Here is a 110,526-nt window from a genome sequence, read left to right on the forward strand (position 1 = left end):
ATGGTCGCCTGCAACTTCGCGCATAGGCCCAAGCCCCCCGGCGGCCTCATCCCTTACGAATACATCTGCAAGATGTGGATTTCAGGGCCAGACAGATCCATCCTGAATCCGATACACCGGATGCCGGGACTGAACAGCTAAAGCATTTCTGTTTTAACCTGCGACATATCCTGCGGCCTTGAAGTAGTTCCAACATTCGCCGATGGCCTTGAAGACGTCGGTAAATGTTCTTGCCCCGATCCTGCGCAGGTGCGCCTTGAGTTTTGCGAATGCCATTTCGATGGGGTTCAGGTCCGGCGAATATGGCGGCAGATAGAGAAACCAGCAGCGATGGGCACGCAGAGCCTCGGCAGCCTGCTTGTTGTGGTGGGTGGCAAGGTTGTCGAGGATCACCACGGTTCCCGGCTCGATCTCCGGGATCAGGACCTCGCGAACCCAGGCTGCGAAGGCGGGGCCGTCCATTGCGCCCCGGATGCACCAGGGCGCAATCAGGGCATCCGGTGTGAGCCCGGCGATCAGGGTCTGTGTTCCCCAGCTGCCGAAGGGCGCATCCATGGTCAGGCGTGTGCCGCGCAGGGCACGTCCCCGCAGGCGGGTGAGGTTGGTCTTCACCGAGGTCTCGTCTATGAAAACCACGCGTTCCGGCCGATCCGCGATGGCTGGCAAGCGATGCTCGAACCAGTCGGTTCGCCGCTGTCTTACCCTGGCACCACGGCGTTCGGCGGCCACCAGCGACTTTTTTTATAGGTGAACCCAAGCCGCGACAGCAGACTGGCAATGGACGAGTGATGGACACGAACGCCTTCCGCTGCGACCAGCGCGTCCCTGAGTTCGAACAGCGTGATGTCGGGATCCTGTGCGAGCAGTTCCTCGAAAAAGGCCCGGTGCGGGGCAAGCTTTCCATGCCCTTTGGGACGTCCCTGGGGCAATGGTTCGGCATGCCCCCTGGTCCTGATCGCCCGGCCCCAACGTGCTCCGGTCGCCGGCGAGAGTTTCAGCCGCAGCGCCGCCGCCCGACCGCTTAAACCCTCCTCGATATATAGCTGAAACCGCGTCCGGAGGGCCGACGGCAATGGTGCTGACATGATCTATCCTCCCAGACAGAAGGGAATCACGATCCGCGCTGCGACGGAACCCCAAACGATTCAGGGTTCAGTAGAAATGCTTTAGCTATAACTGCGCACCAGCGCCCCGGCGATCATCGTCCATCCATCCACGACGACGAAGAACGCCAGCTTGAAGGGTAATGAGACCACGACCGGTGGCACCATCATCATCCCCATTGACATCAGGACCGCCGCCACCACCAGATCAATGATCAGAAAGGGCAGCGCCAGAAGAAAGCCGATCTCGAACGCACGCTGAATCTCGGACAGCATGAAGGACGGGATCAGCACCGACAGCGACTCGGCGTCGGCCGCGCCTGCGGGGGCGATCTCAGCCATGCTTTGCAAGGTGCCGGGATTGGTGCGGGCCTCCATGAAGGCACGAAAGGGGACGATGCCGCGCCGGAAGGCTTCGTCAAAGCCGATGCTACCCTGACTGAGAGGCAGACCGGCGATCTCCCATGCCTCGCGCAGGACCGGATCCATGATGAACCAGGTCAGAAACATCGCCAGACTGACAATCAGCAGGTTGGGCGGCGATTGCTGCAAACCGAGCGATTGGCGCAGAATCGACAACACGATCACGATGAAGGGAAAGCACGTCACCATGATCGCCAGACCGGGCGCCAGTGACAACGCGTTCAGCATCACCAGCAGCATGACCGAGTTCTGCCCCAGACCCTCGGCCATTTGACCCAGATCCTGGGCATGCGCCAGCGAGGGAAGCAAAAACAACAGCAGTGCCAGACGGATCACATCGCCTCCGTCGGGCCGATGATGCGGACGCACAGCCGGTCCTCGGGCGTGCCATCGCCGACCAGTTCGCCGCGCGCGATGACCTTGTCGCCCACGCAGATTTCGACGCCGTCGCCGATGGCCTGATCTAATACCATGATGTCATCGGGGCGCAATGAGGCCAGTTGTGCCACCGACTGGCGGGTCCGGCCAAGGCGGATCGTCACCTCGACCTGAATGGCATCGGTGTCGATCAGATGTGTCAGTGAGTCCATTTTTCTTCGCCTTCCGTGATTTCAGCGATCAGCGCCCGGATATTCTCAGCCACCCTTTCAGGGACGAATTCGATGCGACCACCCTCCAGTGACAGGCTGACGCAGGTGCCCGGCTGGTCGTCCAGTTCGATGCCGGAAATACCGGCCTCGTCCAGGCAGCGCACGACCATCGCCCTGAGATCGGGCCGGCAGGCGATCCGGCAATGCAGCGGCGTGGCCTGTGCCGACAGCCGGTGCAGTTCCTCGACCAGCGACCGCTCCATCCGTTGCGATTGCGCTGATGGCACCAGCGCGTCGAGCATTTCCGACAGGATCGGTGCCAGCGACGCCACGGCGTCGGCACGCAGTTTCTGCCGCCTTGCCTCATCTGCCGACAGCGCATCGGCCAGATGCTTCATGCCACTGCGCAGGCCCTGCAGATCCTCATCCTGCCGCTGTGCCCGGCCGTGAGCCAGACCATCGGCAAAGGCCAGATCCAGATCGTCGCGGGTATAGCTGGACGATCCCCCCGCCCCCGGCAGGCCTGTAAAAGATTCAAGTTTGATCAAAGACGCGGACATCAAGCGTTCTCCTTGTTGTCGATCCAGCCGGAAATGATCTTGACGCTTTCCTCATGCCGTTCCCGCATCATGCCGCGCAGACGCGCCACAGGATCCGCGGGCGGCAGCGACAATTGCTGCTGGCGCGGGGGCTGCATCACTTCGGGCTCGGCGGGCGGCAGGATCGAGGCATTCTCATCCAGCGCGGATTCGGCGGCGAGTTGCCGGGGCTGACTGCCATCGATCCCACTCGCCAGCCCGCTGCCACGTGCGCGCAGCATGGGCCGCAGGATCAGCATCACCACCGCCAGCGCGAACAGCCCGACCAGCAGCAGCTTCAACAGCCCGTTCAGCTCCAGCCGGTCCAGCAGCCCCGGACTGGCGCTGGTTCCGTATTCACCCAGTGCCGCGAAAGGCAGGGATTTTACCGTCAACTGGTCGCCACGCGCCTCGTCATATCCCACGGCCGAGGCCACAAGCTCTCGCAGCGTCTGCAATTCGACCTCGGATCGCGCCACAAGCGTCGTTTCGCCGCCACTGGTTTGCGGTACGCCGTTGACCAGAACGGCAACCGTCATACGTCGGACGGCTCCCGGCTGGCGCGAGATCTCTCGCGTCAGGGTGCTGACCTCGTAGTTCTGCTGCTGGCGAGCCTCGGTGCGGGACGCCTCGCTGCGATCACCGCCCGTCCCGTCGCCATCGGGCAGGTTCGAGGCGGCTGTCACCGTGCCCGAGCCGACCGAATTGCTTTGATCCGTCGTTTCTTCGTTCACCTGCGAAATCAGTGCGCGCTGGTCGGGATCGAAACGCTGCTCCAGCAATTGCTCGGTCTCGGTGATCAGGTCCAGATTTAACTCGACGATGGCGTTGCCTATACCCACATGCGATTCAAGAATCCGCTCGACATTGCGCTTCATGGCGGTGGCGCGGTCCAGACTGTTCTGATCCTCGCCCGTCGCGACGATGCCGGACACCGAATCGATGACGGTCACATGATCCGGCGACATGCCCGGCACGCCGGATGACACCAGATATTTCAGCGCCGCCGCCTGTTCGCGCGTGATCGCCGTCCCGTTCGTCGTCAGCGTCACCGAGGCACGACCGCCCAGCTCGCGCCGATAGCCACGCCCATTTTCCACCGCCAGATGTACACGGGCGGATTTCACATTCGGCAGCGCAAGCACCGAGCGCGCCAGCTCACCCTCTTTCGCGCGCCAATATGCAGCGTCGAACATCTGCGAGGTGGTGCCAAAACCCGACATCCCATCCAGAAGCTCATACCCCGCGGTGCCGCTGGCGGGCAGGCCCTGGGCTGCCAGATCCATGCGCAACCGGTCGCGCTGGGTCGTATCCACCCAGATCGAATCGCCCTGCACGCGATAGGCAACACCCGACCGCTCGATACCCGCGATCACCTCACCCGCCTGCGCCGGATCCAGCCCGCCATACAGCAATGCCATGTTCGGCCGATTTGCCAGCCAGCCAAAGCCCGCCACGGCAAAGAAAGTCGCAAGAAACGCAGCCGCAAGCAGCGCTTTCTGCTGAGAGCTTCGCTCTTTCCAATAGTCCTGCAGTTTTTGCAAAACCGGCCCTTTCGAATCAGCAATTGGTTTCCGTTGAGCCCTTTTTGCCTTGCCGACATTAAGAATTGGTTAGTCGCAAGGTGATAAATCCGATCCATCAGGACGGAGAATCGCCATGTCAGAAACCGCCGATTCGGCAGCCGGAAAGACCGGTAAGAAATCGCGAATCCTTATTCCGATCATTGCGACGGTCATTCTGGGCGGCGCGGGCTTTGCGTCGACTTTTCTTGGCTATTGGTCCCCGGCGGACCTTTTCCAGGCCACCCCCACGAAGGCCGCGGAACGGCTGGCCTTTCTGGACATTCCACCGGTCGAGATTTCAGTGCCGGGCGGCTCGCGCAGCGTGATTCTGACCGCTTCGCTGGAACTGGCCGAGGCCGACCGGGGTGCCGTTGAAAAGCTGATGCCGCGCATTCTGGATACCATGAACGGCTTTCTGACCGAAATAGACGCCGCCGCCTATGACAAGCGCGGCGTGCTGGAAATCATCCGCGCCGAGCTGTCCACGCGCATCGGGACGGTTCTGGGCGACATCCCCTTCAGGGATCTGCTGATCACGGAGTTTCGTATCAAATGAGCGTTTCCGAGCTTATGCAATTCGCACTTGTCATCGCCTCTCTGGGTCTGGCCGGGTTCTGCGGGCTGCTTGCGCGCCGTCTGCGGCGTCTCAACAATCTGGAAACCGGTCTGGGGGGCGCCATCGCGGTGATGGCCTCTGAAGTGGACCGGCTTGAGAAGGCCATATGCGCGGCGCGCGACGAAGCCAGCGCGGCAGGCGAGGCGCTGGCGGTCGAAGTCCGCCGCGCACGCGGCGAGCGTGCCGCGTGGGAGCTGCGCCAGCGCATCGGCGATGCTGCCGGGCCGAATGCAAGGCCCGCCAGATCGCGCCGCCTGCGCAAACGCATGGAGAGCCTCGATGCGTAAGGGCCTGCTTCCGGGCATGGCCGCCCTGCTTGGCCTGCCCGTCATCATATTCGGGTTGCAGCGATATGATGTTTCTCAGTTTTTCACCGCCATGGCCGACCCTCCGGCGCTGATGCAGGGCTGTATGGATGTGCCCGAGGCCGTCGCCCTGGCCGAGACATTGCGCGACCGTGCCCTGCGGATCGAACGCTATATGGAGGCGCTGGATGTGCGGAAGGCGGATCTTGCGACCGCCGAACAGACCTTGCGCGAACGTCTGGCCGAACTGAAGTCCCACAAGACCGACACCCAGACGCGACGCGACACGCACACCAGCGAAGTACGCACCGATATCGACCGGCTCGTGGCGGTTTACGACCAGATGAAGCCCACCGAGGCCGCTGCGATCTTGACCAACCTTCCGGCGGATTTCGCCGCCGAGATCCTCATGCGTGTCCAGCCCGAAAACGGCGCCCGCATCATTGCCGCGGTCGAGCCGCGGCAGGCCGCCCTGCTGACCGCGCAGATGGGCGCCCGCAGCATCCGCACCCGTTAAGGAGCATCGCCCATGTTTGGTATCGTCGGCATCTTTCTCACCATGGCGATGGTGTTTGGCGGCTATTTGCTGGCGGGGGGCAAAATGGCTGTCATCCTGCATTCATTACCGTTCGAAATGATGATGATCGCCGGCGCTGCTGTCGGCTCTTATCTGCTGTCGAATGACAGCCATGTGCTGAAGGCGACGCTTGGCGGTCTTGTCCGGGCATTCAGGGGGCCGAAATGGACCGCGCAGGACCATCAGGATGTTCTTTGTCTGATGTTCCAGTTGCTGAAGGTTGCCCGCGAAAACCCCGTCGCGCTGGAACAGCATATCGAGCAACCCGCGGAATCAACGATCTTCGCTGCCTATCCCCGGTTGTTGGCGGATGGACATATCGTGTCGCTGATCGCGGATACGCTGCGCTCGGCCAGCCTGAATTACGACGACCCCTATCAGGTCGAAGAGAGGCTGTCGCGCCGTATCGCCACCATGCGCGAGGATGAAATGCATGTACCACACGCGCTGCAATCGACGGCGGACGCGCTGCCCGCGCTGGGGATCGTCGCGGCGGTGCTGGGGGTGATCAAGACCATGGGTTCGATCAACGAACCGCCCGAGGTGCTGGGCCAGATGATCGGGGGGGCATTGGTCGGCACCTTTCTGGGGGTGTTTCTGGCCTATGGGTTCGTCGCGCCACTGGCTGTGCGGCTGGGCGCGGTGATCAAGCAGGATCTGGGTTTTTACGATGTGATCAAATCGGTGCTGATCGCCGGGCTGCACCAGCATGCCACGAACCTTTGTGTCGAGGTCGGACGTCAGGCCGTGCCGGATCACGTCCGCCCCAGCTTTGACGAACTGGAAACCGCGTTGCGCGAACTCAAGAAGGCTGCGTGATGATCCTGCCCTTCCTTCTGGCCGCACTGACCGATGGGGCGATCGTGGCCGCACAGCCCGATCTGCCCCCCGCCGTCGCGGCCATCGCCGCCGAGGCATCCGAGCGCCTGCTGGCCGGAGAAAACCTTCCCCCTGACTATCGCCTGCGCCTGCTGGCACTGCCCCCGGAGGAACGGATGCTGGCCATCGTCTATCTCCGGCGCACAGGTCTGCTGCGCGGTGAGGCCTTCCCGCTGGATGACATCCTGCGCCCCGTCGTACCATCAGATGAGGCCACGCAATGACCGCAAAGGCCACGATGGCATCCCGCGCGGGACGGTTTCTGGACGGCCCGATCATCGTGACCGGGGCAATGGTGATGATCGTGATCTCGATGGTGATCCCGATGTCGCCACGGGTTCTGGATCTGGGCATTGCCCTGTCAATCGCCAGCGCGATGCTGGTGCTGGTCATGGCCTCTCTGGTGGACAAGCCAACGGATTTTCAGGCCTTTCCCGTCCTTTTGCTGATCAGCCTGGTGATCCGGCTGGCACTCAACGTCTCGTCCACACGGCTGATCCTGACGCAGGGTCACACGGGAACCGACGCCGCAGGTCATGTCATCAACGGTTTTGCCTCTTTCGTCGCCGGGGATTCGCTGCTGGTCGGGCTGACGATCTTTGCGGTGATCTCGGTGGTCAATTTCATGGTCATCACCAAGGGCTCGACCCGGATGGCCGAAGTCTCGGCGCGTTTCGCGCTGGATTCGCTGCCCGGCAAACAGCTGGCCATCGACGGTGACCTGAATTCCGGCGCCATCGACCACGCCGAGGCGCGACGCAGGCGCGCGCAGGAACAGGGCGAGATCAGCTTCTATGGCTCGCTTGATGGCGCATCGAAATTCGTTAAGGGCGATGCCATCGCCAGTATCGTGATCACGCTGATCAACCTGATGGTCGGACTGGGCGTCGGCATCACGGTCCACGGCATGTCGGTGGGCGACGCGATTGCGACATATTCGCATCTGACGATCGGCGACGGGCTGGTCACGCAGGTGCCTGCGCTGATCACCTCGATGGCGGCGGCGCTGCTGCTGTCGCGGGGCGGCGCATCCGATCCGACGGCCACGCTTCTGTCGTCGCAATTCCTGCGCAGTTGGAAACCCGCCGCCGTGGTCGGGGGCGCGATGGTCGTCGTGTCCCTGATCCCCGGCATGCCGAAGCTGCTGTTCCTGACGATTGCGGCGATTTGCGCGGCGGCAGCCTGGTATCTGGCGCGACGTGGCGATGACCCGCATCCCGAACCCGTCACGGCCGAGGCCACGACCGCCCCCACTGAAAGCCGCATTGGCGACGTGCTGGATACCGATGAGATCAGCATCGAGATCGGAACCGATCTCATCGCCATCGCGCTGGACCCGGCGCGCGGGCTGGGAACTCGCATCAACAATCTGCGCATCCATATCGTCCGGTATTTCGGGCTGATCCTGCCCGATGTCAGGATCACCGATACCGAGCTGCTGCATCCCGGCGATTATGTGATCCGGATTCAGGGCGTGACCCGTGGGCGCGGCACATTGCGCCCGCATGAAATCCTGGCGCTGGGACCCGATCAGGTCTTGTCACAGCTTCAGGGTGGGCCGGTGCGCGAACCCGTCTATTCCAGTCCTGCCAAATGGATCCCGCGCAACGATCAGGATGAGGCCGCGACGCTTGGCGCGACCGTGGTGACCCCGATGGAGGTGCTCTCCACCCATCTGATGGAGGTCGTGAAGGCGAACCTGCCGCAACTGCTGACGCTGTCGGCCATGCAGCGCCAGATCGAGGAGTTGAAATCTCTTTCCGATCCCGCCCGCGCCGACCGCTATCGCCGTTACTTCGAGGGCATGATCCCCGAGAAGGTCAGCCCCGAGACATTGCTCGGCGTCCTGCGCGCCCTGCTGGAAGAAAAGGTGTCGATCCGCAATCTGCCGCTGATCGTCGATGCCATCGCCGAGTTCCGCGCGATCGAGACACCCGAAGCCCTGTATGAACTGGTGCGCAAACGCCTGCGCGGCCAGATTTCACAGCAATATGCCAACGATGCCGGGCAACTCAGGGCGATACAGTTGCATCCCGCGTGGGAGGCGGAATTCGTCCGCGCGGATGCGGAAACCGGTCGCGGCAATGCGGGCGCCATCACGCCCTCGCTTTCGGCCAAGCTGCTGGAGATGACGCGCAATGCCCTGACGCTGGCCGACGCAGCCGAGACCCCGGTGATCATCGCGCCGGACCACCGCCGTCGCCTGATCCGCGCCATTCTGGGATCGAACAGCATCCCGACGCCCGTGCTTGGCTTCGAAGAGGTTGATCCGTCGATCGACATCCGCTTCGTCGCCACCATCGAGGCCGCGTGATGTGGGAGGATCTGGCGCGCCTTGTTCCGGGACTGGAATGGGCCATGGTGCTGACCTATCTGCGCGTGCAGGCCTTTATTCTGGCCCTGCCCGCCATCGGAGAGCGGACCATCCCCGCCCGCGTCAAGATCTCGCTTGCTCTGGCGGTCACGCCGTTGTTTTCCGGTCTGGCCGCCAGCCCGGAACCGCCTTCGACCATGCCGGGCATCGCCGCTCAGGCCGGCCCGGAAATCCTGATAGGCCTCGTCTGCGGCGGATTGCTGCGGCTGATGACGCTGGCCATCGATATCGCAACCTCGGCCATCGCGGCGACGGCGTCACTGTCGCAGATCGTGGGCGTGCCGAATGAATATTCGCCGCATCCGATCGGCAACCTGCTGCATCTGGGTGGCATCGCCGTGCTGATGGCACTTGGCCTGCCGGTGATGCTGATGCATCTGATCGCCGATAGCCTGACCCTCTGGCCGCCCGGCGAATGGCCCGGCGCAGAACTGCTGACGATGGAGGCGGTGCGCCTTCTGGCCTACAGCTTTTCGCTGGCGATGTTGCTGGCCGCGCCCTTCATTCTGGGGGGCTTTCTGTTTCAGGCGCTGTCTGGCGTCATTAACCGGGTGATGCCCGCGCTGCCCGTCGTCTTCATCGGCTCTCCGGCGGCGATCATGCTGGCGCTGATCGCGCTGGCGATCCTTGCGCCGCTGATCATCTCGCTCTGGGCTGACTCGATCCTCGATTTCATCCTGCCGGTGCCGTGATGGACAAGGACAACAACGACAAGCAATACGAGGCCACCGAACAGAAACTGCGCAAGGCCCGGCAGCAGGGCGACCTGCCGCGCTCGACCGAGGTCAATGTCGCGATGATGTATCTGGGCGTCTGGCTGGCCCTGACCTTCGGCGCGGGTTTCGCGGCAAAATCATGGCTGGCAATGGCGTCCCGAACGATGGGCAGCGAACCCTGGCCGGACAGCCCGGTCACCGGGCTGGCGCAGCCGCTGTGGCAGTCCGCGGCCATTGCCGTCATCGCGATGGCAACGGTCCCGCTGATCGCGATCATTCTGGGCCTTGTGGTGCAGAGGGCACTGGTCTTCTCGCCCCAGAAACTGGCCATCGACTTCAAGCGGATCAACCCGGTCAAGAATGCCGGGCAGAAATTCGGCAAATCGGGTCTCGTGACCTTTGCGATATCCGTCTCGAAGGCGGGGTTCGTCGGAGTCGGCGGCTGGTTTCTGTTCAGCATGCTGTGGAACCGGATGGCCGGCAGCATGCTGGGTGCGGGCGATATCTGGGTGCTGGGTTTGCCGGATCTCATGGGACGGGTACTGATCATGGCCGTCGCGATCTCGGCCGGCTTCGCGGTGCTCGATTTCCTGTGGAAGCGGTTCGAACACCTGCAAAAAAACCGCATGTCGCGCAAAGAGATGGAGGACGAACACAAGGAAGTCGAAGGCGACCCCCATATGAAGGCCGCGCGACGCCAGAAGGCTGTGGATCTGGTGTCGCGACAGATGCTGGCCGATGTCGCCAAGGCGGATGTGGTCATCGTGAACCCCACCCATTACGCCGTCGCGCTGGAATGGAAACGGGGCAGCGGTCGCGCGCCGGTCTGTCTGGCCAAGGGCACCGACGATATCGCGGCCCTGATCCGTCAGCGCGCCCGTGATCACGATGTCCCGATCTGGTCCGATCCCCCCAGCGCCCGCGCCATTCATGCCACGGTCCGCATCGGCGAAGAAATCCAGCGCGAACATTTTGCCGCCGTCGCCGCCGCGATCCGCTTTGCCGAGAAGATGCGTGAAAGGGCCCGCGCCGGATGGTAGGGCAACGCGCAAAACTGGCCCAGCTCGAACGTCTGGCCCGCCTCAAGGCAGAGCGTGAGCTGAAAAAGTTCGCCGCCTTCAGTGAACATATGACCGTGGCGCAGCGGCATGTCGATTCACTGCAAACCGCATTGCGACAATGCTATGATAACAGCGCCCCCCTTTCAGTGCCCGAAGCCAGGATGGCGAACGCCCAATCCGCACGCTCCGCACGAGAACTGTCCCGTGCCAAGGCGGAGCTGGAGCGCATCAAGCCCCGTTTCGAAAAAATGCGCGACCAGGCCGCCCGCGAATTCGGCCGCGCCGAAGTTTTGCTGCAACTGGCAGAGACCGCAAGAAAAACGCTCCATCGGTTCTAGTCATCTGAATCTAAAGTTCGGCACATAGATTTTGCTGTGTTTTCTGGCAGAAGCGTTTGACGGATGCGAGGATTTCGTCGGCGGATTTGACCCATCGATAGGGCTTGGGGTTCTCGTTGTGCGCGCTGATGAAGGCGGCGATGTCCGCTTCCAGGTCGGCGGTGGAGCGGTGGACACCCCGTTGCAGTTGCTCGCGGGTCAGTTCCGCGAACCAGCGCTCCACCTGGTTGATCCAGCTCGCCGAGGTGGGCGTGAAGTGGACATGCCAGTGCGGGCGGCGCGCGAGCCAGGCCTTGATCTTCGGCGTCTTGTGGGTGGCGTAGTTGTCCATCACCAGATGCACGTCCCATCCTTGTGGCATGGCTGTATCGATCCGCTTCAGGAAGTCGAGGAACTCGGTCGCCCGGTGGCGCTTGTCGCATTCGCCGATCACCGCCCCTGTCGCGATGTCGAGCGCCGCAAACAGCGAGGTCGTGCCATGACGGATGTAGCTGTGGGTTCTGCGTTCGGCGACACCCGGCGCCATCGGAAGCACCGGTTGGTTCCGATCCAGCGCCTGGATCTGCGTTCGCGGGCGGCTCGAACCGGTGGCGCTCGCCCGCTCACTCTCGTCCACGCACAGCACGATGGCCCGGTTCGGTGGGGCCATGTAAAGGCCGACGATATCCTGCACCTTGTCGACAAACAGCGGATCGGTCGAGAGCTTGAAGGTCTCGCTCCGATGCGGCTGCAGTCCGAAGGCGGCCCAGATCCGGCGGATCGTGGTATGAGACAGGCCCGTCGCCGCAGCCATCGAACGGATCGACCAATGGGTGGCGTCCTTCGGCGTGGTGTTCAGCGTCCGCTCGATGACCTCGGCCACCTGAACGTCCGATACCGTGCGGGGCCGGCCGGGACGATATTCGTCGGTGAGACCTTCAATCCGGGCCTTCGCGAACCGTCTGCGCCACTTGCCGACAGTATGCTCATGCCCTCCGAGCCGCGCGCCGATCTCCTTGCTTTGCTAGCCCTTCCGCGCAGAGCAGAACCATCCGGCATCGGTCCGACAGCGACCGCGCGGCCTTGTGCCGCCGAACCTGCGCCTCGAGAAAGTCGCGCTCATCGGTACTCAGAACCACCTCGTCCGCCACTCGACCAACCATATCATCCCTCCGAAATCGTCAGGGTCAATGATATGAACTACAGTTCCAGGTGACTAGCTGTTTGATCCCACGGTTTGATGATGCGCTGTTTTCTCAGCCTTGGAAGGAAGCATTATGGGGCAAATTCGTCACGGGAGCGCCACGACCACGCATGCCGTCAGAGCTGCAATACAGCGATCGCAAGCTTCGCTCGCGCAGCTGAGCCAAGAGCTCGGTATCAATCCCAAGACCGTCGCGAAGTGGCGCAAGCGCGCGACGGTAGAGGATCTGAATACCGGGCCGAAGGAGCCGCGGTCGACCGTTCTCACGGAAGCTGAAGAGGCAATGATCGTCGCATTCCGACGGCATATGTTACAACTTCGTACGCAGGCTCAAGACCCTCAACGGTCTCACACCCTACGAATACATCTGCAAAATCTGGACTTCAGAGCCAAATCGATTCATCTTAAATCCGATCCACCAATTGCCGGGACTGAACACCTATCTGGTTGCCATCATGGATTGGCACACCCGAATGGTTCCGGCTTGGCGCATCTCGAACATCGAGCCATGGTCCGCCACCGGTCCGGGGACCATGGCGAGGGAGGCCGATTTCTGCGTCGAGGCGCTGAACGAGGCGGTCTACTGCTTCGGCACGTCCGGGATCACGAACACCGATCAGGGCAGCCAATTCATCTCTTTCGCCTGGACCGACCGCCTGCGCCGCACCGGCACTCGCATCCCGATGGACGGAAAGGGACATTTCCTCGACAGTATCTTCATCGAAAGGCTGTGGTGGACACTGAAATACGAGTGCGTCTACCTGCATGCCGGGGAGACCGGATCAGAAGCGAAGGTGGGCATCCGGAAACGAAACCCAACCCGATCAGCAGGTGCAGAGAGCAGCTTAATTTACGCCAGATCCTGTCCAATGATCGTGGCGGCGCTCAACTTCACCAGACCGCACGGTGCCTTCAACGGAAGAACGACTCACGAGGCGCTCCGTGAGAAGCTGCAATTACAACACCAGATGTCCCAAAGTGCCTGCGGATTACGGGCGTCAAGCCAGCCACCTGAACCCATGCATTCGCATGTGGAACCTGCCTCCAGGAGACTTGCACCATGCCGGGCCGACCGTTGAGTAATGATCGTCAGATGGCGGGCGACACTACATCTCGGTCACGGTTTGCAGTCGGTCCTGCACCAGCCCGCTGATGCGCGCCAGATCCGCGGCCACCGCGTGGCCTGCCAGATGATCCCGTGCCAGCGCTGATGCCGCCGATTCCAGTGGCTGATCATGCGATGACCGGGCCACCCCGGCCAGAAAACGGGCGATATAGTCGATGGCATTCGTGTCGCGCGCATTGGCCAGAATGTCGGCAATATGGATCAGGTCGTCGCGCAGGCCCGAACTGTCGGGCTTGATCACCTCGTCGGGCAGCAGGCGCGGGCCGATGCCCTGCGCCTCGGGCGGCAGGGCCTGAAGGATGGTCTGCTGGAACAGCGCAAGGCTTTCCACCGGCTTGGCCAGAAACCCGTCCGCCCCCGCATCCATCGCCGCCTTGCGCATATCGGGATCGCCCGACATGCCCAGAACGACCGGCACCCTCGGCTCGGCCTGCGTCATGTGACGGATCAGTTCGGCGCCGTCGCCATCGGGCAGGCCCAGATCGACGATCACCACCGCCGGGCGATAGGTCTGAAGGTGCCGCGCCGCCGAGCGCCGGCAGTCGGCCCGGCGGATCCGCGCGCCAGAGCGCAGGCAGAGCAGTCGCACAGCCTCGCTCGCCAGTCGCGAATCCTCGACCACCAGCAGGGTCAGCCCGGTCAGCGGGCGCCCCGGCAGGGACATGCGCCACATCGGCAATGCGTCCGATGGCGCGGTTCCGGTTTCTGTCAGCATATCCTTTCCTTTCCGAATCGGTTGCAGGACCAGTAAACGCCGTCTTCGCTAAGAAGCGGTTAATGGCCGCAGGCCAAACTGCTTTTCCTTGGGCGCAGGACGGCCTACAAACCCCCGAAACGGAGGTTTGAGATGATCGGACGACTGAATCACGTGGCGATCGCGGTCCCGGATCTGAAGGCGGCGGCGGCGCAGTATGAAAACACCCTGGGCGCGACGGTGGGCGCACCGCAGGACGAGCCCGACCACGGCGTCACCGTCGTCTTCATCGAACTGCCGAACACCAAGATCGAATTGCTGTATCCTCTGGGCGAGGACAGCCCGATCAAGGGCTTTCTGGACAAGAACCCCTCGGGGGGCATCCATCACATGTGTTTCGAGGTCGAGGATATCATCGCCGCGCGCGACAAGCTGAAATCCGAAGGCGCGCGGGTGCTGGGTACGGCTGAGCCGAAGATCGGCGCCCATGGCAAGCCGGTGCTGTTCCTGCATCCCAAGGACTTCAACGGCTGCCTGATCGAACTGGAGCAAGTCTGATGAACCTGACCGGCGGCATCGTCCTTTATGCGTCCCTGTGGTTTCTGACCCTGTTCGTGGTCATGCCGATCGGCCAGCGCAGTCAGGCCGATATGGGGCAGATCGTGCCGGGAACCCCGGCTGGCGCGCCCGCGAATCTGAACTGGCGGCGCAAGCTGCTGTGGACGACGCTGGTGACATCCATCCTGTGGGGAATCATCGCATGGGTGATCCTTGGCGGTTTCGTCACCCGCGCGGATATCGCGAATCTGGACCATCTGCTGCGCTGATCAGGTGGAACAGATGGGTAAAGGCCGCCGCCGCCAGCAAGGGCATGGCGATATTCACCAAGGGCAGTGACAGGGCCACGGCGACCATTGCCCCGGCCAGCGTGACGCGCCCGGCATGGGCCTTGCGCAGAGCCGTCGCGGCAGGGGCGTCCATATGCCTGCGCGCGGCCATCTGAAAGAACTCTCGCCCCAGCAGCCAGCCATTGGCGCCGAAGAACAGGATCGGCGTCAGCGGCCCGGCAAAGGGCGCCAGCATCAGCGACAGCAGCGTGACCCCCAGCACCGCCAGCACCACCGCCAGAGATTCCAGCACTCCGTCCAGAAAATCGGGAGAGCGGCCCCGGCGCGCGGGATAGTGGATCTCTTCGACCTTGTCGGCGACCTGATCGGTGAACAGTCCGGCAAAGCCCGCCGCGACCGGGGCCATCAGAAAGATGCCCAGCACCGGCAGCAGCGCCAACGAGCCCCAGGACAGGGTATCGCCCAGATCCAGCCTGCCGATCCAGGGCAGGCTGATCGCGCCGGTGACGAAGTATCGGATCGCCCAGAAGATCGCCGCCTGCAACGCGATCAGCAGCGCCAGCGTCAGCCCCAGCCCCATCAGCGCCAGCGACAGGATGCGCGGGCGCAGCAGGTCGGCCCATGCCAGCGCCACCGCGCGCAGGATGGTCATTCCAGCCAGCTTGTCTTGGCGGCGATATCGGGGCGGGGACGCTCGGGCGGCGGGGTGCCGCGGCTGCCGATATGGACCAGCCCGGCCACACGCTCGGACGGTTTCACGCCCAGATGGGCTTCGGCAAAGGCCTGGTTCAGCGCGGCATGGCCGGTCAGCCAGGCCGCACCCCAGCCCGCGGCCAGCGCCGCGTTCACCAGCCCCAGACAGACCGCCCCGGCGGACAGGATCTGTTCCCATTCGGGCACTTTCGGGCTGTCCACTGGCGACGAGATCACCGCCACCACCACTGGCGAATCGAAGGCCGAGGCCGCCTTGTCCGCCGCCGCCTGATCCTGCCCGCCAGCCAGAACCTCCTGGTGCAGGACCGGTTTCAGCCGGTCCAGCGCCGCGCGGGTCAGCACGACGAAACGCCACGGCTCCAGCTTGCCATGATCGGGCGCCCGCGCGGCCAGAACCAGCAGCTCAGTGATCTGGTCGGGATCGGGGGCGGGACCGGTCAAAAGCTTGGGCGGATGCGACCTGCGAGCGGCCAGAAAGGCCAGCGCGGCCTCGTTGCGATGTTCCATGAGGGTCTCCTCCTGCGGGGTTGCCATGTTCTTTGCAGAGCGACGGGCGGGACGCAAGCAAGCCGCACTTGCGAAGGGCGCCGACAGCCGCGATCATCGGCGCCATGAACGACCCGGACCTGAGCCATCTTGCCCATGAGGGCGCCCAGATCGCCATTCGCGTGACGCCGCGCGCGCGGCGCAACGCGATCACCGTCGAGGACGGCGCGATCCGCATCCATGTCACCGCCGTGCCCGAGGACGGCAAGGCCAATCAGGCGGTGGTCAAGCTGCTGGCCCGTGCGCTTGGCGTGGCGAAATCGCGGCTGACCCTGCTGCGTGGGGCCACCTCACGCGACAAGCTGTTCCGGCTGGACTAATCCAGATTCTCGACCCGGTAATTCCCCTCGGGCAGGTTCAGCGCCAGCCGCAACTCGGTCAGCTGCTGCATGGTGAAGGTGATGCGCATCACCTCGTCATTGGTCGGGTTCACCTGTTCCAGCACGACCCGGTCGTCGAAGGTCAGAATCACCACATCTTCGTTCAGGGGGCGTGAATTTGGCTCGGCCTCGTCGATCAGGGTGATGACGGTGGCGTCGAAATCATGCTCGATGGTGAACATCCGGTCCTCCTTGGCTGGCCCGACAATCGCGTGAATGATGCCTGTGGGCAAGCAGTCGGGTTTGCGCCTGTGCCGAGAGGGCTTTAAGATGGCGGTGAAGGCGCGGATGAACCGCGTCCGCAGGAATGAGGTGCAGGGGTGTCGGGCAGCATTCAAGGGGTGCGGCGTCTTCGCCAGATGGTTGCAATGGCGGCGGTCGCTTTGCTGACGGCCTGCGGCACGGTGCCTGCGCCGCCCCCGCAGACCCAGCCCACGCCGGGCCCGGCGCCGACCTTCACCACCAACAACACGCCCGAGGCCGCCGCGCGCAACTTCGTCGGCGTGATGCAGCGCATGGAACCCGCGATCGAGCGGGAATGCCTGCAGCGCCGGACCCAGCCGATCAGCTGCGATTTCCAGTTCGTCGTCGATGACCGGGCGGGGCAAGAGATCAACGCCTTCCAGACCGTGGATAACGCCGGTCGTCCGGTGGTCGGCTTTACCCTGCCGCTGATCGCGGCCGCCCGCAATGCCGACGAGATCGCCTTTGTCGTCGGGCACGAGGCCAGCCACCACATCCTCAACCATCTGGACCACAAGGCGGGTGCGGCAACGGCAGGGGCGGTGATCCTCAGCAGCATCGCCTCGATGTATGGCGGCAACGAAGCCGCCATCGACACCGCCCGGCGCATCGGCGCCTCGGTCGGGTCGCGCTATTACTCCAAGGACTGGGAGCTTCAGGCGGACTATCTGGGCGCGATCATCGCGCTGAATGCGGGCTATGATCCGGTCAACGGCGCGCGCTTCTTTGAACGGATCCCCGATCCCGGCGACCGCATCCTGGGTACCCACCCCTCGGCTGCGGCGCGAATCACCCATGTCCAGCGTGCCGTCGCCGATGTCCGTTCCGGGCGTGTCCGCTGAGGAAATCAACCTCACGGTATGGTATTCCCGCATTGGTTGATCGTGGGTGACTGTGGCATTTATGCAATGAAGCTGGTCCGATCATCGAAATTTGATCGTTTTCTGGTCCTTTTGGCCGATACCGCAGGAAATGGCTTACAAATGCTGAAAAAACTTCTGGCCAGTAGGCGGTTTTTTGCTTTAGTCAGATAACAATGCACAAAAGCAAAAAGTTGTGTTGACATATCCACGGCGGATGGTCGGCCATGACGACAAGGAGTAGATCGCCCATGATCGGCGTGATTGTTTGGAGCAGCGAGAGCCGGGAAAAGGCCGTCATCTGGTGCGAGGATCAGGCCGCGCTTGCCTATCTTCAGGGCCGTGGAGAGATGGCCGATCCACGGCACTGGCCCCAGCCCGGCGATCTGGTCGAGCTTGAGGCAGAGATGATCGGCAACCTGCGCCACGCCCGCAAGGTCGCGCTCCTGTCCGAACAAAGCCGTCCCGACCTGCCGCGCATGCTGGAACAGCAGGCGGGAACGCAGGCAGAGCCCCGGCTGAAACTGGTGGCATCGCGCGATGCTGGCCGGGTGGCGGATGACGGCGATGATGTCGCGGCGCGCCACGCGCTTCGGATCTGCGCCGCCGGCTGATCGCAGAATTCGATCGGGCCCGCGCCATATGGCCGGGCCCGATCCCCTTCCTGACCGGCCGTGTTCAGACGCCGCGCGCCAGCGCCGCCACGCCGGTCCGGGCCAGATCGCTGAGACCCAGAGGGCGCATCAGTTCGGCAAAGGCGTCCAGCTTGGACGGCGTGCCGACCAGTTCGAAAACGAAGCTCTCCAGCGTCGAATCGACCACATTGGCGCGGAAGATCTCGGCGATCCGCAAGGCTTCAACCCGCTTTTCGCCCTGACCGCGCACCTTGAACAGACCCAGTTCCCGCTCGACCGAATCGCCTTCGACCGTCAGGTCATGCACCTCATGCACCGGCACGATCCGGCCCAGCTGGGTCTTGATCTGCTCGATCACCGCAGGCGTCCCGCTGGTCACCACGGTGATTCGTGACCGGTGCCCGGTATGATCCACCTCGGCCACGGTCAGGCTGTCGATATTATAGCCGCGCCCGGAAAACAGCCCGATCACGCGGGCCAGCACGCCCGGTTCGTTCTCGACCAGAACCGCCAGCGTATGGCTTTCCTCAAGCTGGATGTTCGGATCGCGCAGATCATAGGCCGAATGGCTCGACGAGCCCTTCTTGATATTCAACGCATTCATCGCTTTGCCCTGTCTTTGGTGCAAAAATATCCCGGGGGTGCGGGGGCAGGGCCCCCGCGACCGGCTGTCAGACCAGAACCGCACCTTCGGACTGGATCACACCCTGCGTTTCCGCCTCGCCCAGCAGCATCTCGTTATGCGGCTTGCCCGAGGGGATCATCGGGAAACAGTTCTCATGCTTCTCGACCAGCACATCCAGAATGAACGGCCCGTCATAATCCAGCATTTCCTGAATCGCCGCGTCCAGATCCTTCGGATCGCGCACCTGCGCGCCCTTGCAGCCGAAGGCCTCGGCCAGCTTCACAAAATCGGGCAGGCTGTCCGACCAGCTCTGGCTGTAACGCTCGCCATGCAGCAGTTGCTGCCATTGCCGCACCATGCCCAGACGTTCGTTGTTCAGGATGAATTGCTTGACCGGCAGGCGGAACTGAACCGCGGTGCCCATTTCCTGCATGTTCATCAGCCAGCTTGCATCGCCCGCGACGTTGATCACCAGTGCCTCGGGATGGGCCATCTGCACGCCGATGCTGGCCGGCAGGCCGTAACCCATCGTCCCCAGCCCGCCCGAGGTCATCCAGCGGTTCGGCTCGTCGAAATGCAGATATTGCGCGGCCCACATCTGGTGCTGGCCGACCTCGGTGGTGACATAGCGGTCACGCCCCTTGGTCAGCGCCTCCAGCCGTTCCAGCGCATGTTGCGGTTTGATGATGGTGTCGCTGCCGCGATAGAACAGGCAGTTTTTCGACTTCCAGCCCTCGATCTGTTCCCACCATTTGCCGATCGCCTCGCGGTTCATCTTGCGGCCACGCGATTTCCAGACCTTCAGCATGTCCTCCAGCACATGACCCACATCGCCGACGATGGGGATATCGACATGGATGACCTTGTTGATCGAGGACGGGTCGATATCGATATGCGCCTTGACGCTGCCGGGGCTGAAATCGGCCACGCGACCGGTAATGCGGTCGTCGAAACGCGCGCCGACATTGATCATCAGATCGCAGCCATGCATGGCCAGATTGGCCTCATAAAGGCCGTGCATGCCCAGCATCCCGATCCAGTTCTGACCCGAGGCAGGATAGGCGCCCAGCCCCATCAGGGTCGAGGTCACCGGGATTCCCGTCGCCTCGGCCAGTTCGCGCAGCAACTGGCTGGCACCGGGGCCAGAGTTGATGACGCCGCCGCCGGTATACAGCACCGGACGCTCGGCCCGCTCGATCAGTTCGACCAGCCGGGTGATTGCGCCCAGATCGCCCTTGCGCACGGGTTGATAGCGCGGGGTCTCCATCTGTTTCGGCCCGACATATTCGTCCGAGGCGAATTGCACATCCTTGGGAATATCGACCAGAACCGGCCCCGGACGACCGGTGGTGGCGACATGGAACGCCTTGTGGATCGTCTCGGCCAGCCTGGCGGTATCCTTCACCAGCCAGTTATGCTTGGTGCAGGGGCGGGTGATGCCGACGGTGTCGGCCTCCTGAAACCCGTCGGTGCCGATCATGAAGGTCGGAACCTGCCCCGACAGCACCACCAGCGGGATCGAATCCAACAGCGCATCGGTCAGCCCGGTGACCGCATTGGTCGCGCCCGGCCCCGAGGTGACCAGAACGACGCCGGGCTTGCCGGTCGAACGGGCATAGCCTTCGGCCATATGCACCGCGCCCTGTTCATGGCGGACCAGAACATGGGTGATGTCGTTTTGCTGGAAAATCTCGTCATAAATGGGTAGTACCGCCCCACCCGGATAGCCGAATACGGTATCGACGCCCTGATCCCTCAGTGCTTCGACCACCATTCTCGCACCCGTCATCGTTCGGGACATGTTCTCTACTCCATCAGGTAAACCCATTGCGGGCCGATGCCGGTCACCGCGTCGGGCAAACTATGAGCGGGCGCAAGAGGCGTCAATGGGGCGATTCCAAGAAAATGACGCTGATCGGCCGAATATTGAAATAATCTTGCGCGAAATGGCCTAGCGGTCGAATTGCGGCAATGAAATTCGCGCCACCTGTTCGACGATCGGATCGACCGACAGGGGGTGTGCCTCGTCGCAATGATCCTTTGGGTTGCCGATATCCTGCCAGACCCCGGCCTTATAGATTTCCAGCGCGGCGAAACGCGCCTTGTAATCCATCTTGCGGCTGCCCGGCACCCAATAGCCCAGATAGACATAGGGAAGACGCGCGGCGCGGGCGATCTCGACATGGTCGAGGATGATATAGGTGCCAAGGCTGGCCGAGGTCAGCTCGGGCTCATAGAAGCTGTACACAAGGCTCAGCCCGTCATCCAGCACATCGGTCAGGCAGACGGCGGTCAGCCGATCCGTTCTGTTCCCGGCCCTGTCGTCACCGGCATCGCAGCGATATTCGATCACCCGCGTCTTGACCGGGGTTTCCTCGATCATGGCGGCGAATTCGAAGATATCCATATCGGCCATGCCGCCATCGGAATGGCGCTGGTCCAGATAGCGGCGGAACAGTTCATATTGTTCCTCGGTCGCCCAGGCGCTGGTCGCCATCCTGCGGATCGCTGGGTTGCGCTTCATCAGCCGCCGCTGCGTGCGCGAGGGCTGGAAATCCTTTACCCGGATCCGTGCCGACATGCAGGCCACGCAGCTTTCGCAACTGGGCCGGTACAATACATTCTGCGACCGGCGAAAGCCCTGCCGCGACAGGGCGTTGTTCAGCTCGGCCGCGTGTTCGCCCTGCAACGCCGTGAACAGCTTGCGCTCGGCCCGGCCATGCAGATAGGGGCAGGGCTGTGGCGCAGTCACATAGAACTGCGGAGCATGCGGCACAGTATGACGCATCAGGCGTGGGCCTTGTGCAGGGCGGACGGGATGGGTCTCGTCATGCGGGCGTCGGTGCTCCGGTTCTGCATCGCCGTTGTGGTGAATTGAGCAAAGCCTAGCAACGAATCACAGGCAGGCCAAGCGCGGAAAGACCTGCCGCGCCTCCCATTTCAGTCGTAGTTAACGCAGCCGCCGCCAAAGGCCGACTTGCGGGGAATTGACGGGTGACCGGCATCGGCTACTGTGACCGGCATGAGCTTTGCCGACCGCATCACCCGCTGTCCCTTGCCGCTTGATGCGGTCCGCGCCCGGTCCGTCACGGATCGGTTTCCCGCCTTGCCGCAGCCTCTGCGCGACCTGATCGCGGGGGCGGCCGGAACCAGCCCCTATCTGACCGGCCTGCTGGAGCGAGAGGCCGAATGGCTGCCCGGCGCGCTGGATCACGACGATGTGGTGGCCCGCGAAACCGCCGGGTTTCAGGATCTGGATGCGACCGATCTGGGCGTGGCGCTGCGCCGGGCCAAGCGCCGGGTGGCGCTGCTGGCCGGGCTGGCCGATCTGGGCGGCGTCTGGCCGCTGGAGCAGGTGACCGGCGCGCTGTCCGATCTGGCCGACCGGGCGGTGGATCTGGCCTTGCGGGCGCATCTGGCGCATGAGATCCGGCGCGGCAAGCTGCCCGCGACCGAGGCCGATGCAGGCGGCATCTTCGCGCTGGCGATGGGCAAGGGCGGCGCGCGCGAGCTCAATTACAGCTCGGATATCGACCTGATCGTGCTTTACGACGATGCAGCCTATGCCCCCGACGACCAGCACGTGGCCCGCGCGGCGCTGATCCGGGCCACGCGCAAGATGGCGGCGACCCTGTCGGATGTGACCGCGCATGGCTATGTCTTTCGCACCGATCTGCGGCTGCGCCCCGATCCGTCGGTCACGCCGGTCTGCATCTCGGCCTCTGCCGCGCTGTCCTATTACGAGGCCGAGGGCCGTACATGGGAACGCGCCGCCTATATCAAGGCCCGCCCCTGCGCGGGCGATATCGAGGCCGGGCACCGTTTCCTGCGTGAAATGCGCCCCTTCATCTGGCGCAAGCATCTGGATTTCGCCGCCATTCAGGACGCCCACGACATGCGGCTGCGGATCCGCGAACACAAAGGTCTGGGCGGGCGGCTGGAACTGGCCGGGCACAACATGAAGCTGGGACGCGGCGGCATCCGCGAGATCGAGTTCTTCACCCAGACCCGGCAATTGATCGCGGGCGGGCGCGACCCCGATCTGCGCTGCCGCGATACCGTCGGCGGTCTGGCGGCGCTGGCCGCCAAGGGGTGGATCCCGCCCGAGGCGGCCCGTGAACTGACCGCGCATTACCGCGAACATCGCGACATCGAACACCGCATCCAGATGGTCAACGACGCCCAGACCCATTGCCTGCCCAGGGATCACGAGGGCCTGCGCCAGATCGCCGCGATGATGGCGGAATCCGACACCGACGCATGGTGCGCCCGGCTGACGACGCGGTTGGAACGTGTCCACGAACTGACCGAATCCTTCTTTGCCCCCGGAGAGGTCGCCGAACGTCCCGACCTGTCGGACGAGGCCCGCGCCACCATCGACCGCTGGCCGTCCTATCCGGCGCTGCGCTCGAACCGGGCGCAACAGATCTTTCGCCGGGTCGAGCCTGAACTGTTGGCCCGCATGGCCCGCGCCGGTCATCCCGACGAGGCGCTGGCGCGTTTCGACGCCTTTCTGTCCGGCCTGCCCGCCGGGGTGCAGCTTTTCGCGTTGTTCGAGGCCAATCCGCAGCTGATCGAGCTGATCGTCGATATCTGCGGCACGGCGCCGGCGCTGGCGGGCTATCTCGCGCGGCATTCGGCGGTGCTGGATGCGGTGCTGGGCGGCAGCTTCTTTGCGCCATGGCCCGGCGTGGCGGGGCTGCGCGAACAGGTGACGCAGGCGATGGAGGCTGCGCTGAACGCGCCGGGCGGCGGTTACGAGCGGGCGCTGGATGCCGGGCGGCGATGGGCGCATGAATGGCATTTCCGCATCGGTGTGCATCACCTGCGCGGCCTGATCGACGCCGACGAGGCCGCGCTGCAATATGCGGATCTGGCCGAGGCCAGCATTGCCGCGCTGTTTCCCGTCACGACCGCGGAATTCGCCCGCAAACACGGGGCGCCGCCGGGACGTGGCGCGGTGGTTGTGGGCATGGGCTCGCTGGGTGCGCGGCAGCTGAACGCGCGGTCGGATCTGGATCTGATCGTGATCTATGACGCCGCCGGTGCCGACAGTTCCGACGGGCCGAAGCCGCTGGCCGCGCGGCCCTATTACGCGCGGCTGACGCAGGCGATGATCACGGCGGTCTCGGCCCCCACGGCGGAAGGGCGGCTTTACGAGGTCGATATGCGGCTGCGCCCCTCGGGGCGGCAGGGGCCGGTGGCGACCTCGATCCAGAGCTTTCGCGACTATCAGATGAGCGAAGCATGGACATGGGAGCATCTGGCGCTGACCCGCGCCCGCGTCGTCGCCTGTGCGGGCGATCAGGGGCTGGAACTGGCCAATGAGGTCGAGGCCCTGCGGCTGGAGGTCTTGCAGCAACGCGGCAGCGACGGGCGCGTGATGCCGGATCTGGCGCAGATGCGGGCACGGCTGTTTGCCGCCCGGGCCACGGATAATCCGTTCGAGGCCAAGGCCGGGCCGGGGCGGTTGCAGGATATCGACCTGCTGGCGCAATCCTGCGCGCTGAGGGTGGCTGAACCGTCGCGCCGCAGCCTGACGCAATTGCGGGCCGGGCGGCGGGGCGGGTTGCTCAGCGCCCAGCAGGCCGACACGCTGTCTTCGGTTCAGCGTCTGCTGTGGCGGCTTCATGCCTCGGCGCGGCTGCTGACCGAGGGGCGGCTGGATCTGGACGCCATCGGGCGCGGCGGGCAGGAGTTCCTGCTGCGGGAAACCGGCATGGCGGATCTGGACGCCTTGCGTGTCGGGCTTGAGCAAAGGATCGCGCAATCCGCCGCGCTGATCGAATCGCTCATGCCCGAGCCGCCCGAGGCTGGGGCAGCGTGACCTCGGCCAGCCGCAGCCGGGGCTTTGCGGGATTGTCCGCATCGGCGGGCGATGCGCCGTCGGCGATGTCCTCTGTGCGCTCGGTCAGGCTGATCCCGCCGATCTGACCAAGAACCGGCAGGGATACCATATCGGGCGCGGGGCTGGCGGTTTCCTCGGCCACATCGAACAGGCCATGCGCGGTCTTGTCCCAATAGAAGGGCTTGAACACGACCTCATAGATGGCCTTCCAGCCCGCCACACAGCCAAGCGGAAAGTACAGATGCATCGTCGGCACCCATGCCAGCAGATGCCGGTGCTTGGCACCGCTGACCGCCCACATGCCGACGATGATGCCAAGGATCTCGGCGCTGACGAACAGCGCGAACAGGGTCAGCCCCGCCTGCGCGCCCGGCAGGGCCGCTGCGGTCGCGCTCAGCGGATGGGGCAGGGCGAAGGCCAGCAGCCAGAAGCTCCACAGCAGGGGGGCCAGCAGATATTGCGACAGGCTGCCGAAGAACTGGACCTGAAACGCCAGAAAACGCAGCGGTCCCAGATCGCGCCACAGTGCCACCGGGTTGCGCATATGCACGCCCCAGGTCATCGCATAGCCCTTGAGCCAGCGAGAACGTTGCTTGATCCAGGGCAGGACGCGGCAATTCGCCTCTTCATCGGTGGTGGTGTCCAGAATCTCGGTCCGCCAGCCGCGCCGGGCCAGCCGCACGCCCAGATCGGCATCCTCGGTGACGTTCCAGGCGTCCCAGGCATCGACGGCCTCCAGCGCGGCGCGGCGGAAGAACAGCGTCGTGCCGCCAAGAGGCACCACCAGCCCCATCCGCGCCACACCGGGCAGCAGCACCCGGAACCATGTCGCGTATTCGATGGTAAAGCAGCGCGCCAGCCAGTTGCTGCGCGGATTGTAGTAATCCAGCGCCCCTTGCAGGCAGGCCACGTCGTCGGGCGCGAAATGAAAGCGCCGGGCGACCTTGTGCAACTGGTCGGGATCGGGCCGGTCCTCGGCGTCCCAGATGCCGACGATCTCTCCGCGGCAGAAATTCAGCGCATAGTTCAGCGCCCGCGGCTTGGTCTGGATCGGTCCGTCCGGCACCTCGATCACCCGCAGCCAATGGGGCAGGCGGGCATCGCGCAGCGCCTCGCGCGTCACCTCGTCGCTGACCTCGACCACCAGAAGGATATCAGTCAGTTCGCGCGGATAGGTCAGCCGCGCCAGTCGCGCGACCAGCTTGCCCGCGACATCGCTTTCGCGAAACAGCGGCACCATGACCGAGATCAGCGGCAGGGGCGCGGTCATTTCGGGCGCGTGCAACCGACCCTCGGCGATGGCCTGACGGCTGCGGGCATCCTCGGCACGGGCGCGGCGGGTGGCGATGGCGGCCAGCAGCTTCAGCGCCGACTGACACAGCAGCGCCAGCACTGCCCATGCGGTCAGCGCCGACAGCACCGCGATCGGTGCCAACCACAGCCCCAGCACGGTCAGCGCGATCAGCAGGGCGGCAAGGCGGCCGCTGCGCGCCTCGTTACGGGTGCGGCAGCTCTCGACCGGTGACACGCGGTTCTCGGCGCGGCGGATCAGGGCGGTGCGGCGACTGGCCAGAACCGCCTGCTGCGCCTGCTCCTCGCTGCACAGCAACATGCGGATGGTGCCGAATTCCGCCGGCAGACGCGGCAGCAGCGCCGCAAAGCGTTCCGGCCGGGCGGTCGCGATCCAGGTCACGCCGCCGATCCGCCGCCAGGGCAGGATCGCCTCGGCCAGACAGAAATCGGCCCCCGCCGCATCGATCAGGCGCGGGTCGCCGGGCGTCTCGGCAGGGTCCACCGCCGTGGTGCGCCACTGTCGCGACAGCGCACGGCTGAGGGCGGCGGGCGTGACCCAGCCATGGGTCAGCAGGATCTGCCCCAGCCGCACATTCTGCCGCTGCCGCATGACCGAGGCCTTCAGCAGATTGGCCGGATCGACCGCCCCGTCTTCCAGCAATATCTGGCCCAGAGGTCGCTGGTTGCGTGGCGCCAGCGCAGGCCCGATCAGCCGCGAGGGTGCGGCGCGCGCGTCGATCTGTTCGGCCGCGGGCGCGGAGTCCTGATTGCGATATGCTGTCTGTGCCATGGGGCGATCCCTTCCGAGTCGCCCCTTGCTGGCATGGATGCGGTTAACAAGCGGTTAAGCCGGATGACTTAAACGCGCCGCCCCCGCATGGAATCGACGAAACGGCGGAACAGATACAGGCTGTCCTGCGGGCCGGGCGTTGCTTCGGGGTGATGTTGCACCGAAAAGATCGGCCGGTCCTCGACCCGGATGCCGCAATTGCTGCCGTCGAACAGGCTGACATGGGTTTCGACCACGCCTTCGGGCAGGGACTGCGAATCAACCGCAAAGCCGTGGTTCATCGAGGTGATCTCGACCTTACCGCTTTCGACATCGCGGACCGGGTGGTTGGCGCCGTGATGGCCGTGGCTCATCTTGACGGTCTGCGCCCCCAGCGCCAGCGCCAGCATCTGATGGCCCAGACAGATGCCAAAGATCGGCAGATCGCGCTTCAGCAACTCCTGGATCATCGGCACCGCATATTCGCCGGTCGCCGCCGGATCGCCGGGGCCGTTCGACAGGAACACGCCTTCGGGCTGATGCGCCAGAACCTCTTCGGCGGTGGCGGTGGCGGGCAGCACGGTCACATCGGCGCCATGCGACACCAGAGAACGCAGGATATTGCGCTTGGCGCCGTAATCCAGCGCGACGACCTTGAACGGCTTGCCCTCGGGCGAGGTGCCAAAGCCCTTGCCCCATTCCCAGCCGCCCTGATCCCAATGATAGCTCTGGGCGCAGCTGACCTCTTTGGCCAGATCCAGCCCCACCAGCCCGGACCAGTCGCGGGCGCGGGCGATCATCGCCTCGATATCGAAATTCCCTTCGGGATCATGGGCCAGAACGACATGCGGCGCGCCCTGCTGCCGGATCGCGCGGGTCAGGCGGCGGGTGTCGATGCCGCCGATTCCGATCCGCCCGCGCCGCTCCATCCAGCCCACCAGATCACCGGCCGCGCGCCAGTTCGACGGCTCGGTCGGGTCCCAGCGCACGACGATGCCGCTGGCGACGGGCTCGGCGGCCTCGTCATCCTCGGGCGTGACGCCGGTGTTGCCGATATGGGGGAAGGTGAAGGTGACGACCTGGCTGGCATAGGACGGATCGGTCATGATCTCCTGATAGCCGGTCATCGCGGTGTTGAACACCAGCTCGGCCACGACGTCGCCCGTGGCTCCGAAGCCCTGGCCGTAAAAGACGGTCCCGTCGGCAAGCGCAAGGCAGGCGGTCGGTTTCATGGCCATGTGGCACCTCTGTCTGAAAATCAGCCGGTGAATAGGGGGCGCGCGGTCCAAGGTCAAGACGCCGCCCCGGCTTGAAACCATGCCGTGCCCCGCTTACATCGCGAGACCTGACCCGTTCGGGCCGGAACGACATCCCGAAAGGAGCGCGTCATGGAACTGAAGGCAAGGCTGCAAGCCGCCACCAAAGAGGCGATGAAGGCACGCCAGACGGAACGTCTGTCCACCTTGCGCCTGATCGCCGCCGCCATCAAGGACCGCGAAATCGCCGCCCGCGCCGAGGGGGCCGAGGATGGCAGCCTTGGCGATGCCGACCTGATCGCGATCCTGTCGAAGATGGTCAAGCAGCGCCAGGAATCGGCCAAAGCCTATGAAGAGGGCGGGCGGCTGGAACTGGCGGAAAAGGAACAGGCCGAGATCGCCCTCATCCAGGAATACCTGCCCCGGCAACTGGACGCGGCAGAAACCGCCGCCGCCATCGACAAGGCGATCGCGGATCTGGGCGCCGACAGCATCCGCGACATGGGCCGGGTGATGGCAGAGCTTCGCAACCGCCATGCCGGACAGATGGATTTCGGCGCCGTCGGCCCGATGGTCAAGACCCGCCTGCTGAACTGATCGCGCACCTCCTGCGTTATCCCCGCAGGAGGTGACCCCATGCCCGCACAATCCAAGGCCCAGCAACGCGCCGCAGGTGCCGCCCTTTCCGCCAAGCGCGGCGAGACGAAGGCCGGCGACCTCAAGGGCGCATCAAAGGACATGTATGACAGCATGTCCGAATCAGAGCTCGAGGAACTGGCCGCGACCGACCACGACCAACTTCCCGAACACAAAACCCCGGACTGACCCCGCCAATAGGGCGCCCGGCACCCCTTCGCACTCCTGAAAAATACCTCGGGGGGTTGCCGGATGGTGCGCCACTGGTTCGAGAACCAGCCGGCGACGGGCGAGGCGCCCCCGGCCATCGCGGGACGCAAACGCACGCGCCCCTATCGCAGCGCCACCAGCCGCTGCTGCAACTCACCCAGCAACTGCCGCCGCTCTTCCGGCGTCAGAAACCCGCCCAGTTCGATCTCGCGTTTGCCGTCGCTCAGCGTCAGATAATCTTCGACCGGGCCTGGCCGCAGCATGGCGCGCACCCAATAGGTGTTGGTCTCCCATTCGCGCGGCGGCTGGCCGGGATCGGTCCGGCGCAGATACAGCCGCGAAGCCGACAGCCTCAGTTCCTCGCGCGTCTCTCCGCTGCGATAGCTGTGCTGCAACGCCAGCCAGATGCCGACAACGGCCAGCACCTCGAAGGGCAACAGCCCCCACAGCGCGCTGCTGCCCAGCAGCGCCACCATCGGCAGCCCCAGCAGCACGGCGGTCACGCCGATGAACCAGACGAAACCGCGCCGGGGCAGCGAACGATAGGGCCACAGCAGCAGCCGATGTGAAACGGCCCCGGAAACATCCGGGGCCGTCTCTGTCCATTGATAAGGCATGGCCTGACCTTAATGCGCGTGGCTGCGGTCCCAGTCCTCGCGCTTGGGCAGTTGCTCGAAGGTATGCTCCGGCGGGGGCGAGGTCAGGGTCCATTCCAGCGTATCGGCATGCTCGTTCCAATAGTTGTTCTCGGTCACGCGCTTGCCCGCGAACAGGGTGTAGAACACGATGCCGATGAAGAACAGGAACGAGGCGAAGGACAGATAGGCGCCAAGCGAGCTGATATTGTTCCAGACCGCATATTCGACCGGATAGTCGATGTAACGGCGCGGCATCCCCTGACGGCCCAGGAAGTGCTGCGGGAAGAAAGTCAGGTTCGCACCGATGAACATCATCCAGAAATGCAGCTTGCCCGCCCATTCCGGATATTGCCGGCCCGACATCTTGCCGATCCAGTAATAGACACCGGCGAAGATCCCGAAGACCGCGCCAAGCGACATCACATAGTGGAAATGCGCCACAACGTAATAGGTGTCGTGGTAAACGCGGTCCAGCGGCGCCTGCGACAGCACCACGCCGGTCACGCCGCCGACGGTGAACAGGAACAGAAAGCCGAAGGCCCAGAGCATCGGCGTCTTGAACTCGACCGAACCGCCCCACATCGTCGCGATCCAGCTGAAAACCTTGATGCCGGTGGGCACGGCGATGGTCATCGTGGCCAGCATGAAATAGGCCTGCTGGGTCAGCGACATGCCGACGGTGTACATGTGGTGCGCCCAGACGACGAAGCCCAGCACCCCGATCGCCGCCATGGCCAGCACCATCGGCAGGTAACCGAAGATCGGCTTCTTCGAAAAGGTGGCGATGACATGGCTGATGATGCCGAAGCCGGGCAGGATGATGATATACACTTCCGGGTGGCCGAAGAACCACAGGATATGCTGATACAGGATCGGGTCACCGCCACCGGCGGGGTTGAAGAAGTTGGTGCCGAAATTGCGGTCCATCAGCAGCATGGTGATGGCACCGGCCAGCACCGGCAGCGCCAACAGGATCAGCCATGCGGTGATGAAGACCGACCAGGCGAACAGCGGCACCTTGAACAGCGTCATGCCGGGGGCGCGCATGTTCAGGAAGGTGGTGATGATGTTGATCGCGCCCAGAATGGACGAGGCACCCGAGACGTGGACGGCGAAGATCGCCAGATCCATCGAATAGCCGCCCTCGTTGGTGGACAGCGGCGGATAAAGCACCCAGCCCACGCCGGAACCCAGCTGCTCGGACCCGCCGGGGGCGAACAGCGACGAGATGCCAAGCGCCACACCCGCGACATACATCCAATAGGACAGGTTGTTCAGCCGCGGAAAGCTCATGTCCGGGGCGCCCAGATGCAGCGGCATGAAATAGTTGCCGAAGCCCCCGAACAGCGCCGGAATCACCACGAAGAACATCATCAGCACCCCGTGATAGGTGATCATGACGTTCCACAGATGGCCGTTGGGGGTGCATTCCGCCGATGCGTCGGCGATCAGGCGCGCGCCTTCAAGGCACATGTATTGCACACCCGGATGTTGCAGCTCCATCCGCATATAGACGGTGAAGGCGACCGAAATCAGGCCGACCACACCCGCCGTGAACAGATAGAGGATGCCGATGTCCTTGTGATTGGTGGACATGAACCAGCGGGTGAAGAACCCGCGTTGGTCGTGATGGTCATCGTGGCCATGAGCGGCTGCGTCTGCCATACCCGAACTCCTCAGATATACTTATCCGGTCCGGCAGACCGGCTTTTCCCTGCATTCTTACTAGACCAGCCGGATCGGAGCGGCAATGCCCTATAGGGTTGAGACCGGGCAGCGGTCAGCGCGGCTCGCAAGGCCCTTGTCCCGACCGTTCCGGCGGGGCGATCAGCGCGCGGCGGCCTGTTCTGGCAGGCCAAGTCTGGCAGGAATGGCCAAAGCTGTCACGATCTCGACCACCCTGCCGCCGGCGCCCGGCCTGCGTTATTCTGCCGCAGGTGGCTTCCGGCGTTACCTTGCGCGAGGGCTGTCGATTCGGCTGGTGATCCGGGTGGTCGGGCCCATTTTCGCGCCATCCGCGTCAGGGAAAATGCGCCCCAAAGCTGTCCTTCAGCGCCAGATCCAGATCCGCCATGCCGACCGGCAGGCCCAGATCGACCAGACTGGTGACGCCGTGGCCGCTGATTCCGCAAGGCACGATCCCGGCGTAATGCGTCAGATCCGGTTCGACATTGATCGAGATGCCGTGAAAGCTGACCCATCTGCGCAGCTTGACCCCGATCGCCGCGATCTTGTCCTCTCTGCCCGCGCCGTCGGGCAGGGGGGGCTTGTCGGGGCGCGCCACCCAGACGCCGACCCGGCCCTCGCGAATCTCTCCGGTCAGGTTGAACCGCGACAGGGCGTCGATCACCCATGCCTCCAGGCCGGCGACGAAGGCACGGATGTCGCGGCCGCGCCGGTTCAGATCCAGCATGACATAGACGATGCGTTGCCCCGGCCCGTGATAGGTATATTGCCCGCCGCGCCCCGCCGCATGGACGGGAAAGCGCGCCTCCAGCAGATCGGCGGGCTTCGCGCTGGTCCCGGCGGTATAGAGCGGGGGATGCTCGACCAGCCAGATCAGTTCATCGGCGTCACCGGCGCCAATCGCGGCCACGCGCGCCTCCATGAAGGCCAGCGCCTCGTCATAGCCGGTCAGGCCGTCGCTGATGATCCATTCCACCATGCCCGGGATCTGGCCCCATATCCGGCCCGCGTCAAGATGCAGGTGCAGAGGCGGCAAGAAACCCCTTTTCATTTCCGGGCACCTATTATATCAGGCGCGCACTGCCCGGATGCGGTCGTGGCGGAATTGGTAGACGCGCAGCGTTGAGGTCGCTGTTCCTTAACCGGAGTGGAAGTTCGAGTCTTCTCGACCGCACCATCTTGACCTGAGTAACGACGCGATATCAGCGCATTATGCTTCCGGTTGGGTTTTCAGCCCCCCTTTCAGTCCACCCTTCGGCGCGCGCCTGACTGCGTGTGGGGGTGCAGTAAAGGCGCGACAGCAACCATACGCCCCAAGCCTCCCCCGGCATCCCCTCGATCAGAACAGGGGGTGGCTCATGGGGGGCTATTGAGGCAGAGGGGCGGGGCAAAAATCGGGCGCGCGGGCCGCCCGCTCGTCTTCCCCTTGGGCGGCTCAAAAATTTTTCCCATTTTTTGTGGACGATGCACTTTGGAGGCACATCATGCCGGAGGCGGGAATGAGCGACGAAACACAAGCGTCCGCATTGGGGCTATTCAACTACGCCCATGGTTACTGGGTCTCTGCGGCTGTACTCGAAAAATCTCACAGCGAAGTCTCCCACCATGCCGCCCAGCAGGACAGCCATCGTGAACTGCGCCACCACATCTGCATCGGTGCGCTGAAGCCGCGAAAGCAAGATGCGCTCATAGGCAGAGAACCCGGACCGTTTGAACTGCGGCGCGCAGCTGGCCATCGCCCGCGAACTGACTGGCCGGGCGGCGCCGGATCTGATCCTCGGCAATGTGCGCAGCTGCGTGCCGAATGCGACAGTGCTGCAGAACCTCGCTGCGGCGAAGCTGAAGGATACGCAGGACATCATGTCGGGCGCGTTTCACATTGCCATCGCATGACGAGGCGCGGGTCGCCCCTCCTGCGATTTACTCGATCGGGCGCGAGGAAATGACCGTCTGGTGGGGCGGGAGGCGGCGGGTTGATTGCGGGTCTCAGCCCAATGTGGCGCGGGCGCGGGCGATCAGGTCCTGCATTTCGGACAGACTGATTTCACCGAACAGGGCCTCGTCGCCTGCGATGAAGGTCGGGGTGCCCATCAGGCCCATATGCTCGGCCAGCTCCATCGAGGTGGCGATATGTCGGATGACAGGTTGCGCCTCCATATCCTCGCGCAGCTTCGCCTCGTCCAGCCCGACCCGGCGGGCGACACGCATGACCGATGCTTCGGCGGCGCGGTCCTTCATCCCCATCAGCGCGGCATGGAATTGCCAGTATTTGCCCTGTTGCAGCGATGCCAGAGAGGCGCGGGCAGCGAAATCCGACCCTTCGCCGAACACCGGCACCTCGCGATAGACCACCCGCAGCTGCGGATCGGCCGAGATCAGCCGCTGGATCACCGGCATCATCTTGCGGCAGAAGGGACAGTTGTAGTCGAAGAATTCGGTCAGGGTGATGTCGCCATCGGGGTTGCCCAGAACCGGCGCGGTCGGATCGCGTTCCAGCGCCTGCCGCAATTCCTCGGGCATCGGGTTCGGGCGGTCGGCACCTTGCGACAGGACCGGCAGCGCGGTCAGGCTCAGCGCGGCTCCGCTGGCAAGAAAAAGGCGACGGGTCGGCATGGCGGGTCCTTTCGGCAAGACACCTGTCCCGACCGGGTTAACCCATTCGCCGCGCTTGCGTAAGCCGACCGCCATGGTGGATCGGGTCACGATGGCGTCAGGGGCGGATGGCACGCAGAAGTCCGTTCCCCGACGTTCAGCGCCCCTCGCTTGATCCGCCGGCACTGTGCAGGCGTCACCATTGACCGACGACAGATGTGCGCTGACGCAGCCATATCAAGATCATGAAACGGCCTTCGCGGAAAATCACCTATGCGCCAGAGCCATTTCTCGGCTGCATCCTTTCTGGACGGGGTCAGCCCATGGCAGTAACCCGCAGCGGTTGCGGTCTATTCGGATGTGTATGCACAATGGCGCTACGATCATCAGCGATGGCGCGAAATCCGGCCTTGCCGCATCCTGTGCAACATTGGTCGCAAACCTTGTTGCAATCCCGTCGGCCCGCTGCTTAAGCTGATAGTCGCGCCGAACAACAAGCCGATAACAGGGAGAGCGCTGCTTGCTTGACAATACTCGCGGTGAAGCCTTCGTCGTTTTTGACCATGTGCAGAAAAGTTATGACGGTCAGACCCTTGTGGTCAAAGACCTGAACCTGTCGATCGGCAAGGGCGAATTTCTGACCATGCTCGGGCCGTCCGGTTCGGGCAAGACCACCTGCCTGATGATGCTGGCGGGATTCGAGACCGCCACCCATGGCGAGATCCTGCTGGATGGCCGCCCGATCAATCAGGTGCCGCCGCACAAGCGCGGCATCGGCATGGTATTCCAGAATTACGCGCTGTTTCCGCATATGACGGTGGGAGAGAACCTGTCCTTTCCGCTGGAAGTGCGCGGTCTGGGCAAGGCCGAGCGTGAAAGCCGCGTCAAGAGTGCGCTGGACATGGTGCAGATGGGCAGTTTCATCAGCCGCCGCCCGGCGCAGTTGTCGGGGGGGCAGCAGCAGCGGATCGCGTTGGCGCGGGCGCTGGTCTTTGACCCCAAACTGGTGCTGATGGACGAACCCCTTGGCGCGCTGGACAAGCAGTTGCGCGAACATATGCAGTTTGAAATCAAGGCACTGCATGAACGTCTTGGAATTACCGTGGTCTATGTGACCCATGATCAGGGCGAGGCTCTGACCATGTCGGACCGGGTTGCGGTGTTCAACGATGGCCGCATCCAGCAGCTTGCTCCGCCCGCCGATCTGTATGAACGCCCCGAAAACAGCTTCGTGGCGCAGTTCATCGGCGAGAACAACAAGCTGCCCGGCACCGTCGAAGAGCTGTCGGGCGACAAGGCGCTGGTGCGGCTGGCCAATGGCGAGCTGATCGACGCGACCCCGGTCAATGTGACGCAGAAAGGACAGCAGACGCTGGTTTCGGTGCGTCCCGAGCGGGTCGAGTTCAAGCCCGAGATGATGCCTCCGGGCGCGCATATGATCGAGGCGACGGTGATCGACACGATCTATATGGGCGACATCCTTCGGGCCCGGCTGAGCGTGGCGGGCAACGACGATTTCGTGATGAAGATGCGCAACACGCTGGGTCAGACGCGGCTGGAGCCGGGGCAGAAGATCAGCGTCGGCTGGCACCCCGCGGATGCCCGCGCGCTGGACCCGGTGTAAGACAAGGGGAAGGGCGATGATCTCCCGGATCGTTTCCTGTCCTGTGCCGGTTCCCGCGATCTGCCGCCGCCGTTCCGCCATTCCTTCCGACCGGGCACGAAGCCTGCCCGGCGGATCATCGCCCGCAACCGGGCGGATCAATAAAGACGGCGAAATTGCCGCGATATCATGCAGTTGGAGAAATCTATGAAGAAAACACTTGCCCTCTCGACCGCGCTTGGCCTGATGGCTTCGCCGGGGCTGGCCGATGTGAATCTGCTGTCCTGGGGTGGCGCCTATGGCAACAGCCACCTTGAGGCCTATGTCAAACCCTTCCAGGCCGAGACCGGCAAACGGGTCAGCATGGCCGATGCCGACAACCCGGCCACCCCGATCAAGGCGATGGTCGAGGCCGGGAATGTCAGCGCCGATGTGGCCTCGGTCGAATATGCCGATGCCGTGCGGCTGTGCGACGAGGGGCTGCTGGAGGAAATCGACCCCTCGATTCTGGCCGCCGCGCCGGATGGCACCCCTGCCGAGGATGATTTCATCGAGGGCGCGATCACCGATTGTTTTGTCGCCACGGATGTCTATTCCATGGTGCAGGTCTATGACGACAGCAAGTTCCCCGACGATGCCAAACCGACCTCGCCTGCCGATTTCTTCGACAGTGAGGGCTTTCCGGGCAAACGGACCATGCGCAAGGGCGCCAAGTTCAATCTGGAATTCGCGCTGATGGCCGATGGCGTGCCGGCGGAAGAGGTCTATGACACGCTGGCCACCCCCGAAGGCGTCGATCGCGCCTTTGCCAAGCTGGACACGATCAAGTCCGACGTGATCTGGTGGGAGGCCGGCGCGCAGCCGCCGCAATTGCTGGCCGATGGCGAGGTGTCCATGGCCTATGCCTTCAACGGACGGATTTTCGACGCGGCCCATGGCGAGAACAAGCCCTTCATCATCGTCTGGGACGGCCAGATCTATGAGATGGAAGGCTGGGTGATCCCGAAAGGCGCGCCGAATATCGACGACACGCTGGAGTTCATCACCTGGACCACCTCGGCTGAACCGCAGGCGCGTGCTGCCGAACTCATCAGCTATGGCCCGCCGCGCCGTTCGGCGGCGGCGCTGGTCGGCAATATCGACGGCACCGATTCCCCGATGGGGCCGAACCTGCCGACCTATGAGGAAAACATGACCAATGCGCTGGCCTCGAACCTGGATTTCTGGGTCGATCACGATGCTGAACTGAACGAGCGTTTCAACAGCTGGCTGGCCAACTGATACCTGCGGCGGGCGGCCACGGTCGCCCGCCACGCCCCGTCAGGGGCCACCAATCGCGCCCCGAACGGGGCCATCAGGGCGGCCAATGCGCCGCCAGTCCAACGGGAGGAAACCAAGGTGTCATACACAAGCAGAACGCTGGCCCTGACGACGATCCTTGCCGGGGTCGGCTTTGCCGCCGCCGCGCAAGAGGTCAATGTCGTCTCATGGGGCGGCTCGTACGAGGTCAGCCAGGTCGAGGCCTATAACCGGCCCTTTACCGAAGCGACCGGTATCAAGGTCAACATGATCGCCGCCGACGATCCGGCCTCGCCGCTGAAGACGCAGATCGAGGCACGCAACGTGACCGGCGATGTCTTCGATCTGGCCATGTCTGACGCGATCCGGCTGTGCGATGAAGGCGCGCTGGTCGAGTTCGATCTGGCCGATATGCCCGATGGCGCCGACGGCACCCCCGCGACCGAAGATTTCGTCGAGGGGTCGGTGTCCGACTGCGCGATCGGCAATATCGTCTGGGGCACGGTCATCAGCTTTGACACGACGAAATTTGCCGATGCCGCGCCGCAGACTGCCGCCGATTTCTTCGATACTGAGAACTTCCCCGGCAAACGCGGCCTGCCGAAATCGGCCAAGCGCACGCTCTATCTGGCGCTGATCGCCGATGGCGCCGACGCGGCCGATGTCTATGACCTGCTGGCCACCGAAGAGGGTGTGGACCGCGCCTTTGCCAAGCTGGACCAGATCAAGAACGATGTCGTCTGGTGGGAGGCCGGCGCCCAGCCGGTGCAACTGCTGGCCGACGGAGAGGTGGTGATGACCACCGTCTATAACGGCCGCATCTTCGATGCCATGGTGGGCGAGGGCAAGCCGTTCGAGGTGATCTGGGACGGGCAATATCTGGAAATCAACTCTTTCGTCATCCCCAATGATGCGCCCAACATGGATGCGGCATTGGAATATGTGAAATTCGCGACGGGAACCGAGCCGCTGGCCGGGCAGGCGCGCTATATCAGCTATGGTCCGGTGCGGGTGTCGTCGGCGCCGCTGGTCGGGCTGTATCAGGATGACGAGACCGAGATGGCGCCGCATATGCCCTCGGCGCCCGAGAACATGAAGACGGCGGTGATGGATAATCCCGAATTCTGGGCCGATCACGACGCGGAACTGAGCGAACGCTTCAACAGCTGGCTGGCCGGTTCCTGATCCCAAGACTGACTGCCGCCCCGTCCAACCGGGGCGGCGGATATGAATAAGCCGAGGACCTCCATGTCGAACGCATATGATCCGCATGCCGCCATTGCCACCACCGCATCCGGTGTGGCCGCGCCCCTGACGACAGCTGATGGCAAGCCCTTGGCGCGGGCGCTGGCGCGCAGTCAGGGGCGGGCGCGGCGGCGGGCGTTTCTGCTGGTGCTGCCGCTGCTGGCTTTCATCGTCATCACCTTCGTGGTGCCGATCGGGCAGATGTTGCAGCGGTCGTTCTATAATGACGGGTTCTCGCGCAATATGCCGCAGATCTCGGAATGGTTCGCGGAAAATCCCCGTGGAACCGATCCCGATGACGCCGCATGGGCCGCGCTGGCCGCCGATCTGATGGCGGCGGCCGAGGGGCGCACCATCGGCGTCGTCGGCACCCGGATCAATTACGACGTGCCGGGGACGCGGTCGCTGTTCACCTCGACCGGGCGTCAGGTGCGCAGCGGGATCGAGCCGCCCTATCGTGAGGCGCTGGTCGAGATCAACGAGGCCTGGACCAGCCCCCGGCTGTGGAACGCCATGCGAGAGGCTGCGCGTCCCTTCACCACGAACTTCTACCTTGCCTCGATGGACCGCACGCGGGCCGAGGATGGCAGCATCCAGAAGGTGGCGCCGCAGCAGCAGGTCTATGGCATGCTGTTCATGCGCACCTTCTGGCTGTCGGCGCTGATTACCGCGCTGACCTTTGTGCTGGGCTTTCCGATCGCGCATCTGCTGGCAACGCTGCCGATGCGCAAGTCGAACCTGCTGATGATCCTTGTGCTGCTGCCCTTCTGGACATCGCTTCTGGTGCGAACGACCAGCTGGATGGTGCTGCTGCAACAGCAGGGGGTCATCAACGATATCCTTGTGTGGATGGGGGTGATCGGCGGCGGCCAGAGGTTGCAGATGATCTATAACCAGACCGGCACGATCATCGCCATGACCCATATCCTGCTGCCCTTCATGATCCTGCCGCTGTATTCGGTGATGCGCACGATCAACCCGTCCTATGTGCGGGCGGCGCGGTCGTTGGGGGCGACCAGCTGGACCGCGTTCCGGCGGGTCTATTTCCCGCAGACGCTGCCGGGACTGGGGGCGGGGGCGCTCTTGGTCTTCATCCTTGCCGTGGGTTACTATATCACCCCCGCGCTGGTGGGCGGATCGTCCGGGCAGCTGATTTCCAACATGATCGCCATGCATATGACCGATACGCTGAACTGGTCGATGGCGGCGGCGCTGGCGGCGCTGCTGCTGGCGGCGGTGCTGGTACTGTATTGGGTCTATGACCGCATGGTCGGCATCGACAATCTGAAACTGGGGTGATCAAGATGGCGCTTCCAACCTATGCCAGCCCGCTGGAGAAGATCTGGCACTATGCCTATCTGGTGATCTGCGGGCTGATCTTCTTCTTCCTGATCGCGCCGATCGTGGTGATCATTCCGCTCAGCTTCAATGCCGAGCCCTATTTCACCTTCACCGAGCGGATGCGCAGTTTCGACCCCGACGGTTACAGCCTGCGCTGGTATCGCAGCCTGCTGACCTTCGGCATGCAGAACCCGGGGGCCGAGGGATCGGGCTGGTGGTGGGATGCGTGGAACAATGCCCGCTGGGTGCAGGCGGCGAAGAACTCGGTCATCATCGGGGTGTTCGCGACGATTCTGGCGACGGTTCTGGGCACGCTGGCGGCGCTTGGCCTGTCACGGCCCGAAATGCCGTTCCGCCGCGCGATCATGGCGGTGCTGATCTCGCCCATGATCGTGCCGCTGATCATCACCGCGACGGGGATGTTCTTCTTCTATTCGAACCCCTGCGAGTTGCTGGGGATGGTCGGTCTGCCCAGCAATTGCGGGCGTCTGGCGGGGACCTATCTGGGGGTGATCCTGGCCCATGCGACGCTGGGGATTCCCTTCGTCATCATCACCGTCACCGCGACGCTGGTCGGTTTCGACCAGTCGCTCAACCGTGCGGCGGCGTCGCTGGGGGCGGGGCCGCGACGGACGTTTTTCCGGGTGACCATGCCGCTGATCCTGCCCGGCGTGATCTCGGGGGCGCTGTTCGCCTTCGTGACCTCGTTCGACGAAGTGGTTGCGGTGCTGTTCATTGCCGGTCCCGAGCAACAGACCATCCCGCGGCAGATGTGGAACGGTATCCGCGAGCAGATCAGCCCGGCCATCCTTGCGGTGGCGACGATCCTGGTGCTGTTCTCGATCGCACTGCTGACCACCGTGGAACTGCTGCGGCGCAGGTCCGAGAGGTTGCGGGGGGTGACGCCGCATTGAGCCTGGGTGAAGGCGGCGAGGCCGGGGGCGCTTCGCCCCCCCCGGACCCCCCAGAAGGTATTTGGCAGGAGTGCGAGGGGAGCGTTGGTCTGGGCTTGGTGATGGAGTCAGGGCAGGACGGCGAGCCAGAACCAGATGGTGACGATCGAGAAGGCGGTGCCGACCAGAACCGATGAGGCGGCGACCCGCTTGGCTCGGCCATAGATATTGGCGAAGAGATAGGCGTTCACGCCCGGCGCCATTGCCGCCGTCACCACCGAGGAACGGATGCCCGCGATATCAAGCCCGAAGACCGTTGCCAGTCCCAGCGCGATGGCGGGGTGGATCAGCAGCGAGCAGATGCAGCACATCAGGATCGTCGCCATGTCGCCTTCGGGGCGATAGCGCACCAGCACGCCGCCAAGGCCAAAGAGGGCGGCGGGCAGGGCGGCGCGGGTGATCATGTCGACCGCCGCCCAGAAACCGTTCGGCAGGCTGAGACCGGCGCGCAGCAGCAGATTCATGGCCAGCCCGCTTAGCACGCCGATGACCAGCGGGGTGCGCAACACGCCGGTCAGCGCGCGCAGCGCGATCCTGCCGATGGAAAGGTTGCTGCCGCGGGCGCGGGTGAACTCCATCGCGGTGATGCCGAAGGTATAGAAGAACGGCGAATGCAGCGCGATGATCACCCAGTTTCCGTCCAGCGCGTCGGGACCATAGGCGCGCTCGGTGATCGGGACGCCCAGCAGCAACGTGTTCGAGAACAGGCAGACGAAGCCGATGGCGACGCAATCCTCGGGCGGGCGTTTGAAGAGGAACCGCGCCCCCGCCCAGCCCAGAAGATAGCTGGCAAGTGCCCCGCTGTAGAAGGGCAGAAGCAGCGAAGCGCGGAACTGCGTCCCCAGATCCAGCCGCGACATCGAGGCGAAAAGCAGCGCCGGAACCGCGAAATTCTGGGCGAAATTCATCAGCCCGTCCACGGCGCTTTCGCTGAACCAGCCGCGCCATGTCACGAAATAGCCGAAGCCGAGGATCAGGAAGACCGGCAGGATGATGTCGAAAAGGGCGTTCATGCGGGGCTTGCCGGGGTCATTATCACCATGCCGTCATGGGCGGGGGCGACGTGATCCGGCGTGGCGCCCATCACCCAGTCGTAATCCATGTCGATATGCATATTGGTGATGATCCCACGCCTGGATTGCGCGCGCTCGATCCATTCCAGCGTCAGCGCCAGATGGGCATGGCTGGGATGCGGGTCGGGTCGCAGGGCGTCGCAGATGAAGACCTCGGCCCCTTCGATCAGCGGCCATGCGGCGTCGGGAATGTCCGAGACATCGGGCAGATAGACCAGCCCGCCGATGCGAAAGCCAAGCGCGGTGATGTCGCCATGCTCGACGCGGAAGGGCTGGAATGTGATCTCTCCGCCCGGGCCGTCGATGGTCACCGGCCCCTCGATCAGCGCCAGATCGCAGATCGGCGGATAGCTGGAGCCTTCGGGCGCGGCAAAGACATAGCCGAAACGGGTGGTCAAAGCCTCGGCCGTTTGCCGGTCGGCCCAGAGCGGCATCTTGCGCCGGGCGTTATAGACCAGTTGCCGCAAATCGTCGATGCCGTGGACGTGGTCGGCATGGGGATGGGTATAGATCACCGCATCCAGCGTCGCCACGCCCGCATCCAGCAGTTGCGGCACCAGATCGGGGCCGGTATCGATCAGCACCTGCGTGGTGCCATTTGGCCCCGGCCTTTCGACCAGAAGCGAGCAGCGGCGACGGCGGTTCTTTGGGTTGGCCGGGTCGCAGGCGCCCCAGCGATCACCCAGTCGCGGCACCCCGCCGGACGAGCCGCAGCCGAGAATGGTGCTTCGGATCATGCCGTGGCCCCGGCGGCCTTCCAGAACAGGCGGTCGAAATTGTCCGATGTCAGGCGGGCGAATTCGGCATCGTTCATGCCGAACAGATCCGCGCCGACCCTGGCGGTTTTCGCGACATAGGCGGGCTCGTTGCGTTTGCCGCGATGGGGCGGGGGGGCAAGGAAGGGACTGTCGGTCTCGATCAGGATGCGGTCGCGGGGGGCGGCGGCAAAGATCTCGCGCAGCTCGGTCGAGCGGGGGAAGGCGGCGATGCCGGACATCGACAGATAGAACCCCAGATCCAGCGCCGCGCGGGCCAGATCCGCGCCCGAGGTGAAGCAATGCATCACGCAGGAATAGGCGCCGGCGCGATATTCCTCGGACAGGATGCGGGCCATGTCGTCATCGGCGTTGCGGGCATGAATGATCAGTGGCAGGCGGGTGCGGCGCGCGGCCTCGATATGGATGCGCAGGCTGTCCTGCTGGGCGCGCGCACTGTCGGCGGTATAGTGGTAATCCAGCCCGGTTTCGCCGATGCCGACGAATTTCGGATGCCCGGCCAGCGCGACCAGTTCCTCGACCGTGGCCATGGGTTCGTCGGCGACGCTCATCGGGTGGGTGCCGGCGGCATAGAACACGCCGTCAAAACGATCGGCCAATGCGCGGACCTGCGGTTCCAGCCGCAGTTTCGTGCAGATCGTGACCATGCGGGTGACCCCGGCGGCGCGGGCGCGGGCGATCAGGTCGTCATGTTCGCCGTCGAAATCGGGGAAATCCAGATGACAATGGCTGTCAACGATCGGGGCAGGCGATCCCGTATGGGTCATGGCTCAGCTCTTTGCAGGCGGGGCGGATCGGGCGGGTGGCAGATGCGCCAGTTCGACCAGCATATCCATCACCAGCGCCGAAGGGTCAAGGTTGACCGCCCGGCCCGCGCGCGCCCGCGCCGACAGCCGCGCCTGCGCGTCGGCCCAGTCCCGTGCGGCGCGGTCATCCGGGGACAGCCGCGCCAGCAACGCGCCTTCGCCCCGCGCGGCCTGTGGCAGGGGGGCGCCCATCAGCCCGGCGCGGGCGGTGCGGGTCAGAAAGCGGTCCAGCAGCGTGATCGTCAGATCGAACGGATCGCCACCGCTGCCCGCGCGTCCGGCGGCGGCATCGGCCAGCTTGGCGGCGGCCATCCGGTTCAGCCCCGGCAGGGTGGCGAACAGATCGACGATCTGCTGATAGCGTTCCAGCCCGTTCTGACCCGCCAGTCTCAACGCCTCTCCGACCGAGCCATCCGACAGCGCGGCCAGTGCTTCGGCATCGTCATCGACGCCCAGCCCGGCCAGCGCCTGCGTCATCTGCGCGGGTGGCAACGGCCCCAGCCGCAGCGTCCGGCAACGCGACCGGATCGTCGGCAGCAGCCGTGCGGGTTGGTGCGCGATCAGCAGGATCAGGGCATCTGCGGGCGGTTCCTCCAGCACCTTCAGCAGGGCGTTGGCGGCGGCGGTGTTCATTTCGTCGGCGGCGTCGATGATGGCGATGCGCCAGCCGCCTTCGGCCGATGAGAGGTGGAAGAAAGACAGCAGGCGGCGGATTTCGTCCACCGTGATCTCGGCGCGCAGGCGGCTGGTCTTGTCGTCCCAGGGGCGGCGGATCAGTTGCAGCCGGGGTTCGGACAGGGCGCTGATGCGGCGGGTTTCGGGCGCGTCGGCGGGAACCGACAGGTCGTGGCTGTCCGATCCCGACAGCAACCAGCGGGCGATGGCCCAGGCCAGCGTCGCCTTGCCGGTTCCGCGCGGGCCGGTCAGCAGCCAGGCATGATGCAGCCTGCCGCTGCGCGCGGCCTCGGTGAAGGCGGCGATGGCGGGATCCTGTCCGATGATCCGCGAGGTGTGCCGGGGATGGGGCGCGCCGGGAACGCGGTCGGGTTCGGGGATGTCGTCGGGCACCGTCATAGCGCGTCACGGATCCGGGCGGCGACCTGATCGGCGCTGCCGCTGCCATCGATCAGCCGCACGCGGTCGGGATATTCGCGGGCCAGCGCGTGAAAGCCCTGCGCCAGCCGTTGCTGAAAGCCGAGGCCGAAGCTCTCGAAACGATCCTCGGTCCCGCCACGCGCATTGCCACGGGCCAGCGCGGTGGCCGGGTCGATCTCGATGACGAAGGTCAGGTCGGGTTCGACCCCGATCATCAGCTGATGCAGCCGGTCCACCAGTGGGCGCAGATCGCCGCGCGCGGCACCCTGATAAACGCGGGTGGAATCGGCGAAACGGTCCGAGACGACGACCTTTCCGGCCTGAAGCGCCGGGCGGATGGTCCGTTCCAGATGGTCGCGGCGGGCGGCGGTGAACAGCAGCGATTCGGTCTCGGGCGACCAGCGTTCGCCCGCACCCTCGACCAGCAGGCGGCGGATTTCCTCGGCGCCGGGACTGCCGCCGGGTTCGCGGGTCAGCACCACCTCGCGGCCCGCCGCGCGCAGGTGATCCGCCAGACGCGCCGCCTGAGTGGACTTGCCGCAGCCGTCGATGCCTTCAAAGCTGACGAACATCAGCTGCCCGCAGCCTCCATCGCCTTGTGGCCCAGCCGCAGGACCGCGCCCTTGATCCGACCCAGAAAATTCGCCTCGGGCACATCGGCATTGGCGACCAGCGGTGTCACCGCCTCGCGCGTGCCGGGGATGCTGACAACCAGACGGCCAAGCGGCTGACCTTCGGTGATGGGCGCGGGCAGGGGGCTGTCATAGACTGCCTCGACCGTGACCTGATCTTCGGCCCCGGCAGGCAGCAGGACCCGCACCCCTTGCTGCGTGGTCAGGCCAACATGCGAACGGGTGCCCAGCCAGACCGGCGCCTCGACCACGGTTTCGCCTGCCGGAACAAGGGTTTTCATCGAGAACTGGCGAAAGGCCCAGTTCAGGATACGCTCTGATTCCTCGGCCCGGGCGGTTTCCGAGGACAGGCCGCTGATCGCAAAGATCACCCGCCGGTCATCCTGCACCGCCGAGCCGACAAGGCCATAGCCGGCCTCTTGCGTGTGGCCGGTCTTCAGCCCGTCGGCGCCGATGCCCAGACGCAGGATCGGGTTGCGGTTGAAGCGGTTCGAGGGCACCCGGTCGCCATAGCGGTATTCGGTCAGGGCGAAATCGCCGTAATACTGGGGGAAATCCTCGATCAGGCGCAGCGCGACCATGCCCATATCCTCGGCCGACATGCGGTGTTCGGGGTCGGGCCAGCCGGTCGAATTGCGAAAGACCGAATGTTTCAGCCCCATCTGGCGGCCGCGTTCGGTCATCTGGCGGGCAAATGCCTCTTCGGTGCCGGCCAGATGTTCGGCCACGACGACGCAGGCGTCATTGCCCGACAGCACGATGATGCCCTTGATCAGCTCATCCACGGTGGGTGTGTCGCGCGGTTCCAGAAACATCTTCGAGCCGCCCATGCGCCACGCCTTGGTCGAGACCGGCAGCGTGTCATCCAATGAGAGCCGCCCGTTCTCGACCGCCTCGAACAGCATATACAGTGTCATCAGCTTGGACATCGAGGCCGGGGGAATCGGCTCATCGGCGTTCTTTTCCAGCAGCACGGTCCCGGTCCCGACATCATAGACCCATGCCGAGGTCGCATTGGTTTCGAAAGCATGGGCCTGCGCGGCCAGACCGAAGACCGCAACAAGCCGAAGCAGGATCATGCGCATTTGAATTTCCTTGCCGTTTGCCCCGATGGTTACAGTATGGCCATATCGCAGGCAACGCATTGCCCGTCACCGGAACAGCGTTAACGCGAATTTGTCAACAAATGGTTGACGGATCGCCGACCGCTTCGCGCCAGTGGCGGCGGCACAGCGAGATATAGGTCTCATTGCCGCCGACCTGCACCTGCTGGCCCTTGGTGATCGCACGGCCCTGTTCATCGCGCCGGATCACCATCGTCGCCTTGCGCCCGCAATGGCAGATGGTGCGCACCTCGCGCAGGTCATCTGCCAGCGCCAGCAGCGCGGCCGAGCCGGGAAACAGCTCTCCGCGGAAATCGACGCGCAGGCCATAGCACATCACCGGAATGCCCACATCGTCGGCCACACGCGCCAGCTGCCAGACCTGGTCACGGGTCAGGAACTGCGCCTCGTCCACGAAGATGCAGGCGCAGTCGCGACCCTTGTCCGCGATCAGGGCGAACAGATCGTCGGTATCGGCAAAGACCAGCGCCGCGTCCGAGATGCCGATGCGGCTGGCGATCCGGCCCGCCCCGGCGCGATTGTCCAGTGCGGCGGTCAGCAGCAGGGTCTGCATCCCGCGCTCACGATAGTTATAGGATGCCTGCAACAGCAGCGTGCTTTTGCCCGCATTCATCGTCGAATAGTGGAAATAGAGCTTGGCCATGCAGGCGCAATAACCGCGCCCCGGTTTCGTCGCAAGACCGGTCGCAAGGCGGGTTTTGGCCGATGGCGCAGGGAAAGGTTGCGACGAAGGGCGGATTGTGGCAAAGGACCGGTCCGGCGGAGGCAACATCCCTTGATGCGCGATTTTGCGCGGCCTTTTCCCATATCATTCTGACAGGTTTTCCGATGCGCGACCCATTGTTCCGCATGGCCCTGATTCTGGGCCTTCTTTCCGCCGTCGGTCCCTTTGCGATCGACATGTATCTGCCCGCGCTGCCCGATGTGGCGGCCGATCTGGACACGTCCGAGGCGCGGGCGGCACTGACGCTGACTTCTTATTTCATCGCCTTCGGTCTGGCGCAGATGGTCTATGGCCCGATGTCGGATGCCGTCGGGCGCAAGCTGCCGCTGCTGCTGGGGGTGGGCGTCTTTCTGGCAGCAACCGTGGCTTCGGCCCTGGCGCCCACCATCGGCTGGCTGATCGCGGCCCGCGCGGTGCAGGGCTTTGGTGCCGCCACGCTGATGGTGGTGCCGCGTGCCGTCATCCGCGACATGGCCACCGGGCCGGATGCGGCAAGGATGATGGCGGCGATCATGATCGTCATCTCGGTCTCGCCCATGCTGGCGCCGCTGAGCGGGGCGCTGATCATGGCCTGGGGCGGCTGGCGAGAGATCTTTGCCGTGCTGGGCCTTGCCACGCTGGTCAGTCTGGCGCTGATCGTCTTTGCGCTGCCCGAAACCCTGCCGCCCGCCCGCCGTCAGCCGGTGCGGCTGGCACCGATGCTGACCGGCGCGCGCCGCCTTCTGGGCGACCGGCGCTTCATGGGGCTGACGATGATCGGCGGCTTTGCCATGTCCAGCTTCTTCGTCTTTCTGGCGACGGCCAGCTTTGTCTATACCCGCCAGTACGGCCTCAGCCCGACCGGCTTTTCGCTAGCCTTCGCGATCAATGCGATCGGGTTCTTCTCGGCCTCGCAGATGGCGGGACGGCTGGCGCAGAGCTTCGGGATGGAGAGGGTGATCTCATTGGCGATCACCGGCTTTCTGGCGATGACGCTGCTGTTGTCGCTGGTGGTGCTGGGCGGGTTCGATGCCTTGCCGGTCGTGGTGGCGGGGCTGTTCATGGCCAACGCGGCACTGGGGCTGGTGATGCCGACGACGATGGTCATGTCGCTGGACCCGCATCCCGATATCGCCGGGCTGGCCTCTTCTCTGGGTGGCACGATCCAGATGCTGACCGGGGCGGCGATGATCGGGGTGACCAGCCCGTTCATCGACAACAGCAGCGCGACGATGGTTCCGGCCATCGCGCTGTGCGCGGCGCTGGCATGGCTGGCGGCGGTGTTGTCGCTGCCGCGCCTGCGGTTGCTGGCCTGACATTGCCCGCCGGATGAAAAAGGGCCGCGGATGATCCCGCGGCCCTTTCCTGTTCTGACAGCCCGCGCTTATGCGTTCGAGCGTTGCCCCGCAGGTTTGCGCGAGGGGCGCCGCGCCGGGCGGGCATTGCCGCCATTGGGGCGGGCAGGCCGGCCCTTGGCCGCACGAGAGGACGTTGCCTGCGCCGGCGGCGCCTCGCCCCCGATCACCGGGATCGAGGTCTTCATCGTCTTTTCGATGGCGCGCAGCTCGTCGATTTCAGCCGGGGCGCAGAAGGCGACGGCACGGCCGTCACGTCCGGCACGCGCGGTGCGACCGATGCGGTGGATATAGTTGTCCGGCACGTTCGGCAGGTCATAGTTATAGACATGCGCGACCTCGGGGATATCCAGCCCGCGCGCGGCGACATCGGTCGCAACCAACACCTGCGTCTGACCCTTGCGGAAGGCCTCCAGCGCGCGTTCACGCTGACCCTGGCTTTTGTTGCCGTGGATCGCGGCGACCGAAAAGCCCCACTTTTCCAGCAACCGCGCCAGCTTGTCCGAACCATGCTTGGTGCGGCCAAAGACGATCGCCAGTTCGCCGATATGTTTCGACAGATATTCGGCCAGCAGCGTCGCCTTGTCGCCCTGACTGACGAAATGCACGCCCTGGTCGATCTTTTTCGCGGCCTGACCCGGAGGGTTCACGGCGACCCGGACCGGATTGGTCAGATAGGTCGCGGCCAGTTCCTCCATCAGCTTCGGCATGGTGGCCGAAAACAGCAGTGTCTGGCGCTGTTTCGGCAACATCTTCGCGATCCGGCGCAGCGCGTGGATAAAGCCGATGTCCAGCATCTGGTCGGCCTCGTCCAGCACCAGATAGGTGGTCTCGCGCAGGTCAATGGCACGGCGCTCGATCAGGTCGATCAGGCGGCCGGGCGTGGCGATCAGCACATCCACGCCGCGCGACAGCCGCTCGGTCTGGACGTTGATCGAGGCACCGCCCACCACGCGATAGGACCGGATCGGCGTGCCTTCGGCATAGGCTTCGATATTGGTGGCGATCTGCGTCGCCAGTTCCCGCGTCGGCGCAAGGATCAGCGCGCGGCAGGTCTTGGGGTCGGGCTTCTTGCCGTATTTGATCAGCCGGGTCAGCATCGGCAGCCCGAAAGCTGCGGTCTTGCCGGTGCCGGTCTGGGCAAGGCCCATCACGTCGCGGCCTTCGACCACGGCGGGGATGCCCTGCTCTTGAATCGGCGTCGGCCGGGTCAGGCCCATGGCGGCAATATTGGCGTTGATGCGATGGTCGATCCCCATATCCGCGAACGGCCCGGTGGCCAAAGGTTCGCGCGCCGGTGCGTTGCGTCCGGCATTGGGCGAGAAATGCGACTGGGCCGGGCGCGGGGAATTGCCGTCACGGAAACGGCGGGGACGTTTATTGTTATCCATAATGTCTTTTCATTCCGGCATCCCCGTATCGGATGCAGGATCGGGCCGCGCTGATGCGCGACGAATGGCAGGGGTGCGGGCGTGATACAGGTGCCCGCTGCCTCCCCGCGTGAATGGGAAACTGATGAATTCAGGGGTCGGGCCGTTGGCGATTGGAACGCGGCTGCTCACGCGGCAGCAGGCATCGACCAGTGCCAGATGGGCTGTTGCGGCGGGAAAGTCAAGCGCGGTCGGTGCTGTCCAGCCAGATCGTGACCGGACCGTCATTGATCAGCGCCACCTGCATATCGGCGCCGAACCGTCCCTGATCGGTCGCAACCCCCTGATCGCGCAGGCAATCGGCGAAATGCTGATACAGCCGCTGACCATCTTCGGGTGCCGCAGCCGAGGAAAATCCGGGGCGGTTCCCCGTGCGCGTATCCGCCGCCAGCGTGAACTGGCTGATGACCAGAGCCGAGCCATCCATATCCAGAACCGAGCGATTCATCCGCCCCTGATCGTCGCGGAAGATCCGCAGCCGGGCCACGCGGGCGGCCAGCTTTGCGGCTGTGGCCTCGTCATCGCCGCGCATCGCGCAGACCAGAATCAGCAGCCCCGGCCCGCAGCGTCCGATCACCTGCCCCCCGATCGAGACCGAGGCTTCGCAAACGCGCTGGATCAACGCCCTCATGTTGCTCAGGGCGCCAGAATGATGCCGGTAACGACGGCGATCAGCCCCAGCGCCGAGGCCGCCAGCGCCGCCATATTCACCGCCAGCACGCTGCGCATCTTGAGGCGCAATGCCTCGTCATCCAGCCCCTGCCGCCTTGCGCGGGCTACGGTGAAGATGCACCAGATCAGCGCCGCCAGCCCCGCCAGCGTCACAGCCGCCCCGGCCCAGATCATGGTCTCGAACACGCTCATCCCAAGGCTCCCTTATCGCCGCGTCATGTGCCGGACCTTGCCCTAGCGGCGATTGCACCTTGCGGCAAGAGCGCCTATTGGAAGCGCAATCAGCGCGGGGCCGGGCGGCCTGCCGCCGAACGACAGATTGCATAGGGAAACGCATCATGGATCAGCCGGGCGCACAGGACCAGTACAACGTCACCGCCGGCGAACTTCGCCAGTTCGTCGAACAGATCGAGCATCTGGAAGCCGAGAAGAAGGACATCGCCGAGCAGATCAAGGAGATCTATGCTGAAAGCAAGGCGCGCGGCTATGATTCCAAGGCGCTGAGGACGATCGTCAGCCTGCGCAAGAAGGACAAGGACGAACTGGCCGAGCAGGAAGCGATCCTTGACGTCTACAAACAGGCGCTGGGTATGATCTGAACCCACTGGTCGGACCTGGTCCGCGGCCGCGCCTCGCTGCCGCTGGCGCACTTCTTCCGGCCCGACGGCAAGCTGGGCTGAGACCCGCGGAAAGCCCATCGAATGGTACGTCCGGCGGCATTGTCACTTCAGGGCGTGTCAACCCGTGAGCATGTCGGCGATGAGGACGAAGTTCAGGAAGGCTCGGAACATGATGTCGGGCTTCCCGCGCTGGACGGGCAGATAGGGGCGGATCAATTCATACTGCGCTTCGCTTATCTCATTTATTTCAAATGAATAGCATATCCGCTGATATGCGGAATAATGGTAACACGCCCTAACTTCGCGTCGAGCTCGGGATCGTTTGCTTGACCGGCCTGCAGCCGTCTGTCCCGATAATGCTTGACCAGATGGTGATAAGGATTGCGCGGAAAGGCGAGGGGGTTCAATCAGAGCGTGTCGAGCGCCGCCTCCAGCCGATCAAGGCCGCTCTCAAGCTGCCCTTCTTCCGCACGGATCGTGGCGACCGCGCCATGCCGGAGCGCGGCGAAGGCAAAGGGCCGCGCCGTCCCGGGATCCACCTCCAGGCCTGCCGACAGACATTGCCGCAGCAAGCGCCGGCGGTCCGATACAGCGGTCAGGGCGTATTGCTGGCCGGCGCGGGAGACGACCGCATTCTTCCGACGGTAATCTGCCAACCGAGCGTAGACTGGCAGAGGGCGGCGGCTTGCATGACAGTATGTCTGAATGATTATGTCCAGGGATACGATTGCGTTATTTCTGGATAACGGCCGGACTTGAGCGTAGGGAATAATGCGGCGACGTGAGCACTGTCGGGCTGTCCTGCCGCGCATTGGTCTATGGACTGGTACGCATGTATGTCGATGGCCATTTTCCCGAATGGCAACCCGAAGGCGAACCGGCCGTCTGGATGGAACGCGCCCTGTCCGATTTCATTCAGCGGCTGCGGAAGGATTGCGGCTGAAGCACCCGTTCAGTTCGCCAGCACGATACAGCGTCCGCCCAGACGTTGCAGGCGCAGGCAGAAGCTGGCGGCCTCGTTGCGGCTGTCGAACCCGACCTGTGCGGTATAGACCGCGCGCTGCATTCCCGTCAGCCGTTTGCGGACGTAACCGACGCGCCTGCCTTCGAGGATCGGCCGCAGCGAGCGGTTCAGCCGCGAGACCTGTTGCGCCGCGCCCGACTGGCTGGGATGGCTGGCGACGATCACCCCCCAGGGATGGACGCGCGGCTGCACCATGAACTCGCGCAGCTGGCGGTCTCCGCCCAGTTTCTCGCAGGCGGCACGGAAGGGCAGGTCGGGATTCAGCGCCAGCCGCAGATCCTCGGGTTTGGGCGGGTTGTCGCGCCATGACAGGGCGTCGTGGCCGGTGATCGCCTCGACATAATCCAGCGTCTCATAGGGCAGGGTCGTCTGGCGGGCGACAAAGCGGGCGGCCCGGTTCTCGCCGCCGTTATAGGCGATTGCGGCCATGCCGATGCTGCCGAAGGTATCGGTCAGATAGCGCAGATACCACGCCGCCTTGACGATTGCCTGCGCCGGGTTGAACGGGTCGTGCAGGTCATAGAGATCGGCGGTGCCGGGCATGAACTGCGCGATGCCCTGCGCGCCGACCGGGCTGATCGCCCCCGGCTCGAACCGGCTTTCCTTCCACAGCAGCCGGGCCAGGAAATTCGGGTCCAGCCCGTTCTGCGTCGCGTTCCGCTCGATCAGCTTGCAGACATCGGCGACATAGGCGTCCAGCCGCACGCAGTCGCGCCCGTCATCGGTGCAGCGGATCTTTTCGCTGTCGGGCAGGGGCGCGCGACCCTCGACCGCATCGACGGCGGGGGCCGCCATCGCGGTGCCCGCCATCAGCCAGATCAGCGCCAGCCAGAGCGATAGGAGCAGGGCAGGAATGCGCTTCATGGCGACCGCCACCACAGGGCCGGGCAATCAGGCCCCGGCGTTCTTCTTCTTGCCGGATTTCTTCTTGTTCGCCGCCTTGTTCGCTGACTTCTTTTCGGCCTTGCGGGCGGCCTTTTCAGCCTCTTTGGCGGCTTTGCGTTCGGCCTTGCGGGCTGCCTTTTCGGCTTCCCTGGCGGCCTTGCGCTCTGCCTTGAGAGCCGCTTTCTCGGCCTCTTTGGCGGCTTTGCGCGCAGCCTTGCGGGCGTCCTTGGCAGCCTGCTTGTCAGCAGCCGGGGCTTTCGGGGCCTTGACCTTGGGCGCGGGGGTGGCGACGACGGCCACCGGCGCGACAGCCCTGACCGGGCTTTCGACCTCGGTGCTGGCCGCAGGTGCCTTGGCGACACGGCGAGAGCCGGTGCGAAGGTCCGTCTTGCGGCTGTCGGCGGCTTTGCGGCCTGCGGGCTTGCGGGGTGTCGTGGCGGGCGCACGGCGCGCCTTGCTGCGCACGACGGTGCCGGACTTTTCGGCTTCGGGCTTTGCTGCGGTCGCGGGTTTGGCGGTCGCGGGCTTGGCTGCCGCAGTACGTCTGGCCGTCGCGTCGGTGCTGCGCGTGGTGGCAGCCGGTTTCGCGGCAGCCGCGCGCGGCGCCCCGCCCGGTTTCAGCCCGCGTTTGCGGCGTTCGGCACTGGCGCGGTTCAGCGCGGCCTTCATCAGGTCCGCCGCCGTCTTTTCGCCGCCGACACCTTCGGGGCCTGCGGCAGCCTGCGCCTTCCGGATGCTGTCGATCAGACCCATCAACGCGGCGTCATCCAGCGCGGCCAGTTGCGGCTGTCGGCTGGCGGTGCTGAGTTTCTGCTGGCTGTTGGACAGAAGGTCCTGTTCGCGCTTGGAATAATTGGGCATCTTCGCTCTCGTTAATGCGGATCGACAAGGCGGATCGGCGGCTGCGATACGGGCGCAGATTGCGACACCGGACCGGAATTTGCAATTGGAAAGACCCCGACCGATGGCCGGGGTCTGTCGAAGTCACGTCCCAAGTGGGTTCAGCGCGCGGGAACGGCGCTTTCCACCGGCGAGACGAAGGCGGTATCCGTGGTCATATCCGCGAAAGGGTCCGAGACCTGAGGCGCAAAGGCGACCGCCTGCTGCGCATAGGGATCGGCGATCTGCGCCGCGGCGGTCGTTGCGGCCGGCGTCGGATCGGCGGTCACGAAGGGCTGCGAGCTGTCGGTATAACCAAGCGCCGCGGCCTCGGACGCGGGCAGGACATAGCCTTCGGGCGTCTCGATCAGCGGTCCTTCCATCTGGCGGCTTTCGGACTGGCTGCGCACCCGGACAGTGGTGCCGGTCGAAACCTCGTCGAACAGGTCCATGATGTCCTGATTGAACAGGCGGATACAACCGGCCGAGGTGGCCTTGCCGACCGAGGACGGGTCCAGCGTGCCGTGGATGCGGTAATAGGTGTCGCGGTCGCCTTCATACAGATACAGCGCGCGCGACCCCAGCGGGTTTTCCGTGCCGCCCGCCACGCCGCCCGCGAACTGGGCATACAGTTCGGGCTGGGTGCGGATCATGTTGTCGGTCGGGCGCCAGCTGGGCCAGCGGGCCTTGCGGCGGATCGTGGCGGTGCCGTAATAGCCGGTCCCGGCCCGGCCCACGGCCACGCCAAAGCGCATCGCCTCGCCGTTTTCCAGCACATGATACAGGACCCGCGCATAGGGGTCCACGACGATCGAGCCGGGTGCCTCGGTGCCGTTATAGGGCACGCGCTGGCGCTGGTTGCGTTCGTTCAGATAGGCCGCGCGAACCGCCGGGATCGTGATCGGCTCGCCATTCGGCCCGGTATCCTGACGGGCCTGATAGATCGCCGGAACCTCACCATTGGCGACGGGCATGGTATATCGGCTCGTATCCGAGCAGGCTGCCAGCCCAAAGGCCAGTGCCGTAATCATGAAAGCGAGGCGCATTCTTCTGTTATCCTTTGTCTCAGCGGGCACCGGGTTCCGATACATCCGCAGCAGCCATACTACAATTCCCCTGTCGCCCGGTGGCAGAACCGGGCCGGGGCGTCATGCTGGGTTTCATCAGCCTGTCATGTATGGGGCGCGTCAACCCCTGCACGGCCGGGGCGTCAAGGTTTTTTCCGCCTCTGTGGCGGGCATGCGGCATTCGTTCAAATTTGCGCAGGTGCTGGAACAAATCTGCGTCATCACGCGGCCCGGTCTTCGTGAGGTTGCCGCATAAGGTCGCAGCACGGGATCCGGGAATGCGTCCGCATGACGCAGATCACCGCCGCCGATGGATTGCCCCCATGCGCCAGCCGTCCTAGGGTTCGCCCCGAAACCCCATAAAGATCCACCAAGCTGTGCCAGACGCCGTTCCGCCCCCGCCTTCAGCCCTTGCCCCGTTCCGTCATGCGGATTTCCGGCTGTTGTGGAGCGCCACGCTGGTGTCGAATTTCGGCGGTCTGGTGCAGGCGGTCGGCGCGGCATGGCTGATGACGCAGCTGACCGACAGCGCGACGCTGATCGCATTGGTGCAGGCCTCGAACACATTGCCGATCATGCTGCTGGCGCTGGCCTCGGGGGCGCTGGCCGATATCTTTCCGCGCAAGGTGATCCTGCTGACGGCGCAGCTGATCATGCTGGCGGTCTCTGTCGCGCTGGCGGTGGTGGCATGGCAGGGGTTGCTGACGCCGTGGCTGCTACTGGGCTTCACCTTCCTGATCGGGGCGGGGCAGGCGCTCTACAACCCGCCGTGGCAGGCCAGCATGGGCGATCTGGTGCCGCGCGCCGATCTGCCTGCGGCGGTGACGCTGAACTCGGTCGGCTTCAACCTGATGCGCAGCGTGGGTCCGGCGGCGGGCGGTTTCATCGTCGCGGGCTTCGGGGCGGCGGCGGCCTTTACGGTGAATGCGATCAGCTATCTGCCGCTGCTGGGGGCGCTGATGCGCTGGCAGCCCCGCACCACCCCCAGCCGCGCGCCACGAGAGGCATTTCTGCCCGCCGTCGGCGCCGGGCTGCGCTATGTCGTGCTGTCGCCCAACCTGATGCGGGTCATCCTGCGCGGCGCGTTGTTCGGCTTTGCGGGTGTCTCGGTGCTGGCGCTGCTGCCTCTGGTGGCCAAGGCCCATCCGCAAGGCGGCTCGCTGCTGTTCGGCGGGTTGCTGGGCTGCTACGGTCTGGGGGCGATCGTCGGCGCGGTGGTCAATCCGCAGATCCGGGCGCGGTTCAACAATGAAAACGTCATTCGCGTGGCCTTCGCCGGTTTCGCCGCGGCGGCGGTGGTGCTGGGACAGACCGACTCGATATGGCTGCATGCGCTGGCGATGCTGCCTGCGGGCGCGTCATGGGTGATGGCGCTGTCGCTGTTCAACGTGACGGTGCAGCTGTCCACGCCGCGCTGGGTCGTGGCCCGGGCGCTGGCGCTCTATCAGACGGCGACCTTCGGCGGCATGGCGGCGGGGTCGTGGATCTGGGGCGCGGTGGCGGGCTCGCAAGGATTGGGTCAGGCCCTGACCTGGGCAGGCGTGGTGTTGCTGGCCGGTGCGATCATCGGCTTCTGGTTCCGGGCGCCGGAATTCGGCAAGGTCAATCTGGAACCCCTGAACCGCTTCCGCGAACCGGCGCTGCGGCTGGACCTGCGCGGCCGTTCCGGCCCGGTCATGGTGATGGTCGATTACCGGATCGAGCAGGACGACGTGCCCGAATTCCTGCGCCTGATGCAGCAGCGGCGCAATATCCGCCGCCGCGACGGGGCGCGGAACTGGTCGCTGCTGCGCGATCTGGAATATCCCGACCTGTGGACCGAGGCCTATCACATCGCCACCTGGGACGAATATGTCCGCCACAACCTGCGCCGCACCAAATCCGACGCCGAGGTGACCACCGCCCTGCGCGCCCTGCATCGCGGCGAGGGCGATCCGCTCGTACACCGCATGATCGAGCGCCATACCGTCACCCCCGAGGATGACGTGCCCCTGATCGGCAAGCTCGAAGTCCCATGACCCGCATCCCCGCCAGCGCAACTTCTCATCCCGACCGCCAGCCCGGAAGAAAACGAATGGCCCATCTCTGGTGTTCAAATATCCACTGGCCCGCGACACGCCCGCCACACCCGCCCCGGGCAAGGGCGCTTTACCCCGCGTCACGCGCGCTTTAGCGTCACCGCCATGTGGCGATATGTTCTGCGACAGGTGATCTCACTGGGGCTCAGCCTGCTCATCGCCTCGGCGGTGATCTTCGGGGTGGTGTCGCTGGTGCCCGGCGATCCGGCCAGCTTCATGCTGGGCACCGGCGCGCAGCCCCAGACGCTGGCGGCTTTGCGCCAGCAACTGGGCCTCGATCAGCCCTTGCCGCTGCGATACCTGTCATGGCTGGCGGGCATCCTGCGGGGCGATCTGGGCCACAGCTTCACCTATCGCACGCCGGTGGCCGGGATGATCCTCGACCGGTTGCAGGTGTCGCTGCCGCTGGCGCTGCTGGCGCTGGTGCTGGCGGTGGCGCTCGCCGTGCCGGTGGCGATGCTGGCTGCCGCGCGGCGCGGAAGGGCCACCGATCTGGCGGTCATGGGTGGCACGCAACTGGGCATCGCCCTGCCGAATTTCTGGTTCGCGATGCTGCTGGTGCTGCTTTTCGCGGTCAATCTGCGTTGGCTTCCGGCGGGCGGCTTTCCCGGCTGGGCCGATCCGCTGGCGGCGCTGAAATCACTGCTGCTGCCCAGCCTCGCGCTGGCCCTGCCACAGGCGGCGATCCTTGCCCGCGTGCTGCGCTCCGCGCTGATCGAGACGCAGGATCTCGACTATATCCGCACCGCCCGCGCCAAGGGGCTCAGCCGCGCCCAGACCCTGCGCCGCCATGCGCTGCGCAATGCCATGATTCCGGTGCTGACCATCATGGGCATGCAGTTTTCCTTTCTGCTGGCCGGGGCGATCATCATCGAGAACGTGTTCTATCTGCCCGGCCTCGGGCGGCTGATCTTTCAGGCCATCACCCAGCGCGACCTGATCGTCGTCCAGTCGGCGGTGCTGGTTCTGGTCGCCGCCGTGATCTGCGTCACCTTTCTGGTCGATCTGGCCTATGGCCTCATCGATCCAAGGCTGCGCCGCGGATGAGGGCCGGGCTGGCGACCGGTGCCCTGCTGGCGGGGCTGGCGCTTGGCGCGGCGCTGCTGGCGCTGGTGTGGACGCCCCATGACGTGACGCAGATGGCGATCGCGGACAAGCTGCAACCGCCCTCGGTCGCGCATTGGCTGGGCACGGACCACTATGGCCGCGACATCCTGTCGATGCTGATGGCGGGGGCGCAGGTCTCGATGGCGGTGGCGCTGGTGGCGGTGGGCATCGGCATGGGGCTGGGCGTGCCTCTGGGCCTGATCGCGGCGGCGGGACATGGCGGCTGGCTGGATCAGGCGGTGATGCGCGGCAACGACCTGATCTTTGCCTTTCCCTCGCTGGTCATCGCCATCCTGATCACCGCCATCCTCGGCCCGTCGGCGCTGAACGCGATCATCGCCATCGGCATTTTCAACATCCCCGTCTTTGCCCGCGTCACCCGCGCAGGCGCGCTGCCGATCTGGGTGCAGGACTATATCCGCGCGGCCGAGGTTGCGGGCAAGGGCCCCGCCCGCATCAGCATTGAGCATATCCTGCCCAATATCGCCCATCTGCTGATCGTGCAGGGCACCATCCAGTTCAGCCTCGGCATTCTGGCCGAGGCCGGGCTCAGCTATGTCGGCCTTGGCGCGCAGCCGCCCACCCCCAGCTGGGGGCGGATGCTGGCCGAGGCCCAGACCATGATCACACTTGCCCCCCATGTCGCCGTCTTTCCCGGCCTTGCCATCCTGCTGACGGTGCTGGGCCTGAACCTGCTGGGCGACGGGCTGCGCGACGCGCTGGACCCAAGGCTGAGGGCGCGGCGATGATCCGGCTTGGCAACCTGTCGGTCTCGCTGTCGGATATCCCCTTCCTGCGCGATGTCTCGCTGGATCTGGCACCGGGCCAGATCACCGGGCTGGTGGGCGAATCCGGCAGCGGCAAGTCGCTGACGGCGCTGGCGATCATGGGGCTGTTGCCGGGCGCCGCGCGGCCTTCGGGTCAGGTGCTGCTGGACGGCCAGAACCTGCTGGACCTGTCCGAGCGCGCCATGTGCGCCATCCGCGGCCGCCGCATCGGGATGGTTTTCCAGGAACCGGCAACCGCGCTCAACCCGCTGATGAGCATCGGCGATCAGGTGGCCGAAACCCTGCTGATCCACCGCAGCATCACACGCGCCGACGCACGGATGCAGACCCGCGCGCTTCTGGACCGGGTCGGCCTGACCGCGCCGCGCTTTCCGCTCGACCTCTACCCGCACGAACTGTCGGGCGGCCAGCGCCAGCGCGTCGCCATCGCGCTGGCCATCGCCCATCGGCCCGACCTGCTGATCGCGGACGAACCGACCACTGCGCTGGACGTGACCACACAGGCGCAGATCCTGAAACTGCTGACCGGGCTGGTTCGCGAACAGGGTATGTCGCTGCTGCTGATCACCCACGATCTGGCCGTCATCGCCGGAATGGCCGATCATGTCGCGATCATGCAGGCGGGCCGTATCGTCGAATCCGGCCCCACCGAAACCGTCTTTCGCAGACAGGCCCACCCCTATACGCAGGCGCTGTTTCAGGCCTCGAACCACAGCCCGCCGCAGATCGCCACCCGCGGCGGCCCGCTGTTGCAGGTGCAGGGCGCGATCCGCGACTACCGCCTGCCCAAGGGCGAAAGGCTCAGGGCGGTGGACGGCGCCAGCCTGACCGTCGCGCAGGGCGAAAGCATCGGCCTCGTCGGCGAAAGCGGCTGCGGCAAGACCACCCTGACCCGCGCGATCCTCGGACTGGAACCGCTTCAGGACGGCACGATCCACCTTGACGGACAGCAGGTCACGGCAGGACGCCGGATGCCGCGCGCCCTGCGCGCCCGGATGCAGGTGGTCTTTCAGGACCCGTTCGGCAGCTTCGACCCCCGCTGGCGGGTGGAACAGCTGATCGCCGAACCCTTCTACCTGACCCGCCGCCCCCCGGACTGGCGCGCGCGGGTGGATCAGGCGCTGGAACAGGTCGGCCTGTCCCCCGCCGACGGGCGCAAATACATCCACGAATTCAGCGGCGGCCAACGCCAGCGCATCGCCATCGCCCGGGCGCTCATCACCCGCCCTGCGCTGATCGTACTGGACGAGGCCGTCAGCGCCCTCGATGTCCGCATCCGCGCGCAGGTGCTGGATCTGCTGGCCGATCTGCGCCGCAGCCACGGGCTGAGCTATCTGTTCATCAGCCACGATCTGGGCGTCGTGCGCGGCATCACCGACCGGGTGCTGGTGATGGATCGGGGCCGCATCGTCGAAGAAGGCCCGACCTGTCAGGTCATCGACACCCCGCGCCACCCGGCGACACAACGCCTCGTCGCCGCCATGCCTCGCATCCCCGCCGACTGGATGCCTGCCCCCGCCTGACGACGCCCAACCATCTTTGGTGTACAAATATCCCGGGGGGAGTCGCGCAGCGACGGGGGCAGCGCCCCCCAGACCGATTACAGCCGGTCGCGCCACCGGTTGATCAGCGGATAGCGCCGGTCCAGCCAGAAGGCCCTGGTCGAGATCCGTGGCCCCGGCGCCGCCTGATAGCGTTTCCACTCGCTGGTATACAGCAGCGTTTCCACCCGCCGCACCGTCTCTGCGTCAAAGCCTTCGGCGACCAGATCCTTCAGCGCCAGATCCTTTTCGATCAGCCCCTCCAGAATCCGGTCCAGAACCTCATAGGGCGGCAGCGAATCCTCGTCCTTCTGGTCGGGGCGCAGCTCGGCCGAGGGCGGTTTCGCGATGATCCGGGGCGGGATCACCTCGCCCGCCGGACCCATCATCCACGGGCGGTGATTGGCATTGCGCCAGCGGCAGGTCTGAAACACCCGCGTCTTGTACAGATCCTTGATCGGGTTATAGCCCCCCGCCATGTCGCCATAGATCGTGGCATAACCCACGGCGACCTCGGACTTGTTGCCGGTGGTCAGCAGCATTTCCCCGAACTTGTTGGAAATCGCCATCAGCATCACCCCGCGCAGGCGGGACTGGATGTTTTCCTCGGTTGTATCGGGGCTGGTGCCCTCCATCAGATGCGCCAGCGCGCCGCCCACGGCATCGCGGGGGCCTTCGATATGGACCGTATCCAGCCTTGCCCCCAGACGCATCGCGCAATCGGCGGCATCGTCCAGACTGGTCCGGGAGGTATATTCCGACGGCAGCATCACGCAGCGGACGTTTTCCGGGCCGATGGCATCGGCGGCGATGGTGGCGACCAGCGCGGAATCGATGCCGCCGGACATGCCCAGCACCACCTTGCCAAAACCCGATTTGCGCAGATAGTCGCGCAGACCCAGCATCATCGCCTGATAATCCTGTTCCCAGGCATCTGGCTGCGGGGCCATCTGGCCGGGTTCGGCCCGCCAGCCCTCGTCGGTCAGGGTGAAATCGACATGGGCGATGGCCTCCTCGAAGGGCGGCAACTGCACGACCTTCCGCCCGCCGGGGTTCAGCACGAAGCTGGCGCCGTCATAGATCTGATCGTCCTGCCCGCCGACAAGGTTGACATAGACCAGCGGCAGCCCGGTCTCGACCACGCGGCCGACCATATGGCCCATGCGCAGGTCCAGCTTGTCGCGGTGATAGGGGCTGCCGTTGGGCACGATCAGGATGCCGGCCCCGGTCTCGGCCAGCGTCTCGGCCACGTCGGGATACCAGCTGTCCTCGCAGATCGGCGATCCGATGCGGGCATTGCCCACGACGTAAGGCCCGCTGATCGGCCCCGAGCGGAACAGCCGCAATTCGTCGAACAGCTGCTCATAGGGCAGATGATGCTTCAGCACCCGCGCGACCAGCCTGCCATCGCTGAATACCCACCAGGCGTTATACAGCTTGCCATCCGTATCGCGCCACGGCCCGCCGATGCCGATCGCCGGGCCACCGGTCAGGGATGTGCCAAGCGCGGTGATCGCTGCCACCGCGTCATCGGTGAAGGCGGGTTTCAGCACCAGATCCTGCGTCTGATAGCCGGTGATGAACATTTCCGGCAGCGCCAGCATGTCCGCCCCGGCCGCTTTCGCGGTCTCCCATGCGGCGCGGGCCTTGGATGCATTGCCCTCCAGATCGCCGACGGTGGCGTTCAACTGGCCGATGGTCAGGCGGAAACCTTCGCTCATGGTCATGTCCCTGTTCGTTGCGCGATTATGCCCGGCTCACAGATAGGGGATCGCGGGGCCAAGTGAAAGTCGCCCTTTGCGCGGACCGTTCCCATGCGCTAGACCATGGGGCAAAAGAAGAAGGGCATGGACGATGAAGGCGGCGACACGGGCAGCGGTTCTGATCGGCGCGCTAGCGATGGCGGGCGCGGTGGATGCGCAGGTCATCACCAAGGAATACGATGATGGCGGTGTCTATGAGGGCACCTTCCGCAACGGCCGCCAGCATGGTCAGGGCGCCTATACGCTGCCCAATGGTTACCAATACGAGGGCGACTGGGTCGAGGGAGAGATCCTGGGCCAGGGCCGCGCGACCTTCCCCAACGGCTCGGTCTATGAGGGCCATTTCGCCAAGGGCAAGCCCGACGGCAAGGGCCGGATCACCTATCCCGATGGCGGCAGCTATGAGGGCGACTGGATCGGCGGCGAGATCACCGGCGAGGGCGAGGCCCGTTACGCCAATGGCTCGGTCTATGTCGGCCAGTTCGCGCGCGGGCTGCATCAGGGCCGGGGCGTGCTGACCCAGCCCAACGGCTATCGCTATGAGGGCGAATGGAACGCGGGCGTCAAGGAGGGGCAGGGCCGGATCACCTATCCCGATGGCGCGACCTATGAAGGCGGCATGCTGGCGGGTCAGCGCGCGGGCAAGGGCAAGCTGACCATGCCCGACGGGATGACCTATGACGGCATCTGGGCTGCGGGCCAGATGTCGGGCGATGGCATTCTGGTGCAGGCGTCGGGCGACCGTTACGAGGGCCGGATGCAGGGGGGCCGCCGCGAGGGCGAGGGCGTCGCCACCTATGCCAATGGCGATGTCTATGAGGGGCGTTTCGTGGCCGATCAGCGCCACGGGCAAGGCACCTTCACCGGCACCGACGGCTATGTCTATACCGGCGACTGGGTCGAGGGCCGGATGGAGGGACAGGGCCGGATCACCTATCCCGACGGTTCGGTCTATGTCGGCCAGATGAAGGCCGACCGGCCCGACGGCAATGGCCGGATCACCTATCCCGACGGCTCGACCTATGAGGGCCAATGGGTCGCGGGCGTGATCGAGGGCGACGGCAAGGCCACCTATGCCAATGGCATGATCTATGAGGGCAGCTTCAGGAATGCCCGCAATGACGGGCAGGGGCGGATGTCCTATCCCGACGGCTATGTCTATACCGGCAGTTGGCAGGACGGGCAGCGTCATGGCGAAGGGCAGGCGACCTATCCCGACGGCACCGTCTATACCGGCAGTTTCGTGGCTGGTCTGCGCGAGGGGCGGGGCAAGCTGACCTCTCCCAACGGGTTTATCTATGAAGGCGGCTGGGCTGCCGGAGAGATCGACGGCGACGGCACCGCCACCTATCCCAATGGCGATATCTACGAGGGCCATTTCGAGGCCGGCAAACGGCAGGGTCAGGGCGTGATGCGCTATGCCACGGGTCAGGTTGCCGCGGGCGAATGGCGCGACAACACATTGGTCGAGGCCGGACCCGCGCCCGAGAGCGACGGGGCTGATGGTGACACCGCTGATGCTGACACGCCCGAAAGTGACGGGGCCGAGATGCCCGAGATGCCGCAGGACGGCGCCCCCGCGCCCGATACGCCGTAACGGGTCACGCGCCTCGGATCAGTTTCAGCGCGATCGCCCACATGACCAGTGCGATCAGCCCCTCCAGCACCCGCCATGCCGAAGGGCGCGCAAAGACCGGGCGCAGCCAGCGTGCCGCGTAACCCAGCGCAAAGAAGAACAGCACCGATCCGCTCATGGCGCCCGCCGCAAAGGCCGCCTGCTGGCCGGGAAAGCGGGTCGAGATCGTGCCCAGCAGCACCACCGTATCCAGCCAGACATGCGGGTTCAGCCATGTGAACGCCAGACAGGTCAGCAGCGTCGGGCCAAGCGGGGCAGGGCGTGACCCCTCGGTCACGATCAGCGCCCCGGCCGGACCAAGGGCCGAGTGCAGGCTGCGCGCGCCATAGGCGATCAGGAAGGCCGCGCCGCCATAGCGCATCACCGGGTCGATCCAGGGCAGCCATGCGGCGATCCGGCCAAAGCTGGTCACGCCCAGCAGGATCAGCATCGCATCCGACAGCGCGCAGGTCAGGCAGACGGCAAAGACATGCTGCCCCCGCAGCCCCTGCCGCAGCACAAAGGCGTTCTGCGCCCCGATCGCGACGATCAGCCCAAGGCCCATCGTCAGGCCGGTCACAAAGATCGCAAGGCTCATGCTGTTCCCCAACGTCAACCGGCTTGCCGTAACCCCCGGCGCGGGGTTAATCAAATTAAAGTGGCTCGAGCCAGTGAGGGCCAAGAAGCCTACATATTGTTTTCGGCCGATGTCGGACGGGAAACCGTCATCGGCGTGGGTGTCAGCAGCGTAAAATGCGTTCGGGTTACCGGAGGTTTTTGGGTAATGCTGGCGTTACCGTGGAACGCAGCGATGCGATAATTCCGATATCCCGGTTGATCGCGCTTGCGGCGCAAACTCGTCCTTTGCCGTTCAACCCCACAACGCGGCCAGCGTGGCCACCGGGTCGTCGTGGCCCCAGATCTCGGGGCCGATGGCAATGAAGTCCGAGACCGGGGACAAGCTTGTGATAAGTTCTCGGGTCAGGGCGCCTTCGGCGACGATGGGGGCCTCGATCATTTCGGACCACCATTCGAACAGTTCCAGCGGGGCGGGGGTGCCGCGGCCCAAGGCGGTGTCGCCGACGGGGCCGAAGCTGACGTAATCCGCGCCCGCCTCTGCGGCGGTGATGCCGTCATGGCGCGACGATCCGCAGAAGGCGCCGACGATGGCATCCGCGCCCAGTTCCTTGCGGGCATAGCGGACGCTGCGGGCGCCATCGGTCAGATGCACCCCGTCCAGCCCGTGCCGCAGCGCCAGTTGCAGGTGATCGTCGATCACCACCGCCACATCGCGGGCATGGGCGATCTCGCGCGCCAGATCGGCCAGACGGCCCAGTTCGTCCTCTTCCGCGCCGCCGCGGATACGCAGGCAGGCAGGGGGAAAGCGGTCCATCACCTCGGCCAGAAGCGGACCAAGGGCAGAAGCCTGCGCGCCTGCGGGGGTCATCAGATAAAGCTGTGGGGCATCAGACATGGCAAACTCCGCTGGTTACAGATCAGATAGCGCAGCTTGCCGCCCGCTGCCAGACGGACTATGCGGCGGGGCATGAACGAATTGCGTGAACCCGTCATCATCCTTGTCCGCCCGCAGATGGGCGAGAATATCGGCGCCGCCGCCCGCGCTATGCTGAATTTCGGCCTGACGCGGATGCGGCTGGTCGATCCGCGCGACGGCTGGCCCAATCCGCGCGCCGTTGCCATGGCTTCGGGCGCGGCGGGGCGGGTGCTGGATCAGGCGCGGATCTATCCCACGCTGGCGGATGCGATGGAGGGGATCGATTTCGCCTTTGCCACCACCGCGCGGGGACGGGAGCTGACCAAGCCGGTCTTTACCCCGGCCACGGCGATGGAAAAAGCCCGCACCGACGCGGGACGTTGCGCGATCATCTTCGGCCCCGAACGCGCCGGGCTGGAGAACGAGGACGTGGCCCGTGCCAATGCCATCGTGACGGTGCCGGTCAATCCCGAATTCGCCTCGCTCAATCTGGCGCAGGCGGTGCTGTTGATGGGCTATGAATGGGGGCGCGACCATTTGCCGCCCCAGCCCGCGCCGCATCATGGCCGCGCTGAAAGCGAAGCCCCCGCCGACCGGATCGAGATCGAGAAGCTGGGCGATCATTACGAGGAAAGGCTGACCGAGGCCGGTTTTTTCTTTCCTGAAACCAAGGCCGCGACCATGCGGCTGAACCTGCGCAACATGTGGTCGCGCCTGTCGCTGACCCGCAGCGACGTGCGTATCCTGCATGGCGTGCTGCGCCAATTGACCCGCCGTTAGGGGCGGCCTACTGTCCGCCCGCCCGACCCTGAAGGAGCAAGCGATGGCCAAGCGCCCCGTTTTCGAGGAAGTCTCGGACCCGACCGCCAGCCGCCCCGTCCAGACCACCGGCATGATCGACGCCGCGCCCAAGGGCGCCCGCCGCGCGATCCGGCTGTGGCTGATGGTGCTGTTCGCGCTGGTCTGGGCAACGATCATTCTGGGCGGTGCCACGCGGCTGACCGGCTCGGGCCTGTCGATCGTGGAATGGGCGCCCGTGGTCGGGACCATCCCGCCCATGACCGAAGAGCACTGGCTGCGAGAGTTCACCGCCTATCAGCAGATCCCGCAATTCAGCATCATCAATCCCGACATGGATTTGCAGGGGTTCAAGTTCATCTATTGGTGGGAATGGTCGCACCGGCAGCTGGGCCGGCTGATCGGGCTGGTCTGGGCGCTTGGGTTCCTAGGTTTCCTTGTCGCGCGGAAAATCCCCGCGGCCTGGACGCCGCGTCTGCTGGGCGTGGGCGCGTTGGGGGGCATGCAGGGTGCGATCGGCTGGTGGATGGTCAGCTCCGGCCTGAATGAGGGCATGGTGCGGGTGGCCTCTTACCGGCTGGCGACGCATCTGGGGCTGGCCTTCCTGATCCTTGGGCTGATCGCCTGGTATGTGCTGCAACTGTCGCGCTCCGAGGCCGAGTTGCTGCGCGCCCGCCGCGCGGCCGAGCCAAAGCTGTTCTCGATCTCGACCGGGCTTTTGCATCTGGCCTTCATCCAGATCCTGCTGGGCGCGCTGGTGGCGGGGATCGATGCGGGGCGCAGCTATATCGGCTGGCCGAAGATGGGCGGCGAATGGATACCGGAATGGATCTGGGATACCGATCTGGGCTGGCGCAATTTCTTTGAAAACCCCGCCACGGTGCAATTCACCCATCGCATGGTGGGCTATCTGCTGACGATCTTTGCCGTGGTGGTGTGGCTGCGTGCCCGCCGCTCGCCCCATCCGGTGACGCGGGGTGCGTTCACGGCGATGCTGGTGGCGATGGCTGCGCAGATCGGGCTGGGGATCCTCAACGTGCTTCACGCCTCGCCTCTGGCGCTGGCCCTGTCGCATCAATTCGGCGCGGTTGTGCTGTTCGTGCTGATTTTGCGCGCCCGCCACCACGCCCGTTATCCGATTGAAATCTCGGTCAGGGGAGTCCGGAAATGACTGCATTCGACGATCTGATGGCGTTCCAGCGCCAGACCGAGGCCCTGTCATCGGTTGCCGAACGGCTGGGCTGGGATCAGGAAACGGTGATGCCGCGCGGTGCCGTCGAACAGCGGTCCGAGGAAATGGCCGCGATCGAGACGCTGCTGCACGAACGCCGCACCGATCCGCGTCTGGGCGAATGGCTGGCCAGCGCCCAGCCCCGCAGCCAGACCGATGCCCGCACCATCGAGCTGATCGCCCGCGACTATGGCCGCGCCAGCCGGATTCCGGCGCGTCTGGCCACGGAACTGGCGCGGCTGACATCGCTGGCGCAGTCGGTCTGGGCCGATGCCCGCGCCGCCGACGCGCCGGATGATTTCCTGCCGGTGCTGGATCAGGTGCTGATGCTGAAACGCGAAGAGGCCGCCGCGCTGGCCGATGGCGGCGATCTCTATGACGCGCTGCTGGACGATTACGAGCCCGGCATGACCGGCGCGCGGATCGCCTCGCTGTTCGATGCGATGCGGCCGCGGCTGGTGGCGCTGCGCGAAAACATCCTTGGTGCCGAGAACCAGCCCGCCGCGCTGACCGGCCATTTCCCGCAGGAAACCCAGCTGCGACTGGCGCGCGCCTGCGCCACCGCCTTCGGCTATGACTGGACGCGGGGCCGTCTGGATCTGGCGGTGCATCCCTTCAGCAGCGGTTGCTGGCAGGACAGCCGCATCACCACGCGGGTGGTCGAGACCGACCCGTTCAACTGCCTCTATTCCACCATTCACGAGGTTGGCCATTCCAGCTATGAGCTGGGCATCGACGACGATTACGCCTTCACCCCGCTGGGTCGCGGCGTCTCGATGGGCGTGCATGAAAGCCAAAGCCGCATCTATGAAAACCAGATGGGCCGGGGCAGGGCGTTCTCGGGCTGGCTGTTCCAGCGCATGTCGGATGCTTTCGGCGGGCTGAACATCCCCGATGCCGACGCCTTCCACGCCACCGTCAACCGCGTCACCCCCGGCTTCATCCGCACCGAAGCCGATGAAGTGCAATACAACCTGCACATCATGCTGCGCTTTGACCTGGAACGCGATCTGATCTCGGGGCGGCTGGACAGCGAGGATCTGCTGGAGGCATGGAACGCGCGTTTCCTCAAGGATTTCGGCGTCGCCGTGGACCGCCCGGCCAATGGCCTGCTTCAGGACGTGCATTGGGCGGTGGGCCTGTTCGGCTATTTCCCGACCTATGCGCTTGGCAATGTCTATGCGGGCTGCCTGCATGACAGCCTGCGTCAGGCGGTCCCCGATCTTGATACATCGCTGGCACAGGGCGACGCCTCACCCGCCGTCGAATGGCTGCGTGAAAACATCCAGCGCCACGGTGGCGCCCTTCCGCCGCGCCAGCTGATGGAGAACGCGACGGGTCAGCCCATCACGCCTGAGCCGCTGCTGACCTATCTCGAAATCAAATTCGGCGAGATCTACGGCCTCTGACGGGGCCTTGGGGCATGGCTGCGCAGACGCGCCGGGTCACGCCGTCTGCGCCCTGATGGCCGCCGCCGCCCAACGCAAGGCCCGCGCCCTGGCCCCGGTTTCGCGCTTTGCGTCATCGCGATAGTTGACGGCCAGCATCAGCAGGGTCTGATGACAGAATGCGTGGGCCTCGGCCTCCGCGATCAACTCAGCCATGGCGGCTTCGGTCTCGACTTCGGCGGCATCGGGGCGCAAGGCGTCGAATATCCGGCCCATGATCGGTTCTCCATCAGATTGGCGCTGTCCTGCGCCGCTTCGGCGGGTGGGGAGGGCAATCACCGGATCAGCCTTCCGCCATATCAATCCTCAGGCGGCGAGGGCAGCAGCAGGTCCACCCAGACCAGCCGGTGGTTCGAGGCGGACTCGACCGCTTCGGCCAGAGGGTGCTGCGGGGCGGGCCACAGCACGCCGCTGTCCAGAACCGTCAGGCGGCGGTCGGGCAGGACGTAATCCACGCGCAGATTGCCCGGGCCGTCATCGCGGAAAACCGCGGTATCCAGTGCCGGATCGCCCCGGTGCATGGCGTTCGCTCCGCTTTGCGGCGGTTGCCATGCGCCCCGGGGTTCGGTGTCCAGGGCGTGGTCCAGCAACGCGGTCAGCGCCTCGGTCCGGCCATCGCCATCGGCCATGTCCAGATTGATATTGCCGATCAGCACGAAGGGCGCGTCGGGCAGGTGATGCAGCCAGAAGGCGGCCTCGTCATGGTTGCGTCTGGCATTGCGTTCCTCGGGGCCGTCGAAGACCGGAGGGGTCGCGGACCATGCCAGCAGATGCAGGGGGCCCCGAGCGGTCTGCACCACCACATCCCAATGCGCGGTCGAGGACAGGCGCTGGATCGCGGCAACTTCGGGCGCGGTGTCGGGCGGCATCAGGTGGCCGGGCAGGTCGCGCCACAGAAAGGCGGTGTGATCGGTGACCGGGCCAAGCGGCAGGCGCGACATGACGGCCATGCCGTTCTGGCCGGTGAACATGCCGAAACCCTGCGCGTCGTCTCCTTCGCCCAGACGGCCGTCGCCGTTCAGGTCCAGCCCGGTCGCCATGCCGCTGTTGGGCCGGGCGGTGAACTGGTGCAGCATCGGATACCCGGCCTTGAGCAACTGGTCCGAGAAACCCGCCAGCGCCAGCCCGTCATGGTCCCAGTCTATACCGGTCAGCAGGATCACATCGGGCGCCGCGGCGGCGATGACACGGGCGGCGGCGGCAACCTGCGGATCGCCCGCGCGGATGTCGCGCAGCAACAGGCCGGGGCCGTCACGCGACAGGCCCGGATCCCATGAGGCGATGCGCAGGGGATGCGCCGTGGCCGGCAAGGCCAGCAACAACGCGACCAGCGCCGCCGCGCCAGACCTCAGATCCAGGGCCGGGCCTGCGACATCTGATCCTCGAACGTGTCGATCGAGGCGGCTTTCTCCATCGTCAGCCCGATATCGTCCAGACCGTTCAGCAGGCAATGCTTGCGGAAGGGGTCGATGTCGAAATGGAATTCCTGCCCGTCCGAGGTGCTGACCGTCTGGTTTTCCAGATCGACGGTCATGCGGGCATTGGCGCCCTTTTGCGCGTCGTCCATCAGCACATCCACCGCCTCTTGCGGCAGGGTGATCGGCAGGATGCCGTTCTTGAAGCAGTTGTTGAAGAAGATGTCGGCAAAGCTGGTCGAGATCACGCAGCGGATGCCGAAATCCAGAAGCGCCCAGGGCGCATGTTCACGCGACGAGCCGCAGCCGAAATTGTCCCCGGCCACAAGGATCTGGCTGTCGCGCCAGGCGGGCTGGTTCAGGACGAAATCGGGCAATTCGTTGCCGTCGCGGTCATAGCGCATCTCGTCGAACAGGTTCACGCCCAGTCCCGAACGCTTGATCGTTTTCAGGAACTGTTTGGGGATGATCATGTCGGTGTCGATATTGACCAATGGCATCGGGGCTGCGATTCCGGTCAGCGTGGTGAATTTGTCCATGCGGTCCTCTTGGGTGGCGTGGCGGCGGCGGGGATGGGCCCGGCCGGGCGGATTGATGACGGCGCGGATGCGCGGGCAAGGTGGTAATGATGGAAGACGGTTTGATGACCTGCCTGTGGCAGGGGTGGCGTCCCGAAATCGGCGATCCCGAGGTGACGGGCTGGATCACCGTCGCGATCTATCTGATCGGTTTCGCGCTGGCGCTGACGGTGTGGCGGCGCCACCCCGAGATGACCGGGCGCGGGTTCTGGGGCGTGCTGGCGGTGGCGCTGTTGTTTCTGGCCGTCAACAAGCAACTGGACCTGCAATCGGCGCTGACCCAGATCGGGCGCTGCCTGTCGCAAAGTCAGGGCTGGTATGAGAACCGCCGCCCGGTGCAGTTCGCGGTGATCGGCGCCATTCTGGTGATGCTGGGCATCGGCGTCGTGGTCACAATCCGCAGCCTGCAACATGCCATGCGTCCCAATGCGCTGGCGATCACGGGGCTGATCCTGCTGGCCGGGTTCGTGATGATCCGGGCCGTGGGCTTTCACTTTGTCGATCTGCTGATCGGTCAGCGACTGTTCGGCATCAGCGCCAATTTCGTGATGGAGAATACCGGCCTGATCCTCATTTCGCTGAACGCACTGATACTGCTGCGGCGCGAGGGCGCGCGCGCCGCAGAAACGGGCTGATCGAAGGATCGGGGCAGGCATCGCGGGGTCAGGCCGGCTGGGCCGCGAATTCGCGGATATCGACCAGATGGCCCGCGACGCCCGCCGCTGCCGCCATCGCGGGCGACATCAGATGCGTGCGGCCCTTGTAACCCTGACGCCCCTCGAAGTTGCGGTTCGAGGTCGCGGCACAGCGTTCCCCCGGCGCCAGCTGGTCGGGGTTCATGCCAAGGCACATCGAACAGCCCGCCAGACGCCATTCGAAACCGGCATCCTTGAAGATCTGGTCCAGACCCTCTTCCTCGGCCTGCGCGCGCACCAGGCCCGAGCCGGGAACGACCATGCCGCGCACGCCCTCCGCCAGCTTGCGCCCACGCAGCACATCGGCGGCGGCGCGCAGATCCTCGATCCGGCCATTGGTGCAGGAACCGATGAACACCGCGTCGATGGCGATATCGGTCAGCTTCTGCCCGGCGGACAGGGCCATATAGTCAAGGCTGCGCCGCGCGGCATCGACCTTGCCGCCCGAGAAACTTTCGGGTGCGGGCACGGTCGCGGTGATCGGCAGCGCGTCCTCGGGGGATGTGCCCCAGGTGACGGTGGGCGCGATATCCTCGCCGCGAAGGGTGACGACCTTGTCCCAATGCGCGTCCTCGTCGCTGAACAGCGTCTTCCACCAGTTCAGCGCGGCCTCCCATTGGGCGGCCTTCGGCGCGTGGGCGCGGCCGTTGACGTAATTGAAGGTGGTTTCGTCCGGGGCGATCAGACCGGCGCGGGCACCGCCTTCGATGGCCATGTTGCAGATCGTCATGCGGCCTTCCATCGACAGGTTGCGGATCACCTCTCCGCAATATTCGATGACATGGCCGGTGCCGCCCGCCGTGCCGGTCTCGGCGATGATCGCCAGCACCACATCCTTGGCGGTGACGCCGGGGGCAAGGCGGCCGGTGACCTCGACCTTCATGTTCTTCGATTTCTTCTGGATCAGCGTCTGGGTGGCCAGCACATGCTCGACCTCACTGGTGCCGATGCCGTGGGCCAGCGCGCCGAAGGCACCATGCGTCGCGGTGTGGCTGTCGCCGCAGACCACGGTCATGCCGGGTAGGGTCCAGCCCTGTTCGGGGCCGACGATATGCACGATCCCCTGCCGGATGTCGTTGACCGGGTAATAATTGACGCCGAATTCACGCGCATTGCGGTCCAGCGCATCGACCTGAATGCGCGATTCCTCGTTGTCGATGCCCTTTTCGCGGTCCCATGTGGTGGGCACGTTATGGTCGGGCACGGCGATGGTGCGTTCGGGCGCGCGGACCTTGCGACCGGTCATGCGCAACCCCTCGAAGGCCTGCGGGCTGGTCACCTCATGGACCAGATGGCGGTCGATATACAGAAGACAGGTGCCGTCGTCCTGGCGTTCGACGACATGGGCGTCCCAGATCTTGTCATAGAGCGTGCGCGGCGCAGCGGCTGCGGTATTCGTCATGGCTGTAACTTTCGGCTGTGATGCGAATGGATTTATGGTTGGGCAGAGGGCGATCAAGCCCGCGCAGGTATCAGCCCCTCGCAATCACCTTGCGGTCAGGCAAAGCGTCTCGCCATAAAAGCGCTGCGGCAGGCGCGCGCGGTCGTGAATGTCGAAATAGACAAATCCATGCATGGTTCCCATGTTTACGCCGCCTTGCGCGGCGAAACAAGAATGATGGCGTGAAATCGGGCAGGATTTAGCGATCCTGAAGGAAATGATGGCAAACCGCCCGTATTTCGACCCGATTTCCGGGGGAACGCGGTTCGTGCGGCGGGATCTGACCTGACGGCACGGGCGGATCGTGACCGGGCGGGCGATCTGGGCATTGAGAAAAGGCGGTGTGATCGCTACATTGGGGGTACCCTTGCGCCGGGGGCGATCGGCGCGCTGACCGGAGGATACAACCCTGTCAAAACAAGTCTCGCCGGCCGACGGGCCGGCCACGACCGTCGCGGCGAAGGAACTGACCAGCGATCAGCTTCTGGGCCGCATTCTGGCCTCGCTTGATGACGACAAGGCCGAGGATATCGTGACCATCGACCTGCGCGGTCGCTCGGCAATGGCGGATCACATGGTGATCGCCACCGGGCGCAGCACGCGGCAGGTGGCCTCGATCGCCGAAAAGCTGGCCGAGCGTTACAAGGAACTGACCGGGCACAGCCCCCGGATCGAAGGCAAGGATGCCGGCGACTGGGTGCTGATCGACACGGATGACGTGATCGTCCATGTCTTCCGCCCCGAGGTGCGCGAATTCTATCAGCTTGAGAAGATGTGGCTGCCTGCCGATGCGCTTGGCCGCGGCAGCCGCGAGATGCCGCACAGCGCGAGCTGAGCGATGCGGATCGATATTGCCGCCGTCGGGCGCCTGCGCAAGGGACCCGAGGCGGCATTGGTTGACGATTATCTGGACCGTTTTGCCCGGACCGGTCGCGGGCTGGGCCTGCCCCCCATCGGCGTGATCGAGGTCGAGGACAGGCGCGGCGGCGGCATGGCGGCCGAGGCGGAGCTGCTGCTGCGGGCGATCCCGCAGGGTGCGGCGCTGGTCATGCTGGACGAGCGGGGCGAGCAGGCGAGTTCGCCCGATCTGGCGGCGCGACTGGGCCGCTGGCGCGACGGGGCGCGGGATGTCTGTTTCGTGATCGGCGGTGCCGACGGGCTGGACGCCGCGCTGAGATCGGCGGCGGACTGGCAGATCAGCTTTGGCCGGATGGTCTGGCCGCATCTGCTGGTGCGGGTCATGCTGGCCGAGCAGCTGTATCGCGCGGCGACGATTCTGGCGGGCTCTCCCTATCATCGGGTTTGAGTGGGGCGGCGGGGCAGGGGGCTGTCCGCCCCCGTCCCTGCGGGACTCCCCCGAGGATATTTGCACACCAAAGATGGGGCGGGCGGTTGCCGCTTGCGTCCGGCGGGCGTAACAAGGCGCAAATTGCGACGAGGCGGACATGACGAAACCGGTGATCCTGTGCATTCTTGATGGCTGGGGCATTTCGGACCGGCCCGGACAGAGTGCCCCCGATCAGGCCGAGACCCCGAATTTCGACCGGCTGATGCGGGATTGCCCGCATGCGACCCTGATCACATTCGGGCCGGATGTCGGATTGCCGACCGGACAGATGGGCAATTCCGAGGTGGGGCATACCAATATCGGCGCGGGCCGGGTGGTGGCGATGGATCTGGGGCAGATCGATCTGGCCATCGAGGATGGCAGCTTCTTCCGCAACGAGGCCTTGTTGGACTTCATCGCGCGGCTGCGCGAAAGCGGCGGGACGGCGCATCTGATGGGGGTGATCTCGGACGGGGGGGTTCATGGTCATATCGCCCATGTTCTGGCCGCGGCCCGGGCGGTTGCCGGGGCGGGTGTTCCGGTGATCGTGCATGCGATCACCGACGGGCGCGATGTGGCGCCGCAATCGGCGCAGGGGTTCATGGCCGCGCTGGAGGCCGGGTTGCCGGACGGCGCGCGGATCGGCACGGTGATCGGACGCTATTACGCAATGGACCGGGACCGGCGCTGGGAGCGGGTCGAGCGGGCCTGTCGCGCCATCACCGGCGGGATCGGCGAGGCGGCAGTCAGTGCGGGTGCGGCGGTGGCGGCAGCCTATGCGCGCGGCGAGACGGACGAGTTCATCCAGCCCTTCGTCGTTGATGGCTTTGGCGGGGCGGCGGATGGGGACGGGCTGTTCTGCCTGAATTTCCGTGCCGACCGGGCGCGCGAGATCCTGTCGGCGCTGGCCGATCCTGCATTCGCGGATTTCGATGTTCCGGGCCGGCCTGAATGGGCCGCGATCCTGGGCATGGTTGATTACAGTCAGCGCCACAATGATTTCATGTCCACCGCCTATCCCAAGCGGCAGGTGGTCAATACGCTGGGGGCATGGGTTGCCGCGAAGGGATTGCGGCAGTTCCGTCTGGCCGAGACCGAGAAATATCCGCATGTCACCTTTTTCCTGAATGGCGGCAAGGAGGCGCCCGAGCCGGGCGAGGATCGCGTCATGCCCGCCAGTCCCAAGGTGGCGACCTATGATCTGGCGCCCGAGATGTCGGCGGGCGAGGTCAGTGACCGGCTGGTCGGGGCGATTCATGCGGGCTATGACCTGATCGTGGTCAATTACGCCAATCCCGATATGGTCGGGCATACCGGCAACCTGCCTGCCGCGATCCGCGCCTGCGAGGCCGTGGATCAGGGTCTGGGCCGGATGCTGGAGGCGCTGGAGCAGGTCGGTGGCGCGGCGGTCATCATTGCCGATCACGGCAATTGCGAGACCACGGTGGACCCGGACACCGGCGGGCCGCATACCGCGCATACGGTCAATCCGGTGCCTGCGATCGTCTTTGGCGGGCCGGCGGGCATTGCCTTGCGCGACGGTCGGCTGGCCGATGTGGCGCCGACCGTGCTGGAGTTGATGGGGCTGGACCAGCCCGCCGAGATGACCGGCCAGAGCCTGATTGTTACCGGATGAAGTCGCGCTTTTTCCTTGCCCTGACGCTGGCCCTTGGCCTTGGACTGACCGCTGCGGCGGGCGGGGCGGCGACCCCTGCCAATGAGGCGGTGACCGAGGCCGAGGCGGCGGCGGCGCAGTTGCGCCGTGCCATCGCCAAGCTGGACGATGCGCTGGCCGCCGACGATCAGGTGGTGGCGCTGACCGAGGTGATCCGGGGCTATGAGCAGGGGCTGGCGGCGCTGCGGTCCGGTCTGCGTCAGGCCAGCATGCGCGAAGAGGAATTGCGCAGCCGTTTCGAGGCCGAGCGCGCACGTCTGGCGCGGGTGCTGGGGGCGATGACCGCGTTGCAGCAGGCGCCCGAGGCGACGATGCTGCTGCATCCTGCCGGGGCGCTGGCCAATGCCCATTCGGCGATGATCCTGTCCGACGTGGCGCCGGGGCTGCGCGAGGAGGCCGAGCGGTTGCAGGCCGATCTGGACGAGATCCGCATCGTGCGCGAATTGCAGCAGAACGCCGCCGAGATGCTGGGCGAGGGACTGGCCGCCGTGCAGGAATCGCGCCGCCTGCTGGCCAGCGCGGTCACCGACCGGTCTACCATGCCGATGCGTTTCGGCGAAGAGCCGCAGGAATTGCAGAACCTGCGCGATGCCGCCGACAGTCTGGACCAGTTCGCGCAGGGCATCAGCCGGATGCAACTGGATGTCGGCCCGCCGATGGAGGATTTCGAGGGCGCCGAGGGCAGCCTGCCGATTCCGGTGATGGGCACGGTCCGGCGCGGTTATGACGAGGCCGACGCCGCAGGCGTGCGCCGGCCGGGCTGGGTGATCGCGACCGCGCCGGCCTCGCTGGTGGTCACGCCCTGGCCCGCGACGATCCGTTATCGCGGTCCTTTGCTGGATTACGGCAATGTGATGATCGTCGAGCCCGCGCGCGGTTATCTTCTGATCTTCGCCGGCATGTCGCAGCTGTTCGGAGAGGTCGGCGATGTGCTGGGCGCGGGCGATCCCGTGGGACTGATGGGCGGAACCGAGGCCCCGGCGCAGGAATTCGGGGCGCAGTTTGTCGCCGATGCGATGCGGGGCGGGGATGCAGGGCAGCCCGAAACCCTGTATCTGGAACTGCGCAAGGGCAATGAAACGCTGGACCCGGCGGATTGGTTCGTGCTCAATCCGGTTGTGGAGACCGAACAGGACTGAGGCAGGAAGGGCCGAATGAAACATTATCTGATCGCAGGACTTGGCGGCGCCGTGGCCGGGGTCGTTCTGGCCACCCAGGTCGCCGGCCCGCTGATCGCGCAGGAGGCGGGGCGCAATGCCTCGGTCTATGAGCAGCTGGAACTGTTCGGCAATATCTTTGAACGTGTGCGCGCCGATTATGTCGAAGCGCCCGACGACAAGGATCTGATCGAGGCCGCCATCAACGGCATGCTGACATCGCTGGACCCGCACAGCTCTTTCCTGTCGGCCGAGCAATATCAAGAGATGCAGACCCAGACCCGCGGCAGCTTTGGCGGGCTGGGGATCGAGGTCAGTCAGGAGGACGGGCTGGTCAAGGTCGTCTCGCCCATCGACGACACGCCAGCCGATCAGGCCGGGGTGAAGTCGGGCGATTTCATCACCCATGTGAACGGCGAATCGCTGATGGGGCTGACGCTGGATCAGGCGGTGGACATGATGCGCGGCCCGGTGGGCAGCGAGATCACCGTGACCATCCTGCGCGAGGGCGAGAACGAGCCCTTCGATCTGACCATGACCCGCGACACGATCAAGCTGACCGTCGTGCGCTCTCGTGTTGAAGGTCACGCGGTGATCCTGCGTGTCTCGACCTTCAACGACGAGACCTATGACACGCTGAAGGCGGAACTGGACAAGGCCATTGAAGAGGCGGGCGGCATGGACCGGGTTACCGGCTTTGTCGTCGATCTGCGCAACAATCCCGGCGGGTTGCTGAATCAGGCGATCAGCGTCTCGGATGCCTTCCTGAACGCGGGCGAGATCGTCTCGACCCGTGGCCGCAAGGCCGAAGAGAGCGAGCGCTGGAATGCCGAACCGGGCGATCTGGCCGATGGCAAGCCGATGGTTGTGCTGGTCAATGGCGGCTCGGCCAGCGCGTCCGAGATCGTGGCGGGCGCATTGCAGGACCACCGTCGCGCCATCGTCGTGGGCGAGAAAAGCTTTGGCAAGGGCTCGGTCCAGACGGTGATGCCGGTCACGTCCGACAGCGCCATCCGGCTGACCACGGCGCGTTACTATACGCCCTCGGGCCGGTCGATCCAGTCGCTGGGGATCCAGCCCGACATCATCGTGGCCCAGCCCCGCACCCCGCCGCGCAGCGAAGAGGACGAGGACACGCCGCGCAGCCAGTCCAGCTTCAGCCGGTCCGAGGCCGATCTGCGCGGGGCCCTGGGCAATGATTCGATCTCGGATGACGAGCGCGAACAGATCGAGCGCGAGGCCGCCGAGGTCGAGGCGACCGCCAAGCTGCGCGACGAGGATTACCAGCTGGCCTATGCGGTCGATATCCTGAAGGGTCTGGCGGCGGTCGATTTCACCGCCGGTCAGGTGCCCACGGCATCGACGCCGGCCGTCACCGGCGAAGGCTCGGCCACCGGCGACGAGGGGGCGGCCAATCAATGACGGCGCCCGCTATGGGGCCGGGTGGTCTGCCCTATCGCGCCTGTGCGGGCGTGGTGCTGATGAATGGCGACGGGCTGGTCTTTGCGGGCCAGCGCATCGACACGCCGGGCGCCTGGCAGATGCCGCAGGGTGGCATCGACAAGGGCGAAACCCCGCGTCAGGCGGCGCTGCGCGAATTGACCGAGGAAATCGGTGTCGATCCCGCGCAGGTCGAGGTGGTGGCGGAAACCCCCGGCTGGGTCCGCTATGACCTGCCGCCGCATTTGCTGGGCAAGGTCTGGAAGGGCCGATATGGCGGCCAGCAGCAGAAATGGTTCCTGCTGCGCTATCTGGGCGAGGATTCCGGGATCAGGATCGAGACCGATCATCCTGAATTCGACTGCTGGCAATGGATGCGCGCGGATGATCTGCTGGAAGCCATCGTGCCCTTCAAGCGCGAGGTCTATCGCGAAGTTTTCGCGGTCTTCGGCGACCGGCTGGCGTGATCGCAGCCAATCCAACGGAAAAAGGCGGCCCGGGGGCCGCCTTTTGCGTCTTTGCTTGATGGATCAGCGACGAAGCTGATCCAGAAGGATCGAGGTCGGATAGCCGTCAGGGGTGGTGCCGATGGAGCGCTGATAGGCCGAGACGGCCTCCATCGTGCCGGAACCGAACAATCCGTCGATCTCTCCGTCATAGAAGCCCTTGGCGCGCAGGCGCTGCTGGATCTCTTGCCGTTCGCTGGTGGACAGCGGGCGGTCGCTGCGCGGCCAGTTGCCCTGAATGCCCGGACGCCCGGCGATGCGTTCGCCCAGAAATGCCACGCCAAGCGCATAGTTGTCCGAGTTGTTGTAGCGCAGGATCGAACGGAAGTTGTCGAGGATCAGGAAGGCCGGCCCACGCGCGCCCGCCGGCATGATGATCGAGCCGTTGCCATTGGGCAGCCCGCCACCACCGATGCGGCGCACGCCCTGCGACGACCAGTCGCCGCTGGAACGCCGTGTGCCCTTGCCGATCAGGCCCATGTTGAAATTGGCGGGCAACTGCACCTCGGCGCCCCATGCCTGGCCGCGCTGCCAGCCATTGCGGGCCAGATAGGCGGCGGTCGATGCCAGTGAATCGGTGGGATCGTCCGACCAGATGTCGCGGCGGCCATCGCCGGTGAAATCGACGGCATATTGCAGATAGGATGTCGGCATGAACTGGGTATGGCCCATCGCGCCCGCCCAGCTGCCCAGCATGTGTTCGGGGTCGGTATCGCCCGCCTGGATGATCTTCAGCGCCGCGATCAGCTGACCCGCGAACATCTCGCCGCGCCGCCCGTCATAGGCCAGTGTCGCCAGCGAGGGGATGATCTGCATCCGGCCGCGATTGGCGCCGAAGTTCGATTCCATCCCCCAGACGGCCAGCACGATTTCGCGCGGCACGCCATATTGCGCCTCGATCCGCGACAGGGTCGGGCCCAGTTGCGCCAGTTTCTGCCGGCCGGTGGTGATGCGCACATCCGATACGGCGCTGTCCAGATACAGCCAGACCGGGCGCGAGAATTCGGCCTGACGGCGGTCCAGCCGGATCACCTCGGGGTTATAGCGCGCGATCCGCATCGCCCGGTCATAGGTCGCGGGCGAGACCCCGGACGACACCGCGCGCGAGCGGAAATTCTGGACCCAGCGTTGCAGCCCGGCCTCGTCTCCGGGACTGGCGGCGGGGATGGGCGTGGGCGTGACCGAAGTCGAGCTTCCCGCCCCGATGGGTGCAGTCGCCAGCGGCGCGGCGCAGGAGGCCACCGCCCCGATCAGCGTGGTCGAAATCAGAATCCGTCGTGAAATTGCCATAAGGTCGCCTGTTTTTTACTGCCTCGAACATTATTGTGAGGCAGTCTAGCGAAACCCCGCCCGCTTGAATAGGCCCGCAGGCGCGCGCGAAACCCGCGGGCAACAGGTTGCCGGGATCAGTGCAGCAACTCGGTTCCGTCCGCCGTGTCGTCCTGAAATAAGGGCTGCATCTGGGCGATGACCACTGAATCCTCGTCCAGCGCGCGCTGCATCAGGGCGCGTTCCTCGTCGTCGATCTCGTGACCCTCGGCCAGACGTTCGGCCAGCGTGCCATAGCCGGTGACATCCAGCGGCGCCATTTCGGCCTGCTTCAGCATGGCCACGGTTTCGCGCACGGCCTCGGCCTCGTCGCGGGCGGGACAATAGCAGATCAGCGCGGCGCCGGTCGCGCCCTTTGGCAAGCCGTCGCCTGTCTTGCGGCCCAGTTGGACCAGCAGCGTAAAGACCTCCATCCGTTTTCCCTTTCGATTGGCCGTTGTCGTGACGGGCACAGCATGTCCTTGCGGCGCTGGCAAGGGTCAGTTCAGCAGCCGTTCGATCAGCGGGCTGTCGGGCTGGCAAAGCGCGTCGATCACGTCGAAGTGATGCCGCCCCGGATCGATGACGCATTCGGTGGCCGCGCCCAGCCCCGCCCAGATATCGGCCAGCAGCCGCGACTGACGGATGAATTCGGGGCGTTCGGCCCCGCCGACCCATGTGGTGACGGGGATATGGGGCGCGGGCTCCAGCAGGGCGGGGCTTTCGGCCAGCGCCTCGCGCCCGTCGATGCGCAGTACAGGGTTCATGGCCGTGCGCATCAGCGGCCGCAGGTCCACCAGCGCCGAGAGCGGCACGCAGGCCCGGATCCGCGCCAGCACCGGCGCAGGCAGCGTATCATCGGCGCAGACCATCCGCGCCGCCAGTTGCCCGCCTGCCGAATGGCCGGTCACGGCGATGGGGCCGGCGATCCGCTCGGCGGCATGGGTAAGAGCAAGGGCGATCTGGCGGGTCATCTGCCCGATCCGCGCATCGGGCGCCAGCGTATAGGCGGGGATGGCGACCGCGTGCCCCCGCGCCAGCGGCCCGGCGCCCAGATGCGACCACAGCGAGGGGTCGAACTTCATCCAGAAGCCGCCGTGGATAAAGACGCACAGCCCCTTTGGCTGGGTTTCGGGCAGGAACAGATCGCCTTTGGCCAGAATGCCCTCGGCCCCCAGCGGCTGGTGCCGGGCGGTGGCGCGGAACGCGGCGGCCTGCCGCCGCCATTTCGGCACAAAGCTGTCGGCCTGCGGAATATGCGCGCCATTGGCATAGGCGTCGTCCCAGTCCTGCACCTGATAAAGCATCGTCCCCCCTTTTGCGGGCAGGGGAACCCGGCGCGGGCCGACGGTCAAGGGGGTGGTCTTGCACAATGTGACGCAAGGGCACGATATGCCTTGATTTCGAACCGCATTATAATCATCCCTTCGGAGGAAGATGCCCTTGTCTGGATCACGAAAGATTTCAGAAAAAGGTTGCGATCGCGTAATTGCCTGTTCGTCACCAGTCAGTTTTTCTGTCGCATTCAAACCCTGCGCGCGAGGTCGGGGATGAGGCCCTGTTTTCTGGTGGTTGCGATGACTGCATTGGCGGCGCCCGCGGCTTTCGCCGATCACGACACGATCACCGTCGAATTCGTGACGGCAACGCTGCAGGAGATGCTGGAAAGCATCGAGCTGACCGGCAGTATCGAGGCCAGGGACAGCGTCGATCTGGGCTTTCGCCAAAGCGGCCGCGTGACCGAGGTGCTGGTGGAAGAGGGTGACCGGGTGACCCGCGACCAGCCCCTTGCGCGGCTGGATGCGGTGCAGCAGGAACAGGGCCAGAATGTGGCGCGGGCCAGTCTGGCGGCGGCGCGGGCGACGCAGGAACAGGCGCGGCAGGCCAGCGACCGGGCCGGGGCGATGCTGGAACGCGGCGTCGGCACAAGGGCGATGCGTGACGCGGCGTTGCAAAGCCTGTCCGAAGCCGATGGCGCGGTCGAGCGTGCCGAAAGCGCCCTTGAACAGGCCGAACGGGCATTGGCCGATACGGTGCTGCATGCGCCCGACGATGCGGTGGTGACGGCGCGTCATATCGCGCCCGGCCAGATCATCGGGGCGGCGCAGCCCGCATTCTCGCTGGCGGAACTGGACGGGCTGGAGGCAGTGTTCCAGTCGGCGGATCTGCCGCAGCTGGACAATGTGATGGGCGCGGGGGTGCGGCTGGATACGATTGATATCGACATGGCCACGATGCGCGGCACGATCACCGAAATCTCGCCTCTGGTCGATCCGCAGACGGGTACGGTGGGGGTGCGCGCGCTGATTGATGCCGATGCCGATATCGACCTGCTGGGGACTGCGGTGCGCGGGCAGATGCAGGTCGGCACCGGCTCGGGCGTGGTGGTGCCGTGGACCGCGCTGACCCGGCAGGGCGAGGATGCCGCCGTCTGGCTGGTCCAGGATGGGAAGGCCGAACTGGCCCCGGTGCGGATCGCCAATTTCAGCGACAAGGCGGTTTTCCTGTCGGACGGGATCGAGGAAGGGCAGATCGTTGTTGGTGCCGGATCGCAGTTGATGTATCCCGGCCGGCCCGTGCAGCCCGAGCAGGTGATCGAATGAGCGCGCGGATCGCCCTGCTGGCGGTGTTGTTGACCGCCTTGACGGGACCGGCGGCGGCGCTGAGCCTGCCGGACTGGCTGGGCTTTGGCGCTGGGGCGCAGGAAACCGCGGCGCCCCGCCCGGTGGTGACCGAAATCGTCGAGGATCGCGACCCGAACCTGCCCTGGATTCCGGGTGTCGTCGCCTCTCGGACGCAGGTGGCGATGGCGTTTCAGACGCTTGGCCGGATGGTCGCGCGCGATGTCGATATCGGCGACCGGGTGGTTGCGGGCGATCTGCTGGCGCAGCAGGCGACCGAGGATCTGGAAGCCTCGACCCGTGCCGCCCGCGCTGCCGTCGATGCCGCCGAGGTGCAGCTTTCGACGGCTCGGACCACGCTGGAACGCACGCAGGCGCTGACTGAACGCAATGTCGCCACCGCCGCGCAGCTGGAAGAGGCGCAGCGGATGATGGCCTCGGCGCAGGCGGCGGCGGATCAGGCGCATTCGGAACTGGTGCAGGCGCAGGACGCCGAGGGTTTTTCGCGCATGATCGCCCCCTTTGACGGGGTGATCAGCGCGGTGCATGTCGCGCCGGGCACGGTCGTCGGCGCCGGAGAGCCGGTGCTGGAACTGTCGGCCGAGGACGGTCGCGAGGCGCTGATCGACCTGCCCGAAGCCGCCCTGTCGGGGATCGGGCGCGGCGCGGTGTTCAGCGTCTGGCAACGCAGCGCCCCCGAGGCAGAGGTCGCCGCGACGCTGGACCGGATCGAGCCGCTGGCCGACCGGGTGTCCCGCACCCGCCGCCTTTACCTGACCCTGCCCGGGGATGCGCCCTTCCGGCTGGGCGCGCTGGTTCAGGCGCGGTTCGGTTCCACCGGAGAGCCGGTGCTGACGCTGCCCGAGGTGGCGATCATCACGACCGATCAGGGCCCGCGGGTGTGGCGGGTGATCCGCGACGGCGATGCCGCTCATGTTCAGGCTGTGCCGGTTCAGACCGGCCCCGGCTGGCAGGGCAGGGTAATGATCCGGCAGGGTCTTGCCGCCGGGGATGAAATCGTCGTGCGTGGCGTCAACTCGCTGCAAGACGGGCAATCCGTCGGACGGAGGGAGGAACCGTGAAAGGCTTCAACCTGTCGGACTGGGCGCTGCATCACCGCAGCTTCGTGTGGTTTCTGCTGATCATCTCGATGATCGCGGGGGCGATCAGCTATGCCAATCTGGGTCGTGAAGAGGACCCGAATTTCACCATCAAGACCATGGTGATCGGCGCCGCCCTTCCCGGCGGCAATATCGAAGAGACGCTGAAACAGGTCACCACCCGGATCGAGACCAAGCTGGAGGAACTGGACGAGCTGCATTTCACCCGCTCGGTCACCATGCCGGGTCAGGCGGTGGTCTATGTCGAATTGCTGCCCACCACGCGCGGCCCCGAGGTGCCCGAGATCTGGAAGCGCGTGCGGCAGATGATGTCCGATATCCGCCCCGATTTTCCGCAGGAATTCGCCGGGTTCCAGTTCAACGACGATTTCGGCGACGTGTTCGGCAATATCTATGCCTTCACCGCCGACGGATTCAGCCAGCGCGAATTGCGCGACCGGGTCGAGGATATCCGCAAGCGCGTCGCCGCCCTGCCATCGGCGGGCAAGACCGAACTGCTGGGAGAGCAGAAGGAACAGATCCATCTGGAGTTTTCCTCGGCCCGGCTGGCGGCGCTGGGGATCAGCCCGACGCAGCTGATCCCGGTCCTGACCTCGCAGAATTCCATCGTGCCCTCGGGCATCGTCGAGGCCGGGCCCGAGCGGATTCTGGTCCGCATCAGCCGCGACATGGACGATGCCGAGGCGATTGCCGCCGTCAACCTGCGGGTGGGCGACCGCTTTTTCGCGCTGTCGGAACTGGCAACGGTCAGCCGCGGCTATGAGGATCCGCCGCAATCGCTGTTCCGCTATGACGGCAAACCGGCCATCGGGCTGTCGATCGGCATGCGCGCGGGCGGCAATATCCTTGAATTCGGCCGCGAACTGGACGGGCTGATGGCCGCGGTCTCGGCCGATCTGCCGGTCGGCATCGAGATGGCGAAATTCGCCGACCAGCCGCAGGTCGTGAAACATGCGGTCGGCCATTTCATTCAGGCGCTGGCCGAGGCGGTGGGCATCGTGCTGATCGTCAGCTTCATCAGCCTTGGCTTTCGCGCGGGTTTCGTGGTGACGCTGACCATCCCGCTGGTTCTGGCGATCACCTTCGTCATCATGGAGCTTTACGGCATCACCCTGCAACGCGTCTCGCTGGGGGCGCTCATCATCGCGCTGGGGCTTCTGGTCGATGATGCCATGATCGCCATCGAGACGATGATCTCGCGGCTGGAGGTCGGCGAATCGCTGGAACGCGCCGCCAGTTACGCATGGACCTCGATCGCCTTTCCGATGCTGACCGGCACGCTGGTCACGGTGGCAGGCTTCGTGCCCATCGGGCTGAACAGCTCTGCCGCGGGAGAGTTCACCTTTTCGCTCTTCGTGGTAATCGCGGTGTCGCTGGTCATCTCATGGATCGTCGCGGTGCTGTTCGCGCCGCTTCTGGGGGTCACCTTCCTCAAGGCGAACATGGGCCATCACGACCCCCGGCCCGGCTGGCTGCGGCGGCGGTTCCACGGGCTTTTGCGCCTTGCGATGCGCTTCAAATGGGCCACCATTGGCATCACCGTCGCGATCTTCCTGCTGTCGGTCTGGGGCCTGCGCTTTGTCGAGCAGCAGTTCTTTCCGACCTCGGACCGGACCGAGCTGGTGATCGACATCTCGGAACGCCAGAACGCGTCGATCGCCAAGACCCGCGCCGATATGGACCGGCTGGAGGCCACGCTGGCCGAGGATGACGACGTGCTGTTCTGGACCTCATATGTTGGGCAGGGGGCGCCGCGCTTCATTCTGTCGATGGATGTGCCGACGGCGGGGCCGCATATGGGCCAGATCGTGATCCAGACACCCGATCTGGCTGCCCGAGACCGGGTCAAGGAGCGGCTGAACCAGCTGGCCCACAGCGATTTCCCCGGCGTCGATATCTATGTGAAATATCTGGAAATCGGTCCTCCGGTGGGCAAGCCTGTGCAATACCGGGTCAGCGCCCATGATATCGACGCGGCCCGCGACGCCGCGCGCGGCCTTGCCACCGTCCTGTCGTCCGAGCCGCGCCTGCGCGACATCGCGCTGGATTGGGGCGAACCCGCCCGCGTCGTCCGGCTGGAGGTCGATCAGGAACAGGCCCGCCGCCTCGGCCTGACCAACGAGGATATTGCAGGCGCCCTTGCCGCGATCTATTCCGGCCAGCAGGTGACGCAGCTGCGCGACGACATCTTCCTGATCGACGTGATCGCGCGGGGCGACCCCGCCGACCGCCAGTCGCTGGATGCGCTGCGCAACCTGCAACTGGTGCTGCCCTCCTCGGGCCGCAGCGTGCCGGTCTCGGCGCTGGTCAGTCTGGAATACGACACCGAACAGCCGCTGATCATGCAGCGCGACGGCCGCCCCACGGTGACGGTCAAGGCCGCCATCGCCGGGGCCGATCAACCGGCGACACTGGTGGACAGCCTGTCGTCCCGGGTCGAGGACTATCGCGCGACGCTGCCCCCCTCGATCACCATCGCTATCGGCGGCAGCGCCGAAACCTCTGCCGAAAGCCAGGAGCCCATTGCGGCGGTGGTGCCGGTCATGCTGCTGATCATGGGCTTTCTGGTCATGGCGCAAATGCAAAGTTTCCGGCTGTCGCTGATCGTCTTTGCCGCTGCGCCGCTGGGGCTGATCGGCGTCGTCGCGGTGCTGGTGCCCTTCGGCGTGCCGATGGGCTTCGTCGCCATCCTTGGCGTGCTGGCGCTGATCGGCATCCTGATCCGCAATTCGGTCATTCTGGTGCATGAAATTCAGGAATTGCTGCACCGGGGCCGATCCCAATGGGACGCGGTGTTCGAGGCCTCCGACAGCCGCGCGCGCCCGATCCTGTTGACCGCCGCCGCTGCAAGCCTTGCGCTGATCCCGATTTCGCGTCAGGTCTTCTGGGGGCCGATGGCCTATTCGATGATGGGCGGGATCATCGCCGGAACGCTGGTCACCCTCGTCTTCGTCCCGGCCCTCTATTGCGCCGTTTTCGCCGTCAAACCCCCATCAGACAAATCCTGACCCGATCCCATCTCTGGTGCGAAAATATCCTCGGGGGGTCCGGGGGGCAGACAGCCCCCCCGGCCATCGCGGGACGCAAAGCTCTGGTTCAGCCGACCTTCTGGCGCGGCAGAACCCAGTCCGGGCGTGGGAAATGGCAGGTATAGCCGTTCGGGAAGCGCTCCAGATAATCCTGATGCTCCGGCTCGGCCTCCCAGAATTCGCCCGCAGGCGCGACCTCGGTCACGACCGGTCCGGGCCAGATGCCCGAGGCGTTCACATCGGCGATGGTCTCCTCGATGACCTCTTTCTGCCGGTCGCTCAGGTAATAGAGGGCCGAGCGATAGCTGGGTCCGATATCGTTGCCCTGACGGTTCGGGGTGGTCGGGTCGTGGATCTGGAAAAAGAACTCCAGCAGCCGTCGATAGGTCAGCATCGAGGGATCGAACACCACCTCGATCGCCTCGGCATGATTGCCGTGGTCGCGATAGGTCGCGTTGGCGACGTCACCGCCGGTATAGCCGACCCGGGACGAGATCACGCCCGGCAGCCGCCCGATCAGATCCTGCATTCCCCAGAAACAGCCGCCGGCCAATATGGCTTTCTCGGTCATTCAACTCTCCTCCACCTGATCGAGCAAGGCGCCGTAGCCCTCGGCCTCCATCTCCTCGCGCGGCACGAAACGCAGCGCGGCCGAGTTGATGCAGTAACGCAGCCCGCCAGCCTCGGGCGGGCCGTCGGGAAAGACATGGCCCAGATGGCTGTCGGCATGGGCGGAACGCACCTCGGTGCGGACCATGCCGAAGGCGGTGTCACGATGCTCGGTAATGTTGTCAGCAATGGGTTTCGTGAAGGCGGGCCAGCCGCAGCCGGAATTGTATTTGGCGGAACTTGCGAAAAGCGGTTCTCCGGAAACGACATCGACATAGATGCCCGGCTGGAAATGATGATCGTATTCGCCGGTAAAGGCGCGCTCGGTGCCGCTTTCCTGCGTGACGCGATACTGTTCCGGGGTCAGCCGGTCGATCGCCTCCTGCGTTTTCTGATAGGCCAATTCGTCCTCCGCCGATGGTGGGCTTTGCAACCCAATATGGGGGCGCTGGCCGCGATGGCAATGTTCACAGGCGCGTCATATCGGTTTTTGCCTGCCGGTATTCCGTCACAAGCCGCTCGACACGTTCGGCGGCGGGAATGATGTCGCGCACGGCGCCGATCCCCTGACCGGATCCCCAGATCTGGCTCCATGCCTTGGTCTTGGCGCCCCCGAAATCCATCGCTTCGGCATCCGCCGCGCCAAGCTGCGCCGGATCCATCCCCGCCGCCCGGATCGAGGGGGCCAGATAATTGCCCGAAACGCCCGTAAACAGCGACGAGGTGACGATATCCATCGCCCCGCCATCGACGATCATCTGCTTGTAGTCGGGCTGGGCATTCGCCTCGGTGGTGGCGATGAAGGGGCTGCCGATATAGGCCAGATCGGCCCCCATCACCTGCGCCGCCAGCACGGCGCGACCCGTCGCGATGGCGCCTGACAGCAGCAGCGGCCCGTCGAACCATTCGCGAATTTCCTGCACCAGCGCAAAGGGCGATTGCGGCCCGGCATGGCCGCCCGCGCCCGCGGCCACAGCGATCAGCCCGTCCGCGCCCTTCTCGATGGCCTTTTTCGCAAAGACATTGTTGATAACGTCATGCAGCGCGATGCCGCCGCAATCATGGGCGGCGGCGTTCACTTCGGGGCGCGCGCCAAGGCTGGTGATCCAGATCGGCACCTTGTGGCGATGGCAGATCTCGATATCGCGCTCCAGCCGCGCATTGCTGCGATGCACGATCTGGTTGACCGCAAAGGGTGCCGCAGGCTGGTCGGGATTGGCCTGATTGTGGCGATCCAGCTCCTCGGAGATCCGGGTCAGCCAGGCGTCCAGCAGGGGCGGTTCGCCGTCACCCTCGCGGGCGTTCAGCGCCGGAAAGCTGCCGACGACCCCGGCCTTGCATTGCGCGATGACCAGTTCCGGTCCCGAGACGATGAACATGGGCGAGGCCACGACCGGAATGCGCAGGTTCTGAAGGATTGGCGGCAGCATGGGACCCCCCTTTTGCAATTTCGGCAAGGATGGCGTCCCGATGGCGGGCGGGCAAGCCGTGACGCGGCGACAGTTGCCCGCACGCCGCGCATGGCACAAAGTCGAAGGCCCCGGAGCGACCGGGGCCTTCGGGCGATGTCAGTGAACGGTGGCTTCGGGTTTCGGCCCTTCGCCCACCGCGCCCAGCTTGTGGCCGGCGCGGCCGATGCGGTTGCCGACGACCAGCCCTTCATCGCTGGCGGTGACATGGACGGTCTGCCCGTCCAGCACCTCGCCCGACAGCAGCAGTTCGGCCAGCGGGTCCTGAAGCGCGCGCTGGATCACCCGTTTCAGCGGGCGGGCGCCGAAGACCGGGTCATAGCCCTGATCGGCAAGCCATTTCCGGGCATCCTCGTCCAGTTCCAGCATGATCTTGCGACCGGCCAGACGATGTTCCAGCCGCATCAACTGGATATTGACGATGCCGTCCATGTTGTCCCGCGTCAGGCGGCGGAAGATGATGATCTCATCCAGCCGGTTCAGGAATTCGGGGCGGAAATGGGCCCGTACCGCCTCCATCACCTGATGGCGGGCATCGGTCGAATCGGCCTCTTCGGGCAGATGCGACAGCGCATGTGATCCAAGGTTCGAGGTCAGGATGATCAGCGTCTGCTTGAAATCCACCGTCCGGCCCTGACCGTCGGTCAGCACCCCGTCATCCAGCACCTGCAACAGCACGTTGAACACGTCGGGATGCGCCTTTTCTACCTCATCGAACAGGATCACCTGATAGGGCCTGCGCCGCACGGCCTCGGTCAGCACGCCGCCCTCGTCATAGCCGACATAGCCCGGAGGGGCGCCGATCAGCCGCGCCACGGAATGTTTCTCCATGAATTCGGACATGTCGATGCGGACCATCGCGGAATCGTCGTCGAACATGTATTCAGCCAGCGCCTTGGTCAGTTCGGTCTTGCCGACGCCGGTGGGGCCAAGGAACAGGAAGCTGCCAAGCGGGCGCCCCTCGTCGTTCAGCCCCGCACGCGCCCGGCGCACGGCGTTGGACACCGCGACCACCGCCTCGGACTGACCGATCACGCGGTTGCCGATCTGGTCTTCCATCTTCAGCAGCTTCTCGCGCTCGCCCTCCAGCATCTTGCTGGTGGGGATGCCGGTCCAGCGCTCGACCACCTCGGCGATCTGCTCGGGGCGCACGGCCTCTTCGACCATCAGCCCGTCGGCGCCGCCGTTCTCGGCCTCGGAAAGCTGCTTTTCCAGACCGGGGATGATGCCATAGGACAGTTCCCCCGCGCGGGCCAGATTGCCCTCGCGTTTCGCCTGATCCAGTTCGGCGCGGGCACGGTCAAGCTGTTCCTTGAGGTCGCGCGACCCTTGCAGCTTGTCGCGTTCGGCCTGCCAGCGGGCGGTCATCTCGGCGGATTGCTGTTGCAGGTCGGACAGGTCCTTTTCCAGCTTTTCCAGCCGGTCGCGCGATGCGGCGTCGTCTTCTTTCTTCAAGGCTTCGGCCTCGATCTGCATTTGCAGGATCTGGCGGTCCAACTGGTCCAGTTCCTCGGGTTTGCTGTCCACCTCCATCCGCAGGCGCGATGCGGCCTCGTCCACAAGGTCGATCGCCTTGTCGGGCAGGAAGCGGTCGGTGATATAGCGGTGGCTCAGCTGCGCCGCCGCGACCAGCGCGGCATCCGAAATGCGCACACCGTGGTGAAGTTCATACTTCTCCTTGATGCCGCGCAGGATCGAGATCGTGTCCTCGACCGTCGGCTCCTCGACCAGCACCGGCTGGAAGCGGCGGGCAAGGGCGGCGTCCTTTTCGATATACTTGCGGTATTCGTCCAGCGTGGTGGCGCCGACGCAATGCAATTCACCCCGCGCCAGCGCAGGCTTGATCAGGTTGGCGGCGTCCATCGCGCCATCGGTCTTGCCCGCGCCGACCAGCACATGCATTTCGTCGATGAACAGGATGATCTCGCCAGCGGCAGTCTCGATTTCCTTCAGGATCGCCTTCAGCCGTTCCTCGAATTCGCCGCGATACTTCGCCCCGGCGATCAGCGCGCCCATATCCAGCGCCATCAGCCGCTTGTCGCGCAAGGATTCGGGCACGTCGCCGTCGATGATGCGCAGCGCCAGACCTTCGGCGATGGCGGTCTTGCCGACGCCGGGTTCGCCGATCAGCACCGGGTTGTTCTTGGTGCGGCGCGACAACACCTGCATGGCGCGGCGGATTTCCTCGTCCCGGCCGATGATCGGGTCGATCTTGCCCTCGCGCGCGGCGGCGGTCAGGTCGCGGGCATATTTCTCCAGCGCCTCATAGCTGTCTTCGGCAGAGGCCGAGTCAGCCGTGCGGCCCTTGCGGATGTCGTTGATCGCGGCGTTGAGGTTCTGCGCATTGACGCCCCCGGCGCTGAGCGCATCGCGGGCATTGGTGTTGACCATCGCCAGCGCCATCAGGATGCGTTCGGCGGGCACAAAGCTGTCGCCGGCCTTTTTGGCGACCTGTTCGGCCTCGTCCAGAACCCGCACCATCGAGGGATCCACATAGACCTGACCATTGCCGCCCTTGACCTTGGGCAGCTTGGCCACGGCCTGATCGACGGCCTCTTTCACGCGCCGGGCATCCGCGCCCGCGCGGGTGATCAGATTGGCGGCCAGCCCCTGATCGTCATCCATCAATGCTTTCAGCAAATGTTCCGGCACGACGCGCTGGTTTTCCTCGCGGATCGCGATGGTCTGGGCGGCCTGCATGAAGCCGCGCGACCGCTCGGTGAACTTTTCCATGTTCATCGGCTATTCTCCTTGTCACTAGCCCCCGTGTCGCAAGCGCCCTGATGCGGCACGCCCCCGGTCCGGGTCTTCGGAAATAGAAATGGGGTGTTTCGGGGCGCTTTCAAGCCGTCTTGTCCTATGTCATAACGCCGCGATTTTGCGGGCAATGGGGGCAAGCATGGATGACAGGCTGATCGTGGCGCTGGATGTGCCGAACGCACTGGCAGGGCTGGATCTGGTGGAAAAGCTGGGCGATGCCGTGGGCTTTTACAAGATCGGGCTGGGGATGCTGACCGGAGGCGGGATGGCGCTGGCCAATGAACTGAAGGCCGAGCATGGCAAGCGCGTCTTTCTGGACATGAAACTGTTCGATATCGGCGCGACGGTCGAGGCCGCCGTGCGCGGCATCGCGCAATATGATCTGGATTTTCTGACCGTGCATGGCGATCCGCATGTGATCCGTGCGGCCAGGGAAGGCGCGGCGGGCAGCAATCTGAAGATCCTCGGCGTGACCATCCTGACCTCGCTGGAGCGCGCCGATCTGGATGCGGGCATGATCCAGCCCGGCGATCTGCACGAGATCACCGTGGAACGCGCCGCCCGCGCTTTTGATGCCGGGGCCGACGGCATCATCTGTTCCCCGCGAGAGGCGGCCGCGATCCGCGCCCTGCCGGGATCGCGTCTGATCGTGACGCCGGGCGTCCGTCCGTCGGGGTCCGATCTGGGCGATCAGAAGCGGGTCGAGACTCCGGCCAGCGCCATTGCCGCCGGGGTCGATCACATCGTCGTCGGCCGCCCGATCTGGAAGGCCGCCGATCCCCGCGCCGCCGCGCAGGACATCATCGCCCAGATGGGGGCCGCCTGACGCTGATTGGCCGGACAGGTGCAAAGAAAAACGCCCGCGACTTTCGTCACGGGCGCATCTTCGAGATCGTGGCCGACAGGATCAGCGGCGCAGGCCCAGCTTGGCGATCAGGGCGGTATAGCGGGCTTCTTCCTTGCCTTTCAGATAGTCCAGCAGCTTGCGGCGCTGCGCAACCATCATCAGCAGACCACGACGCGAGTGGTTGTCTTTCTTGTGGGTCTTGAAATGCTCGGTCAGCGTGGCGATGCGCGACGACAGAATCGCCACCTGCACCTCGGGCGAGCCAGTGTCGCCTTCCTTGGTGCCGAATTCCTTGATGACGCGGTTCTTTTCCTCAACAGTGATCGACATCGGGGTCTCCTTTTCAGATCAAAGGGTTATGGCGCAGGCCGGGATGTCGTCCAGCACAGGCCCGTGGAGTGTCCGCCAAGGCTGCGCCCCGACGGATGAGCGCCTATAGATGATCGGTGCGGCAAAGGCAACAATCGTGACGTGCGGTCAGGTGTTTTGCGGCACGATCAGGATATCCCCGACCCTCAGCCCGCCATCCTGCAACAGCCGTGCCACCGCGTGACCGTCCACGCGCAGCAGCAGCGTGCCATCGGTGTCGCGATGCAGATCGACCACGGCGGTCTCGGCCATGTCGTCGGGCAGGTGCAGTTCGATCCGGTCCTCGGCGGCGTCGAAATCGGCAATGATCGGCGCTTCGGTCATGCCATCGCGCAGCACGAACAGATCGGCGCCCGCCTGACCCTCGGCGAAATCGCCCGAGCCGGGATGCAGCGTGTCGTCGCCCTCGCCTCCGTGCAGCCAGTTCATCCGCGGGCCGTCATGGCCGATCAGCACATCGTTGCCGCGCCCGCCATCCAGATCGTTCATGCCATTGGGACCGGCGATCAGCACATCATCGCCGTCATGGCCCGACAGCCAGTCATTGCCGCGACCGCCGATCAGGGTGTCATTGCCCTCTCCGCCCAGCAGGGTGTCGTCGCCGGACCCGCCGTGCAGAAAGTCGTCGCCGCCCTGACCGGCCAGCGAATCATTTCCCGCGCCGCCCCAGATGACATCGTCGCCGCCCGGACCATAGACGCCATCGCCCTGCACCCAGTCGTCGCCATCCCCGGCCCGGATGGTATCATTGCCCAGGCCGCCGCGAATGTCGTCATGCCCCGCGCCACCCCGGATCAGGTCGTCGCCATCGCCACCATGCAGCAGATCATCGCCGCCGGTGCCCAGAAGGGTCAGGCCCCCGGTGTCGGGATCGGGCATGATCGGAGGCAGCAAGGGCAGGTCATCCGGCGGCGGCTCATCGCTGTCCTGATCGGATCCACCGGACAGATCCGCCGTCAGGCCTGCCATCAGCAGGGTCAGCAAACTGGAAAAGAGCAACATGCCACACGATCCCGAACAAGCGGCGCCCACGGGGCCCGCAACGCAGGATATCGCAGCCGCGCCGCGTTAACGAAACACTTTGTTAATAAAAGGTTAATGATATCGGCGGGGCAGGGCGCCCGGTCCGGAGCAGGGACGTATGAAAAAACCCGCCGTTTCGGGCGGGTCGCTTCGTTCTCAATGTCGATCTGTCAGGATCGCGCCGGTTCAGCCCTGACGGGCCTTGAAGCGGCGGTTCGTCTTGTTGATGACATAGATGCGGCCCTTGCGGCGCACGACCTGACAATCACGGTGCCGGCTCTTGAGCGAGCGGAGCGAATTGCGAACCTTCATCGGTCTTCTCCATCGTCGCGGCTCGCAGCCGCAGGAAAACGAAATGCCCCCGACAATCCGGCCGGGGGCGGCGAATAAATGGTGGGCGGTACTGGGATCGAACCAGTGGCCACTACGATGTCAACGTAGTGCTCTACCGCTGAGCTAACCGCCCGTCCTTGTGATTCTGTCAGCGTTTCCTGTGGTTGCGCCGGGTCAGAACCCCTTGGTCCGCGTGTCTATATAGTCCTGTTCCGACGGTTTCAAGGCCTATTGGAGATGTCTTTTTTTAAGCTATATAGAATATCATCTCCGGCTGACGGGACGAGACATTGACTGCCCCAGACCTGCCCGTAATTCTGACGCGCCCGAAGCATTGGGCCAGCGGCGTGATCTTCGGCTCGCCCCATTCCGGCAACTGTTATCCCGACTGGTTCATGGCGGAAACCAGCCTTCCGGTGCAGCTGTTGCGCAGTTCCGAGGACGCTTTCGTCGATCGCCTGATCGCCTCGGCGCCAGAGTTTGGCGCGGCGACGATCTGTGCGCAGGTGCCGCGCTGCATCGTCGATCTGAACCGCAGCCCGGACGAGATCGACCCGCAGGTGGTGCGCGGCACGCCGCGCCATCCGCAGAATCAGCGCACTCTGGCCGGGCTGGGGGTGATTCCGCGCGTGGTTTCCCATGGGCGGCAGATCCTGAACCGCCCCATCGACCGGGCCGAGGCCGAGCGGCGGCTGAACGCCTATTGGCACCCCTATCATCAGACGCTGTCATCGCTGATCGCCGAGGCGAAGGCGCGTTTCGGCCATGCGGTCCTGATCGACATGCATTCGATGCCGCGCGAGGCGCTGTCGCATCTGCATGGCCAGCGCCCCGAGATGGTGCTGGGCAACCGCCACGGCCTGTCCGCCGCCGCCCGCGTCACCGATTCCGTCATCGAGGCGGTCGAGGCCGGGGGCTGGATCCTGCGCCGCAACTCTCCGTTTTCGGGGGCCTATATCACGCAGGCCTATGGGCGGCCCTGCCAGAACGTCCATGTCCTGCAACTGGAAATCGACCGCTCTCTCTATATGGACGAGGCGACGATCCGGCTGCGCCCGGATTTCCCGAATTTTGCGCAAAAAATGCAACAACTTGTCCGAAAGTTATCGGTGCTGGACGCCAGCGGCAGCGGGGGAAGGCGCATCGCTGCCGAATAGCTGGGCCATTTTCGTATTTTCATTATCCGAAATTTAACGGCTATGCGGCACACATGCCCGCAAGAAGGAGTTGAGCGATGGATGACCTGACTTATGCGGTGACCGATCTTCTGGGCAGGAACCTTGCGCTGATCGTTCTGGCGGTGGTGATCTTTTTCGCGGTCAGTTCCGCCGTCCGCATCGTGCCTCAGTCAGAGAAATTCGTGGTCGAACGGTTCGGCCGCCTGCGCGCCGTCCTTGGGCCGGGGATCAATTTCATCGTCCCGTTCCTTGACCGCGTGGCGCATCGGATCTCGGTTCTGGAACGGCAATTGCCCACCAACAGCCAGGATGCCATCACCGCCGACAACGTGCTGGTCGAGGTCGAAACCAGTGTTTTTTATCGTATCATCGAGCCGGAAAAGACCGTCTATCGCATTCGCGATGTCGATGCCGCCATCGCCACCACCGTCGCCGGGATCGTGCGCTCGGAAATCGGCACGATGGAGCTGGATCAGGTTCAGTCGAACCGCGCCCCGCTGATCGGCCGGATCCGCGAATCGCTGGCCAATGTGGTCGATGACTGGGGGATCGAGGTGACGCGGGCCGAGATTCTGGACGTGAATCTGGATGACGCCACCCGCGCCGCGATGCTGCAACAGCTGAATGCCGAGCGCGCCCGCCGCGCGCAGGTGACCGAGGCCGAGGGCAAGCGCCGCGCCGTCGAACTGGCCGCCGATGGTGATCTCTATGCCGCCGAGCAACAGGCCAAGGCCCGGCGGGTTCTGGCCGAGGCCGAGGCTTTCGCGACCACCACAATCGCCGAGGCCATCGCCAAGAACGGGCTGGAGGCCGCGCAATATCAGGTGGCGCTGAAACAGGTCGAGGCGCTGTCGCAGGTGGCACAAGGCGACGGCAAGCAGACGGTGATCCTGCCGGCTGCGGCGCTGGACGCCTTCACCGACGCCTTCGGGCTGATGAAAGGGCGGGGCTGATGCTGAACGGCTGGTATTGGCTGATCGCCTCGCTGATTCTGGCGGCGCTGGAACTGGCGGCACCGGGCTGGATCTTTCTGGGCATCGCCGGGGCCGTCGCGGTGATGGGGCTGGCGTTGTTGTCGGGTCTGTGGACCGCGGGGCTGCCGTTGACGCTGGTCGTTGCCGCGATCCTGTCGGGCGTGATCTGGCTGCTGCTGCGCCGCCTGATCGGTGTGCGCGAGGGGCAGGTCCGCATCTGGGACCGCGACATCAACGACAACTGATGCCCCAGCGGCCATTTCACGGCGCGAAGCTGCTGCTGATGAATCACGGGCGGATGCTGACGCTGTTGCGGGACGATCTGGCACATATCCCCTTTCCCGCCCATTGGGACCTGCCCGGTGGCGGGCGCGAGGGGGATGAGCTGCCCGTGACCTGCGCCCTGCGCGAACTGTCCGAGGAACTGGGCCTGCATTTTCCATCGACGCGCGTGCAGGGCAGGGCGTTCCCCTCGCATCAAGACCCCGGCATGGTCTCATGGCTGTTCACCGGCATGATTTCAAAGGCCGAAATCGCGCGGATCAGGCTGGGCGACGAAGGGCAGGAATGGCGGATGATGGCGGTTGCGGACTATCTGTGCCACCCGCGCGCCATCCCGCATTTTCAGGGATGGATCCGGGCGCTCCTGTGATGGCTGCGGTGGGTGACGCCGCGCATCGGTTTTCCTTTTCAAACAGCCATATTTGCTGTAAAGCCGCCCAATCTGTGACGTGAGGCCCGGCCCCGGGGCACATGCAAAGGATAAGGGGGCGGCGGCAATGGGGCCGCCATATGACATGGGACGGCCGGAGGGCCGGCGCGTCCTCAGAGGAAATCAGATGTTTGATGAAGTGAAGAAATCCATCCAGTGGGGTCAGGAAACCCTGACGCTGGAAACGGGCAAGGTTGCCCGTCAGGCCGACGGCTCGGTTGTTGCCACTTTGGGCGAAACCAGCGTCATGGCCAACGTGACCTTCGCCAAGGAACCCAAGCCCGGTCAGGACTTTTTCCCGCTGACCGTGCATTATCAGGAAAAATACTATGCTGCGGGCAAGGTGCCCGGCGGCTTTTTCAAGCGCGAGGCGCGCCCGACCGAAAAAGAGACGCTGACCGCGCGTCTGATCGACCGTCCCTGCCGCCCGCTGTTCGCCCCCGGCTTCAAGCATGAAGTGCTGGTGATGTGCACCGTTCTGAGCCACGATCTGGTCAACGATCCCGATATCGTCGCCATGATCGCCGCTTCGGCTGCGCTGACCATTTCGGGCGTGCCCTTCATGGGCCCGATCGGCGCCGCGCGGGTCGGTTTCGCGCATGGCCAATATGTGCTGAACCCCGAAATCGCGGATATGGATCAGCTGCGGGGCAACCCCGAGCAGCGTCTGGATCTGGTCGTCGCCGGCACCAAGGACGCCGTGATGATGGTCGAATCGGAAGCCTATGAGCTGACCGAGGAAGAGATGCTGGGCGCGGTGAAATTCGGCCACGAGCAGATGCAGCCGGTCATCGACCTGATCATCGACCTGGCCGAAGCCGCCGCGAAAGAGCCGTTCAACTTCCAGTCGCCCGATTACAGCGCGCTTTATGCCCGCGTGAAATCGCTGGGTGAGGCCGATATGCGCGCCGCCTATGCCATCCGCGACAAGGGTGAGCGTCGCGATGCCATCGACGTCGCCAAGGCGAAGGTCATCGAAGGTCTGACCGAAGAGGAACTGGCCGACGCGAATCTGGGCTCGGCGCTGAAAAAGCTGGAATCGGGCATCCTGCGCGGTGACATCATCAATGGCGGTGCCCGCATCGACGGTCGCGACAACAAGACCGTCCGCGCCATCGACAGCGAAGTCGGCATCCTGCCGCGCACCCACGGCTCGTCGCTGTTCACCCGTGGCGAGACTCAGGCGCTGGTCGTGACCACGCTGGGCACCGGCGATGACGAACAGATCATCGACGCGCTGCACGGCAATTTCCGGTCGAACTTCCTGCTGCACTACAACTTCCCCCCCTATTCGGTGGGCGAGGTCGGTCGTGTCGGCAGCCCCGGCCGTCGCGAAATCGGCCATGGCAAGCTGGCATGGCGTGCGTTGCAGGCGGTGCTGCCCGCCGCGACAGATTTCCCCTATACCATCCGCGTCGTGTCCGAGATCACCGAATCGAACGGCTCAAGCTCGATGGCCTCGGTCTGCGGCGGTTCGCTGTCGATGATGGATGCGGGCGTGCCGCTGAAGGCGCCGGTTGCCGGTGTCGCGATGGGTCTGATCCTGGAAGACGACGGCCGCTATGCGGTGCTGACCGACATTCTGGGTGACGAGGATCACCTGGGCGACATGGACTTCAAGGTGGCCGGAACCGCCGAGGGGATCACCTCGCTGCAGATGGACATCAAGGTCGCGGGCATCACGCCCGAGATCATGGAGCAGGCGCTGGCGCAGGCCAAGGACGGCCGGATGCATATCCTGTCCGAGATGTCGCATGCCCTGACCGAAGGCCGCCGCGAGTTTTCCGCCCATGCCCCGCGCATCGAAACGATGCAGATCCCGACCGACAAGATCCGCGAAGTGATCGGCTCGGGCGGCAAGGTGATCCGCGAGATCGTGGAGACCTCGGGCGCGAAGGTCGATATCAGCGACGACGGCACCATCAAGATCGCCTCGGCCAATGCCGATTCGATCAACAAGGCCTATGACATGATATATTCGATCGTGGCCGAGCCGGAAGAGGGCAAGGTCTATACCGGCAAGGTCGTCAAGCTGGTCGATTTCGGCGCCTTCGTGAACTTCTTCGGCAAGCGCGACGGGCTGGTCCATGTGTCCCAGATCGCCAACAAGCGTCTGGGCCATCCGAACGAGCTGCTGAAGGAAGGCCAGGAGGTGAAGGTCAAGCTGCTGGGCTTCGACGACCGTGGCAAGGTGCGCCTTGGCATGAAGATGGTCGATCAGGAGACCGGCGAGGAAATCACCGAGAAGAAAGAGGAATCGGCCGAAGGCTGATTGCTATTGCCAAATCGCAGAAAATGCCCCCAATCCTTGGGGGCATTTTTCATGGAGGCCATGCGTGGCTGAACTTGCGTCGTTCTGGGTTGGTGATCGGCTTGGGCCGATCGAAATCGCCAGCCTGCGGTCGTTTCTGCGTCAGGGCGATCATGTCACGGTTTACTCACCCGCACCGATGGAAGGGCTGCCCGAGGGCGTCCTTTGGCGCGATGCCTCGGAAATCATGCCCTGCGACCGGATCATCCGGCATCGCAGGACACAAAGCCCGGCGCTGCATTCCGACCTGTTCCGCTATCAACTGTTGGCGAAAACAGACCAGATCTGGGTCGATCTGGACATGATCGCCCTGCGTCCCTTCGAGTTCGGAAGCGAATGGGTGTTCGGCCATGAAACCCCGCAAGAGGTGAACGGCGCGGTGCTGCATCTGCCCCGACAGTCGGAAACACTGCGCAAGCTGCTGCTTCTGACACCCGAAACGCGTGGCCTGCCGCCATTCCTGACCGGGATGCGCCGTGCGAAATACTGGCTGCGCAGCTTCGGACGGGGGTTGCCGCTTGATCGTTGGCCTTGGGGCGGGATCGGGCCGCGCGCTTTGACCTATTACCTGAAGCAGACCGGAGAAATGTCCCATGCGCTTCCGGTTTCGGCCTTCTATTTCGTTCCCATGCAGGAGGCTGCGCGTTTTGTTGAGCCGGGCGGTATAAGGCGTGCCGATCTGCCGCAGGACGCATGGGCGGTCCATCTATGGGGCAAGCAGTTGCGGCAGGCGATGGCCGCATATCATTCGGGCCAGGTTCCGCGCGGCAGCTTTCTGGACCTTGCCCTGCGTGAGGAGCTTTGATGAAACTTCCCGTCTATCTGATCAACCTCGACGGTTCGGACGAGCGGTTGCAGGAAGCCAGCGCCCAGCTTGAGGCGGCGGGCATCGGGTTTCAGCGCGTTCCCGCCTTCGACGGGCGCAAGCTGCGGATCGAGGAGTTTCCCGATTACGACGCCAAGGGCGCGCGGTCCTATATGGGGCGTCCGCTGCGGGGTGGTGAAATCGGTTGCTATCTCAGCCATCTGGAGTGCGCATGCCGGTTTCTGGAAAGCGACGCGCCGGTCTGCCTCGTTCTGGAAGACGACATGAAGCTGCAGGAAGGTTTCGCCGGGGGGGTCGAGACCGTGATCGACTGGTTCGCCCGCAGCGGCGAGGATTGGGATATCGTCAATATCGGCGCGAACCGCCACAAGATCTATTCGCCGATGTTCGGCTTCGACGCCGGGGGGCGGCATTACGAACTGACCCACGCCCATTACTTCCCCATGACCACGACCGGGCTGATCTGGTCGCGGACGGGGGCAGACGCGTTTCTGCGCGAACACCACCGCATTTTCGCGCCCGTGGACAATTATATGCGCCATTGGCAGACGCGGCGAAACCGGGGCTGGGCGGTCTGGCCCGCGCTGGTCACGACCACCGGGGTGGACAGCGTGATTACCCCGGCCACGGGGCCGAGGCGGCAGGTCGGCGACAGGCATCCGCTCTATGGGTTGATAAAGCAGCGCCGCCTGATGCTGGACAAGCTGATTGCGTGGTATCACAAGCGCCGCCGGGCAGCGCGAAAGCCGTCATGACAAAGGCTACGTTTCCCGCTTCGCCTTCTCGCACAGGAACCTTGGCACGGCGCGTATAGGGCACGTCTGTTCAGCTTGCCGCGCTCTTCTGCGCGACATCACGCCTAACCCGGAAACGCGGCCTTGCCGATGGGCGGGTGAAGGCAAAGGCTTGGGGCAGTTCAACGATTGTTCCGGGTTTCATGTTTCAGAATATCCAGATCCTGCGGGCCGTGGCGGCGGTGATGGTGGTGATCTTTCATGTCGTGCTGTGGTTGCCGCGCGATGCCGCGTCAGAGTCGATGCTGTTCAGGCTTTTTTCCGAATGGGGAAAAAGCGGCGTGGATCTGTTCTTCGTGATATCGGGCTTTGTCATCATGCTGTCGCAGGCGCGCCAGCCGCGTCCCTTCGGCGCCTTCATGCGCAATCGGGTGCTGCGGATCGTGCCGCTCTATTGGCTGGTGACGGCGCTGTTTCTGCTGCTGGCGGCACTGCGCCAGATTGTCCATGCCGAGGCGATGCCGCAGCCGGGTCATGCGGCGCTGTCCTTGGCGATGATCAGCTGGCTGGCCGCGGCCGAGATGCCGGTGGTTTTCGTCGGCTGGACGCTGGAATACGAGATGCTGTTCTATCTGCTGTTCGCGGGGGTCTGCCTGCGGGTGCCGCTGCGGCATGTGGTCTGGGTGCTGGGTGGCCTGCTGGCGATGGCCGTCTGGCTGGGGCTGGTCGAGCAGATGGTGCTGGAATTCGTGCTGGGTATGCTGATCGCGCAGGCGCGGCTGCTGTTTTACCGTATTCCTGCGCCCTGGCTGCTGTTCGCGGCGGGCTGCGCGCTGTTCATGCTGCCCGCCTTTCAGTCCGTCACAGGGCCGCGTCTGCTGCATCTGGGTCTGCCCGCTGCGATGATCGTGGCCGGGCTGGCCTTCATGTCGCAATGGCGCAGCCGTGTCGGGTCATATCTGGGTGCGGCGTCCTATTCGATTTATCTGGGGCAGGCGCTGGCGATTCCGATCATGCAGCGGGTGGTGCTGGTGGTCCTGCCCGATGCGCCGTTCGATCTGCAGGCGGGGCTGATCACGTTGCTGGCGGTGCTGGCGGGATGCGCGCTGTATTCGCTGATCGAGCGGCCATTGAGCGTCTGGCTGAAAGGTCCTGCCCGGCAAGCGGCCACGGTCGGACGCGTGCAGCGATGAAAAAGGCCGCGCCGGATGGGGCGCGGCCTTATGGGATCAGGCCGGATCCTTGGCGTAACGCAGATAGGGCAGCTTGATGTTCAGGGGGCCGTATTTTTCCTCGGCCGCCTTGTCATCCAGTGCCAATGCGACGATCACATCCTCTCCGGGCGTCCAGTTCACCGGCGTCGCCAGCGGCACGCCATCGGTTTTCTGCACCGCGTCGAGGGCGCGCAGGATTTCCGCAAAGTTGCGACCGACCGACATCGGATAGGTCATCGTCAGGCGCACCTTTTTGTCCGGCCCGATGATGAAGACGCTGCGCACCGTGGCCGTATGGGCGGGCGTGCGGCCCTCGGTCGGCAGATAATAGTCGGCGGGCAGCATGTCATAGGCCTTGGCCACGATCAGGTCGCTGTCGTCGATCATGGCGAAATTCGCGGGCGTGCCGGCGACGGCTTCGATGTCGCGCTTCCATTTCTGGTGATCGTCCACCGAATCGACCGACACGCCAACAACCTTGGTGCCGCGCTTTTCGAACTCCGGGACCAGCTGCGCGACGGCGCCGAATTCCGTGGTGCAGACCGGGGTGAAATCGCGGGGATGGCTGAAGATCACGGCATAGCTGTCGCCCAGCCACTCGTGAAAGCGGATCTCTCCCTCGGTGGAATTGGCGGTGAAATCCGGGGCGTTGTCATTGATACGCAGGGACATGGCGCGCGTCCTTTCGGTTGGTTGATCTTGGGTCTCAACATAGGTCGCCGCCGCGGAATTGCCAGACAATCCCTGCACACGTCCGGAGAAGTTTCTGCCAAATTTCGCGCCCGGGCAGTGCTTGCAGTCCCGGCCGTCCGGTGCCACCTTCGGTCAAACCTGAAATCGGAGGACAAGATGGCGGGACTGCTGGACAAGCGCAAATTCTATATCGACGGTGCATGGGTGGACCCGATCAAGCCCCATGACCTGGAGGTGATCGACCCCTCGACCGAGGAACCGGTGGCCGTGATCAGTCTGGGCGATCAGGCCGATACCGATGCCGCCGTCGCGGCGGCCAAGGCGGCATTTCCGGCATGGTCGGCAACCCCGGCTGCCGAGCGGCTGGCCTATGCTGAGAAGATCCTGGAAATCTACAAGCGCCGGGCGCCGGACATGGGGGCGGCAATCAGCGCCGAGATGGGGGCGCCACAGGATCTTGCGCTTGGCGATCAGACCGGTGCCGGCGTCTATCACATCAGCAATTTCATCACGGCCTTCCGCGATTTCGAATTCATCCGCCCGCTTGGCGATCATGCGCCCTCGACCATGATCGCGTGGGAACCCGTGGGTGTCGTCGGCCTGATCACGCCGTGGAACTGGCCGATGAATCAGGTGACGCTGAAGGTCATTCCGGCGATCCTTGCGGGCAATACCTGTGTGTTGAAGCCGTCCGAGATCGCGCCACTGTCGTCGATCGTGTGGACCGAGATCATGGATGAGGCCGGGCTGCCCAAGGGCGTCTATAACATGGTCAATGGCGACGGTGCGGGCGTCGGCACGCAGCTGTCGGTCCATCCCGACGTGGACATGATCAGTTTTACTGGCTCGACCCGAGCTGGCACGGCGATTACCAAGGCAGCCGCCGATACGCAGAAGAAGGTCGTGCTGGAACTGGGCGGCAAGGGGGCCAATCTGGTCTTTGCCGATGCCGACGATCAGGCGGTGATCCGGGGTGCGCGGCATTGCTTCAACAACAGCGGCCAGTCCTGCAACGCGCCCACCCGGATGCTGGTCGAGCGTTCGGTCTATGACCGCGCGGTCGAGACGGCGGCGAAGGTCGCGGATGAAACGGCTGTCGCCACCGCGCATCAGCCGGGCAGGCATATCGGGCCGGTCGTGTCGAAACAGCAATGGGACAAGATCCAGGACCTGATCCAGCAGGGTATCGACGAGGGCGCGCGTCTGGTCGCCGGAGGCACCGGCCTGCCCGAGGGCGTCAATCGCGGCTATTTCGTGCGCCCGACGGTCTTTGCCGATGTGAACAACGACATGACCATCGCCCGGCAAGAGATCTTCGGCCCGGTCCTGTCGATCATCCCCTTCGACACCGAGGAAGAGGCGGTCGAAATCGCCAATGACACGGTTTACGGCCTGACCAACTATGTCCAGTCTCAGGATGGCGCGCGCCGCAACCGTCTGGCGCGGCAATTGCGCGCCGGGATGATCGAGATGAATGGCGAATCCCGCGGGGCAGGGTCGGCCTTTGGCGGCGTCAAGGCCTCGGGTCGGGCGCGTGAAGGCGGGCTGTGGGGGATCGAGGAATTCATGGATTCCAAGTTCATCTCGGGCTGGGACCGCAACGCCTGAAGGCTGTACAAGGGCGCGGGGAACAACCTCGCGCCCTTGATGCGATATAGGTCGCATTTGATCCATTAACTTGTTTTTGCAGGCATTCGGCCTGACATTCGCTTCGGTTTTATCAAATCGGAGTGGTGTCATGGCCGCTGGAAAGGGCTCTTCCGGGGCCACGATCATCATCAAGCGTGGCGGGCTGGCTCCCGAGGCGGCCCATCACGGCGGTGCATGGAAGGTCGCCTATGCGGATTTCGTGACCGCGATGATGGCGTTCTTCCTGCTGATGTGGCTGCTGAACGCGACCACGGAAGCGCAGCGGCAGGGGCTGGCGGAATATTTCAATCCGACCATCGTTCACCGCCCCGGCGCCTCGGGCGAGGGGGTCGAGCAGGGGGCGCGGCAGGCGGTTCAGCAACTGACCCCCGACAGCTTCAAGCAGGCCGATTTCGAACGTCTGGCCCAACAGGTTCAGGATCATCTGACCGGCACCGGCGCGGAATCGATGCAGATGGCCAATCTGCTGCGTCATGTGGTGACCCGCATGACGGACGAGGGGCTGGTGATCGAACTGACCGATCTGGCCGAACAGCCATTGTTTGTCGAGGATACGTCGCAACCGCAACCCGCGCTGAGAGAACTTTCCGCCATCCTGACCCGCGCGCTGGGGCATGTCCGCAACGACATCGCGCTGTCCGGCTATGTGCGCGGCTATCCTGAAATGCTGGTCGCCTCGCCGGTCTGGGCGCTGTCGGATGCCCGCGCGCATGAGGTGCGCAAGTTGCTGGAACGGTCGGGTCTGGACCCGCAACGGGTGCAGCGCGTCAGCGGCCACGCCGACCGCAGGCTTCGCAGCACGAACCCGATGGATCCCGCCAACAACCGGATCGAGTTGATCCTTCTGCGATAGGGCAAAGAAATTTCGGCGATTAGGCGAATCTTAAACTGTCATCCGGATACTGGGCTGAAGCTCAGCCAATGAAAGGCCCCAAAGATGTCCATGTCCTCTGCCATGAATGCCGGTGTTGCCGGGCTAGCGGCACATTCGACCAAGCTGGCCACGATCTCGGACAATATCGCGAATTCGGGCACCAACGGCTACAAGCGGATGGAGACCGAGTTCGACTCGATCGTTCTCAACCAGCATCGTGCCAGCGGCCATTACGCGGCAGGCGGTGTCCGCACCACCACCAAACGTATCGTGACCGAGGATGGGGCGCTGATCACGACCACCAATCCTCTGGATCTTTCCATTGACGGGCGCGGCATGCTGCCGGTGACCTCGGCCGTCGATCTGGATAACAATTTCGAAACCCTGCCGATGATGATGACCCGCACCGGATCGTTCCGGCCCGACGATTCGGGTATCCTGCGGACAGCTTCGGGGCTGGTGCTTCTGGGCTGGCCTGCGCAATCGGATGGTACGGTGCCGATCATGCCGCGCGATACGATGGGTACGCTGGAACCGATCCAGCTCTCGCCCAGTCAGACGGTGGGTGATCCGACCACGCGCATCTCGATGGGGATCACCTTGCCCGCCGCACATACCCGCCCGGATGCGACGGGCGATTCCCTGCCATTGAAGATCGAATATTTCGGCAATCTCGGCACCTCTGAATCGCTGAGCATGACCTTCATTCCAGAGACGGGCAATCCGATCGGCATGTCGAATACCTGGGTGATGGAAGTCAGGGATTCGGCTTCGGATCCGGCCAATAACCTGATCGGCTCCTACCGGATCCAGTTTGATGACAGCCAGGCGAATGGCGGCAGCATCGCCGACGTGGAGGTTCTTTCCGGTGGGGCTTATGACGCTGCTTCGGGGACGTTGAACCTGCAGGTCGCGGGCGGCCCGCTCAGCCTTGTGATCGGATCACCGGGTGCGACTACGGGAATGCGGCAATTGTCGGCAAGCTTCTCGCCCGCGCCGATCTCGAAGAACGGCTCGCCTGTGGGCAATCTCGTCACTGTCGAGGTCGATGAGGATGGCTTCCTCCGGGCGACTTATGACACGGGTTTCGTCAAGACGCTGTATCAGATCCCGTTGGTCGATGTGCCGAACCCCGATGGATTGCTGGCATTGGACGCGCAGACTTTCAAGATTTCGCCGGAATCCGGCAGCCTGTTCATGTGGGATGCGGGCGATGGTCCGACCGGTGCGGTGATGGGCTATGCGCTTGAAGCATCGACAACCGATATCGCCTATGAGCTGACGCAGATGATCACCACTCAAAGGGCCTATTCATCGAATGCCAAGGTGATCCAGACCGTCGATGAAATGCTGCAGGAAACGACGAATATCAAACGGTAACGAGTTTTAACGGCCTAAGAGGATGCATGGATGAGTATCGCAAGAGCCCTTTCAAACGCAGTGTCCGGTCTGGCCGCTGTTTCGCGAGGGACCGAAACGGTTGCCGCCAACCTCGCCAATCTTGCCACTCCCGGCTATGCAAGGCGTGATGTCGCCCTGTCCCCTCTGGGGTTCGGGGCAAATAGCGGCGGCGTTCGGGTCAACGGCATCATGCGCATCGTCGATGCCGGGATACTGGGCGAAACCCGCCTGACCGAAGCCGCCCGATCCAATGCGGCGATCCATTCGGGCTTTGCTGCTGAAATGGAAGCGGTTGTGGGTGTGCCGGGGAATGCCGACAGCCTCGCCAGCAAGCTGACCGACCTGCAATCTGCGCTGGTTTCCGCCAGTACCCGCCCAGAAGACGAGGTGCGTTTGCAAATCGCTGTTTCGGCAGCGGAGAAACTGGCGGACAAGTTGAATGAGATCAGTAACACGATACAGGCGGCCCGAACCGCAGCTGACAATGCCATAGCTGCCGATGTTGAGGTCCTGAATGGCAGCCTTGACCGGGTTGCGGACTTGAACCGGCGCATTGCGACGATTTCCGCCAAAGGCGCTGATCCATCTTCGCTGATGGATCAGCGCCAGCAGGTCATTGATCAGATCGCGCGGATCGTCCCGGTTCAGGAGGTTGTCAGGGACAATGGTCACGTTGCCTTGTTTACGACCGAAGGCGCGGTTCTTCTTGACGGCAGCCAGCCCAATCATCTGACATTTCAGCCCTCCGGCTCCCTGACTCCGGAGATGAGCGTCGGGACGCCGCCCGTCGGCATCCTTCAGCAGGACGGAAGAGAACTGACCGCTGGTGGTATGGGCCTGTTCGTCGGCGGCTCTCTCGCGGCCAGTTTTGCTGTACGAGACGAGTTTGCCCCGCAGATGCAGGTCGAGATCGACACTATTGCGCTTGAGCTGCACGATCGATTTGCGTTGAGCACCACCGATCCGACGCTAGATCCAGGTGAGCCGGGATTGTTTACCGATGCAGGCGGTTCCGCGTCATTGGCCACGTTGACCGGGCTGTCGGGGCGCATCACCATAAACGAGACCGTGCAGGATGCGCTGTGGCGACTCCGTGCGGGGATAGGTGCCGACAACCCCGGTCCTATCGCGGACAGTGCTCAACTGCTCCGTCTCAGCAACTCTCTCACGGCCGTGCTCGCACCTCCAAACAGCGGGGCTTTCAACGGAAATACGACCCTTGCTGCGCGCTTTTCCCAGTTAGAAGCAATGACGGTATCACGCCGAGTCGCGTCCGAGGCAGATACTGCAATTCAGAATGCGCGCCACGAACGGATAACATCAACCTTCCTGTCTCAGGGGGTTGATAGCGATTTCGAGATGCAGCGCCTGTTGCAGTACGAGCAAGCCTATGCCGCCAATGCACGTGTAATCCAAGCCATTGATGAAATGATGCAAAGCATCCTGAGGTTGTAACAATGTCTGTTTTTTCTATAGGTGATCAGGCACGGTCATACGCATTGCAATCATCGGTGCGCAGTATGAAGAAAACGCTCGATGTTCTGGGCGTTGTTGCAGAAGTCAGTGTGTGAGCGCAGTTTTCCCTTTCCGCGTTGAGTTCATGCCACGCGTTTGATCTCGGCGGATCCGAGGGCATTGAAGCGGTTCATGAGGGCGATGCGGATATGGATTTCGGCGGTCTGGCGGTCCGGGTCTCGTGATGAGATGCGTTCACCGAAGGCCTTGAGGCAGCGCATCCTTGCCTCGATCCTGCTTCGGACGTGATAACCTGACCAGCGCTTCCATATGGCCCTGCCCAAGCGCTGGGTTGCCCGGAGGATCTCGTTGCGCGCCCTGGCTGCGGGGCAATCCTCCTTCCAGAGACGGCCATTCCTCCGGATCGGGATGATAGCGGTGCCGCCTCGATCCAGGATCGCGGTGTGGCAGCGTCGGGTGTCAAAGGCACCGTCGCCGGTGACGGTGCCGATCTGTTCATCCTCTGGGATCTGGTTGAGCAGGTCGGGCAGAACAGGGCTGTCGCCTTCACGGCTTGAGGTGAATTCGACGGCGCGGATGTCACCTGTAGCCGTGTCCATCGCCAGATGAACCTTACGATATTGGCGTCGGCGATGCGGGCCATGCTTGCGGGCAAGCCATTCCCCATCACCAAGAAACTTGATCCCGGTGCTGTCCACCAGCAGGTTCAGCGGCCCCGGCGCACGGCGGCTCGTGATCTGAACCGTGATGCGCTTCTGCCTGCGGCTCAGGGTCGAGAAATCGGGCACCCGCCAGTCGAGCCCGGCCATCGAAAGGATGCTCGCCACCATCCCTGTCGTTTGCCGGAGAGGCAGGCCGAACAGAACCTTCACCATCAAGCAGAACTGGATCGCGGCATCAGAGAAGACCGGCGGCCGACCATTGCATCCGGATTTGGGTGCGCGCCAAACCATGTCCTTGTCCAGCCAGATCAGAAGGGACCCGCGCCGCTTCAAGGCATCGTTGTAGGACTTCCAGTTCATCGTGCGGTAGCGGGTGGGCTCAGGCTTGCTCATACTCGCCCCTTAGCCCACTGGATTCGCAGTGTGAATCCCTCAGAAAACGGAGTTCTGCAACAACGCCACTTCAAGGCCGCAGGATATGTCGCAGGTTAAAACAGAAATGATTTAGGTGCAGGCATGTCCGTGATGGTTCCTCGATTCATGATCAAATGCCGATGCCTTGCGCGACATCGTGCGCGACTATGCGCTGGAGATCACCCATTCGGATTCCGGGTTCATGCGCGACACCCGCTTGTCGGTGCGGGGAACCTTGACGGAGGTGATCGCGACGCCAAGACCGACCGAGCCGGTGGAGAAGTCCACATCGTCCACGTCCTTGGTCCGCGACGGGTAGGATTGCACCCCGCCATAACCGCGAAAATTCTCCATCCGCTCCCGGTCAAGATTGCCCATCAGATACTGGATGGCATGGAACACCGGCGAGGTGTGCGGCTTGACCGCCACCCGGTCCTCGGGCCGCAGCGCCGAGAAGTAGAGCGCGGTCAGGATCGAGACCATCGAGGCCGAAAACGCCTGGTGCCCGCCGATCTTGATGCCGTCCAATTTGGGTCGGACATGATTGGCGTTGTGGATCATCCAGTGCGAGAGCCACAGCAGGCGCTGCTCGATGGTCTTCAGGTGGGCGTCGGTCACGGCAGTTCCTCTCCTCTTTCGGTCTTTCCGGCTCAGCAGTCTTCCGCGCCGGTCTTGGCGCGGCCCGCCGCAAGCATGGCCTCGCCGATGGTTCTGCTCCCCAGGTCGTTCAGGGCATGACCGGCGCCCTCGATGTCCCGGACCTCCTTGTTCTGGCTGAGCTTGGCCTTGCCCACGAGGCGGATGATCCCGATCTCGATCCCGACGATGGCTTTCAGCATCATTTCGGTATAGTCGCGCGGCGCATCGCCCATCTTCCACGGGACCGGCTGCGATGCCTCATGAGTCCTGGTCAGCAGGGCGACGTTGCGGCGCACGAAAGGCTCGTCATCCCGGATCGTCACCCGGCCATAGGCATGGGCGACAAGGTAGTTCCAGCTCGGCACCTGCTTATGGAACTGGTGCTTGCTGGGATACCACTGTGGGGAGATATAGGCGTCCGCGGCGCGGAAGACGACGAGCACCTCGTCTCCGTCGCTCAAATCCTGCCAGAGCGGATTGTTGCGGGCGACGTGGCAGGCCAGCGTGCCGTGTTCGCCCTGACCGCGGGCCAGGTGGAAAGGAATGTGGTTCGCGTCGAGGCCGCTTTTCCCGTTCGAGAACAGGATGCCGAGTGGGTTTTTCTCGATCAGATTGAACAGAACCTCGGGGCGGGATTCATCGAAATGGGGAGGAACATACATGATCTCACCTGGCGGATAGGCGTGGTAGGG

109 protein-coding genes, 2 tRNA genes and 6 pseudogenes are annotated in these 110,526 nt (G+C 64.6%); 62 read left to right on the plus strand and 55 right to left on the minus strand.

What is annotated here, in order from left to right:
• Positions 1-153: 153 nt before the first annotated feature.
• From JHW40_RS07465 to fliF, 5 genes are all read right to left on the minus strand, one after another.
• Positions 154-1,085 (minus strand): IS630 family transposase gene (locus JHW40_RS07465; protein WP_272849087.1). Its coding sequence is split into 2 segments (ribosomal slippage): positions 154-741 and positions 744-1,085, totalling 930 coding nucleotides; the frame shifts between segments, so codons are not numbered across the junction.
• A gap of 81 nt (positions 1,086-1,166) precedes the next feature.
• Positions 1,167-1,862, minus strand: coding sequence for a flagellar type III secretion system pore protein FliP (gene fliP / locus JHW40_RS07470; RefSeq protein WP_244519175.1), 696 nt, complete (start codon positions 1,860-1,862; stop codon positions 1,167-1,169).
• A complete protein-coding gene (locus tag JHW40_RS07475) occupies positions 1,859-2,116 on the minus strand; it encodes a FliM/FliN family flagellar motor switch protein (protein WP_090611837.1) in 258 nt (85 codons plus the stop codon). Before JHW40_RS07475 ends, fliP begins: the two co-directional genes overlap by 4 nt.
• Positions 2,104-2,676, minus strand: a complete 573-nt coding sequence (locus JHW40_RS07480) for a hypothetical protein (protein ID WP_090611836.1) — start codon at positions 2,674-2,676, stop codon at positions 2,104-2,106. Before JHW40_RS07480 ends, JHW40_RS07475 begins: the two co-directional genes overlap by 13 nt.
• Positions 2,676-4,238 carry a flagellar basal-body MS-ring/collar protein FliF gene (gene fliF / locus JHW40_RS07485; RefSeq protein ID WP_090611833.1) on the minus strand — a complete coding sequence of 521 codons (1,563 nt, stop codon included), beginning with the start codon at positions 4,236-4,238 and terminating at the stop codon, positions 2,676-2,678. Before fliF ends, JHW40_RS07480 begins: the two co-directional genes overlap by 1 nt.
• A 115-nt stretch (positions 4,239-4,353) precedes the next feature.
• Here fliF and JHW40_RS07490 point away from each other — a divergent pair, with 115 nt between their 5' ends.
• From JHW40_RS07490 to JHW40_RS07530, 9 genes are read left to right on the plus strand one after another with little or no spacing between them, the layout of a single operon-like run.
• Entirely contained in the window at positions 4,354-4,815 is a 462-nt protein-coding gene (locus JHW40_RS07490) for a flagellar basal body-associated FliL family protein (RefSeq protein ID WP_090611832.1), read from the plus strand.
• Positions 4,812-5,162: a hypothetical protein gene (locus JHW40_RS07495; protein WP_170851798.1), complete on the plus strand. Its 351-nt coding sequence runs from the start codon at positions 4,812-4,814 to the stop codon at positions 5,160-5,162. Before JHW40_RS07490 ends, JHW40_RS07495 begins: the two co-directional genes overlap by 4 nt.
• Positions 5,155-5,697: a MotE family protein gene (locus tag JHW40_RS07500; protein WP_090611828.1), complete on the plus strand. Its 543-nt coding sequence runs from the start codon at positions 5,155-5,157 to the stop codon at positions 5,695-5,697. Before JHW40_RS07495 ends, JHW40_RS07500 begins: the two co-directional genes overlap by 8 nt.
• Before the next feature lie 12 nt (positions 5,698-5,709).
• A complete protein-coding gene (motA, locus tag JHW40_RS07505) occupies positions 5,710-6,576 on the plus strand; it encodes a flagellar motor stator protein MotA (RefSeq protein WP_090611825.1) in 867 nt (288 codons plus the stop codon).
• Entirely contained in the window at positions 6,576-6,860 is a 285-nt protein-coding gene (locus JHW40_RS07510) for a hypothetical protein (RefSeq protein ID WP_090611823.1), read from the plus strand. Before motA ends, JHW40_RS07510 begins: the two co-directional genes overlap by 1 nt.
• Entirely contained in the window at positions 6,857-8,950 is a 2,094-nt protein-coding gene (locus tag JHW40_RS07515; protein ID WP_244519174.1) for a flagellar biosynthesis protein FlhA, read from the plus strand. The genes JHW40_RS07510 and JHW40_RS07515 overlap by 4 nt, the downstream gene beginning before the upstream one ends.
• Complete coding sequence (locus JHW40_RS07520) at positions 8,950-9,702, plus strand: flagellar biosynthetic protein FliR (RefSeq protein WP_090611820.1); 753 nt, start codon at positions 8,950-8,952, stop codon at positions 9,700-9,702. The genes JHW40_RS07515 and JHW40_RS07520 overlap by 1 nt, the downstream gene beginning before the upstream one ends.
• Positions 9,702-10,766 (plus strand): flagellar type III secretion system protein FlhB, encoded by a 1,065-nt coding sequence (gene flhB, locus JHW40_RS07525; protein WP_090611818.1) that lies wholly within the window; start codon positions 9,702-9,704, stop codon positions 10,764-10,766. The genes JHW40_RS07520 and flhB overlap by 1 nt, the downstream gene beginning before the upstream one ends.
• On the plus strand, positions 10,760-11,125 hold the full coding sequence (locus JHW40_RS07530; protein ID WP_090611816.1) for a hypothetical protein: 366 nt from the start codon (positions 10,760-10,762) through the stop codon (positions 11,123-11,125). Before flhB ends, JHW40_RS07530 begins: the two co-directional genes overlap by 7 nt.
• 10 nt (positions 11,126-11,135) lie before the next feature.
• Here the strand turns inward: JHW40_RS07530 and JHW40_RS07535 are convergent.
• Positions 11,136-12,267: pseudogene (locus JHW40_RS07535) on the minus strand (IS630 family transposase).
• A 114-nt stretch (positions 12,268-12,381) separates the two neighbouring features.
• Here JHW40_RS07535 and JHW40_RS07540 point away from each other — a divergent pair.
• The 3 pseudogenes from JHW40_RS07540 to JHW40_RS24325 all read left to right on the plus strand — a co-directional run.
• Positions 12,382-12,621: pseudogene (locus tag JHW40_RS07540) on the plus strand (IS481 family transposase); the annotation flags it as partial.
• A pseudogene (locus tag JHW40_RS24320) lies at positions 12,620-12,748 on the plus strand (IS481 family transposase); the annotation flags it as partial. The pseudogenes JHW40_RS07540 and JHW40_RS24320, both read left to right, overlap by 2 nt.
• Positions 12,749-13,117, plus strand: a pseudogene (locus tag JHW40_RS24325) (IS3 family transposase); the annotation flags it as partial.
• 297 nt (positions 13,118-13,414) lie between these two features.
• Here the strand turns inward: JHW40_RS24325 and JHW40_RS07550 are convergent.
• Positions 13,415-14,149, minus strand: coding sequence for a response regulator (locus JHW40_RS07550; RefSeq protein WP_419182463.1), 735 nt, complete (start codon positions 14,147-14,149; stop codon positions 13,415-13,417).
• A gap of 132 nt (positions 14,150-14,281) precedes the next feature.
• On the opposite strand from JHW40_RS07550, the gene mce reads away from it, so the two are divergent.
• Positions 14,282-14,686, plus strand: a complete 405-nt coding sequence (mce, locus tag JHW40_RS07555) for a methylmalonyl-CoA epimerase (protein WP_090611813.1) — start codon at positions 14,282-14,284, stop codon at positions 14,684-14,686.
• Positions 14,686-14,955, plus strand: a complete 270-nt coding sequence (locus JHW40_RS07560) for a DUF1467 family protein (protein WP_090611811.1) — start codon at positions 14,686-14,688, stop codon at positions 14,953-14,955. Before mce ends, JHW40_RS07560 begins: the two co-directional genes overlap by 1 nt.
• On the opposite strand, the gene JHW40_RS07565 is transcribed toward JHW40_RS07560, so the two are convergent.
• Both JHW40_RS07565 and JHW40_RS07570 read right to left on the minus strand, forming a co-directional pair.
• Positions 14,912-15,628 (minus strand): EI24 domain-containing protein, encoded by a 717-nt coding sequence (locus tag JHW40_RS07565; RefSeq protein WP_090611808.1) that lies wholly within the window; start codon positions 15,626-15,628, stop codon positions 14,912-14,914. The two genes, JHW40_RS07560 and JHW40_RS07565, sit on opposite strands and share 44 nt — an antisense overlap.
• The gene (locus JHW40_RS07570; protein WP_090611806.1) at positions 15,625-16,197 is read right to left on the minus strand and encodes a nitroreductase family protein; all 573 of its coding nucleotides are present in this window, start codon (positions 16,195-16,197) and stop codon (positions 15,625-15,627) included. Before JHW40_RS07570 ends, JHW40_RS07565 begins: the two co-directional genes overlap by 4 nt.
• A 104-nt stretch (positions 16,198-16,301) precedes the next feature.
• On the opposite strand from JHW40_RS07570, the gene JHW40_RS07575 reads away from it, so the two are divergent.
• The gene (locus JHW40_RS07575; RefSeq protein WP_090611804.1) at positions 16,302-16,556 is read left to right on the plus strand and encodes a DUF167 domain-containing protein; all 255 of its coding nucleotides are present in this window, start codon (positions 16,302-16,304) and stop codon (positions 16,554-16,556) included.
• On the opposite strand, the gene JHW40_RS07580 is transcribed toward JHW40_RS07575, so the two are convergent.
• Entirely contained in the window at positions 16,553-16,798 is a 246-nt protein-coding gene (locus JHW40_RS07580; RefSeq protein ID WP_090611802.1) for a hypothetical protein, read from the minus strand. The two genes, JHW40_RS07575 and JHW40_RS07580, sit on opposite strands and share 4 nt — an antisense overlap.
• A gap of 186 nt (positions 16,799-16,984) precedes the next feature.
• Here JHW40_RS07580 and JHW40_RS07585 point away from each other — a divergent pair, with 186 nt between their 5' ends.
• Together JHW40_RS07585 and JHW40_RS07590 are read left to right on the plus strand one after the other, a co-directional pair.
• A complete protein-coding gene (locus tag JHW40_RS07585) occupies positions 16,985-17,701 on the plus strand; it encodes a M48 family metallopeptidase (RefSeq protein ID WP_244519173.1) in 717 nt (238 codons plus the stop codon).
• A gap of 269 nt (positions 17,702-17,970) precedes the next feature.
• On the plus strand, positions 17,971-18,333 hold the full coding sequence (locus JHW40_RS07590) for a hypothetical protein (RefSeq protein ID WP_211657290.1): 363 nt from the start codon (positions 17,971-17,973) through the stop codon (positions 18,331-18,333).
• 64 nt (positions 18,334-18,397) lie between these two features.
• On the opposite strand, the gene ilvN is transcribed toward JHW40_RS07590, so the two are convergent.
• The 3 genes from ilvN to JHW40_RS07605 form a co-directional block, all read right to left on the minus strand.
• Positions 18,398-18,958, minus strand: coding sequence for an acetolactate synthase small subunit (gene ilvN, locus JHW40_RS07595; RefSeq protein ID WP_090611799.1), 561 nt, complete (start codon positions 18,956-18,958; stop codon positions 18,398-18,400).
• Between the two features lie 67 nt (positions 18,959-19,025).
• Positions 19,026-20,780 (minus strand): acetolactate synthase 3 large subunit, encoded by a 1,755-nt coding sequence (locus JHW40_RS07600; protein ID WP_090611797.1) that lies wholly within the window; start codon positions 20,778-20,780, stop codon positions 19,026-19,028.
• Between the two features lie 150 nt (positions 20,781-20,930).
• Positions 20,931-21,767: an arginyltransferase gene (locus JHW40_RS07605; RefSeq protein ID WP_090611795.1), complete on the minus strand. Its 837-nt coding sequence runs from the start codon at positions 21,765-21,767 to the stop codon at positions 20,931-20,933.
• Positions 21,768-22,001: 234 nt separating this feature from the next.
• Between JHW40_RS07605 and JHW40_RS07610 the strand changes: the two genes are divergently transcribed.
• Positions 22,002-24,806, plus strand: a complete 2,805-nt coding sequence (locus tag JHW40_RS07610; protein ID WP_090611792.1) for a [protein-PII] uridylyltransferase family protein — start codon at positions 22,002-22,004, stop codon at positions 24,804-24,806.
• Here JHW40_RS07610 and JHW40_RS07615 read toward each other — a convergent pair.
• Positions 24,772-26,910, minus strand: a complete 2,139-nt coding sequence (locus JHW40_RS07615; RefSeq protein WP_090611790.1) for a glycosyltransferase — start codon at positions 26,908-26,910, stop codon at positions 24,772-24,774. The genes JHW40_RS07610 and JHW40_RS07615 overlap by 35 nt on opposite strands.
• Positions 26,911-26,978: 68 nt before the next feature.
• Positions 26,979-28,127, minus strand: coding sequence for a glutamine-hydrolyzing carbamoyl-phosphate synthase small subunit (gene carA, locus JHW40_RS07620; RefSeq protein WP_090611788.1), 1,149 nt, complete (start codon positions 28,125-28,127; stop codon positions 26,979-26,981).
• A 150-nt stretch (positions 28,128-28,277) separates the two neighbouring features.
• Between carA and JHW40_RS07625 the strand changes: the two genes are divergently transcribed.
• Together JHW40_RS07625 and JHW40_RS07630 are read left to right on the plus strand one after the other, a co-directional pair.
• The gene (locus JHW40_RS07625) at positions 28,278-28,742 is read left to right on the plus strand and encodes a GatB/YqeY domain-containing protein (protein ID WP_090611785.1); all 465 of its coding nucleotides are present in this window, start codon (positions 28,278-28,280) and stop codon (positions 28,740-28,742) included.
• 39 nt (positions 28,743-28,781) lie between these two features.
• Positions 28,782-28,970, plus strand: a complete 189-nt coding sequence (locus JHW40_RS07630) for a DUF3008 family protein (RefSeq protein ID WP_090611784.1) — start codon at positions 28,782-28,784, stop codon at positions 28,968-28,970.
• Between the two features lie 143 nt (positions 28,971-29,113).
• Here JHW40_RS07630 and JHW40_RS07635 read toward each other — a convergent pair whose 3' ends face one another.
• The 3 genes from JHW40_RS07635 to lipB form a co-directional block, all read right to left on the minus strand.
• Entirely contained in the window at positions 29,114-29,608 is a 495-nt protein-coding gene (locus JHW40_RS07635; RefSeq protein WP_090611781.1) for a DUF2244 domain-containing protein, read from the minus strand.
• A gap of 9 nt (positions 29,609-29,617) precedes the next feature.
• Positions 29,618-31,294 carry a cytochrome c oxidase subunit I gene (gene ctaD, locus JHW40_RS07640; protein WP_090611779.1) on the minus strand — a complete coding sequence of 559 codons (1,677 nt, stop codon included), beginning with the start codon at positions 31,292-31,294 and terminating at the stop codon, positions 29,618-29,620.
• 355 nt (positions 31,295-31,649) lie between these two features.
• A complete protein-coding gene (lipB, locus tag JHW40_RS07645; protein WP_090611860.1) occupies positions 31,650-32,294 on the minus strand; it encodes a lipoyl(octanoyl) transferase LipB in 645 nt (214 codons plus the stop codon).
• 111 nt (positions 32,295-32,405) lie between these two features.
• Here lipB and JHW40_RS07650 point away from each other — a divergent pair.
• A tRNA-Leu gene (locus tag JHW40_RS07650) sits at positions 32,406-32,492 on the plus strand.
• 533 nt (positions 32,493-33,025) lie between these two features.
• Positions 33,026-33,208 carry a hypothetical protein gene (locus tag JHW40_RS07655; protein WP_090611776.1) on the plus strand — a complete coding sequence of 61 codons (183 nt, stop codon included), beginning with the start codon at positions 33,026-33,028 and terminating at the stop codon, positions 33,206-33,208.
• A gap of 93 nt (positions 33,209-33,301) precedes the next feature.
• Here JHW40_RS07655 and JHW40_RS07660 read toward each other — a convergent pair whose 3' ends face one another.
• On the minus strand, positions 33,302-33,928 hold the full coding sequence (locus JHW40_RS07660; RefSeq protein WP_090611775.1) for a DsbA family protein: 627 nt from the start codon (positions 33,926-33,928) through the stop codon (positions 33,302-33,304).
• A 499-nt stretch (positions 33,929-34,427) separates the two neighbouring features.
• Between JHW40_RS07660 and JHW40_RS07665 the strand changes: the two genes are divergently transcribed.
• The 5 genes from JHW40_RS07665 (at position 34,428) to JHW40_RS07685 (ending at position 40,309) form a co-directional block, all read left to right on the plus strand.
• Complete coding sequence (locus JHW40_RS07665) at positions 34,428-35,531, plus strand: ABC transporter ATP-binding protein (protein ID WP_090611772.1); 1,104 nt, start codon at positions 34,428-34,430, stop codon at positions 35,529-35,531.
• 186 nt (positions 35,532-35,717) lie between these two features.
• Positions 35,718-36,791, plus strand: coding sequence for an ABC transporter substrate-binding protein (locus tag JHW40_RS07670; RefSeq protein WP_090611858.1), 1,074 nt, complete (start codon positions 35,718-35,720; stop codon positions 36,789-36,791).
• A gap of 117 nt (positions 36,792-36,908) precedes the next feature.
• Positions 36,909-37,994 (plus strand): ABC transporter substrate-binding protein, encoded by a 1,086-nt coding sequence (locus JHW40_RS07675; RefSeq protein ID WP_244519172.1) that lies wholly within the window; start codon positions 36,909-36,911, stop codon positions 37,992-37,994.
• 63 nt (positions 37,995-38,057) lie between these two features.
• Positions 38,058-39,353, plus strand: a complete 1,296-nt coding sequence (locus JHW40_RS07680) for an ABC transporter permease (RefSeq protein WP_090611771.1) — start codon at positions 38,058-38,060, stop codon at positions 39,351-39,353.
• A gap of 5 nt (positions 39,354-39,358) precedes the next feature.
• Positions 39,359-40,309 (plus strand): ABC transporter permease, encoded by a 951-nt coding sequence (locus tag JHW40_RS07685; RefSeq protein ID WP_090611853.1) that lies wholly within the window; start codon positions 39,359-39,361, stop codon positions 40,307-40,309.
• 107 nt (positions 40,310-40,416) lie between these two features.
• Here JHW40_RS07685 and JHW40_RS07690 read toward each other — a convergent pair whose 3' ends face one another.
• From JHW40_RS07690 to JHW40_RS07720, 7 genes are all read right to left on the minus strand, one after another.
• Entirely contained in the window at positions 40,417-41,361 is a 945-nt protein-coding gene (locus JHW40_RS07690) for an AEC family transporter (protein ID WP_090611768.1), read from the minus strand.
• On the minus strand, positions 41,358-42,158 hold the full coding sequence (locus tag JHW40_RS07695; protein ID WP_090611765.1) for an MBL fold metallo-hydrolase: 801 nt from the start codon (positions 42,156-42,158) through the stop codon (positions 41,358-41,360). Before JHW40_RS07695 ends, JHW40_RS07690 begins: the two co-directional genes overlap by 4 nt.
• Positions 42,155-42,964, minus strand: coding sequence for a TatD family hydrolase (locus JHW40_RS07700; RefSeq protein WP_090611763.1), 810 nt, complete (start codon positions 42,962-42,964; stop codon positions 42,155-42,157). Before JHW40_RS07700 ends, JHW40_RS07695 begins: the two co-directional genes overlap by 4 nt.
• A gap of 3 nt (positions 42,965-42,967) precedes the next feature.
• Entirely contained in the window at positions 42,968-44,077 is a 1,110-nt protein-coding gene (locus JHW40_RS07705) for a DNA polymerase III subunit delta' (protein ID WP_090611760.1), read from the minus strand.
• Positions 44,074-44,670, minus strand: coding sequence for a dTMP kinase (gene tmk / locus JHW40_RS07710; RefSeq protein ID WP_090611759.1), 597 nt, complete (start codon positions 44,668-44,670; stop codon positions 44,074-44,076). Before tmk ends, JHW40_RS07705 begins: the two co-directional genes overlap by 4 nt.
• Positions 44,670-45,815 (minus strand): D-alanyl-D-alanine carboxypeptidase family protein, encoded by a 1,146-nt coding sequence (locus tag JHW40_RS07715; protein WP_090611757.1) that lies wholly within the window; start codon positions 45,813-45,815, stop codon positions 44,670-44,672. Before JHW40_RS07715 ends, tmk begins: the two co-directional genes overlap by 1 nt.
• A 94-nt stretch (positions 45,816-45,909) precedes the next feature.
• On the minus strand, positions 45,910-46,497 hold the full coding sequence (locus tag JHW40_RS07720) for a thymidine kinase (RefSeq protein WP_090611756.1): 588 nt from the start codon (positions 46,495-46,497) through the stop codon (positions 45,910-45,912).
• Positions 46,498-46,682: 185 nt separating this feature from the next.
• On the opposite strand from JHW40_RS07720, the gene JHW40_RS07725 reads away from it, so the two are divergent.
• Positions 46,683-47,873, plus strand: coding sequence for a multidrug effflux MFS transporter (locus tag JHW40_RS07725; RefSeq protein ID WP_090611851.1), 1,191 nt, complete (start codon positions 46,683-46,685; stop codon positions 47,871-47,873).
• Between the two features lie 68 nt (positions 47,874-47,941).
• On the opposite strand, the gene JHW40_RS07730 is transcribed toward JHW40_RS07725, so the two are convergent.
• The 3 genes from JHW40_RS07730 to JHW40_RS07740 all read right to left on the minus strand — a co-directional run bounded on the left by JHW40_RS07730 (position 47,942) and on the right by JHW40_RS07740 (position 50,206).
• Positions 47,942-49,303 carry a DEAD/DEAH box helicase gene (locus JHW40_RS07730; RefSeq protein ID WP_090611753.1) on the minus strand — a complete coding sequence of 454 codons (1,362 nt, stop codon included), beginning with the start codon at positions 49,301-49,303 and terminating at the stop codon, positions 47,942-47,944.
• A gap of 220 nt (positions 49,304-49,523) precedes the next feature.
• Positions 49,524-49,973 (minus strand): D-aminoacyl-tRNA deacylase, encoded by a 450-nt coding sequence (gene dtd / locus JHW40_RS07735; RefSeq protein WP_090611751.1) that lies wholly within the window; start codon positions 49,971-49,973, stop codon positions 49,524-49,526.
• Between the two features lie 5 nt (positions 49,974-49,978).
• Positions 49,979-50,206, minus strand: coding sequence for a hypothetical protein (locus JHW40_RS07740; RefSeq protein WP_090611749.1), 228 nt, complete (start codon positions 50,204-50,206; stop codon positions 49,979-49,981).
• A 146-nt stretch (positions 50,207-50,352) separates the two neighbouring features.
• On the opposite strand from JHW40_RS07740, the gene JHW40_RS07745 reads away from it, so the two are divergent.
• Positions 50,353-50,613, plus strand: coding sequence for a DUF2312 domain-containing protein (locus JHW40_RS07745; protein WP_090611747.1), 261 nt, complete (start codon positions 50,353-50,355; stop codon positions 50,611-50,613).
• A 102-nt stretch (positions 50,614-50,715) separates the two neighbouring features.
• On the plus strand, positions 50,716-50,889 hold the full coding sequence (locus JHW40_RS07750; protein WP_170851797.1) for a hypothetical protein: 174 nt from the start codon (positions 50,716-50,718) through the stop codon (positions 50,887-50,889).
• 41 nt (positions 50,890-50,930) lie between these two features.
• Here JHW40_RS07750 and JHW40_RS24155 read toward each other — a convergent pair.
• Positions 50,931-51,191, minus strand: a pseudogene (locus tag JHW40_RS24155) (hypothetical protein); the annotation flags it as partial.
• A 224-nt stretch (positions 51,192-51,415) separates the two neighbouring features.
• Between JHW40_RS24155 and JHW40_RS07760 the strand changes: the two are divergent.
• A complete protein-coding gene (locus JHW40_RS07760; RefSeq protein ID WP_170851796.1) occupies positions 51,416-51,577 on the plus strand; it encodes a hypothetical protein in 162 nt (53 codons plus the stop codon).
• A 9-nt stretch (positions 51,578-51,586) separates the two neighbouring features.
• Here JHW40_RS07760 and JHW40_RS07765 read toward each other — a convergent pair whose 3' ends face one another.
• The 3 genes from JHW40_RS07765 to JHW40_RS07775 form a co-directional block, all read right to left on the minus strand.
• On the minus strand, positions 51,587-52,522 hold the full coding sequence (locus JHW40_RS07765) for a lytic transglycosylase domain-containing protein (protein WP_090611849.1): 936 nt from the start codon (positions 52,520-52,522) through the stop codon (positions 51,587-51,589).
• Positions 52,523-52,549: 27 nt separating this feature from the next.
• Positions 52,550-53,404: a hypothetical protein gene (locus JHW40_RS07770; protein WP_090611743.1), complete on the minus strand. Its 855-nt coding sequence runs from the start codon at positions 53,402-53,404 to the stop codon at positions 52,550-52,552.
• Positions 53,405-53,544: 140 nt separating this feature from the next.
• Positions 53,545-54,468 (minus strand): L,D-transpeptidase, encoded by a 924-nt coding sequence (locus tag JHW40_RS07775; protein ID WP_090611740.1) that lies wholly within the window; start codon positions 54,466-54,468, stop codon positions 53,545-53,547.
• A 398-nt stretch (positions 54,469-54,866) separates the two neighbouring features.
• On the opposite strand from JHW40_RS07775, the gene JHW40_RS07780 reads away from it, so the two are divergent.
• From JHW40_RS07780 to JHW40_RS07795, 4 genes are all read left to right on the plus strand, one after another.
• A complete protein-coding gene (locus tag JHW40_RS07780) occupies positions 54,867-56,507 on the plus strand; it encodes an MFS transporter (protein ID WP_090611737.1) in 1,641 nt (546 codons plus the stop codon).
• A gap of 165 nt (positions 56,508-56,672) precedes the next feature.
• Positions 56,673-57,614 (plus strand): ABC transporter permease, encoded by a 942-nt coding sequence (locus JHW40_RS07785; RefSeq protein WP_090611735.1) that lies wholly within the window; start codon positions 56,673-56,675, stop codon positions 57,612-57,614.
• Positions 57,611-58,423 (plus strand): ABC transporter permease, encoded by an 813-nt coding sequence (locus JHW40_RS07790; RefSeq protein ID WP_090611732.1) that lies wholly within the window; start codon positions 57,611-57,613, stop codon positions 58,421-58,423. The genes JHW40_RS07785 and JHW40_RS07790 overlap by 4 nt, the downstream gene beginning before the upstream one ends.
• On the plus strand, positions 58,420-59,985 hold the full coding sequence (locus JHW40_RS07795; protein ID WP_090611729.1) for an ABC transporter ATP-binding protein: 1,566 nt from the start codon (positions 58,420-58,422) through the stop codon (positions 59,983-59,985). The genes JHW40_RS07790 and JHW40_RS07795 overlap by 4 nt, the downstream gene beginning before the upstream one ends.
• Positions 59,986-60,062: 77 nt before the next feature.
• Here the strand turns inward: JHW40_RS07795 and JHW40_RS07800 are convergent, their stop codons facing one another.
• Entirely contained in the window at positions 60,063-61,724 is a 1,662-nt protein-coding gene (locus JHW40_RS07800; protein ID WP_090611726.1) for an NAD+ synthase, read from the minus strand.
• Between the two features lie 133 nt (positions 61,725-61,857).
• Between JHW40_RS07800 and JHW40_RS07805 the strand changes: the two genes are divergently transcribed.
• Positions 61,858-63,363, plus strand: a complete 1,506-nt coding sequence (locus JHW40_RS07805; RefSeq protein WP_090611724.1) for a 2-isopropylmalate synthase — start codon at positions 61,858-61,860, stop codon at positions 63,361-63,363.
• 4 nt (positions 63,364-63,367) lie between these two features.
• Here JHW40_RS07805 and JHW40_RS07810 read toward each other — a convergent pair whose 3' ends face one another.
• Together JHW40_RS07810 and JHW40_RS07815 are read right to left on the minus strand one after the other, a co-directional pair.
• On the minus strand, positions 63,368-63,979 hold the full coding sequence (locus tag JHW40_RS07810) for a LysE/ArgO family amino acid transporter (RefSeq protein ID WP_090611722.1): 612 nt from the start codon (positions 63,977-63,979) through the stop codon (positions 63,368-63,370).
• Positions 63,980-64,252: 273 nt separating this feature from the next.
• The gene (locus JHW40_RS07815; RefSeq protein ID WP_090611719.1) at positions 64,253-64,855 is read right to left on the minus strand and encodes a thiamine phosphate synthase; all 603 of its coding nucleotides are present in this window, start codon (positions 64,853-64,855) and stop codon (positions 64,253-64,255) included.
• Between the two features lie 72 nt (positions 64,856-64,927).
• Between JHW40_RS07815 and JHW40_RS07820 the strand changes: the two genes are divergently transcribed.
• Genes JHW40_RS07820 through JHW40_RS07830 form a run of 3 tightly spaced genes read left to right on the plus strand, consistent with a single transcriptional unit; the run spans position 64,928 to position 68,314 of the window.
• Positions 64,928-65,656, plus strand: a complete 729-nt coding sequence (locus tag JHW40_RS07820; protein ID WP_090611847.1) for an RNA methyltransferase — start codon at positions 64,928-64,930, stop codon at positions 65,654-65,656.
• Positions 65,657-65,699: 43 nt separating this feature from the next.
• The gene (gene ctaA / locus JHW40_RS07825; RefSeq protein ID WP_090611717.1) at positions 65,700-66,845 is read left to right on the plus strand and encodes a heme A synthase; all 1,146 of its coding nucleotides are present in this window, start codon (positions 65,700-65,702) and stop codon (positions 66,843-66,845) included.
• On the plus strand, positions 66,842-68,314 hold the full coding sequence (locus JHW40_RS07830) for a carboxypeptidase M32 (RefSeq protein ID WP_090611715.1): 1,473 nt from the start codon (positions 66,842-66,844) through the stop codon (positions 68,312-68,314). Before ctaA ends, JHW40_RS07830 begins: the two co-directional genes overlap by 4 nt.
• Positions 68,315-68,350: 36 nt before the next feature.
• On the opposite strand, the gene JHW40_RS07835 is transcribed toward JHW40_RS07830, so the two are convergent.
• From JHW40_RS07835 to leuD, 3 genes are all read right to left on the minus strand, one after another.
• Positions 68,351-68,569 (minus strand): hypothetical protein, encoded by a 219-nt coding sequence (locus JHW40_RS07835; protein WP_090611713.1) that lies wholly within the window; start codon positions 68,567-68,569, stop codon positions 68,351-68,353.
• 83 nt (positions 68,570-68,652) lie between these two features.
• Complete coding sequence (locus JHW40_RS07840; protein WP_244519171.1) at positions 68,653-69,672, minus strand: endonuclease/exonuclease/phosphatase family protein; 1,020 nt, start codon at positions 69,670-69,672, stop codon at positions 68,653-68,655.
• 29 nt (positions 69,673-69,701) lie between these two features.
• Positions 69,702-70,307, minus strand: coding sequence for a 3-isopropylmalate dehydratase small subunit (gene leuD, locus JHW40_RS07845; RefSeq protein ID WP_090611710.1), 606 nt, complete (start codon positions 70,305-70,307; stop codon positions 69,702-69,704).
• 89 nt (positions 70,308-70,396) lie between these two features.
• On the opposite strand from leuD, the gene JHW40_RS07850 reads away from it, so the two are divergent.
• A complete protein-coding gene (locus JHW40_RS07850) occupies positions 70,397-70,981 on the plus strand; it encodes a hypothetical protein (RefSeq protein ID WP_244519170.1) in 585 nt (194 codons plus the stop codon).
• 28 nt (positions 70,982-71,009) lie between these two features.
• Here the strand turns inward: JHW40_RS07850 and leuC are convergent, their stop codons facing one another.
• The gene (gene leuC, locus JHW40_RS07855) at positions 71,010-72,443 is read right to left on the minus strand and encodes a 3-isopropylmalate dehydratase large subunit (protein ID WP_090611706.1); all 1,434 of its coding nucleotides are present in this window, start codon (positions 72,441-72,443) and stop codon (positions 71,010-71,012) included.
• A 448-nt stretch (positions 72,444-72,891) separates the two neighbouring features.
• Between leuC and rsfS the strand changes: the two genes are divergently transcribed.
• From rsfS to JHW40_RS07885, 6 genes are all read left to right on the plus strand, one after another.
• Entirely contained in the window at positions 72,892-73,317 is a 426-nt protein-coding gene (gene rsfS, locus JHW40_RS07860) for a ribosome silencing factor (RefSeq protein ID WP_090611703.1), read from the plus strand.
• Between the two features lie 3 nt (positions 73,318-73,320).
• Complete coding sequence (gene rlmH / locus JHW40_RS07865; RefSeq protein WP_090611702.1) at positions 73,321-73,788, plus strand: 23S rRNA (pseudouridine(1915)-N(3))-methyltransferase RlmH; 468 nt, start codon at positions 73,321-73,323, stop codon at positions 73,786-73,788.
• A gap of 139 nt (positions 73,789-73,927) precedes the next feature.
• A complete protein-coding gene (gene gpmI, locus JHW40_RS07870; protein ID WP_090611700.1) occupies positions 73,928-75,445 on the plus strand; it encodes a 2,3-bisphosphoglycerate-independent phosphoglycerate mutase in 1,518 nt (505 codons plus the stop codon).
• Positions 75,442-76,623, plus strand: a complete 1,182-nt coding sequence (locus JHW40_RS07875; RefSeq protein ID WP_090611698.1) for a murein hydrolase activator EnvC family protein — start codon at positions 75,442-75,444, stop codon at positions 76,621-76,623. The genes gpmI and JHW40_RS07875 overlap by 4 nt, the downstream gene beginning before the upstream one ends.
• 15 nt (positions 76,624-76,638) lie before the next feature.
• A complete protein-coding gene (locus JHW40_RS07880) occupies positions 76,639-78,063 on the plus strand; it encodes a S41 family peptidase (protein WP_090611696.1) in 1,425 nt (474 codons plus the stop codon).
• Positions 78,060-78,548 (plus strand): RNA pyrophosphohydrolase, encoded by a 489-nt coding sequence (locus JHW40_RS07885; protein WP_090611694.1) that lies wholly within the window; start codon positions 78,060-78,062, stop codon positions 78,546-78,548. The genes JHW40_RS07880 and JHW40_RS07885 overlap by 4 nt, the downstream gene beginning before the upstream one ends.
• 63 nt (positions 78,549-78,611) lie before the next feature.
• Here JHW40_RS07885 and JHW40_RS07890 read toward each other — a convergent pair whose 3' ends face one another.
• The 3 genes from JHW40_RS07890 to JHW40_RS07900 form a co-directional block, all read right to left on the minus strand.
• Positions 78,612-79,877, minus strand: a complete 1,266-nt coding sequence (locus JHW40_RS07890) for a lytic murein transglycosylase (RefSeq protein ID WP_090611691.1) — start codon at positions 79,875-79,877, stop codon at positions 78,612-78,614.
• A 116-nt stretch (positions 79,878-79,993) separates the two neighbouring features.
• On the minus strand, positions 79,994-80,329 hold the full coding sequence (locus JHW40_RS07895; protein ID WP_090611689.1) for a hypothetical protein: 336 nt from the start codon (positions 80,327-80,329) through the stop codon (positions 79,994-79,996).
• Positions 80,330-80,395: 66 nt separating this feature from the next.
• Complete coding sequence (locus JHW40_RS07900; RefSeq protein WP_090611686.1) at positions 80,396-81,202, minus strand: alpha/beta hydrolase; 807 nt, start codon at positions 81,200-81,202, stop codon at positions 80,396-80,398.
• A 270-nt stretch (positions 81,203-81,472) separates the two neighbouring features.
• On the opposite strand from JHW40_RS07900, the gene JHW40_RS07905 reads away from it, so the two are divergent.
• The 3 genes from JHW40_RS07905 to JHW40_RS07915 are packed head-to-tail and all read left to right on the plus strand — an operon-like array spanning position 81,473 to position 86,645.
• Entirely contained in the window at positions 81,473-82,498 is a 1,026-nt protein-coding gene (locus JHW40_RS07905) for an efflux RND transporter periplasmic adaptor subunit (RefSeq protein ID WP_170851795.1), read from the plus strand.
• Positions 82,495-83,598 (plus strand): efflux RND transporter periplasmic adaptor subunit, encoded by a 1,104-nt coding sequence (locus JHW40_RS07910; RefSeq protein WP_090611681.1) that lies wholly within the window; start codon positions 82,495-82,497, stop codon positions 83,596-83,598. The genes JHW40_RS07905 and JHW40_RS07910 overlap by 4 nt, the downstream gene beginning before the upstream one ends.
• The gene (locus tag JHW40_RS07915) at positions 83,595-86,645 is read left to right on the plus strand and encodes an efflux RND transporter permease subunit (RefSeq protein ID WP_090611679.1); all 3,051 of its coding nucleotides are present in this window, start codon (positions 83,595-83,597) and stop codon (positions 86,643-86,645) included. Before JHW40_RS07910 ends, JHW40_RS07915 begins: the two co-directional genes overlap by 4 nt.
• An 88-nt stretch (positions 86,646-86,733) precedes the next feature.
• Here JHW40_RS07915 and msrA read toward each other — a convergent pair whose 3' ends face one another.
• From msrA to clpB, 4 genes are all read right to left on the minus strand, one after another.
• Complete coding sequence (msrA, locus tag JHW40_RS07920; protein WP_090611677.1) at positions 86,734-87,237, minus strand: peptide-methionine (S)-S-oxide reductase MsrA; 504 nt, start codon at positions 87,235-87,237, stop codon at positions 86,734-86,736.
• Positions 87,238-87,678, minus strand: coding sequence for a peptide-methionine (R)-S-oxide reductase MsrB (gene msrB / locus JHW40_RS07925; RefSeq protein WP_090611674.1), 441 nt, complete (start codon positions 87,676-87,678; stop codon positions 87,238-87,240).
• A 64-nt stretch (positions 87,679-87,742) separates the two neighbouring features.
• On the minus strand, positions 87,743-88,705 hold the full coding sequence (locus tag JHW40_RS07930; protein ID WP_090611672.1) for an NAD(P)H-dependent flavin oxidoreductase: 963 nt from the start codon (positions 88,703-88,705) through the stop codon (positions 87,743-87,745).
• A gap of 138 nt (positions 88,706-88,843) precedes the next feature.
• Positions 88,844-91,483, minus strand: a complete 2,640-nt coding sequence (gene clpB, locus JHW40_RS07935; RefSeq protein WP_090611670.1) for an ATP-dependent chaperone ClpB — start codon at positions 91,481-91,483, stop codon at positions 88,844-88,846.
• A 160-nt stretch (positions 91,484-91,643) separates the two neighbouring features.
• On the opposite strand from clpB, the gene pyrF reads away from it, so the two are divergent.
• Positions 91,644-92,330: an orotidine-5'-phosphate decarboxylase gene (gene pyrF, locus JHW40_RS07940; RefSeq protein ID WP_170851794.1), complete on the plus strand. Its 687-nt coding sequence runs from the start codon at positions 91,644-91,646 to the stop codon at positions 92,328-92,330.
• Between the two features lie 81 nt (positions 92,331-92,411).
• On the opposite strand, the gene rpsO is transcribed toward pyrF, so the two are convergent.
• From rpsO to JHW40_RS07960, 4 genes are all read right to left on the minus strand, one after another.
• Positions 92,412-92,681 carry a 30S ribosomal protein S15 gene (gene rpsO / locus JHW40_RS07945; protein ID WP_090611665.1) on the minus strand — a complete coding sequence of 90 codons (270 nt, stop codon included), beginning with the start codon at positions 92,679-92,681 and terminating at the stop codon, positions 92,412-92,414.
• Between the two features lie 147 nt (positions 92,682-92,828).
• Positions 92,829-93,722: a calcium-binding protein gene (locus JHW40_RS07950; protein WP_244519169.1), complete on the minus strand. Its 894-nt coding sequence runs from the start codon at positions 93,720-93,722 to the stop codon at positions 92,829-92,831.
• Between the two features lie 207 nt (positions 93,723-93,929).
• Entirely contained in the window at positions 93,930-94,055 is a 126-nt protein-coding gene (gene ykgO, locus JHW40_RS07955; protein ID WP_042245282.1) for a type B 50S ribosomal protein L36, read from the minus strand.
• 79 nt (positions 94,056-94,134) lie between these two features.
• A tRNA-Val gene (locus tag JHW40_RS07960) sits at positions 94,135-94,209 on the minus strand.
• Between the two features lie 157 nt (positions 94,210-94,366).
• Between JHW40_RS07960 and JHW40_RS07965 the strand changes: the two genes are divergently transcribed.
• From JHW40_RS07965 to JHW40_RS08000, 8 genes are all read left to right on the plus strand, one after another.
• Complete coding sequence (locus JHW40_RS07965) at positions 94,367-95,233, plus strand: N-formylglutamate amidohydrolase (RefSeq protein WP_244519168.1); 867 nt, start codon at positions 94,367-94,369, stop codon at positions 95,231-95,233.
• 77 nt (positions 95,234-95,310) lie between these two features.
• On the plus strand, positions 95,311-96,207 hold the full coding sequence (locus JHW40_RS07970; RefSeq protein WP_090611664.1) for an SPFH domain-containing protein: 897 nt from the start codon (positions 95,311-95,313) through the stop codon (positions 96,205-96,207).
• Entirely contained in the window at positions 96,207-96,473 is a 267-nt protein-coding gene (locus JHW40_RS07975) for a hypothetical protein (RefSeq protein ID WP_090611662.1), read from the plus strand. The genes JHW40_RS07970 and JHW40_RS07975 overlap by 1 nt, the downstream gene beginning before the upstream one ends.
• Complete coding sequence (locus JHW40_RS07980) at positions 96,473-96,880, plus strand: NUDIX hydrolase (protein WP_090611661.1); 408 nt, start codon at positions 96,473-96,475, stop codon at positions 96,878-96,880. The genes JHW40_RS07975 and JHW40_RS07980 overlap by 1 nt, the downstream gene beginning before the upstream one ends.
• Positions 96,881-97,067: 187 nt before the next feature.
• Positions 97,068-99,212 carry a polyribonucleotide nucleotidyltransferase gene (pnp, locus tag JHW40_RS07985; protein WP_090611658.1) on the plus strand — a complete coding sequence of 715 codons (2,145 nt, stop codon included), beginning with the start codon at positions 97,068-97,070 and terminating at the stop codon, positions 99,210-99,212.
• 64 nt (positions 99,213-99,276) lie between these two features.
• Positions 99,277-100,056 (plus strand): glycosyltransferase family 32 protein, encoded by a 780-nt coding sequence (locus JHW40_RS07990; RefSeq protein WP_090611657.1) that lies wholly within the window; start codon positions 99,277-99,279, stop codon positions 100,054-100,056.
• Entirely contained in the window at positions 100,056-100,832 is a 777-nt protein-coding gene (locus tag JHW40_RS07995) for a glycosyltransferase family 25 protein (RefSeq protein WP_090611654.1), read from the plus strand. The genes JHW40_RS07990 and JHW40_RS07995 overlap by 1 nt, the downstream gene beginning before the upstream one ends.
• Before the next feature lie 182 nt (positions 100,833-101,014).
• Positions 101,015-102,004 carry an acyltransferase family protein gene (locus JHW40_RS08000; RefSeq protein ID WP_090611652.1) on the plus strand — a complete coding sequence of 330 codons (990 nt, stop codon included), beginning with the start codon at positions 101,015-101,017 and terminating at the stop codon, positions 102,002-102,004.
• Between the two features lie 36 nt (positions 102,005-102,040).
• On the opposite strand, the gene JHW40_RS08005 is transcribed toward JHW40_RS08000, so the two are convergent.
• A complete protein-coding gene (locus JHW40_RS08005) occupies positions 102,041-102,697 on the minus strand; it encodes a redoxin domain-containing protein (protein ID WP_090611649.1) in 657 nt (218 codons plus the stop codon).
• 186 nt (positions 102,698-102,883) lie between these two features.
• On the opposite strand from JHW40_RS08005, the gene JHW40_RS08010 reads away from it, so the two are divergent.
• The 4 genes from JHW40_RS08010 to flgK all read left to right on the plus strand — a co-directional run bounded on the left by JHW40_RS08010 (position 102,884) and on the right by flgK (position 108,098).
• On the plus strand, positions 102,884-104,326 hold the full coding sequence (locus tag JHW40_RS08010) for an aldehyde dehydrogenase family protein (protein WP_170851799.1): 1,443 nt from the start codon (positions 102,884-102,886) through the stop codon (positions 104,324-104,326).
• Between the two features lie 130 nt (positions 104,327-104,456).
• Positions 104,457-105,221, plus strand: a complete 765-nt coding sequence (locus JHW40_RS08015; RefSeq protein WP_090611645.1) for a flagellar motor protein MotB — start codon at positions 104,457-104,459, stop codon at positions 105,219-105,221.
• Between the two features lie 84 nt (positions 105,222-105,305).
• Entirely contained in the window at positions 105,306-106,622 is a 1,317-nt protein-coding gene (locus JHW40_RS08020) for a flagellar hook protein FlgE (protein WP_090611642.1), read from the plus strand.
• Between the two features lie 30 nt (positions 106,623-106,652).
• Positions 106,653-108,098 carry a flagellar hook-associated protein FlgK gene (flgK, locus tag JHW40_RS08025; protein WP_090611641.1) on the plus strand — a complete coding sequence of 482 codons (1,446 nt, stop codon included), beginning with the start codon at positions 106,653-106,655 and terminating at the stop codon, positions 108,096-108,098.
• A 143-nt stretch (positions 108,099-108,241) separates the two neighbouring features.
• Here the strand turns inward: flgK and JHW40_RS08030 are convergent, their stop codons facing one another.
• From JHW40_RS08030 to JHW40_RS08040, 3 genes and pseudogenes are all read right to left on the minus strand, one after another.
• Entirely contained in the window at positions 108,242-109,174 is a 933-nt protein-coding gene (locus JHW40_RS08030) for an IS5-like element ISPpa3 family transposase (RefSeq protein ID WP_026155396.1), read from the minus strand.
• A 261-nt stretch (positions 109,175-109,435) separates the two neighbouring features.
• Positions 109,436-109,756 (minus strand): annotated as a pseudogene (locus JHW40_RS08035) (transketolase); the annotation flags it as partial.
• A gap of 89 nt (positions 109,757-109,845) precedes the next feature.
• Entirely contained in the window at positions 109,846-110,496 is a 651-nt protein-coding gene (locus JHW40_RS08040) for an FMN-binding negative transcriptional regulator (RefSeq protein ID WP_090617413.1), read from the minus strand.
• Positions 110,497-110,526 lie beyond the last annotated feature (30 nt).

Origin of the sequence: Paracoccus alcaliphilus (genome assembly GCF_028553725.1) — a bacterium.
Taxonomy (GTDB): domain Bacteria; phylum Pseudomonadota; class Alphaproteobacteria; order Rhodobacterales; family Rhodobacteraceae; genus Paracoccus; species Paracoccus alcaliphilus.

What these genes read in the sequence shown, in the direction of transcription:
- leuC (WP_090611706.1), bottom strand. Translation starts at nt 72,443, where the DNA reads ATGACGAATACCGCAGCCGCTGCGCCGCGCACGCTCTATGACAAGATC.
- JHW40_RS07930 (WP_090611672.1), bottom strand. Translation starts at nt 88,705, where the DNA reads ATGCTGCCGCCAATCCTTCAGAACCTGCGCATTCCGGTCGTGGCCTCG.
- JHW40_RS07690 (WP_090611768.1), bottom strand. Translation starts at nt 41,361, where the DNA reads ATGAACGCCCTTTTCGACATCATCCTGCCGGTCTTCCTGATCCTCGGC.
- JHW40_RS07900 (WP_090611686.1), bottom strand. Translation starts at nt 81,202, where the DNA reads ATGCTTTATCAGGTGCAGGACTGGGACGACGCCTATGCCAATGGCGCG.
- JHW40_RS07550 (WP_419182463.1), bottom strand. Translation starts at nt 14,149, where the DNA reads ATGCTGACAGAAACCGGAACCGCGCCATCGGACGCATTGCCGATGTGG.
- JHW40_RS07975 (WP_090611662.1), top strand. Translation starts at nt 96,207, where the DNA reads ATGCTGAACGGCTGGTATTGGCTGATCGCCTCGCTGATTCTGGCGGCG.
- JHW40_RS07740 (WP_090611749.1), bottom strand. Translation starts at nt 50,206, where the DNA reads ATGAGCGTGTTCGAGACCATGATCTGGGCCGGGGCGGCTGTGACGCTG.
- JHW40_RS08040 (WP_090617413.1), bottom strand. Translation starts at nt 110,496, where the DNA reads ATGTATGTTCCTCCCCATTTCGATGAATCCCGCCCCGAGGTTCTGTTC.
- JHW40_RS07520 (WP_090611820.1), top strand. Translation starts at nt 8,950, where the DNA reads ATGTGGGAGGATCTGGCGCGCCTTGTTCCGGGACTGGAATGGGCCATG.
- JHW40_RS07490 (WP_090611832.1), top strand. Translation starts at nt 4,354, where the DNA reads ATGTCAGAAACCGCCGATTCGGCAGCCGGAAAGACCGGTAAGAAATCG.
- JHW40_RS07890 (WP_090611691.1), bottom strand. Translation starts at nt 79,877, where the DNA reads ATGGCAATTTCACGACGGATTCTGATTTCGACCACGCTGATCGGGGCG.
- JHW40_RS07530 (WP_090611816.1), top strand. Translation starts at nt 10,760, where the DNA reads ATGGTAGGGCAACGCGCAAAACTGGCCCAGCTCGAACGTCTGGCCCGC.
- JHW40_RS07750 (WP_170851797.1), top strand. Translation starts at nt 50,716, where the DNA reads ATGGTACGTCCGGCGGCATTGTCACTTCAGGGCGTGTCAACCCGTGAG.
- JHW40_RS07980 (WP_090611661.1), top strand. Translation starts at nt 96,473, where the DNA reads ATGCCCCAGCGGCCATTTCACGGCGCGAAGCTGCTGCTGATGAATCAC.
- JHW40_RS07610 (WP_090611792.1), top strand. Translation starts at nt 22,002, where the DNA reads ATGAGCTTTGCCGACCGCATCACCCGCTGTCCCTTGCCGCTTGATGCG.
- JHW40_RS08030 (WP_026155396.1), bottom strand. Translation starts at nt 109,174, where the DNA reads ATGAGCAAGCCTGAGCCCACCCGCTACCGCACGATGAACTGGAAGTCC.
- JHW40_RS08015 (WP_090611645.1), top strand. Translation starts at nt 104,457, where the DNA reads ATGGCCGCTGGAAAGGGCTCTTCCGGGGCCACGATCATCATCAAGCGT.
- JHW40_RS07850 (WP_244519170.1), top strand. Translation starts at nt 70,397, where the DNA reads ATGGAAGACGGTTTGATGACCTGCCTGTGGCAGGGGTGGCGTCCCGAA.
- JHW40_RS07805 (WP_090611724.1), top strand. Translation starts at nt 61,858, where the DNA reads ATGAAGGCGGCGACACGGGCAGCGGTTCTGATCGGCGCGCTAGCGATG.
- JHW40_RS07570 (WP_090611806.1), bottom strand. Translation starts at nt 16,197, where the DNA reads ATGGAACATCGCAACGAGGCCGCGCTGGCCTTTCTGGCCGCTCGCAGG.
- JHW40_RS07895 (WP_090611689.1), bottom strand. Translation starts at nt 80,329, where the DNA reads ATGGAGGTCTTTACGCTGCTGGTCCAACTGGGCCGCAAGACAGGCGAC.
- JHW40_RS07835 (WP_090611713.1), bottom strand. Translation starts at nt 68,569, where the DNA reads ATGGGCCGGATATTCGACGCCTTGCGCCCCGATGCCGCCGAAGTCGAG.
- JHW40_RS07800 (WP_090611726.1), bottom strand. Translation starts at nt 61,724, where the DNA reads ATGAGCGAAGGTTTCCGCCTGACCATCGGCCAGTTGAACGCCACCGTC.
- JHW40_RS07775 (WP_090611740.1), bottom strand. Translation starts at nt 54,468, where the DNA reads ATGCGCCTCGCTTTCATGATTACGGCACTGGCCTTTGGGCTGGCAGCC.
- JHW40_RS07700 (WP_090611763.1), bottom strand. Translation starts at nt 42,964, where the DNA reads ATGACCCATACGGGATCGCCTGCCCCGATCGTTGACAGCCATTGTCAT.
- JHW40_RS07950 (WP_244519169.1), bottom strand. Translation starts at nt 93,722, where the DNA reads ATGTTGCTCTTTTCCAGTTTGCTGACCCTGCTGATGGCAGGCCTGACG.
- lipB (WP_090611860.1), bottom strand. Translation starts at nt 32,294, where the DNA reads ATGGTGGAATGGATCATCAGCGACGGCCTGACCGGCTATGACGAGGCG.
- JHW40_RS07515 (WP_244519174.1), top strand. Translation starts at nt 6,857, where the DNA reads ATGACCGCAAAGGCCACGATGGCATCCCGCGCGGGACGGTTTCTGGAC.
- JHW40_RS07475 (WP_090611837.1), bottom strand. Translation starts at nt 2,116, where the DNA reads ATGGACTCACTGACACATCTGATCGACACCGATGCCATTCAGGTCGAG.
- JHW40_RS07830 (WP_090611715.1), top strand. Translation starts at nt 66,842, where the DNA reads ATGACTGCATTCGACGATCTGATGGCGTTCCAGCGCCAGACCGAGGCC.
- JHW40_RS07880 (WP_090611696.1), top strand. Translation starts at nt 76,639, where the DNA reads ATGAAACATTATCTGATCGCAGGACTTGGCGGCGCCGTGGCCGGGGTC.
- JHW40_RS07600 (WP_090611797.1), bottom strand. Translation starts at nt 20,780, where the DNA reads ATGTCCCGAACGATGACGGGTGCGAGAATGGTGGTCGAAGCACTGAGG.
- JHW40_RS07615 (WP_090611790.1), bottom strand. Translation starts at nt 26,910, where the DNA reads ATGGCACAGACAGCATATCGCAATCAGGACTCCGCGCCCGCGGCCGAA.
- flgK (WP_090611641.1), top strand. Translation starts at nt 106,653, where the DNA reads ATGAGTATCGCAAGAGCCCTTTCAAACGCAGTGTCCGGTCTGGCCGCT.
- JHW40_RS07685 (WP_090611853.1), top strand. Translation starts at nt 39,359, where the DNA reads ATGGCGCTTCCAACCTATGCCAGCCCGCTGGAGAAGATCTGGCACTAT.
- JHW40_RS07705 (WP_090611760.1), bottom strand. Translation starts at nt 44,077, where the DNA reads ATGACGGTGCCCGACGACATCCCCGAACCCGACCGCGTTCCCGGCGCG.
- JHW40_RS07585 (WP_244519173.1), top strand. Translation starts at nt 16,985, where the DNA reads ATGGCGGCGGTCGCTTTGCTGACGGCCTGCGGCACGGTGCCTGCGCCG.
- ilvN (WP_090611799.1), bottom strand. Translation starts at nt 18,958, where the DNA reads ATGAATGCGTTGAATATCAAGAAGGGCTCGTCGAGCCATTCGGCCTAT.
- JHW40_RS08005 (WP_090611649.1), bottom strand. Translation starts at nt 102,697, where the DNA reads ATGTCCCTGCGTATCAATGACAACGCCCCGGATTTCACCGCCAATTCC.
- pnp (WP_090611658.1), top strand. Translation starts at nt 97,068, where the DNA reads ATGTTTGATGAAGTGAAGAAATCCATCCAGTGGGGTCAGGAAACCCTG.
- flhB (WP_090611818.1), top strand. Translation starts at nt 9,702, where the DNA reads ATGGACAAGGACAACAACGACAAGCAATACGAGGCCACCGAACAGAAA.
- JHW40_RS07970 (WP_090611664.1), top strand. Translation starts at nt 95,311, where the DNA reads ATGGATGACCTGACTTATGCGGTGACCGATCTTCTGGGCAGGAACCTT.
- JHW40_RS07790 (WP_090611732.1), top strand. Translation starts at nt 57,611, where the DNA reads ATGAGGGCCGGGCTGGCGACCGGTGCCCTGCTGGCGGGGCTGGCGCTT.
- JHW40_RS07565 (WP_090611808.1), bottom strand. Translation starts at nt 15,628, where the DNA reads ATGACCATCCTGCGCGCGGTGGCGCTGGCATGGGCCGACCTGCTGCGC.
- JHW40_RS07500 (WP_090611828.1), top strand. Translation starts at nt 5,155, where the DNA reads ATGCGTAAGGGCCTGCTTCCGGGCATGGCCGCCCTGCTTGGCCTGCCC.
- pyrF (WP_170851794.1), top strand. Translation starts at nt 91,644, where the DNA reads ATGGATGACAGGCTGATCGTGGCGCTGGATGTGCCGAACGCACTGGCA.
- clpB (WP_090611670.1), bottom strand. Translation starts at nt 91,483, where the DNA reads ATGAACATGGAAAAGTTCACCGAGCGGTCGCGCGGCTTCATGCAGGCC.
- msrA (WP_090611677.1), bottom strand. Translation starts at nt 87,237, where the DNA reads ATGACCGAGAAAGCCATATTGGCCGGCGGCTGTTTCTGGGGAATGCAG.
- JHW40_RS07820 (WP_090611847.1), top strand. Translation starts at nt 64,928, where the DNA reads ATGAACGAATTGCGTGAACCCGTCATCATCCTTGTCCGCCCGCAGATG.
- JHW40_RS07810 (WP_090611722.1), bottom strand. Translation starts at nt 63,979, where the DNA reads ATGAGCCTTGCGATCTTTGTGACCGGCCTGACGATGGGCCTTGGGCTG.
- JHW40_RS07680 (WP_090611771.1), top strand. Translation starts at nt 38,058, where the DNA reads ATGTCGAACGCATATGATCCGCATGCCGCCATTGCCACCACCGCATCC.
- tmk (WP_090611759.1), bottom strand. Translation starts at nt 44,670, where the DNA reads ATGTTCGTCAGCTTTGAAGGCATCGACGGCTGCGGCAAGTCCACTCAG.
- leuD (WP_090611710.1), bottom strand. Translation starts at nt 70,307, where the DNA reads ATGGACAAATTCACCACGCTGACCGGAATCGCAGCCCCGATGCCATTG.
- JHW40_RS07495 (WP_170851798.1), top strand. Translation starts at nt 4,812, where the DNA reads ATGAGCGTTTCCGAGCTTATGCAATTCGCACTTGTCATCGCCTCTCTG.
- JHW40_RS07745 (WP_090611747.1), top strand. Translation starts at nt 50,353, where the DNA reads ATGGATCAGCCGGGCGCACAGGACCAGTACAACGTCACCGCCGGCGAA.
- JHW40_RS08020 (WP_090611642.1), top strand. Translation starts at nt 105,306, where the DNA reads ATGTCCATGTCCTCTGCCATGAATGCCGGTGTTGCCGGGCTAGCGGCA.
- ctaD (WP_090611779.1), bottom strand. Translation starts at nt 31,294, where the DNA reads ATGGCAGACGCAGCCGCTCATGGCCACGATGACCATCACGACCAACGC.
- gpmI (WP_090611700.1), top strand. Translation starts at nt 73,928, where the DNA reads ATGACGAAACCGGTGATCCTGTGCATTCTTGATGGCTGGGGCATTTCG.
- JHW40_RS07875 (WP_090611698.1), top strand. Translation starts at nt 75,442, where the DNA reads ATGAAGTCGCGCTTTTTCCTTGCCCTGACGCTGGCCCTTGGCCTTGGA.
- JHW40_RS07510 (WP_090611823.1), top strand. Translation starts at nt 6,576, where the DNA reads ATGATCCTGCCCTTCCTTCTGGCCGCACTGACCGATGGGGCGATCGTG.
- JHW40_RS07905 (WP_170851795.1), top strand. Translation starts at nt 81,473, where the DNA reads ATGACTGCATTGGCGGCGCCCGCGGCTTTCGCCGATCACGACACGATC.
- carA (WP_090611788.1), bottom strand. Translation starts at nt 28,127, where the DNA reads ATGGCCATGAAACCGACCGCCTGCCTTGCGCTTGCCGACGGGACCGTC.
- JHW40_RS07625 (WP_090611785.1), top strand. Translation starts at nt 28,278, where the DNA reads ATGGAACTGAAGGCAAGGCTGCAAGCCGCCACCAAAGAGGCGATGAAG.
- JHW40_RS07765 (WP_090611849.1), bottom strand. Translation starts at nt 52,522, where the DNA reads ATGAAGCGCATTCCTGCCCTGCTCCTATCGCTCTGGCTGGCGCTGATC.
- JHW40_RS07580 (WP_090611802.1), bottom strand. Translation starts at nt 16,798, where the DNA reads ATGTTCACCATCGAGCATGATTTCGACGCCACCGTCATCACCCTGATC.
- JHW40_RS07575 (WP_090611804.1), top strand. Translation starts at nt 16,302, where the DNA reads ATGAACGACCCGGACCTGAGCCATCTTGCCCATGAGGGCGCCCAGATC.
- JHW40_RS07695 (WP_090611765.1), bottom strand. Translation starts at nt 42,158, where the DNA reads ATGATCCGAAGCACCATTCTCGGCTGCGGCTCGTCCGGCGGGGTGCCG.
- mce (WP_090611813.1), top strand. Translation starts at nt 14,282, where the DNA reads ATGATCGGACGACTGAATCACGTGGCGATCGCGGTCCCGGATCTGAAG.
- dtd (WP_090611751.1), bottom strand. Translation starts at nt 49,973, where the DNA reads ATGAGGGCGTTGATCCAGCGCGTTTGCGAAGCCTCGGTCTCGATCGGG.
- JHW40_RS07635 (WP_090611781.1), bottom strand. Translation starts at nt 29,608, where the DNA reads ATGCCTTATCAATGGACAGAGACGGCCCCGGATGTTTCCGGGGCCGTT.
- JHW40_RS07995 (WP_090611654.1), top strand. Translation starts at nt 100,056, where the DNA reads ATGAAACTTCCCGTCTATCTGATCAACCTCGACGGTTCGGACGAGCGG.
- JHW40_RS07605 (WP_090611795.1), bottom strand. Translation starts at nt 21,767, where the DNA reads ATGCGTCATACTGTGCCGCATGCTCCGCAGTTCTATGTGACTGCGCCA.
- JHW40_RS07910 (WP_090611681.1), top strand. Translation starts at nt 82,495, where the DNA reads ATGAGCGCGCGGATCGCCCTGCTGGCGGTGTTGTTGACCGCCTTGACG.
- JHW40_RS07725 (WP_090611851.1), top strand. Translation starts at nt 46,683, where the DNA reads ATGCGCGACCCATTGTTCCGCATGGCCCTGATTCTGGGCCTTCTTTCC.
- JHW40_RS07815 (WP_090611719.1), bottom strand. Translation starts at nt 64,855, where the DNA reads ATGTCTGATGCCCCACAGCTTTATCTGATGACCCCCGCAGGCGCGCAG.
- JHW40_RS07885 (WP_090611694.1), top strand. Translation starts at nt 78,060, where the DNA reads ATGACGGCGCCCGCTATGGGGCCGGGTGGTCTGCCCTATCGCGCCTGT.
- JHW40_RS07560 (WP_090611811.1), top strand. Translation starts at nt 14,686, where the DNA reads ATGAACCTGACCGGCGGCATCGTCCTTTATGCGTCCCTGTGGTTTCTG.
- ykgO (WP_042245282.1), bottom strand. Translation starts at nt 94,055, where the DNA reads ATGAAGGTTCGCAATTCGCTCCGCTCGCTCAAGAGCCGGCACCGTGAT.
- motA (WP_090611825.1), top strand. Translation starts at nt 5,710, where the DNA reads ATGTTTGGTATCGTCGGCATCTTTCTCACCATGGCGATGGTGTTTGGC.
- JHW40_RS07730 (WP_090611753.1), bottom strand. Translation starts at nt 49,303, where the DNA reads ATGGATAACAATAAACGTCCCCGCCGTTTCCGTGACGGCAATTCCCCG.
- JHW40_RS07720 (WP_090611756.1), bottom strand. Translation starts at nt 46,497, where the DNA reads ATGGCCAAGCTCTATTTCCACTATTCGACGATGAATGCGGGCAAAAGC.
- JHW40_RS07660 (WP_090611775.1), bottom strand. Translation starts at nt 33,928, where the DNA reads ATGCCGACCCGTCGCCTTTTTCTTGCCAGCGGAGCCGCGCTGAGCCTG.
- JHW40_RS07590 (WP_211657290.1), top strand. Translation starts at nt 17,971, where the DNA reads ATGATCGGCGTGATTGTTTGGAGCAGCGAGAGCCGGGAAAAGGCCGTC.
- rlmH (WP_090611702.1), top strand. Translation starts at nt 73,321, where the DNA reads ATGCGGATCGATATTGCCGCCGTCGGGCGCCTGCGCAAGGGACCCGAG.
- JHW40_RS07670 (WP_090611858.1), top strand. Translation starts at nt 35,718, where the DNA reads ATGAAGAAAACACTTGCCCTCTCGACCGCGCTTGGCCTGATGGCTTCG.
- rpsO (WP_090611665.1), bottom strand. Translation starts at nt 92,681, where the DNA reads ATGTCGATCACTGTTGAGGAAAAGAACCGCGTCATCAAGGAATTCGGC.
- ctaA (WP_090611717.1), top strand. Translation starts at nt 65,700, where the DNA reads ATGGCCAAGCGCCCCGTTTTCGAGGAAGTCTCGGACCCGACCGCCAGC.
- JHW40_RS07630 (WP_090611784.1), top strand. Translation starts at nt 28,782, where the DNA reads ATGCCCGCACAATCCAAGGCCCAGCAACGCGCCGCAGGTGCCGCCCTT.
- JHW40_RS07715 (WP_090611757.1), bottom strand. Translation starts at nt 45,815, where the DNA reads ATGCGCATGATCCTGCTTCGGCTTGTTGCGGTCTTCGGTCTGGCCGCG.
- JHW40_RS07795 (WP_090611729.1), top strand. Translation starts at nt 58,420, where the DNA reads ATGATCCGGCTTGGCAACCTGTCGGTCTCGCTGTCGGATATCCCCTTC.
- JHW40_RS07770 (WP_090611743.1), bottom strand. Translation starts at nt 53,404, where the DNA reads ATGCCCAATTATTCCAAGCGCGAACAGGACCTTCTGTCCAACAGCCAG.
- JHW40_RS08000 (WP_090611652.1), top strand. Translation starts at nt 101,015, where the DNA reads ATGTTTCAGAATATCCAGATCCTGCGGGCCGTGGCGGCGGTGATGGTG.
- JHW40_RS07480 (WP_090611836.1), bottom strand. Translation starts at nt 2,676, where the DNA reads ATGTCCGCGTCTTTGATCAAACTTGAATCTTTTACAGGCCTGCCGGGG.
- JHW40_RS07785 (WP_090611735.1), top strand. Translation starts at nt 56,673, where the DNA reads ATGTGGCGATATGTTCTGCGACAGGTGATCTCACTGGGGCTCAGCCTG.